The organism is Larkinella punicea (assembly GCF_003334855.1).
In the GTDB taxonomy this organism is placed as follows: Bacteria; Bacteroidota; Bacteroidia; order Cytophagales; family Spirosomataceae; genus Larkinella; species Larkinella punicea.
This window is the reverse complement of the sequence record NZ_QOWE01000017.1, coordinates 115,344-200,926: the sequence shown is the minus strand read 5'-3', so window position 1 is coordinate 200,926 and position 85,583 is coordinate 115,344. Positions and strand designations below refer to the sequence as shown.

The following is an 85,583-nucleotide window of genomic DNA, read 5'->3' as shown; positions in this document are numbered from 1 at the left end:
CAGTGGGTGCCCAGAACGGGAAATCGGCACCGAACTGCTTCAGTGCCGATTTACAGATTACGCTTAGCCATCACCAACGCGCTTATGGTCGATTTTGCCTTAACTCAAAATTCGGGATGACTCATGTCTGGTCGGGTTCTATTTTAGGAAACCGGATTCTCAATACGTGTACCGGATAATACCCGCAATCATCACGCACAGCAAGGGATTGTTCACCTTGGTTTCCTCGGTCAAAATCCGCCCCTGTTTGTCGTAGGTCTTTTCGATCAGCGCAATTTGATCGCTGCTATTGGGTAAGTGTTCGCTGATTTGCCGGCGATTTCCGGCGAAGGAGTGCGTAAATAAGCGAAAAACCTTGTCAGTATCCGAATACCACGTTTCGCGGGTCACTACATTCTCCTGGTATTCATAGACCACCCGCCGACTCAGTTTTTGGTTGGAATCGAACCATTTTTGCTCTGTTTTTTTCCCGTCTTTATACGTGTATTCGACCAGACCGGTCAGCACGCGTTGCTCCGGATTACGCTGGTTGAAATAATTCCGCTCGGTTTTCAGTACCCCATCGGCGTATTCATACTCGGTTTCTTCGTAAGCGACCCAGTTGGAACCGGTGCCATACTGGCCAAACCGGGTTTTGGCAACCAATTGACCATTCGGATTATAACGGTATTCATAATACGAATAGACCTCCATTTTCCCGCTGGCGACCCGGCCAACGTAATCGATTCGCGTCAACTTTCCGGCCGAGTTGTAGGAATACTTTTCAATGTTGTTGGGGTTATCACAATTGGTGCCGTTGCAATACAGCTTTTGGGTTGGCGACGCTTCGTCGTTGTAGGTATTGCCGCCGGGTTCGATGCCAAATTCAGAGGAGTCACCGGGCTGACAGGCCAGCCACAAGGATGCAGAAAGCAGCAGAAGTAGTCGATTTTTCATAGGAGAACGGGGTTTGGTCATTTGGAGACTAGACCCGGTAGTCGCCTGAACCGTTGGAAGTTACCCTCAAAATTATTTACAACATCGCCCCCATAATAGCCCAAAGGGCTATCATCATTAGCCCCGGACATCGTCCGGGGAATTCGGAGGTCGAAAATTCGGCATCACCTCTCAACACCAGCCCAAAGGGCTATCATCACTAGCCCCGGACATCGTCCGGGGAATTCGGGGTGGTTGTATCATCCGGAAAATTTGGTGCAATCGAAAATTCGGGACCGATTTGATGCAAAAAAATCTCCAAACAAAAAAAGCGCAACTGGTTTATGGTATAGAACCGGTGCTGTAATTTCCGGAACGAATGCCGACCAATTTGCCTATACTTGACCCCATGAGCCAACCCCTGCAATCCCAAATCAGTGAGGTTTTACAAAAACTGGAAACCTTACTCGATCGTGTCCCGGAGTCTGTCGCGAAGGACGTCCGTCAGGAAATCCGCGAATTCCGCCAGTTGCTCGTTGAAACGCGTTCTCCCCGGTTTGCCCTCGTCGGCCGGCGGGGCAGCGGCAAGTCATCCCTGATCAACGCCATTTTCGGGCGGAAAGTCGCGGAAGTAGGTCACGAAAAAGCCCAAACCGGCGAGGCCACCTGGTGGCCGTATTCGAGCGATATGGGAACTCTCGAAATTCTGGACACCCGTGGTTTACAGGAGGGCTCGCGCCCCGACGAAGCCGATGCCGCAGCCTCCCCCATCGAGTCGATCCTCAACGCCTTAAAGGAAAAATCACCGGATTTAATCCTGTTTCTGATCAAAGCCACCGAAGCCGATTCCGGGATCAACCACGACCTCGAAGCGCTCACAGAAATCAGTAAAACCGTTGAGAAAGTCCACAACTACCGCCCGCCCATTCTGGTCGTCGCCACCCATTGCGATACGCTCGAACCCAAAAATGTGCGTTTGCACCAACCGGAAGACGAAGATCCGGAAGACCTGAACGAAAAACTGGAGCGGGTCAAGGTCATTGAAAACCTGCTCAAAACGAAATTTGAAGCCGACCCGTATTTAAAAGAATCGCTGATTACGGTCTTGGGCGTCTCGTCGTACCAGTCCTGGAAAAATGACGTACTCCGTTCCGACGAGCGCTGGCGGATCGACGAACTGCTGGATTATATTTTCAATGAACTGCCGAAAGAAGGCAAGCTGGCTTTTGCCCGGCTGAGTCAGGTTCGCACGCTCCAGGAGTCGATTGCCAACCGGCTCACCAAAGTGGTCGCGGCCATTTGTGGAGGCATTGCCGCCGTTCCGATTCCGCTGGGCGACATTATTCCGATTACTTCTTTACAGATCACGCTAATCATCGCCATTGCGTACGTGGCCGGTCGTCAGTTGAGTCAGGATACCGCGAAAGAATTCCTGACCGCCATCGGTGCCACCATCAGTGCTGGTCTGGTACTGCGCGAATTGGCCCGGGCTTCCGTCAAAATTTTCTTTCCGGGAGTGGGCAGTGCGGTTTCCGCCGGTATTGCGACCACCGCCACCCTCGGCATTGGACGAGCCGCCATCGCCCATTTTATTCAAAGGAAAAGCATTGAGAAAGCCAAAGCGGTTTTTGATGGAGAACGGAGCCGGACGTAAGCCCCTAAATCCCCTAAAGGGGACTTTTAGCATCTGGAGGAGTCGCGCGTCCAAGTCCCCTTTAGGGGATTTAGGGGCTTTTTTTACTTCCGGTCGATTCCCTCCAATACCCGCCGGATCTGGTTGGCTTTGGCCATAAATTCGAATGAATCGTTCAGGTTCTGATCGTCGATGATGGCTTTGAACTGCTGCAAAAATTCGATGTAATCAGACAGAGCCTGGGAGACATTCGCCCGGTTCTGGTCGAAAATAGGCGCCCACATTTGGGGAGAACTTTTCGCCAGTCGCACCGTGGAGCTAAAACCGGTGCTGGCCATATCGAAAATGGCCTGTTCATCTTTTTCTTTTTCCAAAACCGTCAGTCCCAGCGCAAACGCACTGATGTGGCTCAGGTGCGAAACGTAGGCCAGGTGCAAATCATGCTCCTGCGGGTTCATGTAAAAAAGCTTCATGCCGATGTCGCTGAACAAGGCTTCCACCAGTTTCAGACTGTCATAATCGCTTTTCTCCCGGTCGCAGATGATGAGGTTTTTACCGGGCAGCAACTCCCGGAAAGCCGCCCCCGGACCCGAATTTTCGGTCCCCGCCATCGGGTGAACAGGGACAAACTGCGCCCGTTTCGGATGATTATCAACCAATTGGCAAATCAGTTCTTTTGTTGATCCCAGGTCGGTGACGGTGGCCCCTTTCGGCAATTGATCCAGAATTTGGGGCAGCAATTCCAGAATGCTGTTGACGGGTGTAGCCAGCACGACCAGATCGCTGACGGCCACGGCCTCGTCCAGCGGTTTCATTTCATCAACGATGCCTTTGGCCAATGCCAGTTTGCCATGCACGGAAGACGCATCGACGCCGATAAATTTCGCCTTCGGGTATTTCTCCCGAACCGCCAGGGCAAACGACCCGCCCAATAAACCCACTCCAATGATTGTGACTACCATATTATTTTGCTCCACTTAACTCTGATTTTCTCTGCTTAACTCTGCGAAATAGTTTTAAAAATTGTTTCGCAGAGAAAATCAGAGTTAAGCGGAGGTTTATTTAGAGATTCTTTGAACAGCTTCCCAGATTCGCTCTTTGGGCATACACAGCGACACCCGGATGTACCGGTTTCCTTTCGGGCCGAAGATAAAACCGGGGGCAATGAAAACGTGCTTGTTGTAGAGCAGGTCATCCACCAGCGCTGCCGCCGATTCTATGGAATCCGGCAGTTTGGCCCACAGAAACATGCCCTCCTGATCGTTGGTGTAGGTGCAATTCAGGGCGTCCAGAAAGGCCGTAGCGGCTTCCAGACGGCCTTCATAGACCACATTTCGCTCCGCGTGCCAGGCATCCGAATTGGTCAGGGCTTCGGCGGCTGCGTCCATAACCGGTTTGAACATCCCCGAATCGACATTGCTTTTGATCGACAAAACCGCATCGATGTACGGTTTTGAGGACGCCATCCAGCCAACCCGCCAGCCCGCCATGTTGTGCGACTTGCTCATCGAGTTCATTTCAATCACCACCTCTTTGGCCCCGTCGATGGAAAGCAGGCTGATGGGTGTTTTTTTGTTCAGAACCAGACTATACGGATTGTCGTGGCAAAGCAACAGACTGTAGTCGTAGGCAAACCGGACGGCTTGCTCGAAGAGTTTTTGTGTGGCCGGAGCGCCCGTGGGCATGTGCGGGTAATTGAGCCAGAGAATCTTGGCATTGTCAGACACCAGTTCTTCCATCGCTTCCCAATCCGGTTGCCAGCCCTTGTTTTCCAAAAGCGGATAGTTGCGCACGTGAGCACCCACCATTTTGCTTACGGCGTTGTAAGCCGGATAGCCCAGTTCCGGCACCAGCACTTCGTCACCCTCGTTCAGGAAGGTTAACGAAATGTGCGTAATGCCTTCTTTTGAACCCAGAAGCGGCAGAATTTCCGTTTCGGGGTCAAGCGAGACGCCGTAGGTATGGGCGTAATAACCGGCAATGGCGTTCCGAAAACCGGGCGTTCCTTTGTAAGACTGATACCCGTGCGCGTTCGGTTGCTGCGCCGAGTGGGTCAAGGCCTGAATCGTATTGTCGGACGGCATCATATCGGGATTACCGATGCCGATGTTGATCACATCGTGCCCGGTAGCCAGCAGTTTACGAACTTCGGCCAGCTTGACCGAGAAGTAATATTCCTGCGTTTGTCCGGCACGGTGGGCTAATGGAATAATCATTGGTTAATTCGGGTCGCCAAAGCGATCATTACACGGATAAAATAAAGAAACCGCAAAAGTACGGTATTTCCGTGTAATTACTCGCTCCGCAAACTTTTCACCGGGTTCATCAAGGCCGCCCGGATGCTTTGAAAACTGATCGTTACCAAGGCGATGAAAACCGCCAGAAGCCCGGCCAGGGCAAAGATCCACCACTCGATGTCCACTTTGTAGGCGAAATCTTTCAGCCATTCGTTCATGGCCCACCACGCCACGGGCGCGGCCAGCATCAGGGCAATGAATACCAGTTTGAGGAAGTCCTTTGACAACAGGGCGACAATCCCGGCCACCGAAGCCCCCAGCACTTTCCGGATGCTGATTTCTTTGGTGCGCTGCTCGGCCGTGAAGGTGGCCAGCCCAAACAAACCCATGCAGGAAATCAGAATGGCGATGGCCGTGGCGGTGTTGACCAGCCGACTGGTTTTCTGCTCTTTTTCGTACAGCCGCGCAATCCGGTCGTCCAGGAATTCGTATTCAAATTTTTTATCGGGATGAATGGCGTTCCACTGTTCTTCGATACTGGCCAGCGTAGCTTTCACATCGTTCATGGTTTTGCCATTGCTGGTCAGTCTGACGCCCAGATTCCGGGACTGCTGTGGCAAATAACCGATGAACGTCGCATCAATTTTGTCGTGAAACGACTGCTCATGAAAATCGGCCACGACCCCAACGATCGGGATTTTTTTACCATTGAAATCCAGAAACTGGTTCAGGGCTTCCGCCGGTTTTTTAAAACCCAGCCGTTTGGCAAACGTGGCATTGATGACCAACTCCCGGAGCGAATCGCTTTTCAGGTAGTTTCGCCCGGCCAACAGGCGAATACCATATAAAGGAATAAAATTCTCGTCGCCCACTTTGGCCGAAACATCCATCTCGATTTCCTGCTTGCCGGTGTATCTCATTTTGGTCATCATGTAACTCATCCCCATCGGCGGAAACCACTGCATCGTCACCCGCTCCACCCCCGACAAGGGCCGGATTCGCTGCGCCAGCACATCGGATTTGCCGACCCGGCCCGCATCGATGGAAATGATGGCGTCGGTCGAGAAGCCCAGTTCCTTGTTGCGGATGTAACTGAGTTGCCGGTCTACGATCAGCGTGGCGATGATGAACACCAGCGAAACCGTAAACTGAAAAACGATCAGTCCTTTTCGAAAATACCCTTTCTGGCCCCCTTTCAGCGCAGTCTGGCCTTTGAGCGTCAGGGCCGGTCGGTACGACGACAGCACCAGGGAAGGATAGAAACCGGCCAGCAGCGAGGTCGTTACGGTGACGAACAACAAAAACAGCAGGGTTTCCAGACTGAATAACTCAAACGTCAGCCCTTTGGGCGTGAGGGATTGAAAAGCGGAAAGAATGGGTCCCACCAGCACCAGCGCAATACTGACCGCAGTGAGTGTCAGCAAGGTGGTTTCGCTTAAAAACTGAAAAATCAGGCTCTTCCGGCTACTTCCCAACACCTTCCGGACGCCAATTTCCTTGGCCCGCTGAACCGATTGGGCCGTCGACAGATTGACGAAGTTAATGGCGGCAATCAGCAGGATAAAAACCGCAACGCCCATCATGCCGTAGAGCGTTGGCAGGTGCGCTTTTCGGGAATAATTATCGACATAATCCGCATTAAAATGCAAGTCGGAAAGCGGTTGCAAACCGGGTGTAAACTTGAAATCCTTCTGGAAATGCCTTTTGGAAAACTGTTGAAAAGCCGCCGTGAACTGCTCCGGTTTTGTTCCTTCCGGCAATTTTACGAAAGCCTGCGACGACGACCAGATGTCATTCCAGTCATCGAGATTGATGCTCTGATTCATTCGGCTGCTGCGAATGGTGGCGAAGGAGATGAAGTCCGTAAACGTAAAATCGGTCGGTTTGTCCCATTCCTTCACAATTCCGGCGACGCTAACCCGAACCGAATCCCAGTAGATCACCTCTTTGCCCAGGATCTGTTCGAGCGGCAGATCGCCAAAGTATTTGCGGGCTTTTTGCTCCGACAACACGAGTTGAAACGGTTCGGTCAAGGCGGTTTTCGGATTTCCCGCCAGCCACTGGTAGTTGAAAATTGAAAAGAATTGCGGTTCAACGACCACAATTTCCTGGTTATCGACACCGTGTTTCCCCTCCTCAAACCGGTTCGGCTTTTCTGTGCCGTTGGGAATCAGCACCGCCGATGTAATGTTGTGAAAAGCCGCTACGGTTTCCAGCCCCGTCACTTCCTCCCGAATCGCCAGCGGAACCGGGTTGGGAACAAAACCCGCCGGATGGGTTTCGGCGTTGGGGCCAAATTTCTCGGTACCAATCAGGCGATAAATCCTTCCGCGGTCGGCGTGGAACGTATCGTAGCTGAGTTCGTAGTTGGTAATCAGGTAAATCACCAGACAGGCGGTGACACCCAGGCTCAGCCCGAAGAGGTTGATCAGCGCACTGACCCGGTTTTTGGTCAGATTGCGAAAGGAGGTTTTGAGGTAATTGCGAATCATGACAGGATGCAGAAAAGAAGGTGACGGATACTGATGAGTCTGACGTTTCAGCGCAAAGGGTTTTATGAATTTCAGTACATTGGCTGCATACCGGCGGTTGGCTTTTCGGACGCCCACCTCCGCCAGATCCCGCCCGTAGCGTTCGTACAAATCGCCCTGAACCTCCTCCAGCAAGTGGGGAGCGCAGAAAGCTTCCAGCAGTCGGTCGGCCCAGCGGGGCGGTTGGGGGCATTTCATGCCGGTTAATTTTAAATATTAAATGAAAAATGTTGAATGATAAAGTGGCATGGTCGGATGTCCGTTTACTTTTTCATTCAGAATTTATCATTTTACATTTATTATTCTTCTTTATTCACTTCGCAGACTCTTCACCGGATTCATCAACGCGGCTTTGATGCTCTGGAAACTGATCGTTAGCAACGCAACGCCAACCGCCAGCAGGCCCGCCAACGCAAAAACCCACCATTCGATCTCGACTTTATAGGCATAATCCTGCAACCACCGGTTCATGGCATACCAGGCCACGGGTGAGGAAAGGACGATGGCGACGCCCACGAGTTTGAGAAAGTCCTGCGACAGCAAACCCACAATGCTAGTCACCGAAGCACCCAATACCTTGCGGACGCCAATTTCTTTCGTGCGCTGTTCGGCCATGAAAGCCGCCAGACCAAACAAGCCTAAACAGGAGATAAAAATGGCCAGAAACGCGAAGTAGTTGGCCAGTGTGCCGACGACGGTTTCGCTACGGTACAATCGCTGAAAGGCCTCATCGGCAAACTGGTAGGTGAACGGGAACTTCGGATTCAGTTGCCGCCACATCGTTTCCAGACTCGCCAGGGCCTGCTTCGATTGGCCCGGCCGGGTGCGAATGATGATGTTTTTTCCCTCGGCGGCTGGGCTTAATTTGGCAATGAACGGTTCGATGGCCACGTGCAGGGAATTCTGGTGGAAGTCGTCGACCACGCCGATGATCAAACCCGGTTTGCCCCACAAGGTCAGCGGTTTTCCGATCGGGTCCCGGTAGCCAATCCGGCGGGCTGCGGTTTTGTTGATCAGATAACTGACCGAGTCGGTGGCAAAATCGCGTGAAAAATCGCGCCCGGCGACCTTGACTTTCAGGGTCTTCGTGAAATCATAATCGACTTGTGAAAACTGAAACTGGACGCTGGTCGCGGGGTCTTTACCCGGCCACTGAACGTTGCCCGTTGTGCCGAAGCTAGTGGTTGGCGTTCCGTTCATGAACGTTACGGTCTGGATGCCCGGCATCCGGAGCAGTTCCTGCTTGAACGTTTCGTATTTGGCGGCTAAATCCCCTTCAGCCTGGAGATAAATCATCCCCTCCCGGTCGTAGCCCAGGTTTTTGGTCTGGATAAAATCGATTTGCCGGTAGACGATGATGGTTCCGATGATCAACAGCATCGACAGAGCGAACTGAAAAACCACCAGGCTCTGCCGGAAAAGCCGCGCCCCGGAACCAAACCGGATGCTTCCTTTCAAGATCCGAACCGGATTCAGTGACGACAGGAAAAGGGCGGGATAACTACCCGCGATCAAACCCGTGGCCAGTGTCATGACCAGCAAGGTTACCCAAAACGATGGGTTCGTAAACTGGAACATAATGTGCTTTTCGGTCAGTGTGTTGAAGACTGGCAGCAGCATCCAGACCACGCCCACGCCCACCACCAATGCCAGCGACGTCAGCACCAGGGCTTCGCCAATGAACTGCCCGATCAGCAAGCCCCGACCGGCGCCGACGACCTTCCGAACGCCCACTTCGCGCGCCCGCTTCACCGACCGGGCCGTGGCCAGATTCATGAAATTGATGCAGGCAATCAGCAGAATAAAAACCGCCACGATGCCGAACAACCGGACGTATTCGATGCGTCCGCCATCCTGATAGCCGTTTTTGAAGTTGGAATAGAGATACGTTTCCGGGTACGGTTGCAGGAAAAGCTGGATATCCAACCCTTCCTTTTCCATTTTCGGATTGTACTTTTTCAGAAACGCCTTCATCTTTGCTTCCAGTCGGCCAGGGTCGGCCGGTACGCCGTTGCGATCGGTCCGGAGCTGGATGCGGGTCTGAAGCGCGTTGGTGCCCCAGTCTTTAATCCATTCATTGTGCCGTATAAAATCGGCCCAGCTCAGCAAATAGTCATAGGTTTCCGAGCTATTTTTCGGCATCTCATAAACCGCACTAACCTGATAATCATCCTTGTTACCGAGCCGAATACTCTTTCCCATAGCCGCCTGTGGACTACCAAAATAATTCTCTGCGAGTTTCCGCGAAATGGCAATATTGGTCGGTCTGTTCAAGGCGGTTTCGACCGTTCCGGCTAACAAGGGGAGACTGTACATTTTAAACCAGTCGGCACCGGCAGCCCGGCCTTTTTCCTTGTTCAGCTTTTCGCCCACCGAAAACGTCAGTTCCTGTTCCCAGGAAAGGCCGGATGCGTAGACAATTTCCGGAAATTCTTTTTTTAGTTCATCAGCCAGCAAAGCGGGTGTTCCCGGGCTTGCTTCCACTTTGCCATCGTAGAACTGGCGCTCCATGACGTTGTAAAGCTGCGGGCCATTGGCGTGGTAGGCGTCGACGCTAAATTCGTCCTGAATCCAGAGCAGAATGAGCAGGCTGCACGCCATGCCGAGCGCCAGGCCCAGAATGTTAATAGCCGAAAAGGATTTGTTGTGGGCGATGTTCCGCCAGGCGATTTTCAGATAATTGCGAATCATACCAGGATTCAATAAAGAGATGGATGAAGGTTCAATAGGTTGTCGTTTTACTGTAAATGGCCTTAAAAAGCCCAGCACTTCCCGTGCATATTGCCGCCGGGCATAGGGGAGTCCAAATAGCCTCGCATTTCGCAAAAACCGCTCGTATAAATCCCCCTGGATCTCCTCAAAAAGATGAGGAGCGCAGAAGATATTCAAAAACCGTTCGGCCCAACGGGGAGGCTTCATGAGAGTAATGAGTGAAGAATTAAGAGTGAAGAGTTTAATGAATCGGAGTTGGAAGCCATAGCGAACAGGTTAAGTTTTTTTTAACTCTTAATTCTTCACTCTTAATTCTTCACTCCGAACGCAGTGACTTCACCGGATTCATCAACGCGGCTTTGATGCTCTGGAAACTGACCGTCAGCAGGGCGATAGCCAGCGCCAGCAAACCCGCCAACGCAAACACCCACCCGTTCATATCGATCCGATACGCAAACCCTTCGAGCCATTGATCCATCGCATACCACGCCACCGGAACCGCCAGAACGATGGCGATCAACACCAGCTTGACGAAATCTTTGGCCAACAACCCGATGATGCCCGGCACGGTGGCTCCCAGCACCTTCCGAACGCCAATCTCACGGGTGCGGACCTGCGCCGTGTAGGCAACCAGACCGAATAAGCCCAGGCAGGAAATCACAATGGCAATGGTGGCAAACACGTTGAAGAGTGTGCCGGTGCGCTGCTCGGTTTTGTAGAGGTCATCGAAGGTTTGGTCCAGAAAAGCGTAGTTGAAGGGAAACTCGGCATTGTATCGCTTCCACAAACGCTCAGCAGAAGCAATGGCCGAAGCAGCATCCTTTCCTGTCGTTTTTATAAAAATTCGACCTGCATCGTTGGGGTAATAAAAAAAGATTGACGGCTCAATTTTTTGCTTCATGGAATCGAAATGAAAATCTTTTACGACGCCGATAATGATTCCTTCTTTGTTCCAGAGTTTAAACCGTTTTCCTACCGGATTGGTAAGACGAGCCGCTTTTACGGCCGTTTCATTTAAAATAAAATGCGTTGTATCTGTTACGGAACCGGTGAAGTTTTCACCCGCCTTTAGCTTCATTTTAAAGAAGGAAATAAAATTCTTATCGATGGCCATTGGTCGCATCATCATGGTCTCACCCATTTCTTTCCCATCCCATTCATTGCTTCCGGTTTGCATACCAATCGACACAATATTGCCATTGGATCGGGTCACGTCCGTTATGCCCGGCTGATTCAGCAAATCGGCTTTTACCACCTCATAATGGCGTTGCATATCCCGCATATAAAAAGAAAATACGTGACTTTTATCGTAGCCTAATTCCTTCGAGCGGATGTATTCCAATTGATTGCCGATGATCAAGGTCCCGGAAATCAGAATGACGGTGAACGCAAACTGCGTTACGACCAGAATCTTCCGAAAAACCGCATCGGTCAACCGCGCCGAGACTTTCCCTTTTAAGGCTTTCAGGGGTTCGAACGAAGAGAGTAACAGGGCCGGGTAGATACTCGACACCAGCAGGGTGGCCGCAATGGTCAACCCGATCACCAGCCACATCCGAAGGTCTGTCAAATCGATGACGAGCTGTTTTCCCGAAATCTCGTTGTAGAACGGCATCAACACCATCATCAACCCAATGGCCAGCAGCGCCGAAAGTGTGAAAAGCAGGGCAGTTTCAATGATAAACTGCAAAAACAATTGCCCTTTTGCCGCGCCCACGATTTTCCGCATACTCACTTCTTTGGAACGCAGCATGGAACGGGCGGTGGAAAGGTTGACGTAATTGATGCAGGCAATGACCAGAATCAGCAGCGCAATAATGCTAAACATGCGAACGGTTTCGATACCGCCATCGCTGCCGTCCGACTTGTACAAATGCATGTCGGGCAGGGCTTGCAACAGATACGCAAGGTCGGTATCATCCGCTTTGTTCCGCAGGTGAATGTTCCGCAGTTTGGTGGCCAAAGCCTCCGTCGAAACGCCCGGTTCGAGCAGTAAAAACGTGGCATAATTGAACTCATGGAAATCATTATCCTTGTTTCGGCCATCCTTCCGTTCCGCATAGATGGTTTTAAACCAGAGCGAAATCGGTAACAGCAGATCGAGTTCCCCGTTAAATGTAGTATTTTTTGGAAAATCCCGGATCACACCCGTCACGGTGAAGCGGTTTTTTCCGTCGGCCGTAATCACCTTTCCGATGGGTTCGGCATCGCCAAAATACCGCCGGGCAGTGGCTTCCGTCAGCACAACCGACTGGTCGTTCGGAAACGGATTTGCCGGATCTCCTTTGATAAGTCCAAAATCAAAGATTGAAAACAGGGAGGGGTCGACAAAGGCCGACTGTTCGTCGGTGAAAGTTTTCCCCTTGTACTTGTAGAGGCTGTAAATATTACTTTGGGTGATGCGGACGGCATCTTTTATTTCGGGCAGTTCCTTTTTCCCCATTTCGGCGATGGGCGCAACGGTGGACCGCCAGATTTGCTGGCTGCTTCCCGTTCCTACCCGGTTTTCGAGCCGGTAAATCCGGTCGGCTTTGGTATGAAACCGATCGAAGCTCAGTTCGTCCTGCACCCACAGCAGAATCAGCATCCCAACGGCCAGCCCGACCGTCAAACCGGTCATGTTGATGAGGGAGTAAAACCGGTTTTTCAGCAAATTACGCCAGGCGGTTTTGAAATAGTTTTGGATCATAGCGGGTTGAAATAGATACACTTGTGAATACGCTGTTGACGTTTTTTTCCTCATCACGCCCGACGTTCGGCCCGGTCGCCGTCGCACGAACCCCAGCACTTCCCGGACATACTGCCGCCGGGCGTACGGTTCTCCGAACAGCCGGGCATTCCGCAGAAACCGCTCGCGCAAATCGCCTTCCATCTCCTCCAGCAAAGGGGGAGCGCAGGAAATTTCCAGCAGTCGGGTGGCCCAGCGGGGCGGTTGGGGGTATTTCATGCCGGTTAATTTTAAATATTAAATGAAAAATGTTGAATGATAAAGTGGCGCGGTCGGATGTCCGTTTACTTTTACATTCAGTATTTATCATTTTACATTTATTATTCTTCTTTATTCACTTCGTAAACTCTTCACCGGATTCACCAAGGCGGCTTTGATCGACTGGTAGCTCACCGTGAGCGCGGCAATGACAAACGTGACCAGAATCGCAATCAGGAAAATCGTTGGCCCAATCTGAATGTGGTAGGCATATTCCTGAAGCCAGGCATCCATTCCGTACCAGGCCAACGGAGCGGCAATGACGAAGGCCATCAGCATCAGCCACACAAATTCCCGCGAGAACAGCACGACAATGCTGCCCACCGACGCGCCGAGTACTTTCCGAATTCCGACTTCTTTGGTCCGCTGAACAGCCATCAGCGACACCAGCCCGAACAGGCCCAAACCGCCGATGACGATGGCAATTCCCGCAAACAGCCGGAAAGCGTTGTACATCGTTTCTTCCTGCTTGTATAGTTTTGCAATGTGCTCATCCACAAACTCATACCGAAATATTGATTCCGGATTCAATTCAGTCCAATCTTTCTCGATAGTCGCCAGCGTTTCACGCAGGTTCTGCGGACGCAGCTTGACACTCACCTGCCAGAACGCCCGCGAATTGTAGGTCAGAACACAGGCGCGGATTTTTTTATGCTTGGATTCGCTCTGAAAATCACGGACAACACCCCGGATCAGGGCCGGTTCGCCCGCAAGCCGAAACCGCTTGCCAATAGCATCGGCCTCGTTCTGAATCCCCAGCCGGCGAATCAGCGTCTGGTTAACGATCACACTACGAGCCGTATCACCCTCCGCCGTTTTGATGATGGGTTCGCCCGCCAGCAACGCCAGCCGATACATCGGAATGTAGTTTTCATCCACCATTTTAAACTCGACCACATCGTTTTCCGACATCCCGAGTTCCGGCGCCGAAAAGGGAGCAAAATTGACATTATAGGACGGCCCCGCCGACGCAAAACTGATTTGCTCAACGCCGGGATTATCCTCCAATTTCTGCCGGAGAACATCGGCTTTTTCACCCGTACCAAAGGATACAATGGCTTCTTTGTCAAAACCCATGTCCTGATTCAGGAAAAAATCCATCTGGCTGGCCACCACCAGTGTCCCGATAATCATCACCTGCGTGATCGCAAACTGCATAATTACCAAGCCTTTGCGGACGGTCATTCCCCCAAAGGATGCTTCCGTAGACCGGGCTTTCAGGGCTTTGATGGGCTGAAACCCGGACTGAACAAAGGCCGGGTACAAACCCGCCAGCAGAATCGTTGACAGGACAAACCCAAAAATAACCGCGATCACCTGGGGTTCAATCAGTTGGCTGGCATCGATTCGGATGTTCAACAGCGGTTTGGCCAGAGGCAGAAATGCCCAAACCGCACCCAGGGCCAGAACCGTTGCCAAACCCACCAGCAGGGTGGTTTCACCCAGCACCTGACCCACCAGTTGCCGCCGAAAGGCCCCCAGGGCTTTCCGGATGCCCACTTCCTTCGACCGCCGAACGGCCTGAGCCGTCGCCAGGTTGACAAAATTGATGCAGGCCGTCAGGATAATGACCAATGCGACACCCGCCAAACCGTAAATGGTTTCTTTGGAGCGCGGCATCGTAATCTGGGTCAGGTAGCGCTTATCAAAATGTATTTCCCGCAGCGGTTGCATCAGCAGCGCGGCATCTTTGGCGATGTCGTCGCCCCAGTTCTTCCGAATAAAAGCCGGAATCCGGGCTTCCACGCGTTTGGGCAGCAATTTTTCCGGTAACACCACGTAGAGGTAGCCGCCCGAGATCGACCAGAAGTTGGGTGTATCGAGTTGTTTCCGGACGGTTTCCCACGAAACCAGAAAATTAAAAACCAGGTGCGTATTCGACGGCAGATCCTTGATGACGCCGGTTACGCGCAGATCCTTATCGTTATCCAGCCGGATGATTTTACCGAGTGCGTCCTGATCACCAAAATATTTCCGTGCTATGGTTTCCGTTAAAACGACCGTATTGGGTTCCTGCAACGCAGTTTTGGGATTACCAGCGAGCCAGTTAAAATCAAAGACCTGCGGAAAACTTTCGTCGGCGTAGGCATAACTTTCTTCCAGATACCGCTGGTTGCCAATCTGAGTCTGGGCTTCCCGCTGGTAATAATATTGCGAAACCTGCTCTGCTTCCGGAAAATCAGTGCGAAAAGCCGGTGCAATGGCAAAGGAAACACTCGGATTATAATCCAGCCCGTGGCTCGTTATCCGAAAAGTCCGGTCCGCTTTCTGGTTAAAAGCATCATACGTCAGTTCGTTACGAACCACCAGAAAAATCAGAATACAGGCCGATAACCCCAGCGCCAGGCCCATCACGTTGATGAATGCGTAACTCTTTTGCTGAAGAATGGTCCGGTAGGCAATCGTAAAATAGTTGCGTAGCATGGCAATCGTTTGCGGTTTTGGAGAATAATCCGGTTTCCTTTTCAAAAATTGGGGTTGCATAAACTTCAGCACTTCCCAGGCATACTGCCAGCGGGCATCCCGCTCCCCGAACAGCCTGGCCCGGCGAACAAACCGCTCGTGCAAATCCCCCTGGATTTCTTCGAGCAGGTGCGGAGCGCAAAACCACGCCAGAAGTCGGCTGGCCCATTGTGGCGGTTTTTGGGGCTTCATGATTGCGGGAATATCGAATAATAAATGTTGAATTTCGAATAATGAAAAGTGACCCGATTACTTCGTTATTCGGCGTTCGATATTCATTATTATTTGTTCATTTCTTCTTACAAACTCACTGCTGGCAGCCCCTGCGGAGAGATCGAATCCCAAAGCTGATCGCGGACGGCGCGAATGTCATGCAGCGTCCGGCTCCCCAGCACCGTAACCGAGAACAGGCGCTTACGTCGCCCACCCCGTTCGGCGGTGGCCTCGCCGAGGTGCGATTTCAACATGCCTTTTTCCTCCAGCCGGTGCAAAGCCGCGTGAACGGCGCTGATGCTGACGGCCCGGCCCGTTTGCCGGTCCAGTTCGTCGGTGATGGCCACGCCGTAGGCACCGGTTCCCAGAACCGCTACCGTCAGCAACACCACCTCTTCAAACTCGCCTAAATACGATCGTCTCATGGAAAAGAGATATAATTAACTTCTGTAGAACAAATCTGCTGCCAGAAACAAAAAATGGCCCAATCAGGCCATTTAAGCGGTTTTATAAAAAGAACCTGTCCGAATTCGTACAGTCCGGGTGTCCGAACCCGAACAGGTTTACGGTTTTTATTTCTCCGCTTTCAGCTCGTAGCGCTGATCCGGTTTGTCGATGGTCAGCCAGTAGTTCATGGTCTCGCCTGCTCCTTTCACCTGAAGACGATATTTCCCGCTCAGCAAGTGGGTTACATCAAAATACCGGTTGTAGCCCGCCTGACGGTTCAGTTCCCGATAATGAATCACGTTGGTCGACTCGTCGGTCAGTTCAATAATGACCTGCTTCCGGTCGGGATTAGCATAGTTGATGCGGAGTTTGCCGTACGAATTGACCAGCGGATTGACCAGAAATTTCGAATTGAATTCCGGCACAACCGACGGCGGGGTTTCTTCGTAAGCATAAACCGCAGAAACTTTTGAATAGCCAACGTCATTGGAAGCCAGCAACTCCGACGATCGCACCTGCGATGCCAGCAGGTGATTGTTGACCACCCGATCCAGCATTTCGTCGAACAGGCGAATGTTCCGTTTGGTCAATTTGACATACTGGCCCCGCAGCGTTTCCTGATACACGGGTTCATTCCGGGCGTTGAAAAACCGGATGACGGTGTTGCGGGTGCCGTAGTCGGTCTGAATCTTCCAGTACCCTTTATCTACATCCGGGCCGGAGTGGTAATCTGGTTGGGCATAACCGACAAGCGTGCTGAACAGAAGAAGCAGAACCAGGAGGGTTTTGAACCGGTAGGCGGTTTTTTCTTGAACGGTTTTCATGAGAATTGTGCGTGTTGTTTACAGGTTGTTAATTTGGTCAGTATTATTTCAAACTTTGTAAAACAAATCTCTTACCAGAATCAGAAACGGCATTCTGAATCAATGGAGGGCATTTTTACAAAATCATCTTGTCCGAAACCGTACAAAGTCTGTCCGATTTTGTACGGTTTCGCGGGCGGGTGATTTCCTGTTACAAAGCAGCGAAATTGCCGGAAAACGACTCAATGCAAGTGACGAAAGCGTGGAAAAGCGGGACAGAAAGCCTGTAGAGCCTTACCAAGCTTTTGGCGCGCCCTCAGGGAATGGCCCGAAGCTGATACGACTGCGGATTGGCCTGAATGATTAACCGATAGGCATACCGCTTCTGTGCGCCTTCTACTTCAAACCGGAACTTTCCTTCCGCCAAACGGGTCAGATTCAGCGTCCGGTTATAGGTTGATGAAGCCGATTTTTCTTTAAATACATACCGCCCCTGATCATCCAGTAACATCACCAGCATGGGTTCTTGCCGAAGATTGGCAACGTGAACTTTCAGTTTACCGGTACTGCTGATTGCGACATCGGAGCGCAACGGATTGACATCCAGGGTTTCTTTAGGTGATGCCAGTATATAAGATGTAGAAACCGGAGTTGACAACGGCGTCGAAACAACGTGGTAAGGCTCACTGCCGCTGGTGGCCACCAACTCATGGCTTTTGACTTCGGCCGACAGCAATTGGTTGGTCGATAGCCGCTCCAGCATCGAGTCGAACAAACGGATGTTCCGATTCGTCAGTTTTACATACCGATTCGATAGCGATTCCTCATAAATCGGTTCGTGCCAGCGGTTAAAAAAACGGATCCTGGTCTGTTGGGTTGTGTAGTCGGTCTGAATTTTCCAATACCCCCTGGCCGAGTCGGTTCTGGCATAATAATCGGACTGGGCGGTCGCCGTCAAACCGTACAGGAAGAGACTCACAACTAGCCAATTCTGGCATTTTCGGGCTGTTTTTTGGAGGAGGGTTTTCATGATTCGGGCATTTGTTGTTTACAGGAGATAAAAAGGAAAAGTATTATTTCAATGTTTGCAGAACAAATCTTTTGCCAAACCAGATCAAGGTTGCTTAATCGATCAAAATCACGGTATTTTACGTTTAGGTTGAAGACGACGCGTCCATTAGTGGACACCTTTTGTCCCGGAATGGACAGTGGAGCCGCATCCTCCGGGCCGGTTTGATGCGTATACCCCATAGAGGAGCAAAAAGCAGTCACCGTTGCATGAACAACGTCCGGCCTTTCTGATTTTCGCGTAAGTTTGCAGCATGAAGATCCTTTCACTGACCGAATTAAATCAGGAACAATACCTGGCCGCTCAGGCTCTCGAAATAAAATGCAAGGCCGATGATGGGTTGATGGGCCACATTCACTGGGATAAATCCATGAATTATTTCCAGTCGATGTGCCACTGGTTTTTACTCTACAAAAATGACGTGTTGATTGGCCTTTTATCGGCTTTTGCCCCGACGACCGGCGTGGTTGAATTTTGCGGTTATACGCTGCCCAAAGCCCGGCGGAAAGGGTGCTTTTCGACCCTGCTCGAAGTGGCTGCGGATGCAGCCCGAAACTACGGCTACGAGCACATACTGCTGATTACGGAACGGGCTTCTGAATCGGGACAGGCCTTCGTTCGTCAGTTGGGAGCCACGTATTCCAATACCGAGTATCAACTGCGCTGGGAACCGTTGCCGTCGCTGGCACTCCCGGTTTCCACGCCGGCAATTCACCTCGTCAAGGCCGGTTTGGCGGATCTGGAACCATTATCGAAATTGAGTCAGACGATTTTTGGGGGCACCATCGACGAAGCCCGTAAGCTCCTGGAAACCACCATTACCACGCCCCACCTCACGCAGTATATTGCTACGCTGGACGAAAAACCGATCGGCATGGTAGCGATTAATTTTGTGCAGAACGACGCCTGGATTATTGGCCTGGGCGTTTGCCCGGCGTTTCAGGGGCGCGGAATTGGCAAAACCATATTGTTCCGGATTCTGGATATTCTTCAGGAGTGTATGGCCGAAACCATCCTGATCGAGGTGGATTCCGGCAACGAAGCGGCCCTGCATCTATACCAGAAATCCGGTTTTACGATTCAGATGGGCCAGGATTATTTCCGGTTGCCGCTGCGGTAACGATGCGCTTACACAGACGGGGCCGCCCCGTCTGTGTAACAACTCCTCTCTAAAACTCACTGATTCGCGTCTTTCCCCTCTTCCAGTTTCCTGATCATCGCCGTGACGCCATTCTTATTCAACTCGTTCGGTGCCTGGGGCAGAGCCGCCTTCAGGTAGGGCAACGCTTTTTTGAAATCGCCGAGGGCCGACAGTCCCCTTCCCATCCCGACGTTGGTCGTAAACTGGTTCGGGTTCTTGTCGTAGTTTACCTTAAAAACCTCGTAGGCGTCTTTCGTCCGGTTTTGCTGGAGCAACGTCCGGCCATACTGATGGAGTTCGTTCAGGTTTCCCATTGGAACAGCTTCTTTCATTACCGCATCGGCGTTGGCCTGCTGGTTGAGAGCCGTCAAAACCAGGGCTTTCGTGCTGAGTGTCTGGAAGTTTTTCTGCCCAATGAACGGCAAACCAACGGCCTGATCGGCCCAGACCAGCGCTTGATCCAGATTGGTTTTGTTCTGAAGGCAATACGTAGCCGCCTGAACGTACGACTGCCACGTAAAGCCCTGCGAATTGCGCAATTCGTTTTTAAAAGACGCCAACTGAATCTTCACCACATCGGCTTCAACCTTAAACGGGATCTGGCGTTTTTCCCACGAAAGTGCCACCGTTGCCGAATTGTCCGTCTGGTCGATGAACTCGTATTTGAGCCACTCCACGCTCTTGTCGAGGGGCTGGTTTTTGACCGTCACGCGCAGCGCGTCCTCCGACGGTTCGTAGAAAAAACTGCCCCAGGACGTCGAATTTTTGGAGAAAATAACCGTCGTTTCGGCCTCGCCCAACAGCATATGCAGCCCGTAGGTTCCGGCGGGGAGGTCTTTGCCCTCTACTTTGACATCGGTCGAAAAAGAAATAACGGTATTTTCGTTGGCACCCGCCCGCCAGGGAGCGGCTTTGCTGGTGCCGAAACCGAGGTCCACCAGCCCGTAATGGGCCACCGGTGTTCCCCAAACCTTTCCCTCCCGCCCTTTCAGACCGGGGCGGCTGTAGTGAATGGCAATTTTTGTCAGACCAATTTGCTCCGAAACGGAGGCTTTTCGGTTGCCACCGTCGGGGATGGCGGTGAGTTGCTGGGCAGAAACCAGCGTTGCATTGAGAACCAGAAGGAATAAGATAAACCGTGCTTTCATGGTATTGTCGATAAAGTGTTTACCGTCAAAATAAACGCATGAAAACCGGGTGTAGCTCCCGCACTCTGGGGGATTTGGCGAGGAAGGGTAATTAATTGTTTCGCGGAGTTGAGCGGAGGAAAAAGGGAGTTAAGCGGAGTAAATTAAAAAATCTCTGCGTAACTCTTTTTTTCTCCGCTCAACTCCGCGAAACAATCACCCTCTTTTTACTCTGAAACCTCCCGCTCCACCAACCGCTCCGCCATCGGCAACAGCGTTTCTTCCAATGGCAACCGGCGTTTTGATTCCACCATGAACGTGGCCGGGTTGGGCAGGAACGGCCGACGGCGGATCAGTTCCAGTTTCAGGGTTTCGTAGGTCCGCCCGACGCCCTTCCGCACGGAGTCAATGTAGCGCGTTTGGATCGGCTGGCGGCCGGTTTGCGTCGTCGACAGGGCTAATCCCGGCAGGGCCAGGCCCGTCCAGGTCAGGTTGAAATAATAGATATGGGTCTGGGAATGCGACGACCAATGGAGGAAAATATAGCCTTCATCCCGGCGCAGCGGCAGCATTCCGATGGGGGTCAGCGTCAGATTCGCGGCCAGTTCATCGGCCATTTCCTGCCCTTTCGTCAGGGTTTGCCCAAATCGGGGCAGGGCGAAATTCATGATGGAGTCGATTTCTGACATATACTCGTCGTCTTCCTGCCGGGATTGGTACCGTACCGTAAGACTTTCGGGGTCAATTCCGGTGGCATCCTTGGGGAATGAAGCAGAAAGCTTACCTTTGCGGTTCCGAAAACGGAGACCGGTTTCATAATGGTCCCGCAATTCCGTCAGGTCAGGGTATAACTTTTTGTCAGAGAAGTGTTGCTGAACGTTTTGCAGATAGGCCAGAACGACAAATTTTTTGTACTCTAAATCAATCAGTCCTTGCGTCAACCAGTCTTTCTGAAGTTTTTTCATAATGAAAACGAATGAAGAACAGACAGTCTTGTTGTTTAGTAAGTTAACGAAAAATCCCAATCTGCCAAATAGTGTTTGGCGTTTTTTTTCTCCGACCAAAAAGGCTTCTCCCTAACCCATTGATTACCAAACTGACATCATAAATCGGAAATTTTGTCAGTATTACCAGAAAAAAGTGGTCTGGCACAATAAGTGACCAAAATCGACCGTCAGTTCGACAGTATTATGGTTCGCCGATGCGACGGTCCGCCGATGCGGTCGAACATTTAATCAAGCACAAAACAATTTAACTTCTAAAACACAAGCCCATTATGGAAGCACTAACGGAAAGTAAAGTAAACGTAAGACCGTTGGCTGACCGGGTGCTGGTTGAACCAGCTCCTGCTGAAGAAAAAACCGCATTTGGTATCATCATCCCCGACACCGCCAAAGAAAAACCACAACGTGGAACGATTGTCGCTGTTGGCACGGGTAAAAAAGATGAGCCTCTGACCGTTCAGGTTGGCGATACCGTTTTGTACGGTAAGTATGCCGGTACCGAAATCACCGTTGAGGGCAAAGAATACCTCATCATGCGTGAGTCGGACATTTTTGCCATTATCTAAGGTTCTCCCGCCGGCCCCGGTTCAGTTAACCTGACCACCGCCCGCCCGAAAACCCGTTTACATTACTCGTTACAACCATTAATTCCTTTTCACTCATGTCTAAGAAAATATTTTTTGATATCGACGCCCGCGATCGGATCAAGAAGGGTGTTGATACCCTCGCCGACGCTGTTAAAGTAACGTTGGGACCTAAAGGCCGGAACGTTATTCTGGATAAGAAATTCGGCTCACCGGCGATCACCAAAGATGGTGTTACCGTTGCCAAAGAAATTGAACTGAAAGACGCCATCGAAAACATGGGCGCTCAATTGGTGAAAGAAGTCGCTTCCAAAACCGCTGATTCAGCCGGTGATGGAACCACGACGGCTACCGTTCTGGCCCAGGCGATCTACTCGATCGGGGTGAAAAACGTAGCGGCCGGTGCAAACCCGATGGACCTGAAACGCGGTATCGACAAAGCAGTTATTGCCGTTGTCGACAACCTGCGTTCACAGTCACGCGCCATCGAAACGTCGAAAGAAATTGCTCAGGTAGCAACGATCTCGGCGAACAGCGATGAGGAAATCGGCCAGATGATTGCCGATGCCATGGAAAAAGTTGGTAAAGAAGGTGTGATCACCGTTGAGGAAGCGCGTGGTACGGAAACGGAAGTAAAAACCGTTGAAGGGATGCAGTTCGACCGCGGTTATCTGTCGGCTTACTTCGTGACCAATACCGACAAAATGGAAGTTGAACTGGACCGTCCGTTCATTCTGATCTCGGAGAAAAAAGTTTCTTCGATGAAAGAATTGCTGCCGGTTCTGGAGCAAGTTGCTCAAACCGGTCGTCCGTTGCTGATCATCGCCGAAGATGTCGATGGTGAAGCACTGGCTACGCTGGTTGTCAACAAAATCCGTGGTGCCCTCAAAGTGGCCGCTGTGAAAGCTCCGGGCTTTGGCGATCGCCGGAAAGCCATGCTGGAAGACATTGCTATCCTGACGGGTGGCCAGGTCATCGCCGAAGAGCGTGGTTTCAAACTGGAAAACACTTCTATTGAATTTTTAGGCACTGCCGAAAAAATCATCATCGACAAGGATAACACAACTGTTATCAATGGTGCAGGTGAAAAAGAAGATATTACGGGCCGTGTTAACCAGATCAAATCGCAGATCGAAAACACGACTTCCGATTACGACAAGGAAAAACTACAGGAACGTCTGGCGAAACTGTCGGGCGGTGTAGCGATTCTGTACATCGGTGCTGCTACCGAAGTAGAAATGAAAGAAAAGAAAGACCGCGTTGATGATGCCCTGCACGCAACCCGCGCTGCTGTTGAAGAAGGTATCGTTGCCGGTGGTGGTGTTGCTTTCATCCGGACGATCAAGTCATTGGATGCGGTTGAAACCCGCAACGAAGACGAAAAAACCGGTGTAAACATCATCCGCGTTGCGCTGGAATCTCCGTTGCGGACGATTGTAGCCAACGCTGGTGGCGAAAGCTCCGTGGTTGTGAACGCGGTGAAAGCCGGCGAAGGCGACTACGGTTACAACGCCCGCGAAGATCGTTACGAAAACATGGTGGAAGCTGGTATCATCGACCCGACGAAAGTAACCCGTCTGGCCCTGGAAAATGCCGCTTCGATCGCTGGCTTGTTGTTGACCACCGAGTGTGTGATTGCCGACGAACCGGAAGAAGCACCGGCTGGTGGTGGCGGACATGGCCACCCAGGTGGCATGGGCGGCATGATGTAATCATCCCCTCAGCTTACGCATACAAAAGCCCCCGGCAGTCTGTCGGGGGCTTTTTTGGTTTTTATCTTTTGCCAATCGCGCGTCCAGGCGGTTGGATGACGCATTTCAAACGAAAGAATACAAAAATTAAATAAAGCTAAAAACCATAAAATGATATAATTTTCCTACTATTAAGTTTTAAAATGCCGACCTATTTTTTCGTTTACTATTTTTTACTTTCGTTTATTTTGTAAATTGCTTCGATTTATCGGATTTCGGGTAGCACGAAACCTGCCAATCATTCTACGACCATTGCCCCTTAACTCACTATGACCAAGAAAGAAAGCGCTCCCATCAGTCTGGGTGTCATCATTGGAAACCGTGACTTTTTCCCGGATCGGCTGGTGGCCGAGTCGCGGGTCGAAATCATCGACATCCTGAAAAGCCAAAACGTCAATCCGATTTTACTGGAAACGGAAGAAACCAAACTGGGCGGAGTGGAAACGTTTCAGGACGCCCGGAAATGTGCGGATTTGTTCAAAAAACACCGCGATGAAATCAGTGGCATTCTGGTCATTCTGCCGAATTTCGGCGATGAACGGGGCGTCGCAGAAAGCCTGAAACTGGCCGACCTGAACGTTCCGGTGATGATTCAGGCCTATCCCGACGATCTGAACAAACTGGATGTGGCCCGCCGACGGGATTCGTGGTGCGGAAAAATTTCGGTTTGTAATAACCTCTACCAGTTCGGTATCAAATATACCCTGACGACCAAACACGTCGTTCATCCAACCGATCCGAGTTTTACGCAGGATTTGCAGAATTTTATCGGGGTTTGTCGAGTCGTACGGGGTTTGCAGAAAGTCCGGATTGGTGCCGTGGGTGCCCGGCCGGGCGGATTCAATACGGTTCGCTACAGCGAAAAAATTCTTCAGCGCAACGGCATTTCAGTGGTCACCGTCGATTTGTCCGAAATTCTGGGGAATGCCAACAAGCTGACCAAAGACGATATCAGCGTCAAAAACCGCCTGGACGCCATCAAGGCCTACACGCCAACAGGCCGCACACCGGATGAGAAGCTGGTGCAGATCGCCAAACTGGACGTGGTGCTGAATGACTTCGTGGAACAGAATTCCCTCGACGCCACCGCCATCCAGTGCTGGACCTCCATTCAGCAGAATTACGGCTGCAACGTCTGTACCAGCATGAGCATGATGAGTGAAAACATGTTGCCGAGTGCCTGCGAGGTCGACGTGACGGGAACGTTGAGCATGTACGCCATGCAACTGGCCTCCGGTTCGCCCAGCGCCCTGGTCGACTGGAACAACAATTACGCCGACGACGAAAACAAGTGCGTGCTGTTTCACTGCGGCAACTGGGCGAAGTCGTTTTTACCGGACATTGAAATTAGTACCGCCCCGATTCTGGGAACCAGCGTCGGGGAAGAGAATACGTACGGAGCCCTGTCGGGTCGCACCCCGGCCTCTCCCCTCACCTTCGGCCGCATCAGCACCGACGATTCCAAAGGCATCATCAAAGCCTACATTGGCGAAGGCCAACTGACCGACGATGCCCTGAATACCTTCGGAAACCGGGCGGTAGCCCAAATCCCGAATTTGCAGGGGCTCATGCAGTACGTTTGCCGCAACGGTTTTGAACACCATGTGGTGATGAATGCGTCCAAAACCGCCGGTATTTTGAAAGAAGCGTTTGAAAACTACATGGGCTGGGACGTGTACGAACATTAAGAAAGCATGACTGAACAGGAATTAGCACGCAAGTCCGTCGACTATCGCCGGAAGATTCTCAAGTATATCGTCGAAGCGAAAGCCGGGCATACCGGAGGAAGTCTGTCGTGCGTGGACATTCTGAATGTGCTGTATAACCACGTTCTGAACGTTGGTCCGGACAACTTCAAGTCGCCCCTGCGCGACCGCTACATTCAGAGCAAGGGCCATACGGTGGAAGCCTTGTACGTCGTATTAGCAGACAAAGGTTTTTTCCCGGAATCGGATTTGATGACCCTGTGTAAATACGGTTCGCATTACATTGGTCACCCGACCCGCAAAGTCAACGGCATCGAGCAGAATACCGGTTCGCTGGGACACGGCCTGTCGCTCAGCGTCGGAACCGCTCTGGCCGCCAAACTGGACGGACTCTCCTACCGGGTTTTCACAATGCTCGGCGACGGCGAATTACCCGAAGGTTCCAACTGGGAAGGGGCGTTGTTAGCGTCTCACTACAAGCTCGATAACCTCTGCGCCATCATCGACAACAACGGTTTGCAAATTTCAGGGGCCACGACCGACGTCTGCAATACGGACCCCATCGACCGGAAATTTGAAGCATTTGGCTGGGAAGTCCGGCACGTCGACGGACACGATTTTGGAGCGTTGAAGGAAACCTTTGCGGCTTTGCCTTTTACGGTCGGCAAACCCAGCCTCGTGATTGCGCACACGGTCAAAGGCCGGGGCATCAGTTACATGGAAAACCAGTTGAAATGGCACCACGGCGTGCCGAATCCCGATCAATATACCCACGCGCTGGCAGAGTTGGCGGAGGCCGAGGCCGTTCTCCGCTGAGAAACGAACGATTGATAGACATGGCAGAAATCACGCAAAACGAACTTGTTACGTATAAAGCCAACCTCGACGTTTTTTCGGGAACGCTTCAGGAACTGGCCAGCACCGACAAAACGATTCTGGTCGTAACCAGTGACTCGCGGGGTTCGGGAAAGCTGGTGCCTTTTGGCCAGAAATTCCCGGCGCAGATGGTCGAAATCGGGATTGCCGAGCAAAATCTGGTGGGCGTCGCGGCCGGTTTGGCTTCGACCGGGAAAAAAGTGTTTGCGGTTTCTCCCGCCTGTTTTCTGACGGCCCGTTCGTTTGAACAGATCAAAACCGACGTCGCGTATTCCGATAACCCGGTCAAACTCATCGGCATCAGTGCCGGTGTAAGCTACGGCGCGTTGGGCTCGACCCACCACAGTTTGCACGATTTTGCGGCTTTGCGGGCGGTCCACAACCTGATCATTGTTGTTCCGGCGGATAATTTTGAAACGGAGCAGGCCATTCGATTAGCGGCCCAAACCGAACATCCGATTTACATCCGGTTCGGCAAAAAAGCGATGCCCTTGCTGACCGAAGACCCGAACCGCCGGTTTGAATTCGGGAAAGGCAGTGTTGTCCGGGAAGGGAATGACCTGGTCATTATCGGAACGGGCGAAACCGTCTATCCGGCCGTTCAGGCGGCCCGGCGGCTGGAAACACTGTACGGAATTCGGTCGACGGTGGTCAGTATGCACACCATCAAACCGCTGGATTACGAACTGTTGGCAAAAGTCGCATCGCCGGGTGTGCCCATTGTTACGGTGGAAGAACACAGTGTCTACGGGGGTCTGGGCGAAGCCTGCGCTTCCTTTCTGATGCAAAATAATTTTCATAATCCCTTCAAAATCATGGGTATCCCGGATGAATACACCGTTACGGGTTCCCAGATCGAGATCTTCAATCACTACGGTTTGTCCGAAGAAGGCATTGCCGAAACCGGGCTGAACCTGGTTCGGAAAACGGCTTAACCTTTCCTACCCATGAAAAAAGTATTCCTACCCCTCCTCTCCTTCATCGTATTGCTATCGTCAGGCATTTGTCAGGCGCAGGAAGCCAGAAAACTCCGGGTTCTGGTGTTGACCGACATTGAAAATGAACCCGATGACGCCCAGTCAATGGTGCGGTTTCTGACCTATTCCAATCAATGGGATGTGGAAGGGCTGATCGCTACAACCTCGGTGCATCAACGAAACCGGGTGGCACCCGAGCGGATTCAGCGGATTGTTCAGGCCTACGGAAAAGTGCGGAACAACCTGCTGCTCCACGAAAAAGGTTATCCCGAAACCGACTACCTGCTCAGTCGCATCAAACCGGCGATTCCCAAATACGGTATGGATGCCGTTGGGCCGGGCAATGACTCGGAAGGCTCGGAACACATCATCGCCGTGGTGGACCGGAAAGACGACCGCCCGGTCTGGATTCCGGTCTGGGGCGGAGCCAATTGCCTGGGACAGGCCCTCTGGAAAGTCAGGCAAACCCGCACCCCCGAAGAAGTGGAGCAGTTTGTGTCCAAAATCCGGGTCTATACCATTTCCGATCAGGATGACGCCGGGCCGTGGATTCGCAAGACCTTCCCTACCCTTTTTTACATTATTAGTCCCGGTTTTCACGCCCGGGGCGGCTACCATTATTCCACCTGGCGCGGCATCAGTGGCGACGGCTTCACGCGGGGATTCGACGGTGCCGATTCCAATCTGGTCAATAACCGCTGGCTAGACGAAAACATCCGGAAAAACCACGGGCCGCTCGGTGCCGAACACCCGCACACGGATTTCATCATGGAAGGGGACACACCCAGCTTTCTTGGCCTGATTACCAACGGCTTGAGCGATCCCGAACACCCCAACTACGGTAGTTGGGGCGGCCGTTACGAGTTGTATACACCCCGCACCCGCAAGTGGTTTCTGGAACCCGAAACCCGCCCCATCTGGACCGACACCGAAGACGAGGTGGTGGGCATCGACGGAGCCTGGCACAACAGCAACAAAGCGACCATCTGGCGCTGGCGGCAGGCCTACCAACACGACTTTGCGGCCCGCATCGACTGGACCGTCAAACCGTACAAGGAAGCCAACCACCCGCCGATGGCGGTTTTGAAACACGCCAATCAATTGCGGGTAAAAAGTGGGGAGAAAGTGGTTTTAAGTGCGGACGGATCAACCGATCCCGATGGAAATTCGCTCTCCTATGAATGGATTTATTACCGCGAACCAGGGACTTTCGAAAGCAACCGGCCACTCGAAATTCAGGATAACCGGCAAAAGTCGGCTTTTTTGACGGCCCCGAAAGTGACCCAACCGGAGACGCTGCATGTCATTCTGGCCGTAACCGACAACGGCAAACCGGCTCTGACGCGCTACCAACGGGTGATTGTGACGGTATTTCCGTAAAAATGGGGCCTTTACCGCTGTTAGCGTGTTGGAGCCCTGACAGGGTCTTCGACCGCTGTCAGGGCTCCAACACGCTAACAGCGGCTACTTACTTTAATCGATTGTGCAACAACACCATGAACCAGGCATTCTTTCCTAAAAAAATACCGCTATTCGCGTTGATCATCACGCTCCTGATTTTCGGTGGATGCCAGAAAACGTCCAGCGAAAACCAACCCAAGCAGGTTGCGGTCATTATTTCGACACTTAACAATCCCTGGTTTGTGGTGCTGGCCGAAACGGCGGCTGCTCAGGCGAAATCGCTGGGATACGAAGCCAAAATCTTTGATTCCCAGAACAATACGGCGCTGGAAACCGATCATTTCGAAAACGCCATTGTCTCCGGTTTCGACGCCATCCTGTTCAATCCAACGGATGCCGACGGTTCGGTCGTGAATGTTCTGAAAGCCAAAGAAGCGGGTATTCCGGTGTTTTGTATGGACCGTGAAGTCAATTCGAGCGGAGCGGCAACCTCCCAGATTCTGTCCGACAACTACGCGGGCTGCGTGGCCATCGGGAAATATTTTGTTCAGACGATCCCGGAAAAACCGTCAGTAGACGCAATCAAATATGTCGAAATCCTGGGTCTGGTGGGCGACAACAACACCTGGAACCGGTCGAAGGGATTCCACAGCGTCGTGGATTCGTACCCGGCTTTCAAGATGGTAGCCCAGCAAAGTGCGGATTTCGACCGGAACAAAGCGCTGGAAGTGGTCGAATCCATCTTGCAGGCCCACCCCGACATCGACGGGATTTTCTGCGGGAACGATGCCATGGCGATGGGAGCTTACCAGGCCGTAATGGCGGCTGGAAAAACCCGCGAAATCAAAGTCTACGGTTTCGATGGAGCACTGGATGTCATCGAGTCGATCAGCAACGGAAAAATCATGGCGACCGGCCTGCAATCACCCGAGACGATGGCGAAAACCGCTGCGCTGTATGCCGGCGACTATTTTAAGGGGAAACGGGATTTCCCGCAAAAAATGCCGGTAGCCGTCGAGCTGGTTTCGCAAGCTAACATCAAGGATTACAGCGCATTGATTAAACGAAACTAAACCATGAATAAACCCGGATTAAAGTATGGAGCATTGCTCTTGCTGCTGGCGGTAGTGGTCTATCATTCCGTTTATTTCAAAAAACTGGACGAAGTGAAGGCCAAAGGTGCCCGGACGCAGTTCGATGCGACAGCCTACGCCGATGCTTTCTGGAAAACCAAACTGCTGCCCGCAACAACCAAAGCAACCGACCTGAACACCTTGATTCAGGCCTTGAAAACCGACAAAGACCAGGCGTTTGCTGCACATTCAAACGCGATGAGTATCGGCAACATCCGGTATTTTCTGGTCAAAGGGCAGGGTAAAATAACCGCAGTTCGCGATCAGGATGTCACGGTTTCGCTGACCAACGGACCTGACATCATCGTGGCCACGGAATACATTTTCGGAAATGCTGCCCGCGATGCGTCGGGGCTAATCAGCCTGACGGAGTTTACCAATACGATGGATTTGAACAACGTCTCGGCGGAAATCAACCAGATTATTCGAAAACGGGTGGTGGTTCCGTTTAAAACCAGCGTCAAAACCGGTATGGAAGTGGAGTTTACGGGCGCCATCGAACTGAACCAGGCCCATTTGCATACCGAAGCCATTGAAGTTATCCCGATTTCCATCCGGTCCGTGGGTACATGATATGCTAAGAGCGGAAAACATAACGAAACGATTTTCGGGGGTAACCGCGCTGGACGCCGTTTGCCTGGAATTTCAGGCCGGAAAAGTGACGGCGGTGATTGGTGAAAACGGTGCCGGGAAGTCTACGCTGATGAAAATCCTGTCGGGCGTTTATCCCGACTACGAGGGCCAGATTTGGTACAAGGGGAACCCCGTTCGGTTTGCCTCCCCCCGCGACGCACAGGACTGCGGTATTGCCATCATCCACCAGGAACTGAACCTGATTCCGTACCTGAACATCACCGAAAACATCTTTCTGGGCCGCGAACTGACAACCCGCTGGGGAACGCTCGACAAGAAAGCCATGCGACTGCGAACCGGGCAACTGCTCGACCGGCTGAATCTGTCCATCAGCCCCGACACGCTGGTTTCGGAGCTAAAAGTAGGTCAGCAGCAGGTGGTCGAAATTGCCAAAGCCCTGCTGATCGACTCGGAAGTGATTATCATGGACGAACCCACCTCGGCCATCAGCGAAAGCGAGGTCGACGTGCTGTTTAGAATCATCGCGGATTTAAAAAAGGAACAGAAAGCCATCGTTTACATCTCGCACAAACTGGACGAACTGTTCAAAATGGCCGACCGGTTTGTGGTTTTGCGCGACGGAAAATCCATCGAATCCGGCGAAATGCAGGGCATGACCCACGATGACATCATTCGTAAAATGGTTGGGCGGGCAGTTCACACGATCCGTCGGCAAGCCGGTTTTTTGTCTCCAAAACCGCTGCTGTCGGTGGAGAATCTGTGCCTGAAGCACCCCGAACGAACGCAGGAAAACCAGCTCAAGAACATTTTCTTCACGGTGGGGCAGGGCGAAATTGTCGGCATTTTCGGGCTGATGGGCGCGGGACGAACCGAATTGCTGGAAACGCTTTTTGGCCTGCATCCGAAGCGAACCAGCGGCAAAATCAGGCTGGATGAGCAGGAAAGGCATTTTAAATCACCCGGCGACGCCATCGCAGCGGGGCTGGCGCTGGTGCCGGAAGACCGGAAAAAAGACGGGCTGGTACTGGGGCTGGATGTACGGACGAACATCAGTTTGACCAACCTCAACAGCATTGAACGGAACGGACTGCTCAACCGGGCGAAAGAGTCCAAACTGGCAAACCAATACATCACCGACCTGAACATCAAAACATCCTCGGAGCGGCAAACCGCCCGGAACCTGAGCGGGGGCAACCAGCAGAAAATCGTTCTGTCGAAATGGCTGGCGACCCATCCCAAACTGTTGATGCTGGACGAACCCACACGCGGCATCGATGTCAATGCCAAAAATGAAATCTATAAACTCATTTTGCAACTGGCCGACGCGGGCATGGGCATTCTGGTGGTTTCTTCGGAACTCCCGGAAATTCTGGCAATTTCCGACCGCATTCTGGTCATGAGCGAAGGAAATCTGACGACCGAACTCCCCGCCAATGCCTCGGAAGACGAGATTCTGAAAGCCGCTATTCCTCAAACCATTTAACGAAGTCTTCCATGCAAATCTCCTTGCAAACCTACCGACCCGTTATCCTGAAATTTCAATCGCTGATTGCCCTGCTCCTGCTTTGCATCACGATCGGTTTACTGTCTGACAAGTTTTTCACTGTAGCCAACGGCTGGAACGTGCTGCGGCAAATCTCGGTCAACATCTGCATTTCCGTCGGCATGACGCTGGTGGTACTGACGGCCGGCATCGACCTCTCCGTCGGTTCGGTGCTGGCGCTTTCGGGTGCCATTGCCGCCGGTTTGCTGCGGAATGGAATTGAACTCCCCGCCAATAACCTGTACATCGGCTTTACGGTTTTTGGGGCCATTGTCGCCGGAATTCTGACCGGCAGTGTGCTTGGTTGGTTCAACGGCTGGGCGATCACCCGGTTCAAACTGCCGCCGTTTGTCGCCACGCTCGCCATGCTCACCATCGCCCGGGGTTTGACGATGCTGTGGACCGAAGGATTTCCCATTACCGGTTTGGGCGATTCGTTCACCTTCCTCGGAACCGGCTGGTTTCTAGGCATTCCGCTGCCGGTCTGGATTTCCGGTGGTATTGTTCTGGTCACGGTTTTACTCATGGATCAGACCCGGTTTGGCCGGTATGTCTACGCCATTGGCGGCAGCGAAAGTGCGGCCCGGCTTTCGGGTGTCAACATCAATCGCATCAAAATAAGGGTTTACACCCTGGCCGGTGCGCTGGCTGCGGTTGGCGGACTGCTGGTGACGTCCCGGCTGGATTCGGCGCAACCCAATGCCGGAACGAGCTACGAACTGGATTCCATTGCGGCCGTAGTGATTGGCGGAACCTCACTGTCGGGCGGACGGGGCAGCATCCTCGGCACAGTGCAGGGCGCGGTCATCATCGGCGTTTTGAACAACGGTTTGGTGCTGCTAAACGTCTCGCCGTTCTGGCAACAGGTTGTCAAGGGAATCGTCATCCTACTGGCCGTTATCATCGACAAATCCAGCACCAAAGGCGAGTAAAAACATGGAAAACAGTTTCATTCTGGCGATTGACCAAGGCACGAGCAGTACGAAAACGCTGCTTTTTAACAAACACGGGGAAGCCGTTGCGCGGGCGTCGGAACCGCTCAGAACCCGGTATTACGGCGACGGATATGTCGAGCAGGACCCCAAACAGATTTTCGCCAATGTGCTGGCTTCCGTTGGAAAATGCCTCGGAGCCTTTGCGGCTCAGGGCGGTGATCTTCAGGCCATTCGGGCGTGCGGGATTTCAAACCAGCGGGAAACCTTCGTCGTCTGGGATCGGGCCGGTGTGCCGCTCTACAACGCCATCGTATGGCAGTGCAAACGCTCGATCGAGGTTTGTGAGCGACTCAAATCCGAAGGGCTGGAAGAGCAGGTAAAAGCGAAAACCGGTCTGTTCATCGATCCTTATTTTTCGGGAACCAAAATGATCTGGCTCTACGAAAACAACGAAAAAGTGCGCCAGGCCGTCGATGCCGGAAATGCGTACTTTGGTACGGTCGATACGTGGCTGCTCTATCAATTAACCAACGGCCAAGCCTATTTTACCGACTACACCAACGCATCCCGAACCCTATTTTTCAACCTGAAAACACTGGACTGGGACATAGAACTGCTGGAGGCTTTTGGTTTATCCCAACTGAATCTCCCCCAGCCCAAACCGTCGGCTTTTTTGTTCGGCGCGTCGAATTTCGGCGGTTTATTCGATCATCTGCTTCCGATTACCGCCCTCATCGGCGACTCCCACGCGGCTGCCTTTGGCGAGGGTTGTTTTGAACCCGGCACCGCCAAAGCGACGTTGGGAACCGGCTGTTCCATCCTCATGAACATTGGCTCGGAGCTTCAGGAGTCAAAACGCGGAATGGTTTCTACGGTTTGCTGGAGCACCGAAGACCGCGTGGATTATGCCCTGGAAGGCGTCATCGTCACCTGCGGAGCCACCATTGAATGGCTAAAAAACAGTCTGAACTTCTTTGTTGAAAGCCAGGAAACCGAAGCGATGGCTACAGCCGTCAGCGACAACGGCGGGGTTTACATCATCCCGGCGTTCAGCGGTTTGGGAGCGCCCCACTGGCAGATGGCCCGCAAGGCAACCATTTCCGGACTCACCTTTGGTTCCAGCAAAAACCACCTGGTGCGGGCGGCACTGGAGTCGATTCCCTATCAAATCAAGGACGTGATCGTAGCAATGGAAGTGGACACGGGAATCCACTTGCAGGAATTGATGGTGAACGGTGGAATGACCGCCAACGGATTTATCCTGCAATTTCTGGCAGATTTGCTCGGCAAAATGGTCGTCAACGGCGGTATGCCGGATGTTTCGGCGCTGGGAGCGGCTTACCTCGCCGGATTAAAAGCCGGTATTTATCCAAGTCTGACTCACCTCAAAAGTCTGAATACCGGGAAGAAGTCGATCCACCCGGAAGACTCCACTACCACACAACTTTATTACGCTGGCTGGCTGGCCGCTCTGGGCGAAACCCGAAACTGATGCTTTTTTACCTCCCTCCAAAGGAATAGAAGTGCTTTAACCGAAAGGAGTGGGTAGTATTTTCTACACTATGACACCAGTTTTGTGTCATTTATGGGTACAACTTTTCGCTAAAAAATCAGAAAACAGCCGTTTTTTGCCTAAAAACCGTATTTCCTACAATTGGCACGCATTTTTCTAAACCCTAATCGTATCACAATTACATTAAACCAAAACAGGAAACGTCATGGGAAATTTGCTTTATGTCATTGCGGTGATCTTAATCATCATTTGGCTGGTAGGATTATTAGGGTTTGGTAGCTTTGGTATGGGCAACATCATCCACGTTCTGCTGGTGATCGCCGTCATTGCCATTATTTTACGATTGATTCGCGGAGACCGGGTTGTGTAAAGAGCCGAAATCAACTGATTATACAGGCAAAGCCTCCGGAATTTTCCGGGGGCTTTTTGCTTTTCAGTCAATTTTGCATTCCCCGTTAAACCTTCGCTGCCGATACGCATCCAAAACACATCAACGAACAACAATTCGATACGAACATGAAAAAGATACTGATAATGGTAACGGCTGTGGCCCTGATGATTGGCGGTTGTACGACGCAAAGGCCCACCGTGAACGACCGCTACGACCGCAATGATGATCGCTATGGCCGTTACGATAACCCCAACGTTCGGGAGATTCCCCTCGAAAATAAACTGGAACGCTGGCAGAACGAACTGAACCTGACCACCCGCCAGAAACGTGAAATCAAGAACATTCAGGCTCGGTATGAGCGCAGGGGCCTGACCCGCAACGAACGCAACGACCGTCGGGATTACCGGCAGTTGCAACAACAAAAACGGAAGGATTTACTCTCCGTGCTGACTTCCCGGCAACGCGACCGGCTCTATCAACTGGAACAACGAAACCGGAGCTAAAAACCGGCACTAACTAATGAACGATGGGCACCCGAACGGTGCCCTTTTTCTTTTTTCGGGAAATGAATACCTTGCCGCCCAATCCCCTTCCTGAACCTTCATGAAAAACCGTCCCATTCTCCTGCTTGTCAGTCTGTTGTTTCTTTGTTTTCATTCCCAGTGGTCAGCCGGACAATCCAAACCGCCCAAACGAAAAACGACGGTTTCCATCGTGGGCGACCAGTTCTACATCAACGGCAAACCCACCTTCAAAGGACGCACCTGGAATGGTCACAAGATCGAAGGACTTTTGCCCAATTCCCGCATGGTACAGGGTATTTTTGACGACCGCAACCCCGAAACCCGCTCCAAATGGGCCTATCCCGACACCAAAACCTGGGACCCCAACCGCAACACCGCAGAGTTTGTTGCCGCCATGCCGGTTTGGAAAAAACACGGCTTGCTGGCCATCACCCTCAATTTGCAGGGCGGAAGCCCGGAAGGTTACTCCAAAGACCAGCCATGGATCAATTCGATGTTCAACCCCAATGGCAGTTATGAACCCTACTTTGCAAACCGGCTGAAGCGAATTCTGGACAAAGCCGACGAGCTGGGCATGGTGGTTATTCTCGGTTTGTTCTATTTCGGGCAGGATGAATATTTGAAAAATGAAGCGGCTGTCGTCAATGCCGTAGACAATACGATGGAAATTTTGGCTAATGGCGGTTATCGGAATGTGTTGATCGAGATCAACAACGAGTGTGACATCCGGTATGACCACGACATTTTGAAGGCGGAGCGCGTTCATGAACTGATCCGGCGCGTGAAAGCGAAGAAACGAAACGGCCACCGGTTTCTGGTTAGCACGAGCTACAGTGGCGGAAAAATCCCGCAAGAGAACGTGGTGCGGGAAGCTGATTACCTGATTCTACACGGCAATGGTGTGAAAGAGGCCACCAAAATTGCCGACATGGTTCAGCAGACCCGCGCCGTGGCCGGGTACCGCCCCATGCCGCTGGTCTTCAACGAAGACGACCATTTCGATTTCGACAAACCCGCCAATCATTTTCAGGCCGCCACCAGTGCCTACGCATCCTGGGGGTTCTTCGATTACCGCATGAAGGACGAAAGTTTTAACGACGGCTATCAGTCCATTCCCGTCAACTGGCAAATCAGCTCACCCCGGAAGAAAGCGTTTTTTGATTATTTGAAGGAAATTACGGGCGGTTTGCCTTGAAAACCGGTCTGGTTTTTCAATGATACTGCATCCCAATGGACCGCACGACCCCATAGCCCTGTTTTTCGCCGGAAACACTCAGGCCGACGCGCGGGGCACGATCCCAGCGGGGCAGGTAGCCGCCATTGACCGGCATCGTTAGCAATGGTTCGGGCTTCCCTCTTTCCGCCGACCAGGAAAAATCGTAAAGCTGGCCGAAACGGCTTTTTAGCTGCAAATGAACCGCAGCGGTCGTTGTCGGCAGTGGTTGCGTCTTCAGGATTTGCCGGACACCCTCTTTCACCTGCCAGAGTTCCAGCGTTCCCTGGCGAACCCCGAACCCCAGCGCATTTGCGGCATCGCCGTAAAGTGTGATGCTTTGCAACACATCCGGTTGCGGTTCAACGGTAGTTGAAAAAGTGTAAGTGCCTTTTTTGAGGACGAATCCCAGAAAATTCCCGGTTGGCGTAGCGACGGTGTTCTGCATTTTGAACAAACCACCCGCCACGCTGAACGCCGGTTTTGGCAAACTGACATCCCAGACCCAGGGCAAATCACCTACCGGTTTTCCAAAATCGATGGCTAAATTGACATCCATTTTCTGCCCCATTCGGGTGGGCGATTCGGCCTGCGCGGGCGTCGTGGTTCCATACCGGAAAACCGGCCACTGCGTTTTTTCATCCCAAACCAGCTCACTCAGAACCCCCTGGCGGCCCGTAAATGTAAAATCGGTGCCGTTATAGGCGTGATGCAAATAGAAATAGCGGTTGTCGGGGGTCGTCACAACGGTTCCGTGTCCGGGGCATTTCCAGGTGTCGTCGCCCACCAGCACCGGATTGCCGGTGTATTTTTCCCACGGCCCCTGTAGTTTTTCGGCCCGCGCCAAACCGACCTGGTAGTTGCAATTGGCTCCGCAACAGGCATTGCCCGAATAGAGCATGTAAAAATACCGCCCCCGTTTAAACAACGCCTGTCCTTCCGCACCACCCGCTTCCCAGTTGCTGCGTTCTGCCGTTAGCAGCGTAAACGCCTTACCGGTCACCTTCAGACCGTCTGACGACAGTTCGGCGCCCAATAGCTCGATGGCCTTTCCTTTGTCCAGCCCGTAGGCTTTCCAGGTGATGTAGAGTTTTCCCTGATCTTCCAGCACAAAGGCGTCGATGGCTTCGGACGTCCATTCGAGCAGGACGCCGTGATCGGTAAAGCCTTTCCGGAGGTCGCGGGTGGTGGCCACGCCGATGAAAGAACGTTGGTCTGATTTCCGGCGGGCGGTGTAATACACGTAAAAAATGCCGTTGCGGTGGTACAGTTCCGGTGCCCAGAAACTCCCCATCGTCCAGTCAGGCAGGGTGTTAAAAACCGGGCCAACATAGGCCCAGTTGACCAGGTCTTTCGACGAATAAATTGGGTAGGCGGGTGCCCATTCGGAGGATGTCCCAGCCGCGTAATAGGTGTTGCCTACCCGGATGACCGACGGATCGGCAAAATCACCGGCAATGACCGGATTGCGGTATGTAACCGTCGGACCCGACTGCGCCAGACCCTGAAAAAATAAAAAAAATGTAGCAATGGTTATATAAATTGACTTCATGCGCTATTTTTAGTTACTGAATGAACAGGCTGACCCGATTCTCTTGAACAAAAGTACGCGTTCTCAGCTATATAGTAAGTGAAAAGTAAAATCCATTCCGCGCCCGATGAATAGCATCTTCCTGATAGCCCTGGCCACCTTGCTGGTCGCCCAGCCCGACGACGAAAACAAGAAAAATCGCCGGATGAAGAACCGGATCGAACGCCGGGAATTTCAGAATTCGATTGAGGAAGTCACCTACCACGATCGCTGGAAACGCGTGGCTACCTTCCGCGTGTATGACAAAGCCAACCGGCGGCTTTTGGAAGAACACTACCGGGATTTTCAGCTCCGAATTCGCCACGGACAAACCCGCGCCTGGTATCCGAACGGGCAACTGCACTGGACCTGCGATTTTAAAGAAAGCCAGATCAACGGGCCTTATTTTTCGTATTACGAAGATGGCTCCCCGAAACGCCGGGAATTATACAAACTGGGAACAGCCCGGAAAGGCGAATGTTTTACGCCCGAAGGAACCCCGGTCGAGTGCCAGCCCCTCATCAAAAAAGCGGAATTTGAAGGTGGTAAAAAGCAGTTTATCACCGTATTGAAAGAGCGGCTTCGTCACATTCAGCCCACTGAACCTTCGGTTTTTTTCACCCTGGAAGGAACCCTGTCGGAAGAAGGCATTCTGTTTGGACTCAAGCCGCTGGCCTACATCCAAAACCGCCCCCCGGCCGAGCGTGAGCTGGCCCGTCAACTCGTAACGGCCCTGCGGGATATGCCCCGTTGGCAACCCGTTATCGTCGATGATCAGCCCATTGCCAGTGATTTACTGATCAGTATTTACTTCAGTAACGGCAAAGTTTTTGGCGGAAGTTACGACATACAGTAATGTCAGTTCTGTCATGACAACCGCACAACCTTTTCCGCCAACTTCGTAGGTCAGCCTGCTCCTGTCAGATAGAAAAAATCAGAAAAATTTGCGTAGTCAAATAGCTACATATATATTTGTAGCCAAATGGCTACACAATGAATTTAAGACGAGACGTATTCCAGGCCCTGGCCGACCCGACCCGCCGGGCCATCCTCCTGCTGGTGGCTTCCCACTCGATGACGGCAGGAGCCATCGCTTCCAACTTTGACACCGCAAGACCGACCGTTTCCAAACATTTGCAAATACTGACCGAGTGCGAATTATTGGAACAGCACCAGAACGGCCGGGAAATTTACTATTACATCAATGCAAAAAAGATGAAAGAAGTAGCGGATTTTATCGAACCATTCCGCACCCTGTGGGATGATCGATTCAACAAATTGGAAACCATAATGAAAAATTATAACCCAGAAAAATAGACGGATAAAACAGGCTGGTATGGAACGAAAAACAAAAATTAAGGCCGAAGACGGCAAACAGGAATTGGTGATTACCCGGAAATTTGAATTGCCCGTATCGTTACTTTTTAAAGCCTATACAGAGGCTGATCTGGTGGCGCAATGGATGGGAACGAAAGTGCTGAAACTTGAAAATAAAAAGCACGGCAGTTGGCAATTTGAAACCTCCGATGCGCAGGGAAACGTGGTATTTCAGTCCCATGGCGTGATCCATGAATTTGTTCCGAACCGGAAAATCACCCGAACCTTCGAGATGGAGAATACGCCCGGTTCGGCGATCCGATTTGAGGTTCAGCTTGAATTTCTGGAATTTGAACACCTGACCGATGACACCAGCATGCTCACGATGCACATTGTCTACCGATCCGTGGCCCTCCGGGACCAGATGCTGCGGCTCCCCTTTGCCCAGGGCATCAACATGGCTCACAACCGCTTACAGGACATCGTACGCCCATTAAACTAACCGGAAATGACCAAGAGAAATAGAGTAATCTACTGGATTGCCACGATCTGGCTGGCCCTGGGAATGCTGTCAACCGGAATCGTACAATTGATTAAAATGAAAGAAGAAGTAGACATGATGACCCGTTTAGGTTATCCCATTTATTTTTTAACCCTGATCGGTATTTGGAAAATAGCCGGCGTTATCGCCATCCTCATCCCTAAATTTCCGTTACTCAAAGAGTGGACCTATGCCGGCTTTTTCTTCGCGATGTCGGGTGCGGTTTTTTCTCATGTAGTCGTACGGGATGACGCTAAAGAATTGTTTGGCCCCCTATTATTGCTAATCTTAACCGTTGTGTCCTGGTCTTTCAGGCCGGTGGACAGGAGGTTTAGTATGCGCCAATCAGTAGGATGATAAAGGCTTGAATCAACAGGCAGAAAAACGTAAACAAATCACCCGGAATGAATCATAAAAACGAATTGTCGCCCGAACAACGGGAAGAACTTCTGAAACTCCTAAAAGCCCGTTTTGAGAAAAACATGAACCGCCACGCCGGGATTGACTGGGCGAAGGTGCAGGCCAGACTGGAAGCGAATCCGGCCAAACTGTGGTCGCTCGACGACATGGAAAGCACGGGTGGCGAACCGGATGTGGTAGACTATGATCAGAAGACGGACGAATACATTTTCTATGATTGCTCGGCAGAAAGTCCCAAAGGCCGCCGAAGCCTTTGCTACGACCATGCAGCGCTGGAATCCAGGAAAGAAAACAAACCGGCAAACAGTGCCGTTGAGATGGCGGCCGACATGGGCATCGAGCTTTTAACGGAAGAACAATACCGGGCCTTGCAGCAACTGGGAACGTTCGACACCAAAACATCGAGCTGGATTCAAACCCCTGCCGAGATCCGAAAACTCGGTGGTGCGCTCTTTTGCGACCGTCGCTACAATACGGTTTTCGTCTATCACAACGGTGCCGAATCATATTATGCGGCCCGGGCGTTCCGTGGCTCGCTAAGGGTTTAACCAGCCCACAAAATCGCCATCATACACTAATCACCCAAAACCGGCAGCGTCATCTGAATCTCGGTGTACTCGCCTTCTTTCGAGCTGATTTCGATTTTTCCCCGGTGGAGTTGCACGATGTCTTTGGTCATGAACAGGCCGAGACCGGTGCCTTTGGAGGTGGGTTTGGTGGTAAAAAACGGATTGAAAAGGTTGGCAATTTCCCGCTGCGGAATGCCTTTGCCGTTGTCGCGGATGCGTAAAATAACCTGATCATCTACCCGACTGGTAACAATCCGTACTTCGGGCATGAAGTCTTTGGTCAGCTTGCTCTTTTCGAACAGGGTATAATACGAATTGCTCACAATGTTCTGGACCACCTGCCCGAATTCGTTCGGTAGCAGGCTGGTTCGGACGGGCTTTTTGTCCAGATTCAGCACCAGATTGATGGCAAAATCCGGGTAATCGCCTTTCATTTCGTGCAAAGCAATCCGGGCTTTGGTTTCGACAAACTGATTGAGATCGGTATCCTGAAAATCCCGGGATTTTTCCCGCAGCAGCACCTGCATGTCTTTCAGAATCCGGGTCGTGCTGGCGCTATGTTCCTGAATTTTAGCCAGATTCATCTTCAGCACGTCCAGATCATCCATGATGTCGTCCCGGACATCGGCGCTGAGCACGTCCTGCTCCTTTTTAAGCCGGTCGGTAAATTCGTGGATGATTTCTTCCGACAACTGGGAGAAATTGCTGACGTAATTGAGCGGGTTCAAAATCCGATCCACGATGCCTTTGGTCAACTGCCCAACCGACGCCAGCCGCTCCTGACGGATCAGTTCGTGCTGCGTGTTTCGGAGGTCGTGCAGGGTATTTTCGAGGTTTTCCAGCAGCCGGGTTTTGATGAAAGCCGCAATCAGGTGTTCCCGCAGATTCCCGATCATGTTGATGTCGCGCTGGTCGAACGCACCCGACCGGGTGGTGTTTTCGAGCGTAATAAACCCTTCGATGTGGCCTTTATTTTCGATCACAATGGTAATCAACGACTTGGGCGTATCCAGATCATCGATCGGACTGTTCAACGGTTCGTAGTAAACGTCATTTTTCAGGTAAATGTCTTCGAATATCTCGACGGTTTGCGACAGGTAACGGTTTTCGGCCTGTTCGCGCGTAAGCCCAACCGACGCAACGTGCGCCAACTCCAGATTGCTCCGCAACGCCTTGAAATGGTACGAATTCGTCGGTTTGTCATACACCAGAAAGCTCGCACTCGTCATGTTCCGAATCACCGAAAACTTCGTCAGAATGGTCTGGAAGAGGTTGGCAAAGTCGATTTCGGCGTTGATCGACTGCACAATGAGGTCAATTTTTTCGAGTTGATCGTTCTTGATCGCCAGTTCCTCCGACTGCTTTTCCAATTCCGATTTCTGGCTGACCACCTCTTCGGTTCGCTCCTGAATCAGCGTTTCCAGCGCCTGCTTTTCTCGCATCAACACCTTCAGCCGCCACCGCACCAGGAGGTAAATGAGCAAACCGGCAGCCAGAACAAACAGCGTGATCACCCACCAACGACCATACCAGGGCGGAAAAACCCGGAAGGAATAGGTCGCTTCCCGACTCGGGGTTTCGTAAATATTCCGGGCGCGCACCCGAAACACGTAGTTGCCCGGCGGCAGGTTGGTATATTCTTTCTTGCTTTCGGGTGTCCAGTCCGACCACGCTTTGTCGTAATTTTCGAGCCGGTATTGAAAATTCAGCCCTTTCGCAATCGGAAAACTGGCCGCGGAATACTCGAAACTTACATCGCTGAACCGGTTTTTCTCGTCCAGCGTCTGGACTTTCCGAATCAGAGCCTGGTACGGCAACGCGTATTTTCTGGCAATGCCGGCATTGTACCGAATCACGCCATCGCGCCCGCCAAACCACACCAGCCCCTGCTGATCCAGGTAAATGACGTTGACCGGCGAGGTGGAAATCGGCAGAAACGGCGTCGTAAATTCCTTGAAACCGTTGCCCTGCTTTTGATACAGCGTCACGCGTTTTTTGTCGCCTTCCACCGTCCAGATGTTCCCGCTCCGGTCTTCCATCAGGTTATTTTTCCAATACGCCGTCCCCGGTTTGTCCGTACCAAACGGGTTGTAAGCAGCAAACCGGTTTTGCTGCGCATTGTACCGAAAAATACCTTTTTCGTTGAAAACCAGCACGCCCTGGGTCGTAACGGCAACACGGTTGTAAAACAACGTAGACAACCCCTGCTGGCTTTCCACCACCTGAACCCCGTTTGCCGTAGCGACCAGCCGGTGTAAACCCGCCGTCAGCGTTTCGAGCCAAACCGTACCGGTCTGGTCTTCGTGAATCCCCACCACGCGCTCGGAAAAACCGGGAATGGGGCGGTAAGACGCCGGTTTGCCACGGAAAACCGTCAGCATGCCCACACCGTTTTCCGTTCCGACATACAGACGCGACGGGTCTTTGGCGGAGGCCGACAGACTGAGTGCGTACGATTGCGTCAGGACTTGTTTTTGGTTACCGGTCAGTTGATAAACGCCTTTGCTGGTGGCGACAAAAAGCGAACCGGCGGCTTCGGCCAGCGAAAAACAGCTCATGTTCAAACCCGGCACCGGGCGAACGACCGAATTGGTCAGTTGAAAAAGGCCGTTTACCGCAGCCAGATAAACCGTGCCGCCCACCCGACGGATGTCCATGATTTCGCCCGTCAGCCGCGACGACGTGCCGAACAGGGTCAGTTGCGAAGGCACCTCCATCTGCGCCAAGCCGTTGTTGAGCGCCAGCCAGACATTCCCCTCGCGGTCGGTAAACATCGCATTGACAAGCTGATCGGTCAGCCCCTCGATGCCTCGAATGGCCTGTTTGAGTTGTCCATTGAGATCAAGAATCAAGATGCCACCCCGCAAGGTGCTGATGGCCAGACTGCGATCACTCAACACCACGCCACTGGTGGCCTGATGGGCCGAAAGAAAGGCGTTGACTGGGCTGCTGAAAACGTCGATGGTGTTGTTAGACAACTGAAACAATCCCTGGTTACTGGTGATTATCAGCGACTTATCATTACTCAAGGGCAAGATATCAAGCAAGTCAAACAGCAGCGGCACGTTCCCGCTCTGGCTGACCGGGGTGATCGAACCGTTCCGAAACACGCTTAAACCGCTTTGTTTCCGAAACAGATAGAGCGATTGATTGACCTCAAACGCCGACAGAACCGCCTGCTCCACCGCCCATTCGTTGACGGTTTTTCCGTTCCAGCGAAACACCCGGTTTTGGGTAATGAAGTAGATTCCATCCGGCATTTCGAGCACCGACAGAACCTCGGCAAACCGGCTTTTGACCCGCTGACTCAGGCTGACAAACCCGAGCGTTCCGGTGCTGTCGGCTTTCAGAACGCCAAATTCACCATTGGCTCCCACGTAAATGGTGCCGTTTTTGGCCCGCAGCAACGCCGACACTTTCGTGATGTTGGTGGTCGGGATCGTCCGCCAGTTCAATCCGTCGTATTCGAGCACCCCGGCGAAATTACCGACGTAAATGACGCCCCGCTGGTCCTGTGTTATGGCAAAATTTTGCCCGTTCGCGTTGTATTGGTCGGGCAAATAAATCCGCGTCGGCGGCACGCCTTCATCCGCCCCGCCAGACTGTCCAACCGCCATCACGGCGTTTACCAGCATGAACAGGGCAATCCAGCAAAGGCATGATCCAAACCGACTCATCGTTTCCAGCTATTGACACCATTAATGTACACTCACTTCCTCCACCGCAACGGCTTCGTTCCGGCTTATTAACAGCTCGGCTTCCGATTGAAAACCGGCTACCCGACTGGCAAGACGGCATCGTTCTGAATCGGGCTGTAGCTGCAACATCCGATACAACTCCCCAAACCGGGTCGGATTCAGTTCTTTCAGGACAAAGAACGCCGTCTCGGCGATCCGCTCCTCCGGTGACGAGACGTTGGCGACCAGAATGGTGGTCGGATCGGTTTCGTGCCAAACCAACAGTTCGCGAATGGCAACGGCTTTGAGTTCCGGCGTAATCTTGTTGAAATCCTTGTTGATAATGTCGTGCAGTCGGGCTTCCACCGACAACTGTTGCTGCGGGTGATTGACCGCGCTTCTCCGCAGTCGCTCGGCGAACGAAATGTCCGAAAAAAGCGGCAACACGCTGCCTTTCACCTCTTCGGGCAAAGCCGTACTGAGCAATTCAATCAAATAACCTTTGATTTCGTCGTTTTTTTGGGTGATCAACTGGCTGATCAGATCGAACCGGTTGTCGCCGTAGAGCGTGGCCAGCAGGTTGAAAACGTTGGGAACGATCCGGTTTTTTTCGTCCCGCAACGCATTGATGATCGGCGCATTCCGGGGATACGAGTCCAGATCAAGCCGGGCTGCCGTTAACCAGACCAGCAAGCCCACCTGCTCGTCAAGTTGCAGCAGTACATGGGGCCGTTCCAGGACGGTGGCGCGGTGGTTCAGGTGATTCAGTCCTTCAAACACTTTGTCGCGCACGATCTGAACGGGGTGGTTGATCCGCGCCCGCAAAAACCGCAAAGCCGCGTCGCCCCCCATTTCGTTGATCATCCCGACGATGTGTGCCTGTTGTTTTCCGGACAAATTGGCCTGACTGAAAAACCGGGCCAGCGACAGAATAACGGCATCGCCAACCGATAAAATCGCGGAGGTGGCCGTATCGCGATAGGATTCATCGAGCAGGTGTTCGAAGAGACGGGGCCATAATTCCGGTTTCCGCAACGCCCCCGAAGCCAGCAAAGCCGCCTTCCGAACAGTCGGATTTTCGTCGTACAACAGTGTCTGTAAGTGCGTATAGGCATAATACCGCCCCGAATAGCCCAACTCCGTAGCCGCCAGTGCCCGGTCGTCGGGATTATCCGATTCGGCCAGCCGCACCATGCTGGAGAAAGCCTGGGCCGAGCTGAGCGAACGTTCAGCTTTGGGCCGAATCGTTGTGTGATCGATGGTATTTTTATACGCCAGCGTTGCCGACCGGATCACGGCGGCATTCAGGGTAGTGCGGTATTCGGATTGAATCCGAAAGGAAACCACCGCCCAGAAAACAAGAATTACCAGAAACAGATAGCTCAAATGAACGAGCGTTATGGCGCTGAAACTGGTCAGAATCAGTAACAAAACGCCCGGCAGAATACTTCCCAAGGCCTTCGGGCCACCCTCGATGCGGCTTTGGATCAGCGTCCGTTCGGCTGACGGAATGGGTTGAAACAGCACCTGAAAAGCCGGTTCGCTGATCGACCTCCGTACTGAACTCAGAAAAAAGCGGCTCAGAGCAATCAGCGCAAAAAACAAGGAGGTCGTTCCGTACACGGTGCCATAAACCGCCCCTACCGTATAACTGATGAGCAAAGCGATGGGCAAGATCACAATACCGGCCCGAATGGAATAGGTGCTGATCAGGCGGTTATAAAGAAACGACTTGATAATCAATTCAATCACGGCACAGATTCCAAAAAACATACCCAGAAAACCGGCGAGCAGTTCCTTGTTGGGGAAAATCTCTTTCGACAGAATCGTGAACATGAATTCGACGTAAATCAGGCCAAAAACCGTGAGCAACGCAATGATTGCCAGCATCGACTCATACGATTTGCTCGCCATCGCACCGTTTTCAACCGGCTGGTTGGCGACCACGGGTGAAGCTGGGACCGTGGTCAGCTTGGGCTGGAATCGTTTGTAGATGTAGGTCATCAGCAAGGCGCAGAGCACCAGCAACACCAGGGCCAGCACCAGCAAATCGTCGGTTGAAACGAAAGTCAGCAGAAGCGGTACCGATAAATAACTCAGGATCGACGCAATGACGTCACCCGTCGTGATGAAACTGAGCAGTCGTTTGCTTTGGCCAAAATTAAAAACCCGCCCGGCGGTGGCCCAGAACGTGATGCCGTGGATGAAGACAAAAACGCGGTTCCAGAGGTAGAGCACAAAATAAACCCATTTGTTATTCAGGCTACTGGAGGCCACCAGCAAACCGGCGACTGACAGGAGCATGAACGCCAGCAAATAGCCGTTGACGCGCAGGAAAGACGCTTTTCGGCGGAGGTAGCGCACGCCCAGGCCGAGGACATAGACCAGCGATCCACTGGCAATGAAGGCCAGCGGCAATTGGGTACGGTTGAAATTGACCAGAAAAAGGGAGGTGGTACTGGCGAAAAACAGGGCGACCGCTCCTCCCATCAGCAGGGAGTAAATGACGAACAGCAACACGGTTTTGCCTTCGCCCGACTGGAGGTTGAGAAATCTATAGACTGAGTCCCGCCGGAACATCCGCGAATTGTTTTTTAAGGTCGTATTGCATAAAATACAGGGGCCAGTCTGGTCGTTCGGGGGCGTTCCGCAGTTCGCAAACCGTCGAAAAACCCAGCTTCGTCAAGGCTCTGATCCGAAAGTTGAGCTGCGTCGAAGCCACAATCACATCGACATTTTTCTTTTCGGCCATCCGGATACGCGCCCGGTCCAGTTGTTCGGCAAACCCGTTTCCGCGAAACAGCGGATCGATCACCATCCGGCTGAACGACGCAATGGTCTGATTTTCAAACCGAAACCGGCTTTCGTTTTTGGGCAGCAGAAACGAATACGGAGCGGTTTCGATGGTTTCGTGAATGTTCATCCGGGCAGCCGCCACAATGACACCGTTCCGGGTAATGACCCAGTGGTAAGCCGTCTGGTCGAGGGGCTCGATCCAGGTTCGATTGGAAAAGAAAAGGGGATTGGCACCCGGCTCGTTGATCCAGGCCCGCACGCGAAGCACACCAATTTCGTCCATCCGATCCGGATACGTTACCTTTTCCAGACAGTACTCTTCAGCAATCATTGATTCCATGTCACAGGGCCCGACTCCTTGGGTTTAAGGGTGTAAAAAACCGCCAGCGACAGAATCCGGCGATCCATCAGGAAACGGGAAGCGTACGTAAAATTATCGGCTTCCCGGATTCCCGGAACAAAATATTCCTTGTTGAGCAGGTTGTTCACCGACAGTTGCAGCGACAAGCCATTCAGCAAATTGTGGTAGGTAAGATTCGATTTGAGTACCAGAAACGGGTCGAAACGCCGGGATGGGTTGTTGCTGCCCGCCGTTCCCGCACCGGTTTTTCGCGCACTGACGTAGTTGCCCGCCAGGTAGAAACTCAGCCGGGGCGTCAACTGGTAATCGGCACCGGCGTTGGTCATGAAGTCGGCGATGTCGCTGATGCGCAGCTTGGCGTCTTCGTCATATGGGTTCGTGTACGTAAAGTTCCACCAGATGTTCAGCCGGGTTGACCGGTAGCTGCCTTCGCCCTGCAATCCCCAGATCCGGCGTCGGCCGATGCCCTGAAACTGCTGCGTCATGCTGCCATTTTCCTGCATCACCTGGGCGGTTCCGACGGCATTGCTGTAGTTGGCATAATAACCGACCACATTGAACGACAGTTGCTTCGTGGCCTGGAGGTAGGCACTCATTTCCAGGTTGTTCACCCGTTCGGGCAGCAGCGTCGGGTTCGGCAACCGCCGGGTGGCCGTGGTGCCGTATTTCTGCAAAAATGACGCATCCTTGAAGGCTTCGGCGTAAATGGCCTTGAAAATCACTTTGCCCCGGTTATAAATAGCCGCCAGCCGGGGCGTCGCCACGGTGCCGTAGCCCCCGTTGCTCCGAATCCGGTTGTTATCGACCCGCAAACCGCCCACCAGTTTCAGGTCTTTGAGCGGGCGGAAGGTGACCTGTGAATACACCCCGATGTCATTCGCTTTGAAGTTGTTCCCCCCCGCCAGCCCGGACGCGTTGGCGACCGAACCGGTTTCGTCGGCAAACGCCAGCGTCGAGGTGATGTAATTCCCCTGAATCAACCCGCTTCGCAATTCTATGCCACCACTGACGTCGAGGTTGAATAAAGGACTCCAGAACAACCGGAGTTCGTTCCGAAACTGGGTCGAAATGCGGTATTGGTAAGTGGCTGTTGCCTTCGGAATCGAGTCTTTTTCCAGTTCCAGAAAACCGAGCCGACCGTTGTAATAACCGTTGTAGCTCACCAGGTTCGTGCTGCCCTTGATCTCGTGCAGGAGATACGACGAGATGTTCATGATCTGAAATTTATCGGTGAACGCCTTGTTGTAGGTAATCGAAAACGCCCGGTCCTGCGTTACCCAACGCGGGTTTTTCTCCGTTGAAATCGTGGATTTGTTGGTATACCAGGGCGTTCCGCCTTCGTCGGTTTTCCAGTTCAGAAACGAAATGGTCAGGTCTTTGAACTCCAGTTTTCCCCGAAAAAACCAGTCGCGTTTGGTGTTGCTGAATCCCACTGCATTGCCGTTCAGCGTGTTGCCAAACAGATTATTATCCAATCGGGCGGCTCGTTGAGCCCCTTCGGGTGTGAGTCGCAAAGCCGTAGCCTTGCCATCCGGGGCGTAATCGACTTTGTATGAGGTACTGTTTGGATAGAGTTTCGTCAGGTTCGTTCGCTGGAGGTACTGCTGCGCCCGGTAATTACCGCTGGCGTCGGTGCCAAGCTGGTCGAGTTGTCCGGTGTAGTCCCCCGCCGTCCGGGCGTCGAAATTCCATTCCGGATAGTCTGACAAATCGCGTTCGCCGGATTGGTAAACGCGGCCCGTTACCGACAGGGCGACGTCTGCGTTTTTGGCCGTCAACACGCCATCGACCTGATTCCGACCCAGCGCTCCCGACCGGGCGTGACCGTTGAAAGCCACCTGTTTGGCAGGCCCCGGCAGGTTCCGGAAGTTTTTGGTAATGATGTTGATGACGCCCATGAAAGCATTGGCCCCATACAATGTCGAAGCCGGGCCGTAGATGACCTCCACCCGTTCGATGTCCGACAGGGGATATTGCGGAGCGATCAAAACCGTGTTCGAAACCAGGTCATTCTCCTCCACCCCATCGATCAGAATCAGCGTCCGGTCGTTGGACGTGGAGCGATAGCCGCGCTGGTAGAAGTTGGTCGAGCCGATGCCGTTTCCCCGAATGACGTCAAAACCGGGCAGATCGTGCAGGATATCCTCCAGCGATTTATAACCCCGCTGCGCAAAATCCTTGCTGTTCAACACCGCCACCGTAGCCGGTACATACAACAGATTTTCTGCTTTTTTGGAAACCGACGTTACCTGTAAAATCTGTTCTTTCGATTCCCGCACCTGCTGAAAAAGCGTTTTGTAGCGCGGAGAGGCCGAAAAATCGGGTTCGAACTTCGGATTGAGCGTGAGAAGCTGACTGATCGACCGCGCACTTTGCGGCAAAGAGTCGATGGCCAGGTAAGTCATCGACAGAATCTTGTAGGCCTGCACACGGGCGTATTCGCTGAACCCCTTCTCGACGCAGGGATTCAGGAGCGCAAACACCTCATCGAAATTACCGGTCGCATACCGCTTTTCGGCTTCCGGGATCACAGCCGCTTCGTCGCAGTTGGCTTGCGCAAAGGTCGGCAACCGAGCCCATCCCAGCAGCAAAAATGTCAGTATCAGACCAATCGGGTAAATTTTAGTCATGTACAGTTAATCAGGCTTCGTTTTTTCGTAGGGAATATCCTTCCCGATGTACTTCTCCCACTCCTCGGTGCTCAGGTTTCGTTTTACTTTCCGGGCCAGTTCGGCATACAAATCCGCCGGGTCAATGTTGCGGATGCGCACCGTCCGGTCGGCCCCGCAGGCAATCAGCCGTTTGCCGTCGTTGCTGAACCGGATGGCCATCACCCACGAGTCGAAATCGTTGATCACGATAGGTTGTTGCTGTTTGATCAGGTTGTTGTAATCCCAGATGTGAATCGACCAGTCGGCACTGCTGCTGGCGACCAATTTGCCGTTGGGCGAAAAAACAATGTCGCTGACGGTGGACGAATGCCGCCCCGACAGGAGGCTTCCCACCGCTTCGGGGGCATTTCCGGTCAGTTTCCAGGCATAGAGCAGGCCATTCGACGTGCCGGTCAGAAGCTGCGTTCCATCCGGGCTAAAGGCCAGGGCCGTCACCCGGTTGCCAAACTGCCGACGAGCAATCACCTCCGGTTTTTTCGTCAGATCCGTTGCGTCGAAACTCAGAATCTGCCCGTTGTTCGAACCACACACCAGCCGTTTGCCGTCGCGGGTAAGCCGGGCGCAGTAGATCGCAAAACCGGAACGGTTGTTCTGCAACGAATCGAGCCGGTTGGCCGCCGGTTTCCAGTTCCGAACCTGACCATCGCCACTGACCGAGATCAGCCGGGACGAACCGTCGACCGGCAACAACGCCAGCACCGGAACCTCATGAGCTTTGATTGCCGATGGCATGGCCTCCGGTTTTTCGGTATTCCAGCCGTACAGCCAGCCGTTTTCACTGCCGCCAAACACGGTTTTCCCATCCGGACTAACGGCCACGGCCCGGACGCCATTGGCGTTCCGCCGGGGCGTTTTCAGCGATAAGGGTGCCCGATTGAGTTCCCCGTTTGCCCACAATTTTACGGTACCGTCGTCGCTCCCCGTTGCCATGAGCGACCCGTTGGAACCGGGTTGCATCGCCACCGTTCGCACCACATCGGCATGAGGGCGCAGCACGGTATTGGCGTCCGATGATTTCGATAACGCATTGAAAATGTCCGGATTATCGGGCAAACCGCCATTCTTCACATTCAGGCGATAGGCTTCCAGCGCCAGCAAAGCCGACAGATCATCCTGCGTGTTTTCGTTGAGTTGATACGATTGAATCGCCACCGTCCGGGCCACGGCTTTCCCGCGTTGCTGTTCGGCAAATTGCTGGGCCGTCTGCGCCACCGACCGCTGTGCTTCGGCTTCTTTTTGCGAGCCTTCGGCCCGGCTTTTCTGCTGTTCGGCTTCTTTTCGGGCCTCCTCCGCCTGATGACGTTGCCGCTGCGCATCATTCCGGGCTTCTTCGGCGCGTTGGGTCTGGGCCACGGCCAACTGGCGGGCGGTTTCGGCCTCCTGCCGTTTTAGCTCAACCGTCTGTTGGCCACGCACGGCAATCACCCGCTGTTCTTCGGTCAATCGCTTCTGCTGCTCGGCCATGATTTCCTGCTGCTCGGCGATTTTCTTCTGGGTAATGGCTTCCCGGGTTTGGGCTTCGGCACGGTTTCGCTCAAAAAGGGCAATCTTTTTCTCGGCAATCGCCGTTTCTTCACTCTGGAGAGCTTCCGTACGCAAAACCGCCGAAACGATCAGGAAGAAAAGCGAGATCAACGAACCCACGCCCAGGAAAGCCGCAAAAAACCGCGCCCGTTTCAGTTCCCGTTTCTGCCGTTCTTCCTTGTTGCGGATTTCAAATTCGTATTGATTCCGGCTGTATTCCAGAAAGTTGACTGCCCGTTCGAGATACGGATCGTAGCGATTGGCCCAGGCCGGTGTCGGGCGGTTTTCGGCCAGCCACTTCAGGCCAATCTGCAATTCGGGATTGACCCACAACCCGGTTTTTCCTTCGTGGTACAAGGTCGCCGACCGACTGACCTGCTTATAAAATTTAGCCGAATCGGTTTCTTCCTTGACCCAGGTTTGGAGCCGTTCCCATAAAATCATCAACCGCTCGTGGCTGATGTCGATGATCAGCTCGGGGTCGGCGTGCAGGGCAATCGACGGCGTTAAAAAGGCTACATCCCGCTCCCGAAACCGGTTCAGGACATCGATCAACAGGTATTGATTGACCCCCGAAATTTCGCTGATGGTACCCACGGGAATGGGCCGGATTACGCTCGTATTACCCGCTCCCAGCACGATCAGGGCTTTGAACAGCTTTTCGGTGGCCAACTGGCTTTTTTCATCCGGCAAATTCCCGTACACCTCTTCGGCGTGTACCGTGATGGCTTTCTGCATGGTCCCAATAGCCTCGTAATCAGACAGATCGATGGAATTATCGGTATTGCGGTTGAGCTGCCAGTAGTTCCACGTTCGCATGAGCGCGTGTTGCAGAATCGGCAGTTGATCGGCCCGGTTTCCAATGTCGGTGAGCAGCCGGGTGGTGAGTTCTTCGGAAATACCGGCCCCCATCACCTGAATCGGCGTCACGATGGCCTGCCGGATTTCGTCCCGGTTCATCTTGGGCAACAGATACGAACCGTGGTTGATGGCTTCCGTTAGCCCTTCATAATCCGTGCAGTCATCGAGGTAATCCGAGCGCATCGTCAGCACGACATACACCGACTCATTTTGCCGGCGGCTCAACGCCAGAATCAGGTTGATGAACCCCGCCACATCTTCGCGGCCGTCGTCGGTCGACTGGTAGCGAAACACGTCCTCAAACTGATCGATCACAATGAGCAGGTTCGCGTTTTCACACCAGTCCAGAAGGGTTTCAGGCTTGGTTCGCAGCCACGTTTCCACGTCTTCCGGCGAAAACCGTTCGGCAAACGGGCGGTTTTGCCGGGCAAAAGTCTGATGAAGCGCCAGGGCAAAATTGCGGGTAGGTGTTGCTTCAGGATTGAAAGAAATTACCTGCCAGGTCTTGAACGGGGCCGACGGCAGGTTGCTCGTCAGCAGTTGCGGAACCAGACCGGCCTTGACCAGCGACGATTTTCCGCTTCCGGAAGAACCCACAATGGCTAAAAAATGCGCATCGGCCAGCCGCTCCTTTAAGTCGTGAATCTGGTTTTCACGTCCAAAGAACAGCCGGGAGTCTTCCGGTTCGAAACTTCGTAAGCCCGGAAACGGGTTTGCAAAAGCAACTTTAGGGTACGTTTCAATCATTCCCAGTCACAGCGGACTCCTGACAGCCCGGTTGTCATTTTAGTGTCGGCCTTCGAAACAGCCATTCGCTTTCGTCCCAGGTGTGTGTTTTGTTGTCTATGGCCGATGGAAATGCTGTTTGAAGCAAATGTAGAGGGCCTTTTCTAAAAAGAGTGTCGCAATTATCCCAACCACTATCGTATTTGTACCAAAAAACAACTCAATTTACGTTCAGAGCCGATTGTTACCAAAAAAATGTATGTTTTTACTTAGTAATCTATCATTCGGTAGAAATCAGGTAAAAATCTGAGTAAAAACCGCTACCAGTCTTCCTCTTTTCCAATCTAAGAATTAGACAATTTCACTGGTCATTGTTGCGAAGAAAAAAGAAACTCTTTATACTCAATGTTACCACAAATAGCGTACCAGTAAACGGATTCAAAAACCAGGTCGTATCGCGGAGTTGAGCGGAGGCTGAGCTGAGTTAAGCGGAGAAGTAATAAACTCTGCTTAACTCAGCTCAGCCTCCGCTCAACTCCGCGAAATAACTCTTTACCCTTTACTCAGCCTTTATGGGTTCGGATTGGTTCTACAAAGATGAGTCTACGAATGGTTGGGTGGGTATCGGTATTCTGGCTGGTATCAATTGCCGGTTTTGGTCAACAGAAGCGCATCATCGATCGCAACTCCATCGGTTGGTTTGTCTACAATGGCGATCACAAGCTGAGTGAAAAGTGGTCGCTCCACACGGAATACCAATGGCGTCGCATCCAGTATGTGAAAACCTGGCAACAGTCGCTGGCGCGGCTGGGAGCGAATTACAAGCTGACTGACAAAGTCCAGTTCGGTGGCGGTTACACCCATTTTGTAACATTTCCCTACGGCGAACACCCGGTGGCCGACCAGGGTGTGCCTACGCCGGAACACCGGCTGTATCAGGACATTCAACTGGACGACACCATTGGCCGACTGCTGCTCTCCCACCGATTCCGATTTGAGGAACGCTGGCTCAGTCAGATTGCCGAAACCGGTTCCCGGCGCATCCGCGGCTGGAACTATGAAAACCGGGTGCGGTATCAAATTGCCGTCGAATTGCCCCTGCAAGGGGTCGCCATCGACGACAACGAATTTTACCTGACGTTTTTCGATGAGCTTTTCATCAGTTTTGGTAAAAATGCGGGGGTCAATATTTTCAACCAAAACCGAATTCTGGGCGGTTTGGGCTACCAGTTCCGGGACCATTTCAAGCTGGAGCTGGGGTATTTGAATCAAATCACGCAGCACGCGGAAACCGATCCGGTGTCTGGCAATCCGGTTTTTGAGTTTAACAAGGGGTTCCGGGTTAATATGGTATTTGAGTTTTAAGTGATGAGTTGTATCGCGGAGTTGAGCGGAGGAAGGAGGAGTTAAGCAGAGCAAAAGAAAGAAAAAATTTCTCTGCTTAACTCCCTTTCCTCCGCTCAACTCCGCGATACAATCTTTATTACTTACTCGAAACCGGTGCGGAGATCACGCCCAGATACCGCCCCATCCAATACGGCAGCAGGAATGAATCCCCGGCGCTGAGTTCGCTCATGCCGTTGCCACCGGGCCGGTCGAGTTTGAAGAGGTTGCGGTTGTGTTTGAGTTCCGGGCGCTCGTCGGGTGGCAGAACGGAGGTGGTGGTTTGTTCGCGGAAGTTTTCGGGCACAAAGTCCAGATCTTTCCGGTGGCTGTTCATCACACTCCACTCAATCATGTCCAGCGGAAACTCCTGCAAATGCCAGATGCTTTCGTCCAGATCGAAGGCTTTGGCACCCGTCGCGGCATAAATGAAGTTCCAGAGGCTATTTTTCTCGGGCCGTTCAAACTCCCAATGTTCTTTGATGGTGGCCCAGAATTGGGTTTTCAGTTTCGAGTCAAACGCGTAACGATACAGACTCCCGTACGCCAGAAAATACATTTCGTCGTCGGAGTGATTCCATTCTTTGGAGAGCATTTTGGCCCAGTCGCTGGCGTTGGGCGGAGTTTTACCGATCTCGCCCATCGGCCGCAGCAGATTTTCGAGGTAGCCGTGTTTCTGCATCAACTCGTACGCCTTCTCCTTATAAATCGGCTTTTGGGTAAAATGATAAGCCACCTGCAAAAACGCGATGATGTTGGACGAGTTGATTTTCCGATCGCCCACCATCGTTGGAAAACCGTTCACGTAATCCGGATGCCATTTCCCCCAAAGGGTCGGTTTGCCGTCAAAATCAATCAGATACCAATCATTGTTGATGATATTCGTCATCAGTTTATCGATCAGACCGATGGCCCGTTTCCGGGTATCGCCGTCCGTTAATTCGGCAATTTGGGTGAGCGCGAAAAATTGCCCGACGGTCTGGTCACTGCTGGTCGTGCCGCGCCAGTCCCAATGGCCGTCTTTGGCGTGGGTCCAGCCGTTGGTCAAACCGCCGTCCCACTGTTCTGGTTTGAACTTGAAGTAACCCTTCCGCTCGAAGCCCCGGGCAAAGTAGCCCTTCATGCCGGTGATCGTAAAGAGCCGCTCCATTGCTTCGAACGACTCCATCCAGTTTTGCAACGCTTCGGGGTCGCCGGTTACTTTGTGTCGATACAACTGGCTGACCAGATACATGGCCGTCCAGAGGTTGTCGCTGTCGCGCTGGCCCATTTCAAAAGTGGATAAATCACCGTTTTTGAGCGTCGAAACGTCGCAGTTAAAACCGTACCGGATGTGTCGTTGGCGAACCTGTTTTTCATATACCAGCGATTTTTCGTGCAACGTCATCTGCCTGAACCGAATCTCACCCAGCCCTTTGTTGGTCAAAATCAACACACTATTTTCCGGCCCTTCTGAAATATGAATAATCCGGTTTCCGGGCACCCATCGTTCACCGTAATAATAATTGAATTTTCCGTCCGGGCGTTGCATAAAAGCACCTCGATTCGAACCAAACCAGAGGTTCCCGTGGGCATACGAAATCATGGTCAGATCCGTCACCGGAAGTTTTTTCTGCGTCGGACCAACGGGTTTATTCAGGGCCGGATCGAAAACCAGGTAGCCGTCGTGGGTGCCGAGGTAAAGCTGGTTTTTAACGAGTTCAAAACAGGTCAGTCCGGGTAACCGGAAGACGGTTTTCAGGGATTTGTCCGCCAGCGAAAACGCACTCACAGACTGTTCACCCAGAATCCAGAAGCGGTTTTGAGCTGCTTCGAACCGGATATCTTTGACCTGATCCGCGGCCAGTTTTCCCGTCCAGATCACCGCCGAATCCTGAAGCATTTTCAGTGTGGTGCCATCCGAAACCAGAAACGAAAACCGGTCGGCACCCGGACAAAAAATCCGGGCTTTGGGCAAACCGTGCCGCGCCAGTAGCTTCCCGGCCCAGGCATTGCTCAGGACGGTTTGATCGTCAAGGTAGACAAACTGCTTTTGAAAAACGCCCAGACCAGCCAGCTTTTTATCGGCCATAGGACGGTAAGCCCGAACCGGTTCCAGCGTTCCCGGATACTGAAACTGACCGCCGTTGGGTTGCAATAACCCTTTGGCCGAGAGCACCTGAATGACGCCGTTTCGATCCGCAAAAACCCGGGAGAGTGCGAGTGTCGTGTCTTTCAGATAGTGCTTGACGCTGTAGTCTTGGGTATAAGGAATATCCTGATAAACTGGTTGTTGTGCATTTAACTTGAATGCGCTAAGGAGGATAAGGCAGAAAATGCTTCTCATATTCTTGTATAAACTAAAAGAGTTATTTCGCAGAGTTTAGCGGAGAAAATCAGAGTTTATCAGAGTTGTTTTTTTCTCTGTGTAACTCTCTTTTTTCTCCGCTAAACTCTGCGAAATAATTCTTTCTTTTCTATTTAACCGGCGCAGAAATCACCCCCAGATAACGCCCCATCCAGTAAGGCAGGAGCCAGATATCGCCTGCGCTATTTTCCGAGCCGCCACTCCGGCCTTTGCGGTCGAGGTCGAACATGTTGGCGTTGTGCCGCTGGATGCGTCGCTCGTCGGGGGGCAGCACTTCCTTCGTTGTTTGTCTCCGGAAGTTTTCCGGCAGCAGTTCGATGTCTTTGCGGTGGCTATTCTGAATCGACCAGTCGATGAGATCGAGCGGGTGTTCACGCAGATACCAGGCGGCTTCGTTCAGGTCAAATTCCTTCGTGCCGGTCAGGGCCGTAAAGATATTCCAGGCTCCCTCCTTTTCGGGCCGTTCCGCCTGCCAGTGGTCAATGATCTGCTGCTTGTATTTAGCCTTCAAAGTGTCGTTCAGCGCATACCGATACAGTCCCCAGTAGCCAACGAAATACATCTCGTCGTCCGAGTGATTCCAGCCATCCGACATGTGTTTGGCGTGTTCGTCGGCATCCGCAGGGGCTTTCCCGATCTCGTTCATCGACCGCATCTGGTTGGTCAGATAACCGTGTTTCTGCATCAGCTCAAGGAGCTTTTTTTTGTACTTTTCCTTTTTGGTAAAATGGTAAGCGGTTTGCAGCATTGACGTAATATTCGACGAATTCAGCTTCCGGTCGCCCACATTGGTCGGGAAGGAATTGACGTAGGTCGGGTTCCATTTGCCCCACATCGTCGGTTTTCCGTCGAAATCGATGAGGTACATATCATGGCTGATGATGTGGCTCATTAGCGTGTCGATGAGCGTAATGGCCCGGCTTTTCAGGTTTTTATCGGGAATCAGTTCGGCCATCGCGCCGAACGCGAAAATGTGACCAATCACCTCATCGCTGCTCGTGGTCGATTTCCAGTCCCACTCCTTATCACTGGCGTGTTGCCAGCGCTCCGAATCGGAGAGTTCCTTCATGTGTCCACTGCGCTCGAACGAGCGGGCCGGAAAACCCGGCACCGGCGTGATGGTGTAAAGCCGCTCCATCGCATCGAGTGACTCCCGGCAGTTTTGCAAGGCTTCGGGATCTTTGGTAGCGGCATAGCGGAAAATCTCCCCGCCCAGATACATGGCTGTCCACAGACCGTCGTTGTCGGAATCGTCCAGATACCCCGTCGCCAGGTTGCCTTTTTCCATCCGGTCCAGCGTCGAGTTGAAGCCCACCCGGATGTGGCGACTCCGAACCTGATTGTCAAAAAAGACGGCCTTGTCATAAAGCGTCATCTGTTTGAAACAGATTTGCCCCAAACCGGCTTTGGTCAGAATCAACACCGAGTTTTTGGGGCCTTTCGAAATGTGCGTGACCTCATCGCCCGGTAGCCAGCGTTCGCCGTTGTAGTAATCGAACTTGCCGTCCGGGCGCAAGGCAAACGCGCCTTTGGTCGAACCAAACCACAGTTTACCGTCCACTTCCGCCACGGCGGTAATTTCGGTCCACGGCAATTTTTGGCGAATGGCTCCCACTTGTTTTTTCGTAGCCACATCGAATTCCAGATAACCATCGTTCGTTCCGACAATGATTTTTTTGCCCTGATTGGTCACATCGAAAGCGGTGAAACCGGCTCCGTCCAGCACTTTTGTCAATTTTGCACCCGAAACCGACAAGGTGTACAACGATTTTTTACCCAGAACCCAGAACTGATTCGCGCCGGGCTGGTAGCGAATCGCCACGGTTTCATCGCCCGGCAAACTGCCTTTCCAGAGGCTTTTTGAATCTTTCAGCAAATTCAGGGACGAGCCGTCGGATACTAGAAAGGTAAAATCCGCCCCACCCTGAAAGAGTTTGGCATTCGGGAGACCGTGTGTGGAGAACAACTTCCCCGCCCAGGCATTGGCAAACACCACCTGATCGCTGAGGTAAACGAATTGCTGTTGATAGCTGCCCAAAGCCGTGAGCTTTTTGTCCTTCATAAACCGGTAGGTATTGTCTGGTTGCAGGGTGCCGGGATAGAGAAACTGGCCGTCGTGCGGGTGCAGCAAATCACCTTTTGATGTCAGAATCTGAATGGCGCCGTTGCGGTCGGCCTGCACATCCAGCAAGTCGCCATTGGGTTTGTCCGCGTAAAATTTAATGCTGTAATCCTGCCAGTAGGGTTTGTCCTGGTAAACCGGCTGTGTCTGTGCGTAACAAACGCTGGAGAAAATGACAAAAAGAAAACTGTAAAGTGGTGTTCGCATGAGGATTGGGATTTTGTCCACCCCGTCAGCGGTCGGAGACCCTGACAGCGGTGGGATTGACAACAACATATTTGATTGATTTCCGGCCTTTTTCAAGATGATAGGAATACGTCAGGTGAATCAGCCCGTCCGGCGTCTGAATCATCGATGGGTAGGAAAAACCGCCTTGTCCGGGTTGCTTGTCTTCGATCCGGGTCTTCCATTTCCAGGTTTTCCCTTCATCATCCGACAAAAAAAGGCTCAGCCGGTGGCGTCCGTCGTCGATGTCATTCCCGAAAAACGCCCATTTCCCATCCCGAAGTCGGAGCAGTTCCACACTGGCGGTATTGGGAATATCAGACTTCACGGTAGCCGTCCAGCTTTCTCCCTGGTCGGTCGATTCGCTGGTGTGAACCCGGCTGGGCTGGTCGCCACTGTCGCGCATATACGCCACAACGCTTCCGTCGTTTCGTTGCGCCAGCGCCGGTTGAATCGGTCCGCGCCCCACAATCGGCAAACTCGGACGCCAGGTGGTTCCGTCGTCGTCGGAGATGGCAACCATCGACAGATTCAGACCGTCGGAATACAGCGGCAGCAGAATCCGGCCCGTCGGCAGCAGCAGCGGTTTGATGCGCGTCATCCAGCCGGTGCTGCGTTTCCGCAAATCGCGGCTGGCTTCAATAATCATGTCGTCGTATTTCGGCGCGTATTCGGCCCAACCGGCCGTATTTTCGGGAAGCTTCTTGAATTTTATGGCCACTTCCTTTTCAAACCGCTCGTCTGGTTTTAGCAGAATGTTATCCTGCCAGTTCCAGACCGGCGCACCGGGTTTGGCGTAATCAACAGCGGTTTTAAACCGCAGAATCGAATGCTCCCAGCGGTTGGCCTGAACGGCAATCCAGACCAGAAAAAGTTTGTTCTGCCGGTTTAGGAACAGCACCGGATTACAGTCCGGCAAACCGGGGGTGTCGGCCATCAGAAACGGTTCGCTCCAGGTTTTCTGTCCTTTTGTCAGACGCGCGCCCATGATCCGTACATCATCCGCCGAACGTTCTCCGCTGCCCTGAAACCAGGTAGCCAGAAAATCGCCGTTGGGCAGGGCCACCAGGCTGCTGCCGTGAACGTGCTCGTTCTGATACGGAAAAATCAGTTCTTCCCGAACAACGGATACGGCCGACTGGGCCAGCAACCCGTTCGTTACCAGCAGAAGAGCCCAAAAAACCGCACTAAGTTTCTTCATGGTTTTACTTGATCGCTTTCCGGCGTTGCATGAGTTCGCGCCAGGTCGTCAGCACGATGCCTTCGGATTCGATAAACGCTTTCAGTTCGGGGTCCATCATCGACAGCATGTCGGCATACCGCGAACCGCCGGAACCGCTGATGTATTTGAAGGTTTCGTTCAGGTCGTTGCTGTGAATGATGATCATGGCGACGCCCGGTTTCATTTTCGTCAGGATTTCCTTGAACCGCTTCGTTTTGTATTTCCCCCAGACTTCCGGACTCGGGTCTTTCACGTCTTTCGGTTTCCACTGACCGGTGTCGGCATAGAGGTCATCGAGGACGGGCAAACCGGCTTTCCAGATTTTTTCGCCGATGGCCGGAGCCTGTTTGAGGGACTCCGGAATGGGCAGATTCATGCCTTCCCGGTATTTGCCTTCCGCCTTCAGTTTGTCGATCACCGGCTGAATTTCGCTGTCGACCAGCAGTGTGTTGTTGCCGCCGGGAAACATGATCGGAATGCCGTAATCGACGCCCACTTTGATGTATTTTTCCAGGAAAGCCGGGGTGGCAAACAGCGTCCCCATGTGCGAATCGAGGTGCGTCGGTTTCAGACCCATTGTAATGGCCCGGTCGATCTGCGCCCGCATTTCCAGTTCCAGTTCGTCGGGTTTGGCGTGTTTCACCACGTCGGCAACTTCCGGCCACAGAGCACCTTCCGAATCGGTCAGGCTTGGCACCTGCTTGATACCCGCCAGGGGCGACCAGCGGTAATCTTTCCATTCGGAGGTGAGCGTCAGGTGAATACCGGCATCGACCGTTGGATTTTTCAGAGCGTATTTGATAAAGCTGGCCGACCACGCACACGGCATCATGATGCTCGTCGAGGTTGCTACACCCTGCTCGATGGACTTGATGGTTCCCTGATTGGCCGACAGGAACATGCCCGCATCATCGACGTGGAAGATGACAATTTTCTTGCCCTTCGGGTAGCCGAGTTGCTCGGCGTAGGTGGTTTTCGGCTGCGCGACCCCGTAGGAACTAGTTACCAGAACGAGGATACTTGTTAGTAATTTGTTCATATCGTTAAAATTTACTGTTTCGCGGAGTTGAGCGGAGGAAAAGGGAGTTGCGCAGAGAAAAGAGGTTTTAGAAAAACTCTGCTTAACTCCCTTTTCCTCCGCTCAACTCCGCGAAACAACCCTCTCATTCAATCATTTTCAAATACCGCCCCATCCAATACGGCAGCAACCAGAAAACCGGTTCGCGTTCGATGCCGGGGTCGCCGTTGATGGCCGACCACGGGTTTTTGTCCCAACGAACAACGGTTCGGATGCTGGCGGGCGGCAATTCATTAACCTGCAATTCATCCAGAACCGGGTTGCGCGAAATCCGAACGTCTTCCCGCTTCGTGTGATCGAACGGCCAGTTGACCAGATCCAGGGGCGTATCGACCAAAAAATCCACGGATGCCGCCAGCTCGGTTTTCTTGTTCCGGGAAAAACAATAAAAGAAATTGACCAGCGGATTTCGGTCACCCCGGCGTCGTTCCATCCAGGCATCCATGTGTTTTTCGTAGAACGCCCGCAGCTTGGGATCTTTCTCGCATTGGATCAGAATCGGATAGACATACGCCTGCAACATGACGTCGAAATAGATGAACCAGGCCGGATTCTGCTGGGCGATCTGGCTCATGTTGTCGAGGTAATGCTCCTGATCGATGAGCCGCCGGTATTCGTTTTCGTACTTCGCCTGACCCGTGACGTGGTGCGCCAGTTTCAAAAACGACAGCATTTCCATCGAATTCTGACTGCGGTCGGGTGTCCACTCGGGGTCGTGATTCAGTTGCTCCGGCGACCAAACCGCCCAGCGCGTCGGCTTGCCATCGACATCGACCAGGTTATAATTGTGCTTGATCAGATAGTCCACAATCCGGGCGATGTGCTGGCGGACGACGGTTTTTTCGGCCTCATCGGCCACCAGTTCATAATAGAGGTAGTAGCCGATCATGTGGCCGCACAGTTCGTCGCTGCTTGTGTCGCCTTTCCAGAGCCATTTTCCGTCTTTCGATTTCCGCCAGCGGGTTTCCACCGGTTTGAAACGCGGTTCTTTCACCAGTTCGTCGGCCCGTTCCCGCGCCGTGAAGATGCGGTTTCCGTCATGAACGCTGGTCCAGCTAGTTGGCACAATGGTTCGGGCAAAAAAACCGTCGGTGTCCGTTACTTCCTGCAACAGTTTCAAAAACCGGAAGGCTTTGGCGGCTTTCGCCTTCGCATCCGGGCTTTGGGTGGTGGCATACCGGAAGCATTCCATCGCCAGGTAGTTGCCGGTATATTCGCCGTCGTTGTCGTCGTCGTCGGGTGCCCAGGTCGTGGTGTCACCGGGCGTCAGCAGCTTGCACTGCCCCGCAATCCACGGTTCGCGGATGTGGCGTTTCATCAGGACGTCGTAGAAATAATCATTCTTCTGCGCCAGATTCATCTTCCGTCTTTTGATCGCACTGACGCCCTTCGCCGTGGCAATCCAGGCGTTTCCGGCGGCATCGAACGCCAGGTCGTTGACGTGATCGTCGAGCAACCAGCGTCGGCTGAACCGCAGCGAATGACGGCCATCGGGCTGATACCGTACGACCCCCACCTCCGTTCCCACCCACATCGACCGGTCGGGCGATTGTTCGACACAAGTTACAAAATTGGACGGAATGCCTTCTTCCTGCCGCAGCGTTTTCACGTTCTGATGTTGGTTCAGAACGGTCACCCCCCCCAATCCGCCCGCCCATATGTTTTGCGCCGAATCGAAGGCAATTCCCTTGATATAAGCACTGATCAGATGATCGGTTTTGTAAAAATGTTCGGTCGAGTCGGCCCGGCTGTGGTATAAACCGACATCGGTGGCCACCCAGATACCGCCCTGCCGATCCGATATCACATCCCGAATTGAGCGCGCTAACGGGTATTTTTTTGGTTGCCAACCCGCAGCCGTATGAAGCCAGACGCCGTGGGGGCCGAGTGCATAAACGCCTTCGTTGGCGGCACAAAGGGCCGAAATGGGCGCGGCCGGCCCGTTCATCCGCTCCAGTTTCTGGTCTTTAAACCGGTAAACCCCATTCCAGGTCCCCAGCCAGACCGCCGAATCGGTAGCCACTTCGACGGCAAAAGCCGGGCCCTGGTCGGCTTCCGTCATCACCGGTGTCCAGGTGTCCTGGTCAGCTTGTTTCCTGAAAATACCGGCGGCCGTAGCAACCCAAACCGTGGATTCCCGATCGACGGCCACACTGCGCACCTCGTTTTCGTTGGGCCGGGTGCCAATCGGATAGGCTTCGTGGTATTCCTGCCAGAAAGCCGAATCCTGGTAAACGACCTCTTCTTCCACGACCCGATCGCCCGAATGGCACGACCAGAACAGGCCGAGCAGCAGGTACAGCGGGAGGGCATAAAGACTTCGTTTGGGGCTCATGAACATCCGGAACGGTTTCTGCTGTAGTATACTCCGCAATCGGAATTCCGGGCTATCGGGCCGGGGACGCAAATTTCAGGTTTTCCGAAAACCAAAAGATTAACACAGCGGTAATAGTCCTTTTCGCAATTTTGGCAGTATTTCCATTGGTAAAAATGAGTCCCTATGAAATTTCACCTGCCGTTTACGCTGCGTTCTGCTTCTTTTCTATTCCTTTTCCAATCCTTCCTGACTGCTCAGGCCCAGGAACACAAACCGTATCTCCCATCGGTTTACCCGGACCGGTTAACCCTGGGATGGCAGGACAACCCGGAGACTTCGCAGTCGGTCAACTGGCGAACCGATTCGACCATCACCAATTCCGTGGGTATGATTGCGGAAGCTGATCCTTCGCCCGAAGTAGCCACGAAGGCCAATACCGTTCCTGCGACGACCCAGGCCGTCAGGCTGGATGGCACCACGAAACTGTATCATACTGTCCATTTCAAAAACCTGAAACCGGCCACGAAATACAACTACCGCGTGGGCAACGGAACCTACTGGACCGAATGGTTCCAGTTTACAACGGCCAGCGACAGCCCGGTTCCGTTTTCGTTTATCTACTTTGGCGATGCACAAAACGACATCCGCTCGCTCTGGTCACGGGCCATTCGCGGGGCATATTCCACCATGCCAAAAGCCGCTTTCATGATTCACGCGGGGGATCTGATCACGACCTCCAACGCCGACTGGCAGTGGGGCGAATGGTTCGAAGCCGGTGGCTGGATCAACGGCATGGTGCCGACGCTGGCCACGCCCGGCAATCACGAATATTTCAAGGATGACGACGAGCAGCGGAAGGTGTCGCGGCACTGGCGGCCGTCGTTTGTACTGCCCGAAAATGGCCCCGAAAAACTGAAAGAAACCGCCTATTATATCGACTACCAGGGCACCCGGTTTGTTTCGCTGGATTCGCAGGGGGCCTTGCTCGACTCGACGGTTTTGGATCAGCAGGCCGACTGGCTCGTGAAGGTGTTGACCAACAACCCCAACCGCTGGACGGTTGTGACGCACCACCACCCGATTTATTCGACCAAAAGCGGGCGCGACAACCAGGAATGGCGCGATAAAATGGAGCCTCTTTATAAAAAATACGGTGTCGATCTGGTTTTGCAGGGGCACGACCACACCTACGGGCGCGGATTGAACATGCCGCTGGGAAAAAGCCGGAAGTATCCCGATGGGCCGGTGTATGTGGTATCGGTGAGTGGGCCGAAGATGTATGACATCGGTTTGCAGGACTGGATGGATCGGGCGGCTTCCAATACGCAGTTGTACCAGATCGTTTCCATCGACGGCGGGAAGCTGGCCTACCAGTCGTTTACGGTAACGGGCGAACTCTATGACTCGTTTGAACTGGCTAAAAATTCGAAAGGCAAGAACCAGCTCACCGACCGGTCGCCCTCGCTCAAACCCGAACGACTCGACCTGCCCACTGAATACCAGAAGCGATTCAAACCGGAACAACTGGAAGAATATAACCGGAAATACAAGGAATACAAAGCCCGAAAAAACCAGTAAAATCACCTAAAAACCGCCTTGCGCAAATTGAGGATAGATTTACGCATTTTGCGACGGATCTATCAAAAAAAATGACCAATTTTAGCTTAACAACAGCCAGTTGCTGAACAGGTCACACCATTGAAGAGAACGAGTACCCAATCGCCCGTAATTTTTAACGTTTCCTAATCACCCACGACAATGGATTGTCTAAATGAACGTATTCTCCGCAGAGTGATCCAGGGCGATCAGGCTGCTTTTGCGGAGTTATATAAGTACTACCGGACACCGGCTCTTAAATTCTGCATCACGCTTCTGAAGGATGAAGAAGAGGCCGAAAACATGATTCACGAAGTTTTTATCAAAATCTGGGATCGACGCTCGCAAATTAACCCTACCCTTAACTTTACCTCGTATCTGTTTACCTGTTTACGGAATATGGCCTTCGACCATCTGAAAAAGATGGAGAAGAACAACCAGCTTAAACAGCAGTACATGGAAAAAATGGCAGCCGCCCGCGACGAAGAACTGGAAGATAAAGAAATGAAGTTCCAGCTCCTCTACACGGCTGTAAACCTGTTGTCTGAAAAACGGAAGCAAATTTTATTCCTCAACATCGAGGAAGGAAAATCCTATCAGGAAATTGCGGAAATGTTGATGATTTCAAAAAATACCGTTAAAAATCAGTTGGTAAAAGCGAAGCAGTTTCTTCGCGAAAAAGTTGACATGGCGGCTTTATAATCCGGCTTACTCCTATTCCCGGTTTTTGTTCAGAAAGCCATTCGACTCCCACCGTTCGAATGGCTTTCGACTTTTATAAGCCCCCGATTCAGACCGGTTTTGTCAAAAATATTTCTCTGATCAATAGTCTTTTAGCAAGTCGGCACAGTATTATAGGCAACTTACCAAACTACCGATAGAATGGTACGGTCCCGCGCCGAATATTTGATTAACAAACTCATCAGCAACACGCTGACGGGGAAAGAATTGGATGAATTGCTGGAGGGGCTGGGAAAAGATGAGACACTACAGGAGTATTCGCCGATTCTGGAAAACTATTTCAATGAGCTGGTCGAAGAAGAACGTTCACCTTCCAACTCAGAACCGACTATAAAACCGGATGATGAAACCGCCCTCACGCGGTCAAAACGGACATCCCTGCCGATTCGAACATTCTATACCGATTACCGGGGCATAGCCGCCTTCGTCACTCTTCTGTTTAGTCTGGGTACCTTATACTACTTTTTCGCCACCAGCAATTCGACTCTGCCCATTGCCCTAAACCAACCCAAAACCGCCACTTTTGCACCGAACACGCCCACCAAAGAAGAAGCCGTACCACGCGGAAAACGAAAAAGCCTGCGCCTGAGCGACGGCAGTGTGGTGAAACTCAATTCGGACACCAAAATACGGTTTCCGAATGCCTTTGGTCAGGCCGTCCGGACGGTTGCTTTGCAGGGAGAAGCTTTTTTTGACGTGGAACGGGACGAATCAAAACCGTTTGTTATTTCGGTGGGTGATCTCCGCATAAAAGTACTCGGAACGTCTTTTAATGTAAAGAATTATGACGACGAAAATGAGGTGGAAATAACCGTCCGATCCGGCCGGGTTAGCGTCAATCTGAATGCCCAATCATCGACGCCCATTATTCTGATAAAAGATCAAAAATTAATCTATTCCAAATCGACCGAATCGTTCCGGATTACCGACGTCAATGCCGGGCAGGAAAGCAGTTGGGTAAACGGCTCGTTGCAATTCAATAATACGCCCATGATTTCTGTTGAGCGGACACTGGAAAAGTGGTATGATGTCGATATTATCATTGAAAACAAAGCACTTTATCATACGTCATTTACGGGAGTCCATTTGAACGAAAGTCTGGATTCTATGTTAGAATCAATTACTTATGCAATCGATGCACAATACGAAATAAACGGCAAAACCGTGATCATTAGAAATTAACAATATCATAAAAAGAGAAACAATGAAAATGAACGAAAACACCTCTTAATTTGATGTGGCAAGCGACCTTACGGATAAAATTAAATTCATTTTTATCTACAGATAATTCCTACTTAATTAATACTTCTATGAACTCGAACTCTATTATTCCACGAATGCTAAGGCATTTGTGTACAGTAGCACTGTTGGCGGGGTTGTGTTTCTCGGCAGCATGGGCAGATCGACCGGAAATCGATCTGGAAAACGTTAAAATATCCCTGGTCCGGGAGGAAGGATCGATCCAGAAAATCATCGGCAAGATCACCAAAATCACCGGTTATGTATTTCTGTATGAGGACAACTTGAAAAGTGAACTCGAAAAGCGTGTCAAAATCGAGAATGGAAACAATCTACAAAGCATCCTGGCCAGCATTTCCCAACAATCGGCGCTGGAATTCAAAGCGGTAAACAAAAACATCGTCATTCGGAAACGTTCCGGGCAACCATCGGAACCAACTGAGATCAAGCAGGGCCGCAAAGTCAGTGGCCGGGTAACCTCCAGCGTCGACGGCGCTTCCCTGCCCGGTGTGAACGTGGTGCTGAAAGGCTCGCAAACCGGTGCCAACACCGACGGAAACGGCCAGTATACCATCGATGTAACGGGTTCAAATCCGGTACTGGTTTTTTCGTACATCGGTTTTGAGACCCAGGAAATTGCCGTCGGAAGCCGCAGCTCGGTTGACCTAACGCTGACCGAAAGCGGTGTAACGCTGAATGAAGCCGTTGTGACGGCCCTCGGGATCAAACGCGAAAAACGGTCCCTGGGCTACTCGGTTCCTGAATTGAAAGGAAACGATCTTACCAATGTAACGCAGGAAAATGCCATGAACTCGCTGGCGGGTCGGGTGCCGGGGGTTGCCATCAACCAGACCAGCGGGGTGGGTTCTTCCATCAGCGTTGTAATCCGGGGAGCCAAATCTCTGACGGGCGACAACCAGCCGCTGTTCGTTATCGACGGGGTGCCGGTGGCCAGCGGGCTGAACAACCTGCGCTCCATGGGCGACCGCAACAACGTCGACTACGGGAACGCCATCTCCGACCTGAACCCGGAAGATATCGAAAGTATTTCGGTGCTGAAAGGCCCCAGCGCAGCCGCACTCTATGGCTCACGCGCCGGCAACGGGGTTATTCTGGTGACGACCAAAAAAGGCACCAAAGGCAAAGGCGTCGGTATCACCTTCTCGACCAGCAATGTGTTTGAACGGCCCTACCGCTACCTGGATTTTCACTACAAATACGGCAACGGCGACCGCAATAACCGCCTGGACGAAAGCTCGGCCTACTGGGGTGGCCCGGCACTCGATGCCGGCAACAACGCCGTTCAGTGGAACAGCCCGGTGGGTGCCGATGGCAACAAGGTGGCTACACCACTGGTGTCGTATAAGGACAACATGAAGAACTTCCTGGAAACCGGGATTACGTCGACCAACAACATTGCGCTGGCGGGCTCTGGGGATAAAACAACCTACCGGATTTCGTTCAATAACATGACGAACAAGGGCCTGATTCCGAACTCGGATTTATTCCGGAATTCACTGGCAACGGCAGTGGCGTTCGACATCAGCAAAAATTTCAAACTGAGCACGAACCTCAACTTCGTTCGGTCGAAATCGAACAACCGCCCTTCCACCAACAACCGGGGTGCTAACCCGCTCGAGGCTGTTTACCTCTATCCACACGTCGATGTTCGTCAATTGACCAACTATTGGGTGCCGGGGAGCGAAGGAATTCAGCAGCGGTCGGTGTCTTCCAACGGTGATAACCCGTATTTTCTGGCCTATGCCCTCAACAACGGCTTCGTTCGCGATCGTGTTTTCGGAAATATCAAACTCGACTGGACCATTTCGCCCGAACTGTCGGCCTACGCCCGGGTTTCGCACGACCAGTTTGCCGAAAACCGGGAAACCAAAATTCCCTGGAGCTACTCACGGGGCCGGAATGGTGGCTATTACCTGCAGGACATCGCCCGGTATGAAACCAATGCCGACGCCATGGTGACCTACCGCAAGAAAATCAGCGATTTCGACTGGAGCATCTCCGGCGGTGGAAACGTCATGAAGCAAAATTACCGCGATTCCTACATGGGCGGAGCCATCCTGACCATCCCGAACCTGTACCGGATTTCCAATATTCCGAATACCGCCCTGCAATTCTCCAACAGCACGTATGAGAAGGCTATTTACAGCTTGCTGGGAACGGCATCGCTGGGGTTCAAAGACCAGCTTTACCTGGATTTGACGGCCCGGAACGACTGGTCGAGTACGTTGCCGGCCGCTAACCGCTCCTACTTCTACCCCTCGGCGTCGCTGAGCTGGCTGGCCAACTATACCTTCAACCTGCCATCGGAAATATCATTGCTGAAATTCCGGGCCAACATCGCACAGGTCGGGAACGACACCGACCCCTACCGGCTGGTTCCGGCGCTGGGAACCGGTTCGTGGGGAAGCCTGATTACGACCAACGTATCGGGAACCCTGCTGAACCCGCAACTGAAACCGGAAATTCAGACCTCGACCGAATTCGGGGTGGAATTGAATCTGTTCAATAACCGACTACGGTTCGACGGAACGTACTACAACGCCGAGAACAAAAACCAGATTCTGACCGTCACGACGCCCACCTCCTCGGGTTTTGGCAGCAAGCTGATCAACGCCGGGGCCCTGGTGAGCAAAGGTTGGGAAATCGTGTTGGGCGGAACACCCATCAAGAGCACCAATGGCTGGAACCTGGATCTGAACGTCAACTTCACCCGCAACCGGACGACCATCAAAGAACTGGCGCCGGGCATCGATTTCTACCAATTGTGGGACGACAACAACGGGGGGGCCTTCTCCTTCGTGGGTGAAGAAATCGGAAACCTCTACAGCCGGGGCTTTGCCACGGTGCAGGATGCGTCTTCGCCCTATTACCGCTGGCCAATCCTGACCCGCAACGGCGAATGGACGGCCGTCAACGACCGGGATAAGCGGGTGAAAGTCGGTAACTTCAACCCCCGGTTTATGATGGGGATGCAGGCGTCGCTTTCCTACAAACGCTTTACGCTGAATGCCAGCTTCGACTGGCGGAGCGGAGGAAACTTCCAATCGTATACGTACCGCTATGGCGAGTCGGACTGGCGGTCGCAACGGCAGCTTGACAACCTGATCCCGGGCGGAACGATGTCATCGACGGACCTGGTGAACATGCTCAAGTCGGATCCGGAAAAATACATCATCCCGGAAAACGGAAACTTCCCGCGTGTTGGGGGGCATACGCAGGCAACGGGTGGTATGGGCTTCGATTCCAACGGCGACGGTGTGCTTGAATACGACGGCGGTTTTATTCCGGGCGTAATCCAGAATGCCGATGGCACGTATACCGAACACCTGGGCGGCACCGGCACCAACATTTACCCGATCACCGACACCTACCCCTGGAGCTTTAACCAGCAGATCACCTTCGACGCTTCGTTTGTCAAACTGCGGGAAATCTCCCTGGGCTACAACATTCCGAAACTGTTCGGACTGCGCAATGCCAACATTTCGGTCTATAGCCGGAACATCATTCTGTGGACGGCGGCTAAAATCGGGATCGATCCCGAACGGGCTTTCCAGGCCGATGGTGGCCGGTTCCGTCAGGGCATCGAATTGCAGAACGTCATGCCGTGGACCATTCCGGTTGGCTTTAAAGTAGGCTTCAGTCTGTAATCGTAACAACATCTTATTTACCATGAAACGATTTCACCTTTTTTCCAAAGCGGCTTTCATTCTGGCGATGTTCCTGTTCTCCTCCTGCGAAGAGCAACTGACCGAACTGAATGAAAACCCCAATGTGGTTGACCCCGCTACGGCCAACCCAAACATGTTGATGCCCACGGTCACCACCGGCCTGGCAACCAGTTATCTGGGACTTGGCTACGGCGATATTGCCGGGGTTGTGCAGCACACCCAGAAAGACGGCTGGTTTGGCGGACATAACCACTACGACTGGACGCCCAACGACTGGAGCAATTATTATAACCTGTTGCGTAACAACGAGTTTCTGTATCAGCGGGCGTCGGAACTGGGCTTCAAATTCCACCAGGGTGTGGCTCTGACCATGAAGGCCTACATTTTCGGGCTGATCACCGACCTCTGGGGCGATGCGCCTTACACCAATGCCTTGAAGGGCAACTTGTCCAACGACTACATCCTGCCGACGTATGACAGCCAGGAGGTAATTTACAAGGGCATTATCGAGGATCTGAAAGCCGCTTCGGCCCTGTTTGCCACTGGCGAAACAACGGGCTATCTGACCAACTACGATGTGTTCTACAAGGGCAATGCGGCCAACTGGCACAAGTTTGCCAACTCGCTGCTGCTGCGGTATTACATGCGGATTTCGGCCAAATTGCCGGACGTTGCCAAAGCCGGGATCGAGAGCGTTTACAGCTCCGGCATTTACATCAAAAGCCCCAGCGAAGATGCTGTCATGGACTACATTGGTGCCACTGCCGCCAACTCCTGGCCCGGTGCCGTTGCGTTTGAAGCCGATCCCTCGGAATACCGCCGTCGGAAACCCGCTAAACCGCTGGTCGACAAACTGCTGCAATTCAACGATCCGCGTCTGAAAGTATGGATTGCGCCGGTTTACGTGCAGTGGGTGGCTGATCCGACCCTCACCGCCCCGGTCGATCCGTTTATCCGCCGAAACGGGGTCATTCAGACGGGTACGGTTTCGTTGACCGATGCCGCCTTCCTGCCGCTGGTGAAAGCCGGTACGAAGTTTACCCGGAACTTCAACCCCAACACCTTTTCCGTAGCGATCGACACGCGTGAATACGTGGGGGTTCCGCCCGGCTTGATTGACCCAAGCTCGTACAACTACAACCCGACAACGGGACAAGTTGTTCAGAATCAGCACGTTTCACAACTTGCCGAACTCTATCGCGGAAGCAGTGGCGGTTTGCTGAAAGCCCGGCTGATGTCGGCTTCCGAAACTTCGTTCATTCTGGCCGAAGCGGCCATGAAAGGCTGGGCGGTCGGAAGTGCCGAAACCCACTACAACGCCGGGGTGAAAAATTCACTCGAAACCTGGGGCGTTGGAACGCAATACAACACCTACATCGCCACCACCGGTGTTAAATTCGACAACACGCTGGCCCAACTCATGGATCAAAAATGGATTTCCAGTTGGACGGCAGCTCCCGAAGCCTGGTTCGATTACCGTCGAACCGGCCTGCCCGCCTTTAAACCCGGCCCGGCTGCGGCTGAAAATGTGTTGCCGGTGCGTTTCATTTACGGCGATAACGAAACCAACTATAACAACGCCAATGTGACGAGCGCACTGAGCAAACTGGAAGAAAATGCCCATACCAAAATTCGGGGCAAAAACAGCCAGTGGGCCAAACCCTGGGTGATTCAGGGAACCGGTAAACCCTGGTAATTAAATTACCTTGAACAAATTGAAAAGGGTGGACCGTATTCCACCCTTTTTCACGTAAATTATTTATATTTCAGCACTTTATTTTTATAAACCGTATACTCAATTTAATACCTCCTCTTTTCTCTTTTTCTGTAAACTCTTATGCAAAAACTATGAACCGAACCTCTATTTTTTCGAAAACGCTCCGGTGTTTGTTTGTCACCACATGGTTGCTGGGAATGGTTCTCGCGCCGGCCCGGGCGCAGCAATCCCGGCGAGTAACCGGTATCATTAAACTGGGAACCGACAACTCCCCCATTCCCGGCGTCAATGTGCTCATCAAAGGCTCCACGCTCGGAACCACCAGTGACAACAATGGCCGGTATTCGCTGGAGGTCAGCGGTACCAATCCGGTTTTGATTTATTCCTTTATCGGTTACAAAACCGAAGAAGTGACCGTTGGCAATCGCAGCACCATCGACGTGACGATGACCGAAAATGCTGAAATGTTGCAGGAAGCCGTGGTGACGGCCCTCGGGATCAAACGCGAAGAACGCTCGCTGGGCTACGCGGTTGGAAAAATTGACGGCAAAGACCTCACGCGCGTCGTTCAGGAAAATGTGCTCAACAGCATGGCCGGCAAAGTGGCCGGCGTCAACATCAGCGCCACCGGCGGAACCGGCTCATCGGTCAGCATGGTGATTCGGGGTGCCAAATCGCTCAGCAGCGACAACCAGCCGCTGTTTGTGGTCGACGGCGTTCCGATTGCCAACACGCTCAACAACGTCAGCCAGGTCGGGAACGACAACCGGGTCGATTACGGCAATGCCATTTCGGGTCTGAACCCCGACGACATCGAAAACATTTCGATCCTGAAAGGACCCAGCGCAGCCGCACTCTATGGCACACGCGCGGGAAACGGCGTGGTGTTGATTACGACCAAAAACGGTTCCAAAGTCAAAAAGCTGACGGTAACGATTACATCGAACACGGTGTTCGACCAGCCATATAAATTTCTGAAATGGCAAACCAGTTTTGGCTCGGGGCAGTATTCGGCCATTCCGGTTTCCATCAGCAAAAACCCGCTGACCAATCCGTTCGGCAAGCTGATTCAGGAGGAAATTGGTGCCACCTACGGCGCGGCCCTGGACAAAGGTTACGAAGAAGTGCAGTGGAACAGCCCGCTGGATGCCAACGGAAAACCGATTCCGATGCCGCTGGTATCGCACAAAAACAACGTCAGAAACTTCGTTCAGACCGGTATCACCACCACCAACGGCATTTCCATCGCCAACAGCACCGACCAGATTACGTACCGGATTTCGTATTCGAACATGCAAAACCGGGGGATTATTCCCAACTCCGATCTGTTTAAAAACACGCTGAATTTCAGTTCGTCGCTCAAACTCAGCGAGAAACTGCGGATGAGCACCAACGTCGACATCAGCCGTAACAACTCCAACAACCGCCCCGCCGGAAACCGGGGTTCCAATCCGTTGCAGGCGGCTTACAACACTTCGCCCCACATCGACCTGCTCGAACTGAAAAACTACTGGATGCCGGGTCAGGAAGGTCTGCAGCAACGTACGCAGTATAACGGAATTTATAACAACCCGTATTTTCTGGCGAATGAAGTCAACAACGGCTTCACCCGCGACCGCGTTTTCGGTAACCTGCGTGCCGACTGGCAAATCACGAAGGATATCAGCTTCATGGGCCGGTATTCGCTCGACACCTACCAGGAACAACGGGAAACCAAGATCGCCAACAGCTACACCAACGATCCGCGCGGAGCCTACGGTCTGATCAACATTGGCTCGTTCGAAAGCAACGCCGACTTTCTGGCTACCTACAAAAAAGACATTGGCAACTTTGGCCTATCGGTTTCGGCAGGTGGGAACTACCGCCACCAGAAAGGCTCGAACCTCACCAACGCCACCCGCAACGGCACCGGGTTGATCGTTCCGGGTGTTTTCACCATTCAGAACATTGCCCCGGCCAACCTCGACTACAACAGCACGAAATTCGAACGCGGCATCTATAGCCTGTACGGACTGGCCAACCTGAGTTTCAAAGACATGGTGTATCTGGATTTGACCGCCCGCAACGACTGGTCGAGCACTTTGCCAGCCGCCAACCGCTCCTACTTCTACCCCTCGGCGTCGCTGAGTGTGTTGCTGAATGAAATTCTGCCGGTTTCCAACACCATCAGCTTGCTGAAACTGCGGGGCGGGATTGCACAGGTGGGGAACGACGCCAATCCGTATATGCTGCTCAGCACACTGGGCAACGCCGGAAGCTGGGACGGGATTCCGCGCCTGAACGTGCCGGGAACCCTGCTCATTTCGGACCTGAAACCAGAAATTGCCACCTCTACGGAGTTTGGCCTTGATGTGAATCTGTTCCGAAACCGCCTGCGGGCCGGTGCCACGTATTATGTATCGGAAAACCGTAACCAGATTTTGAGCACCAAACTGCCGCCGTCATCGGGTTATACCCTGAAAAACATCAACGCCGGTTTGCTGGTCAGCAAAGGAATAGAGCTAACGCTGGGCGGTACGCCCATTGAAAAGAACGGCTGGCGACTGGATGTGAACGCCAACCTGACCCGCAACCGCACGACCATCAAAAAACTGTCGGACGACCTCCCCTATTTCACGCTCTGGACCGACGCTAAAGGTGGTGCCTGGACGTATGTGGGTGATGAAATCGGCGATTTATACGATGCCAAAGTCGTGACGGTGGAAGACAAAAGTTCGCCGTACTACGGCTATCCCATTCTGGATCAGACCGGCAAGTGGCAGTCTATCGACGCCATCAACACCAAGAACAAAATCGGAAACTTTAACCCCCGCTTTATTCTGGGTATGCAAACGTCGCTCAGCTACCGCGGTTTCAGCCTGAACATGACGTTCGACTGGCGGAATGGCGGGGATTTTGTCTCGCAAACCTACCGCTACGGCGAGGAAGACGGCCGCTCGCAGTTGTTTCTGGATAAACTCATCAATCCCAACGGACTGACCGGCGATGCGCTCCGCAACTACCTCGTGGCCAACCAGGACAAAATGATTCTGATCAATGGCAACAACTTCCCGCTGGTGGGTGGACCAACGCCCGACTACAATGGTTATCCGTTCAAATATGGCCCCTACACCCTTCCCCACGGCGGGGTGTTCATTCCGGGCGTTGTGGCAACCGGTTACGACGAAAATGGCCAACCGACCGGCTACAAGGAAAACCTGGGCGGCCCCGGCACCCTGATGCTGCCGTTTGCCGGTTCAACCTCCTGGGCGTTCTCGCGGGCGGTTACGTTTGATGCGTCGTTCCTCAAACTCCGTGAAGTATCGTTCGGGTATGATCTGCCGCAGAGTTTTGTGAAACGAATCGGGCTGCAAAATGCGAACGTTTCGGTCTACAGCCGGAACATCATTCTGTGGACAGCCGCCAAAATCGGCATTGATCCCGAAATGGCTTTCCAGCTCGAATCCGGCGTTCAAAGCTCCGGGATTCAGTTCAAGCAGGGCATCGAACGGTATAATGTCACGCCCTGGGTTATTCCGGTTGGCTTCCGGCTTGGTTTAACATTTTAAGCAACCCGATCTTTTCAAAAACCATGAAAATCGTCACGCATAAAGTTATCGGTCTCGTTATTCTGTTTTCCCTGTCGGTATTTTCCTGCAAGGACTTAACGGACCTGAATGTCAATCCCAACGGGGTCGAGCCTACGACGGCGCACCCGAATCTGGTGCTCTCGACCGTCCTGACCGAAGCGGGCAAAGCCTTCGTAAACCTGGGCTATCAGGATATTGCCGGGGTGATGCAGCACACCCAGAAAGACGGCTGGAGCGGTGGCCACAACGATTACGACTGGGGTGGCAGCCAGAGCTGGAGCAGCTATTACGACGTTCTCCGGAACAATCAGTACGTATACGACCGCTCGGTTGCGCTCAATTTCGAACTTCACCAGGGCATTGCACTGGTCATGAAATCCATGCTGTTTGGGCTCATTACCGACCTGTGGGGCGATGCACCGTACAGCCAGGCGTTGAAAGGAGAAGTGGGGGGCGCGGCCAATACGTTCCCGGTTTTCGATACGCAGGAAGCCATTTACACCGGCATTCTGGCCGATCTGGAAAAAGCCAACACGCTGTTATCCAAAGCCAAAAGTGCGTATACGAGCAACGCTGACGCTGCCGATGTGTATTATAAAGGCGACCCCACCAAATGGCGGAAACTCGCCAACTCTCTCGCCCTGCGGTACTACATGCGGATTTCTTCGAAAAAACCGGATGTGGCCAAAGCCGGAATCGAAAAAATCGTCGCCAACGCCACACAGTATCCGATCATTACGGCTTCGGCCGACGATGCGGCCATGGCCTTTGCGGGCAACAGCAACGACGATTCGTGGCCGGCCAATGCGACCTACGACGCCAGCGAAAGCAACTACCGCCGGTTGAAAATGAGCGATACCTTCGTGAAAGCCCTGCTGGCGGTCAACGACCCCCGGCTGGCGATCTGGGCCAATAAAGTACAGATTCCGCTGGTGGTGGACGCTACACTTCCGCCGAAAACCGACAAAATTGTCGATGGCAAACGCTACCTCTCCCCCGACATGGTGGTGGGAAAAGAAGTCAATACCAATCCCTCGTATGTTGGTCTGCCAACGTCCATTGTCGGCGGCTCCGCTTATAACCTGAGCCCGACGGCCGAACAGGCCGCGAAGAACCCGCACGTTTCTTGGCTGAACGACATCTACAAAGCCGCCAAAGGACCTTTGCTGAAAGCCCGGCTGATGTCGGCGTCGGAGGTGAACTTCATCCTGGCCGAAGCCGCCCAGAAAGGCTGGGCCGCCGGTGATGCCAAAGCCCGCTACGAAGCCGGGGTGAAAACATCAATGGAAACCTGGGGACTGGCCAGTGCCTACCCGACCTACGTTGCCCAGAAAGACGTGGCTTACAACGGAACCCAGAAGCAGATCATCGAGCAAAAGTGGATTGCCAGTTGGACAGCCGCCACCGAAGCCTGGTTTGACTACCGCCGTACCGGCTTCCCCGAACTCAAAACCGGCCCCAACGCCAAACGCAAAGTGCTACCCGTCCGGTTTTATTACATGCTCGATGAGCGGAATCTGAACAAAGCCAATTCCGATGCCGCCCTCGGTCGCCTGGAATTGACGCCCAACTCGGAAGCCGACGGCAAAAACAGCCCCTGGTCGAAACCGTGGGTTCTGCAAGGCACCGGAAAACCGTGGTAGTTTTTTGAGAGTAAAGAAGATAGACAAGAGAATAGAGACGGCTGGTCTCTTTCCTCTCTTGTCTACCTTCTTTACTCCCCTTAGTAAACAGATTCATGAGAAAGCTCTTTCTAATTGTACTTGTTTTATCACTCGTTACCCGTTTGGTACAGGCCCAGTCTTTCCGGGCGGGGGCGGCTTTGCGGGTGATTACGCCGAATCCGCTGTTGCCCATTTCCGGCGGGATTGGTACCCCTAAAAAAGCGACGGAGAAAAAGGGAGATCTGTTCGTTCGGGCGTTTGTGCTCGAAAAAGGCACCACCCGGATTGCCATCGTCAGCGTCGATAACCTCGGTTGGCCTTCGGTTTTGGGCAATAAATCCCGGGCGCTGATCAAAAGTGTGCCGCCCGGCAACGTACTGATCGGGGCCACCCACACCCACAGCGGCCCGGATGCCTACGGTTTTCCGGATCAGTCGGGCAAGGCGTTGGCGGATTTGCCCTATCTGGAGAAATGTGTGGCCCAGATTGCCGAAGCCGTTGAAGAAGCCGTTAAAAACCTGCAACCGGCGAGTCTGAAAGTGGCAGTGGGCGAGGCAAAAGGGAAAATTGCGTTTAATTATTACGCGGCCGACTTGTACGATCCGCGCTGCGGGGTGATTCAGGCCATTGCTGCTACGGGAGTGAACAAAGGCAAACCGATTGTGACGCTGGTCAATTACGCCATCCACCCCGAGGTGATCGGATCGGGACGCGGCATTTTGAGTCCGGATCTGTGCGGCCCATTGTACGACAAAATCGAGTCGAAAACCGGGGGTATGGCGATTTTCATGAACGGCGCGCAGGGCGGTATGGTCACGGCGGACGTCCGGCGCGAGGGCGGAACCGAAGCCAACACCTGGGAAGAATGCATCCGGATTGGTGAACTGCTGGGCGACGAAGCCCTGCGGATCGTCGGCACGGCCCCCACGCTCGAAAATCCATCGGTCTATTGTGCAACCCGCCTGGTCGAATTTCCGATCGAGTCGGATATGATGAAATACATCATCAAAAACTCACCGTTGGGGTATAAACTCACCGGTTCAGACAAAGTGACCACTCAACTGAATTTGCTGAACATTGGTCCGGCGCAAATCCTGACGGTTCCGGGGGAAGCCTTACCGAATATTGGGTATTATGTGAAACGCCACATGAACACCAAATTTCCGTTCCTGTTTGGCTTAACGAATGATGCCTTTGGCTACATGCTGACCAAAGTTGACTTTAATAGTTTCAAACGGTATGAGTACATCAGCCGAACCAGCCTGGGCGAAATGACGGGTGAGATTTACATGGAACAGGCGTTGAAAACCGTGGCTGAAAGTCCGAAACCGGAGTAATAATATTGCCCCTAAAGGAGACTTTTATCACCTGGGTGCTGCTGTGTCCAAGTCCCCTTTAGGGGATTTAGGAGCATCTGCAACTGAAATCCCGAATAACTAAAAACCAACTATACGAATGAAACGATTCACAACACCATTTCTTCTGCTCTTAACACTGGCTTTTTTATCATTTGATTCTCCCAAAAAAGCCCCCATCACCCCCGCTACGGCCCTTCAAAGTTATTTAAACAATGGCGATAAAACGTATCAGTGGGAACTGAAAGATTCGTACGAAATGGGCGATGTAAAAGCCTATAACCTGCTGCTCACCTCACAGAAATGGCGCGAACATACCTGGCGGCATCAAATGACCATTCTGGTTCCGAAAGAAAATAACTACGACGGTTCGCTGCTGTTTATCACCGGCGGTTCCAACAAAAATGAACAGCCCAACTGGAACGCCAAAGGCCAGGAAGATAAAGTAATCAAGGGTCTGGTGGATATTGCCACCAAAAACAAAGCGATAGTTACCCTGTTGAAACAAACCCCCAATCAGCCGCTGTATGACAATCTGACGGAAGATGCCCTGATTTCATACACGCTTCATCAGTTCAAAAAAGACGGCGATTATTCCTGGCCCCTGTTGTTTCCGATGGTGAAAAGTGCGGTGCGGGCAATGGACGCGGTTCAGGAATTTTCGAAGCAAACACTGAAACACGACATCTCCCGGTTTGTGGTTTCGGGGGCTTCCAAACGCGGCTGGACCACCTGGCTGACCGGTGCAAATGACAAACGCGTGGTGGCCATTGCCCCAATGGTGATCGATATTTTGAACATGCCGGTTAGTCTGGATTATCAGGTCAAAGTGTGGAAAGATTATAGCGTTCAGATCGAAGATTATGTCAAACTCGGGATTCCGCAAACGGCCAAAACCGAAAGCGGAAATGCGATCAATACGATGGTCGACCCATACTCGTACCGCAAGAATTTAACGATGCCGAAAATGATTTTTATGGGTACGAATGATGAATATTGGGTGGTCGATAATATCAAGAATTATTTCGACGATATTCCGGGTGAAAACCTGATTCATTACGTACCGAATGCCGGCCACAGCCTGGGCGATGGCAAGTCGGCCTTCGAAGGACTGGGTGCTTTTTTCGGGATCACGATGGCGAAAAAACCGTATCCCGTTTGCAAGTGGAATGCCACGAGTACCAAAAAAGGCGTCGATGTGTCGATCAAAACCACGGCGGATGCGCTGGTCGATGTGATTGTCTGGTCGGCGAATTCAACAGATACCGATTTCCGGAATGAAACGTGGACGAGCAAAAGTCTGGGTGTTAAAAACAAAGCCAAAGTCGATGTTTCGGAAGCCTATCCGGCATCGGGTTACCACGCCTTTTACGTTGACCTGAAATATGCCAACCCCAACGGCGGCACCTACACCGAAAGCACGCGCATGTTTGTGTCGGACAATGACGAAGTATTTTTGAAACCCAGTTCGTTTTGACAATCTAACACGTGGCCGCTGACAGGGCGCCGTAACCCTGTCAGCGGTCGAAGACCCTGACAGCGGTTACAGTCCCCTAACAGCGGTTATTTCACATTTCCAAATCAACCAATGAAGCCACGACTACCCTTTTTATTCTTCATTCTTTCACTCAGCTTTTCAGCCTGCCGAACCACCTCCAACCCATCTACGGCCTCGGTCAAAGACGTCATGGATGGGGCCGTCACCCGGCTGTATAAAACCCTCAAACCCGAACAACTCGACACGATCAGCCAGGCCTACGTGCTTCAGTTTCTGACCGAAGCGGAGAAAACCGCTCTGGCGACCCGGTATTTGACTTTTGATGTCGATGTGCCGGTAACGGTTTCGCTGATGCGCCATCAGGAGCAGAAGGTGCTACCGTTCTGGCTGGAAGACAGCGGTTTTCAGAAAACCGATCAGGTTGTTAAAAACGAAGAATACACCTACGAAGTCTGGCAAAAAGCCTTTCCCGCCGGAAAAATAGAACTGGGAATCAACGGGTTCGACAAACACCGGCCGGTTTATTTCATCAGCGTGGGAGCGCAGAAACCGGGCGAAAAAGTCGCCATTTCCAATGTATTCCCAACCCATCAAACGCTCGATACCGTTCGGGTGGGAGCTTTTACCTACCACGACTGGAGTGACCTGACACTGACCGAAGTGCCTGAATCCTTGCGCGGCCAAACGCTCTTTCAAACCATCCGTGGCCGGGCAAGGGAAGCCCATCTGGTGGGAGCGTTTCGGAAAACCATATCCCCATCGACTGACCAACCGGATCAGGTGTTGCTGACCCTGAGTGGCGATCCCAGGACTACGATGGATGTGCAATGGCGGACGTCAGTCCCGGTTTCTGACGGGCAGGTAAAATACTGGCAAACTGGCACAACGGATACAGTGACCGCCCCGGCGACGGCATTTCGGATGGAAGACCGCCTGCTGCAGAATGACCGGTATGCCAACCGGTTTACGGCGAATCTTACCGGACTGAAGCCGGGCGGTTCGTATGGCTATCGGGTGGGATCGACGTCCGACAAATGGTCGAAACCGGCCACATTCAAGACCCAGAGTGCCACCGCCGAAGGCTTCTCTTTCATCTGGTTTGGCGATACGCACAAATCGCCGGATTGGGGAGCAATGGCCCAAAAGACGCTGGCAAAACACCCCGAAATTGCGTTTTATTCCATCGCCGGAGACCTCGTCAGCACCGGTTTGCACCGCGACGAATGGGATGAATTGTGGCAGTATTCCGGTGGTATTTTCGAGCAAAAACCACTGATGCCGATTCCGGGTAACCACGACAGCCAGGACGGTTTGGGCGCGTGGATGTATCAGGAAATGTTCAGCTTACCGAAAAATGGCCCCAAATCGCCGGACGTTCCGGCGGAGCAGACCTATGCGTTTACGTACCAGAATGCCCTCTTTCTGATGATCGACGCCACCTCGCCGATCGAGGCCCAAACCGCCTGGATCAAAGACCAACTGGCGAATTCGAAAGCGACCTGGAAGTTTGCCTTTTTCCATTTCCCGCCCTATAACTTTGAAGAAGATTACGCCGGCATCCGCAAAGAATGGTGCAGCCTGTTCGATCAATACCACGTCGACATGGTGATGAGCGGCCACGTGCATTATTACCTGCGCACCCAACCGATGCTGGCCGAAAAACCGGTTTCCTCCCCCGCCCAGGGTACGATTTACACGATTTCTATCGGCATTCCGAGCGATCATAAAGTTTGGCCGGACGAAAAGTACGCCGTGATCCGGCACAAAAACGGACCGCTGTATCAGCACTTGAAAATGGATGGCAAGACCCTGATTTACCAGAGTTTTGACCAGGAGGGCAAGGTGAAGGATGAACTGAAAATTGTGAAGTGATGCGCCTGCTTGCCTTTCTACTCGTAGTCTTTGGGGTTATTTACCAGAATATCACCAACGCCCAACCCGTCATTTCGGCCCACCGGGGGTCGTCGCTCGTGGCACCGGAAAACACAATGGCGACGTTCCGGGCGGTTTTGGCGATGCCCGTCAGTTACATCGAAATTGACGTTCGGACGACCAGAGACGGTCAGTTGATCATCCTCCACGATGGCAAACTCGACCGGACAACCTCCGGTTCGGGACCGGTTGAAAACCTGACGCTGGCGGAAGTGAAGCAACTTTCGGCCGGAAAAGGATTTGATGAAAAATTCAAAGACGAACGGATTCCGACCCTGAAAGAAGTCTGCCAATTGATCCGCGACTGGAACGCCGGACACGCTGCGAAAGTACACCTGTACGTCGATTGCAAGGCCGTTGCGCCAGAGAAACTGGTGGCCGAACTCGCCGAATTTGATGTGCTGGCCGATGCGGTTTTCTACGGCTCCGATGATTTTCTGCTGACGTTGAAACAGGTTGCTCCGCAAGCCAAGCTGATGCCTTCGTTAAAGAATGCCGACGAGTTATCCGCCAAAATTGAAAAGCTTCGTCCGTATGCGTTTGATGTGCGCTGGTCGTCGCTCACCAAAGAGCTGGTTCAGCAAATTCACGGCAACGGCATTCAGGTATTTTCGGATGCGCTGGGCTTTTTTGAAAATGCGGAGCAGTATAAAAAAGCGGCTCAACTGGGAATCGATGTCATTCAGACGGATTATGTACTGAAGGTTACTCAAGCGTTAGAATAACATCACCATGAATATAGAAGTCTTTTCCACCAATACGATTCAACCGCTAACGGAGCTGGCGTTGGAACTCTGGCCAGACTGCTCGTTTGACGAAGAACATGACTACTATACAAGCATCGTGGATGCCGAGACCGAAATCTGTTACCTCGTCCGGGAACAGGACCGCTACATTGCCTTTATCCACCTGTCTATCCGTACCGACTACGTTGAAGGAGCCACCGAATCGCCCGTGGCTTATATGGAAGCTATTTATGTAAAACCGGCTTATCAAAAGCGCGGCATTGGCCGTGACCTGGTGCGTCTGGGTGAAGAATGGGGCAAAAACAACGGGTGCCATCACTTTGCCTCCGATGCGGAACTGACGAATCTGGCCAGCATCGATTTTCACCGAAAAACCGGTTTTACCGAAGCCAATCGCATCGTTTGTTTCATCAAAGACTTATAATACAACCGCCCTTGGGAGATCAGTTTTTCGCCCGTATCGGCAGCGGCAACGCCAGAAAAAACGTAGTTCCAACCTTTTCCTGGCTTTCAAACCAGATGGCTCCCTGCTGAACTTCGGCGTATTGTTTGCAGAGAAAAAGGCCCAATCCGACGCCCCGCTCGTTGTTGGTTCCGAAGGTGGGCTGGGCTTTCAGCGAAAAAAGCTGGGGCTTGTCCGCTTCTTTGATGCCCCGGCCGGTGTCTTTCACCGTAATCAGACCGCTCGTATCGGTTCGGGTGGCTTCAATTGTGATTTGTCCGCCGGTGGGCGTAAACTTGATGGCGTTCCCAACCAGATTCCGAACAATCAATTGCAGCAAGTTGCCATCCGCCAGCACGTTCGGCAACCCATCGACCCGCAAAACCAGTTGGATTTCTTTTTGAGCAGCCAGCGGTTTGTAAATTTCGATGATGGGTTTCAGACACGCGCTGACGTTGACCGGCGCCAGCGAAACCGTCGTTCCCCGCATCTGGCTGGTCGACCACGACAGCAGGTTCACCAGCATTTCCTGCGTGTGGTTGATGCCCACCAACAGCTCCGATTCGATCTTTTTCCGCTCATCAGAATCCAGTTCAATTTGTTTCAACACTTCCAGATACTGCTGAACCGAAGCCAGGGGCGACCGCAAATCGTGCGAAACAATCGAAAACAGCTTGTTTTTCTCCTCATTCAGTCGTTCAAACACCACCGACCGCTCTTCCACCCGCTTTTGTTCCACCTTGTAGGCTTTGGTAAAAAAGAGGGTACCGAAGTAGAGAAAAAAAACATTGACACAATACGTCGAAGCCAGATCGACGGTTTGCGCCAGCCGGTCCGGATAGGTTTCGACGATAAATTGCGGATACAGGTATTCGACCGCCAGGAGCGAAAGCACAATCGCTAGATTGAACAAAACCCAGAACTGGGAGTGCCGGGACGGGCCGGCAATCAGGAGTAAAAACAGCGTAATGGTAAAGCTCAGGAGCGAAGCCCCGCTCATGCCCGAATTGAAAAAGTAGTTTACCGCAAACAGGATCGTGATCGTGACCCCGGCAATTGTGAGGGCGGCAACAAACTTTTTCCGGATCCGCGTCAGGTAGTAAACATAACCGCTCACGCCCAAAAGCACGGTACAAATCCACCCGGTTTCGGGCAGTCCAACAGAAAAGCTGAATGGGATGTTATACCCCATCACAACCAGAATCAGTACACAGATGGCATTGAAGATCCGGGCTTCGAGTGAAA

Annotated in this window: 58 protein-coding genes (1 of these 58 only partly in view); 34 read left to right on the top strand and 24 right to left on the bottom strand. The window is 52.6% G+C overall.

Annotated features, from left to right (window positions below; all coding sequences use genetic code 11):
• Positions 1 to 159: 159 nt before the first annotated feature.
• A complete protein-coding gene (locus DUE52_RS20610; protein WP_133299887.1) occupies positions 160 to 936 on the bottom strand; it encodes a hypothetical protein in 777 nt (258 codons plus the stop codon).
• 388 nt (positions 937 to 1,324) lie between these two features.
• Here DUE52_RS20610 and DUE52_RS20605 point away from each other — a divergent pair, with 388 nt between their 5' ends.
• Positions 1,325 to 2,569: a GTPase family protein gene (locus tag DUE52_RS20605; RefSeq protein WP_165840976.1), complete on the top strand. Its 1,245-nt coding sequence runs from the start codon at positions 1,325 to 1,327 to the stop codon at positions 2,567 to 2,569.
• 83 nt (positions 2,570 to 2,652) lie between these two features.
• Here DUE52_RS20605 and DUE52_RS20600 read toward each other — a convergent pair whose 3' ends face one another.
• The 9 genes from DUE52_RS20600 to DUE52_RS20560 all read right to left on the bottom strand — a co-directional run bounded on the left by DUE52_RS20600 (position 2,653) and on the right by DUE52_RS20560 (position 17,970).
• Positions 2,653 to 3,510, bottom strand: coding sequence for a prephenate dehydrogenase (locus DUE52_RS20600; RefSeq protein ID WP_114407931.1), 858 nt, complete (start codon positions 3,508 to 3,510; stop codon positions 2,653 to 2,655).
• A 96-nt stretch (positions 3,511 to 3,606) separates the two neighbouring features.
• Positions 3,607 to 4,764 carry a pyridoxal phosphate-dependent aminotransferase gene (locus DUE52_RS20595; RefSeq protein ID WP_114407930.1) on the bottom strand — a complete coding sequence of 386 codons (1,158 nt, stop codon included), beginning with the start codon at positions 4,762 to 4,764 and terminating at the stop codon, positions 3,607 to 3,609.
• A gap of 77 nt (positions 4,765 to 4,841) precedes the next feature.
• On the bottom strand, positions 4,842 to 7,514 hold the full coding sequence (locus tag DUE52_RS20590; RefSeq protein ID WP_114407929.1) for a permease prefix domain 2-containing transporter: 2,673 nt from the start codon (positions 7,512 to 7,514) through the stop codon (positions 4,842 to 4,844).
• Positions 7,515 to 7,625: 111 nt separating this feature from the next.
• Positions 7,626 to 10,235 carry an ABC transporter permease gene (locus DUE52_RS20585; protein WP_222930304.1) on the bottom strand — a complete coding sequence of 870 codons (2,610 nt, stop codon included), beginning with the start codon at positions 10,233 to 10,235 and terminating at the stop codon, positions 7,626 to 7,628.
• Between the two features lie 109 nt (positions 10,236 to 10,344).
• Positions 10,345 to 12,975: an ABC transporter permease gene (locus tag DUE52_RS20580; protein ID WP_222930303.1), complete on the bottom strand. Its 2,631-nt coding sequence runs from the start codon at positions 12,973 to 12,975 to the stop codon at positions 10,345 to 10,347.
• Positions 12,976 to 13,086: 111 nt separating this feature from the next.
• Positions 13,087 to 15,669 (bottom strand): ABC transporter permease, encoded by a 2,583-nt coding sequence (locus tag DUE52_RS20575; RefSeq protein ID WP_222930302.1) that lies wholly within the window; start codon positions 15,667 to 15,669, stop codon positions 13,087 to 13,089.
• 107 nt (positions 15,670 to 15,776) lie between these two features.
• Positions 15,777 to 16,115: a PadR family transcriptional regulator gene (locus tag DUE52_RS20570; protein WP_114407927.1), complete on the bottom strand. Its 339-nt coding sequence runs from the start codon at positions 16,113 to 16,115 to the stop codon at positions 15,777 to 15,779.
• A gap of 147 nt (positions 16,116 to 16,262) precedes the next feature.
• Positions 16,263 to 16,961, bottom strand: coding sequence for a hypothetical protein (locus DUE52_RS20565; RefSeq protein ID WP_114407926.1), 699 nt, complete (start codon positions 16,959 to 16,961; stop codon positions 16,263 to 16,265).
• Positions 16,962 to 17,256: 295 nt separating this feature from the next.
• Entirely contained in the window at positions 17,257 to 17,970 is a 714-nt protein-coding gene (locus tag DUE52_RS20560) for a T9SS type A sorting domain-containing protein (RefSeq protein ID WP_114407925.1), read from the bottom strand.
• A gap of 292 nt (positions 17,971 to 18,262) precedes the next feature.
• On the opposite strand from DUE52_RS20560, the gene DUE52_RS20555 reads away from it, so the two are divergent.
• Entirely contained in the window at positions 18,263 to 19,129 is an 867-nt protein-coding gene (locus DUE52_RS20555; RefSeq protein WP_114407924.1) for a GNAT family N-acetyltransferase, read from the top strand.
• A 56-nt stretch (positions 19,130 to 19,185) separates the two neighbouring features.
• On the opposite strand, the gene DUE52_RS20550 is transcribed toward DUE52_RS20555, so the two are convergent.
• Together DUE52_RS20550 and DUE52_RS20545 are read right to left on the bottom strand one after the other, a co-directional pair.
• The gene (locus tag DUE52_RS20550; protein ID WP_114407923.1) at positions 19,186 to 20,298 is read right to left on the bottom strand and encodes a DUF2911 domain-containing protein; all 1,113 of its coding nucleotides are present in this window, start codon (positions 20,296 to 20,298) and stop codon (positions 19,186 to 19,188) included.
• 206 nt (positions 20,299 to 20,504) lie between these two features.
• A complete protein-coding gene (locus DUE52_RS20545; RefSeq protein ID WP_114407922.1) occupies positions 20,505 to 21,242 on the bottom strand; it encodes a hypothetical protein in 738 nt (245 codons plus the stop codon).
• A gap of 311 nt (positions 21,243 to 21,553) precedes the next feature.
• Here DUE52_RS20545 and DUE52_RS20540 point away from each other — a divergent pair, with 311 nt between their 5' ends.
• The 14 genes from DUE52_RS20540 (at position 21,554) to DUE52_RS20475 (ending at position 36,404) form a co-directional block, all read left to right on the top strand.
• A complete protein-coding gene (locus DUE52_RS20540) occupies positions 21,554 to 21,847 on the top strand; it encodes a co-chaperone GroES (protein ID WP_114407921.1) in 294 nt (97 codons plus the stop codon).
• A gap of 95 nt (positions 21,848 to 21,942) precedes the next feature.
• Entirely contained in the window at positions 21,943 to 23,577 is a 1,635-nt protein-coding gene (gene groL / locus DUE52_RS20535; protein WP_114407920.1) for a chaperonin GroEL, read from the top strand.
• Positions 23,578 to 23,885: 308 nt separating this feature from the next.
• Entirely contained in the window at positions 23,886 to 25,304 is a 1,419-nt protein-coding gene (locus DUE52_RS20530; protein ID WP_114407919.1) for an L-fucose/L-arabinose isomerase family protein, read from the top strand.
• Between the two features lie 6 nt (positions 25,305 to 25,310).
• Complete coding sequence (locus DUE52_RS20525; RefSeq protein WP_114407918.1) at positions 25,311 to 26,138, top strand: transketolase; 828 nt, start codon at positions 25,311 to 25,313, stop codon at positions 26,136 to 26,138.
• 20 nt (positions 26,139 to 26,158) lie between these two features.
• Positions 26,159 to 27,133 (top strand): transketolase family protein, encoded by a 975-nt coding sequence (locus tag DUE52_RS20520; RefSeq protein WP_114407917.1) that lies wholly within the window; start codon positions 26,159 to 26,161, stop codon positions 27,131 to 27,133.
• 12 nt (positions 27,134 to 27,145) lie between these two features.
• A complete protein-coding gene (locus tag DUE52_RS20515) occupies positions 27,146 to 28,555 on the top strand; it encodes a DUF1593 domain-containing protein (protein ID WP_114407916.1) in 1,410 nt (469 codons plus the stop codon).
• Positions 28,556 to 28,671: 116 nt separating this feature from the next.
• The gene (locus DUE52_RS20510; RefSeq protein ID WP_114407915.1) at positions 28,672 to 29,649 is read left to right on the top strand and encodes a D-ribose ABC transporter substrate-binding protein; all 978 of its coding nucleotides are present in this window, start codon (positions 28,672 to 28,674) and stop codon (positions 29,647 to 29,649) included.
• 3 nt (positions 29,650 to 29,652) lie between these two features.
• On the top strand, positions 29,653 to 30,282 hold the full coding sequence (locus DUE52_RS20505; protein WP_114407914.1) for a DUF2291 domain-containing protein: 630 nt from the start codon (positions 29,653 to 29,655) through the stop codon (positions 30,280 to 30,282).
• Position 30,283: 1 nt separating this feature from the next.
• Complete coding sequence (locus DUE52_RS20500; protein ID WP_114407913.1) at positions 30,284 to 31,786, top strand: sugar ABC transporter ATP-binding protein; 1,503 nt, start codon at positions 30,284 to 30,286, stop codon at positions 31,784 to 31,786.
• Between the two features lie 11 nt (positions 31,787 to 31,797).
• Positions 31,798 to 32,778, top strand: coding sequence for an ABC transporter permease (locus tag DUE52_RS20495; RefSeq protein WP_114407912.1), 981 nt, complete (start codon positions 31,798 to 31,800; stop codon positions 32,776 to 32,778).
• Positions 32,779 to 32,782: 4 nt separating this feature from the next.
• Positions 32,783 to 34,273 (top strand): FGGY family carbohydrate kinase, encoded by a 1,491-nt coding sequence (locus DUE52_RS20490; RefSeq protein WP_114407911.1) that lies wholly within the window; start codon positions 32,783 to 32,785, stop codon positions 34,271 to 34,273.
• Between the two features lie 226 nt (positions 34,274 to 34,499).
• Positions 34,500 to 34,664, top strand: a complete 165-nt coding sequence (locus DUE52_RS20485; protein ID WP_114407910.1) for a lmo0937 family membrane protein — start codon at positions 34,500 to 34,502, stop codon at positions 34,662 to 34,664.
• A gap of 146 nt (positions 34,665 to 34,810) precedes the next feature.
• Complete coding sequence (locus tag DUE52_RS20480; protein WP_133299886.1) at positions 34,811 to 35,188, top strand: hypothetical protein; 378 nt, start codon at positions 34,811 to 34,813, stop codon at positions 35,186 to 35,188.
• 100 nt (positions 35,189 to 35,288) lie between these two features.
• Positions 35,289 to 36,404, top strand: coding sequence for a hypothetical protein (locus DUE52_RS20475; protein WP_222930301.1), 1,116 nt, complete (start codon positions 35,289 to 35,291; stop codon positions 36,402 to 36,404).
• Between the two features lie 16 nt (positions 36,405 to 36,420).
• Here the strand turns inward: DUE52_RS20475 and DUE52_RS20470 are convergent, their stop codons facing one another.
• Positions 36,421 to 37,974 (bottom strand): glycoside hydrolase family 43 protein, encoded by a 1,554-nt coding sequence (locus tag DUE52_RS20470; RefSeq protein ID WP_114407908.1) that lies wholly within the window; start codon positions 37,972 to 37,974, stop codon positions 36,421 to 36,423.
• A gap of 106 nt (positions 37,975 to 38,080) precedes the next feature.
• Between DUE52_RS20470 and DUE52_RS20465 the strand changes: the two genes are divergently transcribed.
• The 5 genes from DUE52_RS20465 (at position 38,081) to DUE52_RS20445 (ending at position 40,818) form a co-directional block, all read left to right on the top strand.
• Positions 38,081 to 38,848 carry a toxin-antitoxin system YwqK family antitoxin gene (locus tag DUE52_RS20465; protein ID WP_114407907.1) on the top strand — a complete coding sequence of 256 codons (768 nt, stop codon included), beginning with the start codon at positions 38,081 to 38,083 and terminating at the stop codon, positions 38,846 to 38,848.
• A 137-nt stretch (positions 38,849 to 38,985) separates the two neighbouring features.
• Positions 38,986 to 39,309, top strand: a complete 324-nt coding sequence (locus DUE52_RS20460) for an ArsR/SmtB family transcription factor (protein ID WP_114407906.1) — start codon at positions 38,986 to 38,988, stop codon at positions 39,307 to 39,309.
• A gap of 19 nt (positions 39,310 to 39,328) precedes the next feature.
• Positions 39,329 to 39,811: an SRPBCC family protein gene (locus tag DUE52_RS20455; RefSeq protein ID WP_114407905.1), complete on the top strand. Its 483-nt coding sequence runs from the start codon at positions 39,329 to 39,331 to the stop codon at positions 39,809 to 39,811.
• A gap of 6 nt (positions 39,812 to 39,817) precedes the next feature.
• A complete protein-coding gene (locus tag DUE52_RS20450; RefSeq protein ID WP_114407904.1) occupies positions 39,818 to 40,207 on the top strand; it encodes a DoxX family protein in 390 nt (129 codons plus the stop codon).
• 47 nt (positions 40,208 to 40,254) lie between these two features.
• The gene (locus DUE52_RS20445) at positions 40,255 to 40,818 is read left to right on the top strand and encodes a DUF4256 domain-containing protein (protein ID WP_114407903.1); all 564 of its coding nucleotides are present in this window, start codon (positions 40,255 to 40,257) and stop codon (positions 40,816 to 40,818) included.
• A gap of 26 nt (positions 40,819 to 40,844) precedes the next feature.
• On the opposite strand, the gene DUE52_RS20440 is transcribed toward DUE52_RS20445, so the two are convergent.
• The 5 genes from DUE52_RS20440 to DUE52_RS20420 are packed head-to-tail and all read right to left on the bottom strand — an operon-like array spanning position 40,845 to position 53,477.
• Positions 40,845 to 44,516 carry a sensor histidine kinase gene (locus tag DUE52_RS20440; protein ID WP_114407902.1) on the bottom strand — a complete coding sequence of 1,224 codons (3,672 nt, stop codon included), beginning with the start codon at positions 44,514 to 44,516 and terminating at the stop codon, positions 40,845 to 40,847.
• Between the two features lie 21 nt (positions 44,517 to 44,537).
• Positions 44,538 to 47,096 (bottom strand): HEAT repeat domain-containing protein, encoded by a 2,559-nt coding sequence (locus DUE52_RS20435; protein WP_114407901.1) that lies wholly within the window; start codon positions 47,094 to 47,096, stop codon positions 44,538 to 44,540.
• Entirely contained in the window at positions 47,071 to 47,643 is a 573-nt protein-coding gene (locus DUE52_RS20430; RefSeq protein ID WP_165840975.1) for a GNAT family N-acetyltransferase, read from the bottom strand. Before DUE52_RS20430 ends, DUE52_RS20435 begins: the two co-directional genes overlap by 26 nt.
• The gene (locus DUE52_RS20425) at positions 47,640 to 50,303 is read right to left on the bottom strand and encodes a TonB-dependent receptor plug domain-containing protein (RefSeq protein ID WP_114407899.1); all 2,664 of its coding nucleotides are present in this window, start codon (positions 50,301 to 50,303) and stop codon (positions 47,640 to 47,642) included. The genes DUE52_RS20430 and DUE52_RS20425 overlap by 4 nt, the downstream gene beginning before the upstream one ends.
• 6 nt (positions 50,304 to 50,309) lie before the next feature.
• Complete coding sequence (locus DUE52_RS20420) at positions 50,310 to 53,477, bottom strand: WD40 repeat domain-containing protein (RefSeq protein ID WP_114407898.1); 3,168 nt, start codon at positions 53,475 to 53,477, stop codon at positions 50,310 to 50,312.
• 588 nt (positions 53,478 to 54,065) lie between these two features.
• On the opposite strand from DUE52_RS20420, the gene DUE52_RS20415 reads away from it, so the two are divergent.
• Complete coding sequence (locus tag DUE52_RS20415; protein ID WP_114407897.1) at positions 54,066 to 54,821, top strand: DUF2490 domain-containing protein; 756 nt, start codon at positions 54,066 to 54,068, stop codon at positions 54,819 to 54,821.
• Between the two features lie 118 nt (positions 54,822 to 54,939).
• Here the strand turns inward: DUE52_RS20415 and DUE52_RS20410 are convergent, their stop codons facing one another.
• The 5 genes from DUE52_RS20410 to DUE52_RS20390 form a co-directional block, all read right to left on the bottom strand.
• Positions 54,940 to 57,165: a ligand-binding sensor domain-containing protein gene (locus tag DUE52_RS20410; RefSeq protein ID WP_114407896.1), complete on the bottom strand. Its 2,226-nt coding sequence runs from the start codon at positions 57,163 to 57,165 to the stop codon at positions 54,940 to 54,942.
• Positions 57,166 to 57,295: 130 nt separating this feature from the next.
• On the bottom strand, positions 57,296 to 59,515 hold the full coding sequence (locus DUE52_RS20405; RefSeq protein WP_114407895.1) for a hypothetical protein: 2,220 nt from the start codon (positions 59,513 to 59,515) through the stop codon (positions 57,296 to 57,298).
• A 25-nt stretch (positions 59,516 to 59,540) separates the two neighbouring features.
• A complete protein-coding gene (locus DUE52_RS20400; RefSeq protein WP_114407894.1) occupies positions 59,541 to 60,734 on the bottom strand; it encodes a sialidase family protein in 1,194 nt (397 codons plus the stop codon).
• Positions 60,735 to 60,738: 4 nt separating this feature from the next.
• The gene (locus DUE52_RS20395) at positions 60,739 to 61,794 is read right to left on the bottom strand and encodes a polysaccharide deacetylase family protein (RefSeq protein WP_114407893.1); all 1,056 of its coding nucleotides are present in this window, start codon (positions 61,792 to 61,794) and stop codon (positions 60,739 to 60,741) included.
• A 124-nt stretch (positions 61,795 to 61,918) separates the two neighbouring features.
• Complete coding sequence (locus DUE52_RS20390) at positions 61,919 to 64,168, bottom strand: ligand-binding sensor domain-containing protein (protein WP_114407943.1); 2,250 nt, start codon at positions 64,166 to 64,168, stop codon at positions 61,919 to 61,921.
• A 165-nt stretch (positions 64,169 to 64,333) separates the two neighbouring features.
• Between DUE52_RS20390 and DUE52_RS20385 the strand changes: the two genes are divergently transcribed.
• The 12 genes from DUE52_RS20385 to aac(6') all read left to right on the top strand — a co-directional run bounded on the left by DUE52_RS20385 (position 64,334) and on the right by aac(6') (position 84,320).
• Positions 64,334 to 65,728 carry a purple acid phosphatase family protein gene (locus DUE52_RS20385; RefSeq protein WP_114407892.1) on the top strand — a complete coding sequence of 465 codons (1,395 nt, stop codon included), beginning with the start codon at positions 64,334 to 64,336 and terminating at the stop codon, positions 65,726 to 65,728.
• A gap of 180 nt (positions 65,729 to 65,908) precedes the next feature.
• A complete protein-coding gene (locus DUE52_RS20380; protein ID WP_114407891.1) occupies positions 65,909 to 66,448 on the top strand; it encodes an RNA polymerase sigma factor in 540 nt (179 codons plus the stop codon).
• 180 nt (positions 66,449 to 66,628) lie between these two features.
• The gene (locus DUE52_RS20375) at positions 66,629 to 67,669 is read left to right on the top strand and encodes a FecR family protein (RefSeq protein WP_114407890.1); all 1,041 of its coding nucleotides are present in this window, start codon (positions 66,629 to 66,631) and stop codon (positions 67,667 to 67,669) included.
• Between the two features lie 128 nt (positions 67,670 to 67,797).
• Positions 67,798 to 71,394 carry a SusC/RagA family TonB-linked outer membrane protein gene (locus DUE52_RS20370; RefSeq protein ID WP_114407889.1) on the top strand — a complete coding sequence of 1,199 codons (3,597 nt, stop codon included), beginning with the start codon at positions 67,798 to 67,800 and terminating at the stop codon, positions 71,392 to 71,394.
• Between the two features lie 22 nt (positions 71,395 to 71,416).
• Positions 71,417 to 73,111, top strand: a complete 1,695-nt coding sequence (locus DUE52_RS20365; RefSeq protein ID WP_114407888.1) for a SusD/RagB family nutrient-binding outer membrane lipoprotein — start codon at positions 71,417 to 71,419, stop codon at positions 73,109 to 73,111.
• A gap of 152 nt (positions 73,112 to 73,263) precedes the next feature.
• Complete coding sequence (locus tag DUE52_RS20360; RefSeq protein ID WP_114407887.1) at positions 73,264 to 76,680, top strand: SusC/RagA family TonB-linked outer membrane protein; 3,417 nt, start codon at positions 73,264 to 73,266, stop codon at positions 76,678 to 76,680.
• A gap of 23 nt (positions 76,681 to 76,703) precedes the next feature.
• A complete protein-coding gene (locus tag DUE52_RS20355) occupies positions 76,704 to 78,344 on the top strand; it encodes a SusD/RagB family nutrient-binding outer membrane lipoprotein (RefSeq protein WP_114407886.1) in 1,641 nt (546 codons plus the stop codon).
• A gap of 95 nt (positions 78,345 to 78,439) precedes the next feature.
• Positions 78,440 to 79,702, top strand: a complete 1,263-nt coding sequence (locus tag DUE52_RS20350) for a hypothetical protein (protein WP_114407885.1) — start codon at positions 78,440 to 78,442, stop codon at positions 79,700 to 79,702.
• Between the two features lie 118 nt (positions 79,703 to 79,820).
• The gene (locus tag DUE52_RS20345) at positions 79,821 to 81,197 is read left to right on the top strand and encodes a PhoPQ-activated pathogenicity-related family protein (RefSeq protein ID WP_114407884.1); all 1,377 of its coding nucleotides are present in this window, start codon (positions 79,821 to 79,823) and stop codon (positions 81,195 to 81,197) included.
• A 111-nt stretch (positions 81,198 to 81,308) separates the two neighbouring features.
• The gene (locus DUE52_RS20340; RefSeq protein WP_114407883.1) at positions 81,309 to 83,090 is read left to right on the top strand and encodes a purple acid phosphatase family protein; all 1,782 of its coding nucleotides are present in this window, start codon (positions 81,309 to 81,311) and stop codon (positions 83,088 to 83,090) included.
• Positions 83,090 to 83,875 carry a glycerophosphodiester phosphodiesterase gene (locus DUE52_RS20335; RefSeq protein ID WP_114407882.1) on the top strand — a complete coding sequence of 262 codons (786 nt, stop codon included), beginning with the start codon at positions 83,090 to 83,092 and terminating at the stop codon, positions 83,873 to 83,875. The genes DUE52_RS20340 and DUE52_RS20335 overlap by 1 nt, the downstream gene beginning before the upstream one ends.
• A 7-nt stretch (positions 83,876 to 83,882) precedes the next feature.
• Positions 83,883 to 84,320 carry an aminoglycoside 6'-N-acetyltransferase gene (aac(6'), locus tag DUE52_RS20330; RefSeq protein WP_114407881.1) on the top strand — a complete coding sequence of 146 codons (438 nt, stop codon included), beginning with the start codon at positions 83,883 to 83,885 and terminating at the stop codon, positions 84,318 to 84,320.
• 19 nt (positions 84,321 to 84,339) lie between these two features.
• On the opposite strand, the gene DUE52_RS20325 is transcribed toward aac(6'), so the two are convergent.
• On the bottom strand, positions 84,340 to 85,583 hold the 3' portion of the coding sequence (locus tag DUE52_RS20325) for a sensor histidine kinase (RefSeq protein ID WP_114407880.1). Its footprint extends 52 nt past the window's final position; only the last 1,244 of its 1,296 coding nucleotides appear in the window; the start codon falls outside the window, past its right edge — the gene reads right to left on this strand; its stop codon occupies positions 84,340 to 84,342.

Coding starts and splice junctions, on each gene's coding strand:
- DUE52_RS20590 (WP_114407929.1), bottom strand. CDS start 7,514: ATGAAATGCCCCCAACCGCCCCGCTGGGCCGACCGACTGCTGGAAGCT.
- DUE52_RS20520 (WP_114407917.1), top strand. CDS start 26,159: ATGGCAGAAATCACGCAAAACGAACTTGTTACGTATAAAGCCAACCTC.
- DUE52_RS20335 (WP_114407882.1), top strand. CDS start 83,090: ATGCGCCTGCTTGCCTTTCTACTCGTAGTCTTTGGGGTTATTTACCAG.
- DUE52_RS20555 (WP_114407924.1), top strand. CDS start 18,263: ATGAAGATCCTTTCACTGACCGAATTAAATCAGGAACAATACCTGGCC.
- DUE52_RS20600 (WP_114407931.1), bottom strand. CDS start 3,510: ATGGTAGTCACAATCATTGGAGTGGGTTTATTGGGCGGGTCGTTTGCC.
- DUE52_RS20550 (WP_114407923.1), bottom strand. CDS start 20,298: ATGAAAGCACGGTTTATCTTATTCCTTCTGGTTCTCAATGCAACGCTG.
- DUE52_RS20490 (WP_114407911.1), top strand. CDS start 32,783: ATGGAAAACAGTTTCATTCTGGCGATTGACCAAGGCACGAGCAGTACG.
- DUE52_RS20565 (WP_114407926.1), bottom strand. CDS start 16,961: ATGAAAACCGTTCAAGAAAAAACCGCCTACCGGTTCAAAACCCTCCTG.
- DUE52_RS20545 (WP_114407922.1), bottom strand. CDS start 21,242: ATGAAAAAACTTCAGAAAGACTGGTTGACGCAAGGACTGATTGATTTA.
- DUE52_RS20525 (WP_114407918.1), top strand. CDS start 25,311: ATGACTGAACAGGAATTAGCACGCAAGTCCGTCGACTATCGCCGGAAG.
- DUE52_RS20405 (WP_114407895.1), bottom strand. CDS start 59,515: ATGCGAACACCACTTTACAGTTTTCTTTTTGTCATTTTCTCCAGCGTT.
- DUE52_RS20495 (WP_114407912.1), top strand. CDS start 31,798: ATGCAAATCTCCTTGCAAACCTACCGACCCGTTATCCTGAAATTTCAA.
- DUE52_RS20480 (WP_133299886.1), top strand. CDS start 34,811: ATGAAAAAGATACTGATAATGGTAACGGCTGTGGCCCTGATGATTGGC.
- DUE52_RS20350 (WP_114407885.1), top strand. CDS start 78,440: ATGAGAAAGCTCTTTCTAATTGTACTTGTTTTATCACTCGTTACCCGT.
- DUE52_RS20410 (WP_114407896.1), bottom strand. CDS start 57,165: ATGAGAAGCATTTTCTGCCTTATCCTCCTTAGCGCATTCAAGTTAAAT.
- DUE52_RS20380 (WP_114407891.1), top strand. CDS start 65,909: ATGGATTGTCTAAATGAACGTATTCTCCGCAGAGTGATCCAGGGCGAT.
- DUE52_RS20500 (WP_114407913.1), top strand. CDS start 30,284: ATGCTAAGAGCGGAAAACATAACGAAACGATTTTCGGGGGTAACCGCG.
- DUE52_RS20580 (WP_222930303.1), bottom strand. CDS start 12,975: ATGAAATACCCCCAACCGCCCCGCTGGGCCACCCGACTGCTGGAAATT.
- DUE52_RS20605 (WP_165840976.1), top strand. CDS start 1,325: ATGAGCCAACCCCTGCAATCCCAAATCAGTGAGGTTTTACAAAAACTG.
- DUE52_RS20585 (WP_222930304.1), bottom strand. CDS start 10,235: ATGAAGCCTCCCCGTTGGGCCGAACGGTTTTTGAATATCTTCTGCGCT.
- DUE52_RS20360 (WP_114407887.1), top strand. CDS start 73,264: ATGAACCGAACCTCTATTTTTTCGAAAACGCTCCGGTGTTTGTTTGTC.
- DUE52_RS20355 (WP_114407886.1), top strand. CDS start 76,704: ATGAAAATCGTCACGCATAAAGTTATCGGTCTCGTTATTCTGTTTTCC.
- DUE52_RS20575 (WP_222930302.1), bottom strand. CDS start 15,669: ATGAAGCCCCAAAAACCGCCACAATGGGCCAGCCGACTTCTGGCGTGG.
- DUE52_RS20515 (WP_114407916.1), top strand. CDS start 27,146: ATGAAAAAAGTATTCCTACCCCTCCTCTCCTTCATCGTATTGCTATCG.
- DUE52_RS20365 (WP_114407888.1), top strand. CDS start 71,417: ATGAAACGATTTCACCTTTTTTCCAAAGCGGCTTTCATTCTGGCGATG.
- DUE52_RS20400 (WP_114407894.1), bottom strand. CDS start 60,734: ATGAAGAAACTTAGTGCGGTTTTTTGGGCTCTTCTGCTGGTAACGAAC.
- DUE52_RS20560 (WP_114407925.1), bottom strand. CDS start 17,970: ATGAAAACCCTCCTCCAAAAAACAGCCCGAAAATGCCAGAATTGGCTA.
- DUE52_RS20570 (WP_114407927.1), bottom strand. CDS start 16,115: ATGAGACGATCGTATTTAGGCGAGTTTGAAGAGGTGGTGTTGCTGACG.
- DUE52_RS20345 (WP_114407884.1), top strand. CDS start 79,821: ATGAAACGATTCACAACACCATTTCTTCTGCTCTTAACACTGGCTTTT.
- DUE52_RS20460 (WP_114407906.1), top strand. CDS start 38,986: ATGAATTTAAGACGAGACGTATTCCAGGCCCTGGCCGACCCGACCCGC.
- DUE52_RS20595 (WP_114407930.1), bottom strand. CDS start 4,764: ATGATTATTCCATTAGCCCACCGTGCCGGACAAACGCAGGAATATTAC.
- DUE52_RS20375 (WP_114407890.1), top strand. CDS start 66,629: ATGGTACGGTCCCGCGCCGAATATTTGATTAACAAACTCATCAGCAAC.
- DUE52_RS20470 (WP_114407908.1), bottom strand. CDS start 37,974: ATGAAGTCAATTTATATAACCATTGCTACATTTTTTTTATTTTTTCAG.
- DUE52_RS20370 (WP_114407889.1), top strand. CDS start 67,798: ATGAACTCGAACTCTATTATTCCACGAATGCTAAGGCATTTGTGTACA.
- DUE52_RS20530 (WP_114407919.1), top strand. CDS start 23,886: ATGACCAAGAAAGAAAGCGCTCCCATCAGTCTGGGTGTCATCATTGGA.
- DUE52_RS20475 (WP_222930301.1), top strand. CDS start 35,289: ATGAAAAACCGTCCCATTCTCCTGCTTGTCAGTCTGTTGTTTCTTTGT.
- DUE52_RS20390 (WP_114407943.1), bottom strand. CDS start 64,168: ATGAGCCCCAAACGAAGTCTTTATGCCCTCCCGCTGTACCTGCTGCTC.
- DUE52_RS20420 (WP_114407898.1), bottom strand. CDS start 53,477: ATGATTGAAACGTACCCTAAAGTTGCTTTTGCAAACCCGTTTCCGGGC.
- DUE52_RS20485 (WP_114407910.1), top strand. CDS start 34,500: ATGGGAAATTTGCTTTATGTCATTGCGGTGATCTTAATCATCATTTGG.
- DUE52_RS20435 (WP_114407901.1), bottom strand. CDS start 47,096: ATGTTCCGGCGGGACTCAGTCTATAGATTTCTCAACCTCCAGTCGGGC.
- DUE52_RS20440 (WP_114407902.1), bottom strand. CDS start 44,516: ATGAGTCGGTTTGGATCATGCCTTTGCTGGATTGCCCTGTTCATGCTG.
- DUE52_RS20540 (WP_114407921.1), top strand. CDS start 21,554: ATGGAAGCACTAACGGAAAGTAAAGTAAACGTAAGACCGTTGGCTGAC.
- DUE52_RS20505 (WP_114407914.1), top strand. CDS start 29,653: ATGAATAAACCCGGATTAAAGTATGGAGCATTGCTCTTGCTGCTGGCG.
- DUE52_RS20465 (WP_114407907.1), top strand. CDS start 38,081: ATGAATAGCATCTTCCTGATAGCCCTGGCCACCTTGCTGGTCGCCCAG.
- DUE52_RS20430 (WP_165840975.1), bottom strand. CDS start 47,643: ATGATTGCTGAAGAGTACTGTCTGGAAAAGGTAACGTATCCGGATCGG.
- DUE52_RS20450 (WP_114407904.1), top strand. CDS start 39,818: ATGACCAAGAGAAATAGAGTAATCTACTGGATTGCCACGATCTGGCTG.
- DUE52_RS20395 (WP_114407893.1), bottom strand. CDS start 61,794: ATGAACAAATTACTAACAAGTATCCTCGTTCTGGTAACTAGTTCCTAC.
- DUE52_RS20455 (WP_114407905.1), top strand. CDS start 39,329: ATGGAACGAAAAACAAAAATTAAGGCCGAAGACGGCAAACAGGAATTG.
- DUE52_RS20340 (WP_114407883.1), top strand. CDS start 81,309: ATGAAGCCACGACTACCCTTTTTATTCTTCATTCTTTCACTCAGCTTT.
- DUE52_RS20385 (WP_114407892.1), top strand. CDS start 64,334: ATGAAATTTCACCTGCCGTTTACGCTGCGTTCTGCTTCTTTTCTATTC.
- groL (WP_114407920.1), top strand. CDS start 21,943: ATGTCTAAGAAAATATTTTTTGATATCGACGCCCGCGATCGGATCAAG.
- DUE52_RS20415 (WP_114407897.1), top strand. CDS start 54,066: ATGGTTGGGTGGGTATCGGTATTCTGGCTGGTATCAATTGCCGGTTTT.
- DUE52_RS20610 (WP_133299887.1), bottom strand. CDS start 936: ATGAAAAATCGACTACTTCTGCTGCTTTCTGCATCCTTGTGGCTGGCC.
- DUE52_RS20445 (WP_114407903.1), top strand. CDS start 40,255: ATGAATCATAAAAACGAATTGTCGCCCGAACAACGGGAAGAACTTCTG.
- DUE52_RS20425 (WP_114407899.1), bottom strand. CDS start 50,303: ATGACTAAAATTTACCCGATTGGTCTGATACTGACATTTTTGCTGCTG.
- DUE52_RS20510 (WP_114407915.1), top strand. CDS start 28,672: ATGAACCAGGCATTCTTTCCTAAAAAAATACCGCTATTCGCGTTGATC.